This window comes from Ruegeria sp. BHSC276 (genome assembly GCF_059612945.1).
On record NZ_JBXWRP010000003.1, the window covers coordinates 226,847 to 335,549 of the forward strand.

113 protein-coding genes, 1 tRNA gene, 1 pseudogene and 2 riboswitches (2 of these 117 cut by a window edge) are annotated in these 108,703 nt (G+C 63.1%); of the genes and pseudogenes, 54 read left to right on the plus strand and 61 right to left on the minus strand.

Going from position 1 to position 108,703, the window contains the following annotated elements; all coding sequences use genetic code 11:
• The 4 genes from cobN to AC2FMD_RS04770 all read right to left on the minus strand — a co-directional run.
• Window positions 1–1,433, minus strand: partial view of a cobaltochelatase subunit CobN gene (gene cobN, locus AC2FMD_RS04755; RefSeq protein WP_496742095.1) — the start only. It extends 1,861 nt beyond the left edge of the window; only the first 1,433 of its 3,294 coding nucleotides appear in the window; its start codon is at window positions 1,431–1,433; the stop codon falls past the left edge of the window.
• Between the two features lie 6 nt (window positions 1,434–1,439).
• Window positions 1,440–2,495 carry a cobalamin biosynthesis protein CobW gene (gene cobW, locus AC2FMD_RS04760; RefSeq protein ID WP_496742093.1) on the minus strand — a complete coding sequence of 352 codons (1,056 nt, stop codon included), beginning with the start codon at window positions 2,493–2,495 and terminating at the stop codon, window positions 1,440–1,442.
• A 2-nt stretch (window positions 2,496–2,497) separates the two neighbouring features.
• Window positions 2,498–2,881, minus strand: coding sequence for a DUF1636 family protein (locus AC2FMD_RS04765; RefSeq protein WP_496711738.1), 384 nt, complete (start codon window positions 2,879–2,881; stop codon window positions 2,498–2,500).
• Window positions 2,882–2,963: 82 nt separating this feature from the next.
• Window positions 2,964–3,168, minus strand: a riboswitch (cobalamin riboswitch).
• Between the two features lie 72 nt (window positions 3,169–3,240).
• Window positions 3,241–4,116 (minus strand): LysR family transcriptional regulator, encoded by an 876-nt coding sequence (locus AC2FMD_RS04770; RefSeq protein WP_496794752.1) that lies wholly within the window; start codon window positions 4,114–4,116, stop codon window positions 3,241–3,243.
• A 108-nt stretch (window positions 4,117–4,224) separates the two neighbouring features.
• On the opposite strand from AC2FMD_RS04770, the gene AC2FMD_RS04775 reads away from it, so the two are divergent.
• Window positions 4,225–5,181: an NAD(P)-dependent oxidoreductase gene (locus AC2FMD_RS04775; protein ID WP_496742089.1), complete on the plus strand. Its 957-nt coding sequence runs from the start codon at window positions 4,225–4,227 to the stop codon at window positions 5,179–5,181.
• A gap of 142 nt (window positions 5,182–5,323) precedes the next feature.
• Here the strand turns inward: AC2FMD_RS04775 and AC2FMD_RS04780 are convergent.
• Window positions 5,324–5,397: transfer RNA gene (locus AC2FMD_RS04780), tRNA-Cys, on the minus strand.
• A 226-nt stretch (window positions 5,398–5,623) separates the two neighbouring features.
• On the opposite strand from AC2FMD_RS04780, the gene AC2FMD_RS04785 reads away from it, so the two are divergent.
• From AC2FMD_RS04785 to AC2FMD_RS04795, 3 genes are all read left to right on the plus strand, one after another.
• Window positions 5,624–6,277, plus strand: coding sequence for a protein-L-isoaspartate O-methyltransferase family protein (locus tag AC2FMD_RS04785; RefSeq protein ID WP_496742088.1), 654 nt, complete (start codon window positions 5,624–5,626; stop codon window positions 6,275–6,277).
• Between the two features lie 95 nt (window positions 6,278–6,372).
• Entirely contained in the window at window positions 6,373–7,791 is a 1,419-nt protein-coding gene (locus AC2FMD_RS04790) for a TolC family outer membrane protein (protein WP_496680208.1), read from the plus strand.
• 302 nt (window positions 7,792–8,093) lie between these two features.
• The gene (locus AC2FMD_RS04795; protein ID WP_496742086.1) at window positions 8,094–8,675 is read left to right on the plus strand and encodes a hypothetical protein; all 582 of its coding nucleotides are present in this window, start codon (window positions 8,094–8,096) and stop codon (window positions 8,673–8,675) included.
• Window positions 8,676–8,678: 3 nt separating this feature from the next.
• Here AC2FMD_RS04795 and AC2FMD_RS04800 read toward each other — a convergent pair whose 3' ends face one another.
• Window positions 8,679–10,136: a cobyric acid synthase gene (locus tag AC2FMD_RS04800; protein WP_496742084.1), complete on the minus strand. Its 1,458-nt coding sequence runs from the start codon at window positions 10,134–10,136 to the stop codon at window positions 8,679–8,681.
• 155 nt (window positions 10,137–10,291) lie between these two features.
• On the minus strand, window positions 10,292–10,612 hold the full coding sequence (locus AC2FMD_RS04805) for a DUF6280 family protein (RefSeq protein WP_005982071.1): 321 nt from the start codon (window positions 10,610–10,612) through the stop codon (window positions 10,292–10,294).
• 216 nt (window positions 10,613–10,828) lie between these two features.
• Between AC2FMD_RS04805 and efp the strand changes: the two genes are divergently transcribed.
• Window positions 10,829–11,392 (plus strand): elongation factor P, encoded by a 564-nt coding sequence (efp, locus tag AC2FMD_RS04810; protein WP_490361604.1) that lies wholly within the window; start codon window positions 10,829–10,831, stop codon window positions 11,390–11,392.
• Window positions 11,393–11,447: 55 nt separating this feature from the next.
• Here efp and AC2FMD_RS04815 read toward each other — a convergent pair whose 3' ends face one another.
• The 6 genes from AC2FMD_RS04815 to AC2FMD_RS04840 all read right to left on the minus strand — a co-directional run bounded on the left by AC2FMD_RS04815 (window position 11,448) and on the right by AC2FMD_RS04840 (window position 18,101).
• Entirely contained in the window at window positions 11,448–12,392 is a 945-nt protein-coding gene (locus AC2FMD_RS04815) for an ABC transporter transmembrane domain-containing protein (RefSeq protein ID WP_496742082.1), read from the minus strand.
• Between the two features lie 106 nt (window positions 12,393–12,498).
• Window positions 12,499–13,236, minus strand: a complete 738-nt coding sequence (ygfZ, locus tag AC2FMD_RS04820) for a CAF17-like 4Fe-4S cluster assembly/insertion protein YgfZ (RefSeq protein WP_496794753.1) — start codon at window positions 13,234–13,236, stop codon at window positions 12,499–12,501.
• Between the two features lie 86 nt (window positions 13,237–13,322).
• Window positions 13,323–14,096, minus strand: coding sequence for a hypothetical protein (locus tag AC2FMD_RS04825; RefSeq protein WP_496742078.1), 774 nt, complete (start codon window positions 14,094–14,096; stop codon window positions 13,323–13,325).
• Window positions 14,097–14,285: 189 nt separating this feature from the next.
• Window positions 14,286–15,098 carry a hypothetical protein gene (locus AC2FMD_RS04830; protein ID WP_496742077.1) on the minus strand — a complete coding sequence of 271 codons (813 nt, stop codon included), beginning with the start codon at window positions 15,096–15,098 and terminating at the stop codon, window positions 14,286–14,288.
• On the minus strand, window positions 15,098–17,056 hold the full coding sequence (gene parE, locus AC2FMD_RS04835; protein ID WP_496688946.1) for a DNA topoisomerase IV subunit B: 1,959 nt from the start codon (window positions 17,054–17,056) through the stop codon (window positions 15,098–15,100). Before parE ends, AC2FMD_RS04830 begins: the two co-directional genes overlap by 1 nt.
• Window positions 17,057–17,222: 166 nt before the next feature.
• On the minus strand, window positions 17,223–18,101 hold the full coding sequence (locus AC2FMD_RS04840; protein WP_496742075.1) for an alpha/beta fold hydrolase: 879 nt from the start codon (window positions 18,099–18,101) through the stop codon (window positions 17,223–17,225).
• Between the two features lie 133 nt (window positions 18,102–18,234).
• Here AC2FMD_RS04840 and ppk2 point away from each other — a divergent pair, with 133 nt between their 5' ends.
• Together ppk2 and AC2FMD_RS04850 are read left to right on the plus strand one after the other, a co-directional pair.
• On the plus strand, window positions 18,235–19,164 hold the full coding sequence (ppk2, locus tag AC2FMD_RS04845) for a polyphosphate kinase 2 (RefSeq protein WP_496794754.1): 930 nt from the start codon (window positions 18,235–18,237) through the stop codon (window positions 19,162–19,164).
• Between the two features lie 80 nt (window positions 19,165–19,244).
• Window positions 19,245–20,609 (plus strand): MATE family efflux transporter, encoded by a 1,365-nt coding sequence (locus tag AC2FMD_RS04850; protein ID WP_496742071.1) that lies wholly within the window; start codon window positions 19,245–19,247, stop codon window positions 20,607–20,609.
• A gap of 4 nt (window positions 20,610–20,613) precedes the next feature.
• Here AC2FMD_RS04850 and AC2FMD_RS04855 read toward each other — a convergent pair whose 3' ends face one another.
• A complete protein-coding gene (locus AC2FMD_RS04855; RefSeq protein WP_496680225.1) occupies window positions 20,614–21,015 on the minus strand; it encodes a hypothetical protein in 402 nt (133 codons plus the stop codon).
• 13 nt (window positions 21,016–21,028) lie between these two features.
• A complete protein-coding gene (locus AC2FMD_RS04860; RefSeq protein ID WP_496794755.1) occupies window positions 21,029–22,231 on the minus strand; it encodes a pyridoxal phosphate-dependent aminotransferase in 1,203 nt (400 codons plus the stop codon).
• Between the two features lie 91 nt (window positions 22,232–22,322).
• On the opposite strand from AC2FMD_RS04860, the gene AC2FMD_RS04865 reads away from it, so the two are divergent.
• From AC2FMD_RS04865 to AC2FMD_RS04875, 3 genes are all read left to right on the plus strand, one after another.
• Window positions 22,323–22,712, plus strand: a complete 390-nt coding sequence (locus tag AC2FMD_RS04865) for a helix-turn-helix domain-containing protein (protein WP_496680228.1) — start codon at window positions 22,323–22,325, stop codon at window positions 22,710–22,712.
• The gene (locus tag AC2FMD_RS04870) at window positions 22,709–22,966 is read left to right on the plus strand and encodes a succinate dehydrogenase assembly factor 2 (protein ID WP_496680230.1); all 258 of its coding nucleotides are present in this window, start codon (window positions 22,709–22,711) and stop codon (window positions 22,964–22,966) included. The genes AC2FMD_RS04865 and AC2FMD_RS04870 overlap by 4 nt, the downstream gene beginning before the upstream one ends.
• Window positions 22,967–23,044: 78 nt before the next feature.
• Window positions 23,045–23,542, plus strand: coding sequence for a MarR family winged helix-turn-helix transcriptional regulator (locus AC2FMD_RS04875; protein WP_496742067.1), 498 nt, complete (start codon window positions 23,045–23,047; stop codon window positions 23,540–23,542).
• On the opposite strand, the gene AC2FMD_RS04880 is transcribed toward AC2FMD_RS04875, so the two are convergent.
• The 3 genes from AC2FMD_RS04880 to AC2FMD_RS04890 are packed head-to-tail and all read right to left on the minus strand — an operon-like array spanning window position 23,536 to window position 25,384.
• Window positions 23,536–24,261 (minus strand): DUF1194 domain-containing protein, encoded by a 726-nt coding sequence (locus AC2FMD_RS04880; protein ID WP_496688936.1) that lies wholly within the window; start codon window positions 24,259–24,261, stop codon window positions 23,536–23,538. The genes AC2FMD_RS04875 and AC2FMD_RS04880 overlap by 7 nt on opposite strands.
• Window positions 24,258–24,959 (minus strand): DUF1194 domain-containing protein, encoded by a 702-nt coding sequence (locus AC2FMD_RS04885; RefSeq protein ID WP_496680236.1) that lies wholly within the window; start codon window positions 24,957–24,959, stop codon window positions 24,258–24,260. Before AC2FMD_RS04885 ends, AC2FMD_RS04880 begins: the two co-directional genes overlap by 4 nt.
• Window positions 24,956–25,384 (minus strand): VOC family protein, encoded by a 429-nt coding sequence (locus tag AC2FMD_RS04890; protein ID WP_496742063.1) that lies wholly within the window; start codon window positions 25,382–25,384, stop codon window positions 24,956–24,958. Before AC2FMD_RS04890 ends, AC2FMD_RS04885 begins: the two co-directional genes overlap by 4 nt.
• A 175-nt stretch (window positions 25,385–25,559) precedes the next feature.
• Between AC2FMD_RS04890 and thyX the strand changes: the two genes are divergently transcribed.
• Window positions 25,560–26,471 carry an FAD-dependent thymidylate synthase gene (gene thyX / locus AC2FMD_RS04895; protein ID WP_496742061.1) on the plus strand — a complete coding sequence of 304 codons (912 nt, stop codon included), beginning with the start codon at window positions 25,560–25,562 and terminating at the stop codon, window positions 26,469–26,471.
• 156 nt (window positions 26,472–26,627) lie between these two features.
• Here thyX and AC2FMD_RS04900 read toward each other — a convergent pair whose 3' ends face one another.
• Window positions 26,628–26,834, minus strand: a complete 207-nt coding sequence (locus tag AC2FMD_RS04900) for a cold-shock protein (protein ID WP_496680240.1) — start codon at window positions 26,832–26,834, stop codon at window positions 26,628–26,630.
• 214 nt (window positions 26,835–27,048) lie between these two features.
• On the opposite strand from AC2FMD_RS04900, the gene AC2FMD_RS04905 reads away from it, so the two are divergent.
• Window positions 27,049–27,366 carry an ArsC/Spx/MgsR family protein gene (locus AC2FMD_RS04905; RefSeq protein WP_496688930.1) on the plus strand — a complete coding sequence of 106 codons (318 nt, stop codon included), beginning with the start codon at window positions 27,049–27,051 and terminating at the stop codon, window positions 27,364–27,366.
• A 42-nt stretch (window positions 27,367–27,408) separates the two neighbouring features.
• Window positions 27,409–27,777 (plus strand): hypothetical protein, encoded by a 369-nt coding sequence (locus AC2FMD_RS04910; RefSeq protein ID WP_496680243.1) that lies wholly within the window; start codon window positions 27,409–27,411, stop codon window positions 27,775–27,777.
• A 1-nt stretch (window position 27,778) separates the two neighbouring features.
• On the opposite strand, the gene AC2FMD_RS04915 is transcribed toward AC2FMD_RS04910, so the two are convergent.
• The 5 genes from AC2FMD_RS04915 to thrS form a co-directional block, all read right to left on the minus strand.
• Entirely contained in the window at window positions 27,779–28,306 is a 528-nt protein-coding gene (locus tag AC2FMD_RS04915; RefSeq protein ID WP_496794756.1) for a DoxX family protein, read from the minus strand.
• Window positions 28,303–29,067 (minus strand): HvfC/BufC family peptide modification chaperone, encoded by a 765-nt coding sequence (locus tag AC2FMD_RS04920; protein WP_496794757.1) that lies wholly within the window; start codon window positions 29,065–29,067, stop codon window positions 28,303–28,305. The genes AC2FMD_RS04915 and AC2FMD_RS04920 overlap by 4 nt, the downstream gene beginning before the upstream one ends.
• Window positions 29,064–29,918, minus strand: a complete 855-nt coding sequence (gene bufB / locus AC2FMD_RS04925) for an MNIO family bufferin maturase (protein WP_496794849.1) — start codon at window positions 29,916–29,918, stop codon at window positions 29,064–29,066. The genes AC2FMD_RS04920 and bufB overlap by 4 nt, the downstream gene beginning before the upstream one ends.
• A 77-nt stretch (window positions 29,919–29,995) precedes the next feature.
• A complete protein-coding gene (locus AC2FMD_RS04930; RefSeq protein ID WP_496680247.1) occupies window positions 29,996–30,298 on the minus strand; it encodes a BufA1 family periplasmic bufferin-type metallophore in 303 nt (100 codons plus the stop codon).
• A 222-nt stretch (window positions 30,299–30,520) separates the two neighbouring features.
• The gene (thrS, locus tag AC2FMD_RS04935; protein WP_496742057.1) at window positions 30,521–32,479 is read right to left on the minus strand and encodes a threonine--tRNA ligase; all 1,959 of its coding nucleotides are present in this window, start codon (window positions 32,477–32,479) and stop codon (window positions 30,521–30,523) included.
• A gap of 219 nt (window positions 32,480–32,698) precedes the next feature.
• On the opposite strand from thrS, the gene AC2FMD_RS04940 reads away from it, so the two are divergent.
• From AC2FMD_RS04940 to AC2FMD_RS04955, 4 genes are all read left to right on the plus strand, one after another.
• Window positions 32,699–33,448, plus strand: a complete 750-nt coding sequence (locus AC2FMD_RS04940) for an alpha/beta fold hydrolase (protein ID WP_496794758.1) — start codon at window positions 32,699–32,701, stop codon at window positions 33,446–33,448.
• Window positions 33,448–34,440, plus strand: a complete 993-nt coding sequence (locus AC2FMD_RS04945) for an alpha/beta hydrolase (protein ID WP_496794759.1) — start codon at window positions 33,448–33,450, stop codon at window positions 34,438–34,440. The genes AC2FMD_RS04940 and AC2FMD_RS04945 overlap by 1 nt, the downstream gene beginning before the upstream one ends.
• A gap of 46 nt (window positions 34,441–34,486) precedes the next feature.
• Window positions 34,487–35,101, plus strand: a complete 615-nt coding sequence (locus AC2FMD_RS04950; protein WP_496711892.1) for a hypothetical protein — start codon at window positions 34,487–34,489, stop codon at window positions 35,099–35,101.
• An 81-nt stretch (window positions 35,102–35,182) separates the two neighbouring features.
• Window positions 35,183–35,893, plus strand: coding sequence for an alpha/beta fold hydrolase (locus AC2FMD_RS04955; protein WP_496688917.1), 711 nt, complete (start codon window positions 35,183–35,185; stop codon window positions 35,891–35,893).
• Here AC2FMD_RS04955 and AC2FMD_RS04960 read toward each other — a convergent pair.
• Entirely contained in the window at window positions 35,890–36,474 is a 585-nt protein-coding gene (locus AC2FMD_RS04960) for a DUF6151 family protein (RefSeq protein WP_496742191.1), read from the minus strand. The genes AC2FMD_RS04955 and AC2FMD_RS04960 overlap by 4 nt on opposite strands.
• Entirely contained in the window at window positions 36,474–37,745 is a 1,272-nt protein-coding gene (gene phaZ / locus AC2FMD_RS04965; protein WP_496688913.1) for a polyhydroxyalkanoate depolymerase, read from the minus strand. Before phaZ ends, AC2FMD_RS04960 begins: the two co-directional genes overlap by 1 nt.
• A 111-nt stretch (window positions 37,746–37,856) precedes the next feature.
• Here phaZ and AC2FMD_RS04970 point away from each other — a divergent pair, with 111 nt between their 5' ends.
• The 3 genes from AC2FMD_RS04970 to phaR all read left to right on the plus strand — a co-directional run bounded on the left by AC2FMD_RS04970 (window position 37,857) and on the right by phaR (window position 40,926).
• Window positions 37,857–39,659 carry a PHA/PHB synthase family protein gene (locus AC2FMD_RS04970; RefSeq protein ID WP_496743585.1) on the plus strand — a complete coding sequence of 601 codons (1,803 nt, stop codon included), beginning with the start codon at window positions 37,857–37,859 and terminating at the stop codon, window positions 39,657–39,659.
• 130 nt (window positions 39,660–39,789) lie between these two features.
• Window positions 39,790–40,236: a phasin, PhaP gene (locus tag AC2FMD_RS04975; protein ID WP_490361999.1), complete on the plus strand. Its 447-nt coding sequence runs from the start codon at window positions 39,790–39,792 to the stop codon at window positions 40,234–40,236.
• A gap of 135 nt (window positions 40,237–40,371) precedes the next feature.
• The gene (gene phaR / locus AC2FMD_RS04980) at window positions 40,372–40,926 is read left to right on the plus strand and encodes a polyhydroxyalkanoate synthesis repressor PhaR (protein ID WP_496680260.1); all 555 of its coding nucleotides are present in this window, start codon (window positions 40,372–40,374) and stop codon (window positions 40,924–40,926) included.
• A gap of 48 nt (window positions 40,927–40,974) precedes the next feature.
• Here the strand turns inward: phaR and AC2FMD_RS04985 are convergent, their stop codons facing one another.
• The 7 genes from AC2FMD_RS04985 to AC2FMD_RS05015 all read right to left on the minus strand — a co-directional run bounded on the left by AC2FMD_RS04985 (window position 40,975) and on the right by AC2FMD_RS05015 (window position 47,661).
• Window positions 40,975–42,189, minus strand: coding sequence for a DegT/DnrJ/EryC1/StrS family aminotransferase (locus AC2FMD_RS04985; RefSeq protein ID WP_496794760.1), 1,215 nt, complete (start codon window positions 42,187–42,189; stop codon window positions 40,975–40,977).
• Between the two features lie 111 nt (window positions 42,190–42,300).
• Window positions 42,301–43,605 (minus strand): NAD(P)/FAD-dependent oxidoreductase, encoded by a 1,305-nt coding sequence (locus AC2FMD_RS04990; protein WP_496794761.1) that lies wholly within the window; start codon window positions 43,603–43,605, stop codon window positions 42,301–42,303.
• A gap of 12 nt (window positions 43,606–43,617) precedes the next feature.
• Window positions 43,618–44,976, minus strand: coding sequence for a glutamine synthetase family protein (locus AC2FMD_RS04995; RefSeq protein ID WP_496680263.1), 1,359 nt, complete (start codon window positions 44,974–44,976; stop codon window positions 43,618–43,620).
• Window positions 44,976–45,656, minus strand: a complete 681-nt coding sequence (locus AC2FMD_RS05000; RefSeq protein ID WP_496742357.1) for a type 1 glutamine amidotransferase — start codon at window positions 45,654–45,656, stop codon at window positions 44,976–44,978. The genes AC2FMD_RS04995 and AC2FMD_RS05000 overlap by 1 nt, the downstream gene beginning before the upstream one ends.
• A gap of 58 nt (window positions 45,657–45,714) precedes the next feature.
• Entirely contained in the window at window positions 45,715–47,034 is a 1,320-nt protein-coding gene (locus AC2FMD_RS05005) for a glutamine synthetase family protein (protein ID WP_496742356.1), read from the minus strand.
• Window positions 47,035–47,099: 65 nt separating this feature from the next.
• A complete protein-coding gene (locus AC2FMD_RS05010) occupies window positions 47,100–47,324 on the minus strand; it encodes a GDCCVxC domain-containing (seleno)protein (RefSeq protein WP_496794762.1) in 225 nt (74 codons plus the stop codon).
• Between the two features lie 4 nt (window positions 47,325–47,328).
• Window positions 47,329–47,661 (minus strand): hypothetical protein, encoded by a 333-nt coding sequence (locus AC2FMD_RS05015; RefSeq protein ID WP_496711863.1) that lies wholly within the window; start codon window positions 47,659–47,661, stop codon window positions 47,329–47,331.
• An 88-nt stretch (window positions 47,662–47,749) separates the two neighbouring features.
• Here AC2FMD_RS05015 and AC2FMD_RS05020 point away from each other — a divergent pair, with 88 nt between their 5' ends.
• Window positions 47,750–48,139, plus strand: a complete 390-nt coding sequence (locus tag AC2FMD_RS05020) for a MerR family transcriptional regulator (RefSeq protein WP_496742354.1) — start codon at window positions 47,750–47,752, stop codon at window positions 48,137–48,139.
• An 11-nt stretch (window positions 48,140–48,150) separates the two neighbouring features.
• Here the strand turns inward: AC2FMD_RS05020 and AC2FMD_RS05025 are convergent, their stop codons facing one another.
• From AC2FMD_RS05025 to secG, 10 genes are all read right to left on the minus strand, one after another.
• Window positions 48,151–48,957 carry an ABC transporter permease gene (locus AC2FMD_RS05025; RefSeq protein ID WP_496680269.1) on the minus strand — a complete coding sequence of 269 codons (807 nt, stop codon included), beginning with the start codon at window positions 48,955–48,957 and terminating at the stop codon, window positions 48,151–48,153.
• A complete protein-coding gene (locus AC2FMD_RS05030) occupies window positions 48,954–49,841 on the minus strand; it encodes an ABC transporter permease (RefSeq protein ID WP_480633320.1) in 888 nt (295 codons plus the stop codon). Before AC2FMD_RS05030 ends, AC2FMD_RS05025 begins: the two co-directional genes overlap by 4 nt.
• A gap of 81 nt (window positions 49,842–49,922) precedes the next feature.
• The gene (locus tag AC2FMD_RS05035; protein ID WP_496680270.1) at window positions 49,923–50,672 is read right to left on the minus strand and encodes a transporter substrate-binding domain-containing protein; all 750 of its coding nucleotides are present in this window, start codon (window positions 50,670–50,672) and stop codon (window positions 49,923–49,925) included.
• A gap of 32 nt (window positions 50,673–50,704) precedes the next feature.
• On the minus strand, window positions 50,705–51,481 hold the full coding sequence (locus AC2FMD_RS05040; RefSeq protein ID WP_496680271.1) for an ABC transporter ATP-binding protein: 777 nt from the start codon (window positions 51,479–51,481) through the stop codon (window positions 50,705–50,707).
• 128 nt (window positions 51,482–51,609) lie between these two features.
• Window positions 51,610–52,353, minus strand: coding sequence for a phosphate/phosphite/phosphonate ABC transporter substrate-binding protein (locus AC2FMD_RS05045; protein WP_496742361.1), 744 nt, complete (start codon window positions 52,351–52,353; stop codon window positions 51,610–51,612).
• Between the two features lie 5 nt (window positions 52,354–52,358).
• Entirely contained in the window at window positions 52,359–52,796 is a 438-nt protein-coding gene (locus tag AC2FMD_RS05050; protein WP_496794763.1) for a tellurite resistance TerB family protein, read from the minus strand.
• A gap of 20 nt (window positions 52,797–52,816) precedes the next feature.
• Window positions 52,817–53,266 carry a tellurite resistance TerB family protein gene (locus AC2FMD_RS05055; RefSeq protein WP_496680273.1) on the minus strand — a complete coding sequence of 150 codons (450 nt, stop codon included), beginning with the start codon at window positions 53,264–53,266 and terminating at the stop codon, window positions 52,817–52,819.
• Window positions 53,267–53,308: 42 nt separating this feature from the next.
• Window positions 53,309–53,602 (minus strand): DUF1330 domain-containing protein, encoded by a 294-nt coding sequence (locus tag AC2FMD_RS05060; RefSeq protein ID WP_496742352.1) that lies wholly within the window; start codon window positions 53,600–53,602, stop codon window positions 53,309–53,311.
• Between the two features lie 78 nt (window positions 53,603–53,680).
• Entirely contained in the window at window positions 53,681–55,324 is a 1,644-nt protein-coding gene (gene pyrG, locus AC2FMD_RS05065; RefSeq protein WP_496742351.1) for a CTP synthase, read from the minus strand.
• A 158-nt stretch (window positions 55,325–55,482) separates the two neighbouring features.
• The gene (gene secG, locus AC2FMD_RS05070; RefSeq protein WP_496680278.1) at window positions 55,483–55,848 is read right to left on the minus strand and encodes a preprotein translocase subunit SecG; all 366 of its coding nucleotides are present in this window, start codon (window positions 55,846–55,848) and stop codon (window positions 55,483–55,485) included.
• A 149-nt stretch (window positions 55,849–55,997) separates the two neighbouring features.
• Here secG and nthA point away from each other — a divergent pair, with 149 nt between their 5' ends.
• From nthA to AC2FMD_RS05095, 5 genes are all read left to right on the plus strand, one after another.
• Window positions 55,998–56,612 carry a nitrile hydratase subunit alpha gene (gene nthA, locus AC2FMD_RS05075; protein WP_496742350.1) on the plus strand — a complete coding sequence of 205 codons (615 nt, stop codon included), beginning with the start codon at window positions 55,998–56,000 and terminating at the stop codon, window positions 56,610–56,612.
• Window positions 56,609–57,286, plus strand: a complete 678-nt coding sequence (nthB, locus tag AC2FMD_RS05080; RefSeq protein ID WP_496742349.1) for a nitrile hydratase subunit beta — start codon at window positions 56,609–56,611, stop codon at window positions 57,284–57,286. The genes nthA and nthB overlap by 4 nt, the downstream gene beginning before the upstream one ends.
• Window positions 57,283–57,618, plus strand: coding sequence for a nitrile hydratase accessory protein (locus AC2FMD_RS05085; RefSeq protein WP_496742348.1), 336 nt, complete (start codon window positions 57,283–57,285; stop codon window positions 57,616–57,618). The genes nthB and AC2FMD_RS05085 overlap by 4 nt, the downstream gene beginning before the upstream one ends.
• A gap of 212 nt (window positions 57,619–57,830) precedes the next feature.
• On the plus strand, window positions 57,831–59,126 hold the full coding sequence (locus AC2FMD_RS05090) for an adenylosuccinate synthase (RefSeq protein WP_496742347.1): 1,296 nt from the start codon (window positions 57,831–57,833) through the stop codon (window positions 59,124–59,126).
• Entirely contained in the window at window positions 59,126–59,368 is a 243-nt protein-coding gene (locus AC2FMD_RS05095) for a DUF2842 domain-containing protein (RefSeq protein WP_496680284.1), read from the plus strand. Before AC2FMD_RS05090 ends, AC2FMD_RS05095 begins: the two co-directional genes overlap by 1 nt.
• Window positions 59,369–59,498: 130 nt before the next feature.
• Here AC2FMD_RS05095 and AC2FMD_RS05100 read toward each other — a convergent pair whose 3' ends face one another.
• Window positions 59,499–61,208, minus strand: a complete 1,710-nt coding sequence (locus tag AC2FMD_RS05100; RefSeq protein ID WP_496794764.1) for a hypothetical protein — start codon at window positions 61,206–61,208, stop codon at window positions 59,499–59,501.
• 143 nt (window positions 61,209–61,351) lie between these two features.
• Between AC2FMD_RS05100 and AC2FMD_RS05105 the strand changes: the two genes are divergently transcribed.
• On the plus strand, window positions 61,352–62,038 hold the full coding sequence (locus AC2FMD_RS05105) for a thiamine diphosphokinase (RefSeq protein ID WP_496742345.1): 687 nt from the start codon (window positions 61,352–61,354) through the stop codon (window positions 62,036–62,038).
• Here AC2FMD_RS05105 and AC2FMD_RS05110 read toward each other — a convergent pair.
• From AC2FMD_RS05110 to AC2FMD_RS05125, 4 genes and pseudogenes are all read right to left on the minus strand, one after another.
• Window positions 61,983–62,897: a DMT family transporter gene (locus AC2FMD_RS05110; RefSeq protein ID WP_496742344.1), complete on the minus strand. Its 915-nt coding sequence runs from the start codon at window positions 62,895–62,897 to the stop codon at window positions 61,983–61,985. The genes AC2FMD_RS05105 and AC2FMD_RS05110 overlap by 56 nt on opposite strands.
• A gap of 49 nt (window positions 62,898–62,946) precedes the next feature.
• A complete protein-coding gene (locus AC2FMD_RS05115) occupies window positions 62,947–64,320 on the minus strand; it encodes an L-serine ammonia-lyase (protein WP_496742343.1) in 1,374 nt (457 codons plus the stop codon).
• Between the two features lie 74 nt (window positions 64,321–64,394).
• Window positions 64,395–64,607 (minus strand): annotated as a pseudogene (locus AC2FMD_RS05120) (thioredoxin domain-containing protein); the annotation flags it as partial.
• An 80-nt stretch (window positions 64,608–64,687) separates the two neighbouring features.
• Window positions 64,688–65,485 (minus strand): methyltransferase domain-containing protein, encoded by a 798-nt coding sequence (locus AC2FMD_RS05125; protein WP_496713504.1) that lies wholly within the window; start codon window positions 65,483–65,485, stop codon window positions 64,688–64,690.
• Between the two features lie 125 nt (window positions 65,486–65,610).
• Here AC2FMD_RS05125 and rpiA point away from each other — a divergent pair, with 125 nt between their 5' ends.
• The 6 genes from rpiA (at window position 65,611) to AC2FMD_RS05155 (ending at window position 71,791) form a co-directional block, all read left to right on the plus strand.
• On the plus strand, window positions 65,611–66,396 hold the full coding sequence (gene rpiA, locus AC2FMD_RS05130; RefSeq protein ID WP_005982205.1) for a ribose-5-phosphate isomerase RpiA: 786 nt from the start codon (window positions 65,611–65,613) through the stop codon (window positions 66,394–66,396).
• Between the two features lie 109 nt (window positions 66,397–66,505).
• A complete protein-coding gene (gene gor, locus AC2FMD_RS05135; RefSeq protein WP_496742342.1) occupies window positions 66,506–67,864 on the plus strand; it encodes a glutathione-disulfide reductase in 1,359 nt (452 codons plus the stop codon).
• A gap of 72 nt (window positions 67,865–67,936) precedes the next feature.
• Window positions 67,937–69,085 (plus strand): FtsH protease activity modulator HflK, encoded by a 1,149-nt coding sequence (gene hflK, locus AC2FMD_RS05140; protein WP_496680296.1) that lies wholly within the window; start codon window positions 67,937–67,939, stop codon window positions 69,083–69,085.
• Window positions 69,086–69,088: 3 nt separating this feature from the next.
• Window positions 69,089–69,976 (plus strand): protease modulator HflC, encoded by an 888-nt coding sequence (gene hflC / locus AC2FMD_RS05145; RefSeq protein ID WP_496680297.1) that lies wholly within the window; start codon window positions 69,089–69,091, stop codon window positions 69,974–69,976.
• Window positions 69,976–70,170 carry a DUF2065 domain-containing protein gene (locus tag AC2FMD_RS05150; protein WP_496680299.1) on the plus strand — a complete coding sequence of 65 codons (195 nt, stop codon included), beginning with the start codon at window positions 69,976–69,978 and terminating at the stop codon, window positions 70,168–70,170. The genes hflC and AC2FMD_RS05150 overlap by 1 nt, the downstream gene beginning before the upstream one ends.
• Window positions 70,171–70,342: 172 nt before the next feature.
• Window positions 70,343–71,791 (plus strand): DegQ family serine endoprotease, encoded by a 1,449-nt coding sequence (locus tag AC2FMD_RS05155; RefSeq protein ID WP_496742360.1) that lies wholly within the window; start codon window positions 70,343–70,345, stop codon window positions 71,789–71,791.
• 233 nt (window positions 71,792–72,024) lie between these two features.
• Here the strand turns inward: AC2FMD_RS05155 and AC2FMD_RS05160 are convergent, their stop codons facing one another.
• The 5 genes from AC2FMD_RS05160 to AC2FMD_RS05180 all read right to left on the minus strand — a co-directional run bounded on the left by AC2FMD_RS05160 (window position 72,025) and on the right by AC2FMD_RS05180 (window position 76,266).
• Window positions 72,025–72,693: a Crp/Fnr family transcriptional regulator gene (locus tag AC2FMD_RS05160; RefSeq protein WP_496713498.1), complete on the minus strand. Its 669-nt coding sequence runs from the start codon at window positions 72,691–72,693 to the stop codon at window positions 72,025–72,027.
• A gap of 123 nt (window positions 72,694–72,816) precedes the next feature.
• Window positions 72,817–73,422: an inner membrane-spanning protein YciB gene (locus tag AC2FMD_RS05165; RefSeq protein ID WP_496680303.1), complete on the minus strand. Its 606-nt coding sequence runs from the start codon at window positions 73,420–73,422 to the stop codon at window positions 72,817–72,819.
• Window positions 73,423–73,439: 17 nt separating this feature from the next.
• Window positions 73,440–74,342, minus strand: a complete 903-nt coding sequence (locus tag AC2FMD_RS05170; RefSeq protein WP_170366474.1) for an EamA family transporter — start codon at window positions 74,340–74,342, stop codon at window positions 73,440–73,442.
• 79 nt (window positions 74,343–74,421) lie between these two features.
• Window positions 74,422–75,573, minus strand: a complete 1,152-nt coding sequence (gene ftsY / locus AC2FMD_RS05175; protein ID WP_496742341.1) for a signal recognition particle-docking protein FtsY — start codon at window positions 75,571–75,573, stop codon at window positions 74,422–74,424.
• 57 nt (window positions 75,574–75,630) lie between these two features.
• Window positions 75,631–76,266, minus strand: a complete 636-nt coding sequence (locus AC2FMD_RS05180) for a lysoplasmalogenase (RefSeq protein ID WP_496742340.1) — start codon at window positions 76,264–76,266, stop codon at window positions 75,631–75,633.
• Between the two features lie 138 nt (window positions 76,267–76,404).
• Here AC2FMD_RS05180 and AC2FMD_RS05185 point away from each other — a divergent pair, with 138 nt between their 5' ends.
• Complete coding sequence (locus tag AC2FMD_RS05185; protein ID WP_496742339.1) at window positions 76,405–76,797, plus strand: hypothetical protein; 393 nt, start codon at window positions 76,405–76,407, stop codon at window positions 76,795–76,797.
• Between the two features lie 12 nt (window positions 76,798–76,809).
• On the opposite strand, the gene xseA is transcribed toward AC2FMD_RS05185, so the two are convergent.
• A complete protein-coding gene (gene xseA, locus AC2FMD_RS05190; protein WP_496742338.1) occupies window positions 76,810–78,303 on the minus strand; it encodes an exodeoxyribonuclease VII large subunit in 1,494 nt (497 codons plus the stop codon).
• Window positions 78,304–78,380: 77 nt separating this feature from the next.
• On the opposite strand from xseA, the gene purD reads away from it, so the two are divergent.
• Entirely contained in the window at window positions 78,381–79,643 is a 1,263-nt protein-coding gene (gene purD / locus AC2FMD_RS05195) for a phosphoribosylamine--glycine ligase (RefSeq protein WP_496742337.1), read from the plus strand.
• Between the two features lie 89 nt (window positions 79,644–79,732).
• Here purD and AC2FMD_RS05200 read toward each other — a convergent pair whose 3' ends face one another.
• Window positions 79,733–80,479 (minus strand): FG-GAP repeat domain-containing protein, encoded by a 747-nt coding sequence (locus tag AC2FMD_RS05200; protein ID WP_496742359.1) that lies wholly within the window; start codon window positions 80,477–80,479, stop codon window positions 79,733–79,735.
• 32 nt (window positions 80,480–80,511) lie between these two features.
• Window positions 80,512–80,835 carry a 2Fe-2S iron-sulfur cluster-binding protein gene (locus AC2FMD_RS05205; RefSeq protein WP_149776058.1) on the minus strand — a complete coding sequence of 108 codons (324 nt, stop codon included), beginning with the start codon at window positions 80,833–80,835 and terminating at the stop codon, window positions 80,512–80,514.
• 126 nt (window positions 80,836–80,961) lie between these two features.
• Here AC2FMD_RS05205 and AC2FMD_RS05210 point away from each other — a divergent pair, with 126 nt between their 5' ends.
• Both AC2FMD_RS05210 and AC2FMD_RS05215 read left to right on the plus strand, forming a co-directional pair.
• Window positions 80,962–81,348: an OB-fold nucleic acid binding domain-containing protein gene (locus AC2FMD_RS05210; protein ID WP_496742336.1), complete on the plus strand. Its 387-nt coding sequence runs from the start codon at window positions 80,962–80,964 to the stop codon at window positions 81,346–81,348.
• A gap of 40 nt (window positions 81,349–81,388) precedes the next feature.
• Window positions 81,389–82,204 (plus strand): DUF2189 domain-containing protein, encoded by an 816-nt coding sequence (locus AC2FMD_RS05215; protein ID WP_496742335.1) that lies wholly within the window; start codon window positions 81,389–81,391, stop codon window positions 82,202–82,204.
• A 64-nt stretch (window positions 82,205–82,268) separates the two neighbouring features.
• Here the strand turns inward: AC2FMD_RS05215 and AC2FMD_RS05220 are convergent, their stop codons facing one another.
• Window positions 82,269–82,967, minus strand: a complete 699-nt coding sequence (locus tag AC2FMD_RS05220; RefSeq protein ID WP_496794765.1) for a glutathione S-transferase N-terminal domain-containing protein — start codon at window positions 82,965–82,967, stop codon at window positions 82,269–82,271.
• A 112-nt stretch (window positions 82,968–83,079) separates the two neighbouring features.
• Window positions 83,080–83,157: riboswitch (SAM riboswitch) on the plus strand.
• A 62-nt stretch (window positions 83,158–83,219) separates the two neighbouring features.
• Between AC2FMD_RS05220 and metZ the strand changes: the two genes are divergently transcribed.
• The 5 genes from metZ to AC2FMD_RS05245 all read left to right on the plus strand — a co-directional run bounded on the left by metZ (window position 83,220) and on the right by AC2FMD_RS05245 (window position 89,708).
• Window positions 83,220–84,410, plus strand: a complete 1,191-nt coding sequence (metZ, locus tag AC2FMD_RS05225) for an O-succinylhomoserine sulfhydrylase (protein WP_496794766.1) — start codon at window positions 83,220–83,222, stop codon at window positions 84,408–84,410.
• Between the two features lie 191 nt (window positions 84,411–84,601).
• On the plus strand, window positions 84,602–85,705 hold the full coding sequence (gene folE2 / locus AC2FMD_RS05230; RefSeq protein ID WP_496742332.1) for a GTP cyclohydrolase FolE2: 1,104 nt from the start codon (window positions 84,602–84,604) through the stop codon (window positions 85,703–85,705).
• Window positions 85,706–85,982: 277 nt separating this feature from the next.
• The gene (locus AC2FMD_RS05235; RefSeq protein WP_496712804.1) at window positions 85,983–86,627 is read left to right on the plus strand and encodes a hypothetical protein; all 645 of its coding nucleotides are present in this window, start codon (window positions 85,983–85,985) and stop codon (window positions 86,625–86,627) included.
• 52 nt (window positions 86,628–86,679) lie between these two features.
• Window positions 86,680–88,128 carry a TrkH family potassium uptake protein gene (locus tag AC2FMD_RS05240; RefSeq protein ID WP_496742330.1) on the plus strand — a complete coding sequence of 483 codons (1,449 nt, stop codon included), beginning with the start codon at window positions 86,680–86,682 and terminating at the stop codon, window positions 88,126–88,128.
• The gene (locus AC2FMD_RS05245) at window positions 88,128–89,708 is read left to right on the plus strand and encodes a thiamine pyrophosphate-binding protein (RefSeq protein WP_496794767.1); all 1,581 of its coding nucleotides are present in this window, start codon (window positions 88,128–88,130) and stop codon (window positions 89,706–89,708) included. Before AC2FMD_RS05240 ends, AC2FMD_RS05245 begins: the two co-directional genes overlap by 1 nt.
• Before the next feature lie 56 nt (window positions 89,709–89,764).
• Here the strand turns inward: AC2FMD_RS05245 and AC2FMD_RS05250 are convergent, their stop codons facing one another.
• Window positions 89,765–91,504 (minus strand): serine protease, encoded by a 1,740-nt coding sequence (locus tag AC2FMD_RS05250; RefSeq protein WP_496794768.1) that lies wholly within the window; start codon window positions 91,502–91,504, stop codon window positions 89,765–89,767.
• Window positions 91,505–91,709: 205 nt separating this feature from the next.
• Between AC2FMD_RS05250 and AC2FMD_RS05255 the strand changes: the two genes are divergently transcribed.
• Window positions 91,710–92,639, plus strand: a complete 930-nt coding sequence (locus AC2FMD_RS05255) for a glycine--tRNA ligase subunit alpha (RefSeq protein ID WP_496682224.1) — start codon at window positions 91,710–91,712, stop codon at window positions 92,637–92,639.
• Window positions 92,640–92,647: 8 nt separating this feature from the next.
• Here AC2FMD_RS05255 and AC2FMD_RS05260 read toward each other — a convergent pair whose 3' ends face one another.
• Window positions 92,648–93,280, minus strand: coding sequence for a MarC family protein (locus AC2FMD_RS05260; protein WP_496688844.1), 633 nt, complete (start codon window positions 93,278–93,280; stop codon window positions 92,648–92,650).
• Window positions 93,281–93,371: 91 nt separating this feature from the next.
• Here AC2FMD_RS05260 and AC2FMD_RS05265 point away from each other — a divergent pair, with 91 nt between their 5' ends.
• From AC2FMD_RS05265 to glmM, 9 genes are all read left to right on the plus strand, one after another.
• Window positions 93,372–93,896 (plus strand): DUF6446 family protein, encoded by a 525-nt coding sequence (locus tag AC2FMD_RS05265; RefSeq protein ID WP_496682218.1) that lies wholly within the window; start codon window positions 93,372–93,374, stop codon window positions 93,894–93,896.
• Window positions 93,897–93,904: 8 nt separating this feature from the next.
• Entirely contained in the window at window positions 93,905–95,116 is a 1,212-nt protein-coding gene (gltS, locus tag AC2FMD_RS05270) for a sodium/glutamate symporter (RefSeq protein WP_496712825.1), read from the plus strand.
• 9 nt (window positions 95,117–95,125) lie between these two features.
• On the plus strand, window positions 95,126–97,384 hold the full coding sequence (gene glyS / locus AC2FMD_RS05275; protein WP_496794769.1) for a glycine--tRNA ligase subunit beta: 2,259 nt from the start codon (window positions 95,126–95,128) through the stop codon (window positions 97,382–97,384).
• 88 nt (window positions 97,385–97,472) lie between these two features.
• Window positions 97,473–100,013, plus strand: a complete 2,541-nt coding sequence (locus AC2FMD_RS05280; RefSeq protein WP_496742327.1) for a putative PEP-binding protein — start codon at window positions 97,473–97,475, stop codon at window positions 100,011–100,013.
• A gap of 152 nt (window positions 100,014–100,165) precedes the next feature.
• On the plus strand, window positions 100,166–100,840 hold the full coding sequence (locus AC2FMD_RS05285) for a cell wall hydrolase (protein WP_496682209.1): 675 nt from the start codon (window positions 100,166–100,168) through the stop codon (window positions 100,838–100,840).
• A 79-nt stretch (window positions 100,841–100,919) separates the two neighbouring features.
• Window positions 100,920–102,296, plus strand: a complete 1,377-nt coding sequence (locus AC2FMD_RS05290) for a multicopper oxidase family protein (protein ID WP_496794770.1) — start codon at window positions 100,920–100,922, stop codon at window positions 102,294–102,296.
• Between the two features lie 102 nt (window positions 102,297–102,398).
• Complete coding sequence (locus AC2FMD_RS05295) at window positions 102,399–103,319, plus strand: dihydroneopterin aldolase (protein WP_496682204.1); 921 nt, start codon at window positions 102,399–102,401, stop codon at window positions 103,317–103,319.
• Entirely contained in the window at window positions 103,316–104,314 is a 999-nt protein-coding gene (gene folP, locus AC2FMD_RS05300; RefSeq protein ID WP_496794771.1) for a dihydropteroate synthase, read from the plus strand. The genes AC2FMD_RS05295 and folP overlap by 4 nt, the downstream gene beginning before the upstream one ends.
• 36 nt (window positions 104,315–104,350) lie before the next feature.
• On the plus strand, window positions 104,351–105,697 hold the full coding sequence (glmM, locus tag AC2FMD_RS05305) for a phosphoglucosamine mutase (RefSeq protein WP_496712819.1): 1,347 nt from the start codon (window positions 104,351–104,353) through the stop codon (window positions 105,695–105,697).
• Here glmM and AC2FMD_RS05310 read toward each other — a convergent pair.
• Together AC2FMD_RS05310 and ilvC are read right to left on the minus strand one after the other, a co-directional pair.
• A complete protein-coding gene (locus AC2FMD_RS05310; RefSeq protein ID WP_496742325.1) occupies window positions 105,691–106,593 on the minus strand; it encodes a DMT family transporter in 903 nt (300 codons plus the stop codon). The two genes, glmM and AC2FMD_RS05310, sit on opposite strands and share 7 nt — an antisense overlap.
• A 72-nt stretch (window positions 106,594–106,665) precedes the next feature.
• Window positions 106,666–107,688 (minus strand): ketol-acid reductoisomerase, encoded by a 1,023-nt coding sequence (gene ilvC / locus AC2FMD_RS05315; RefSeq protein WP_496682193.1) that lies wholly within the window; start codon window positions 107,686–107,688, stop codon window positions 106,666–106,668.
• A 131-nt stretch (window positions 107,689–107,819) separates the two neighbouring features.
• Between ilvC and AC2FMD_RS05320 the strand changes: the two genes are divergently transcribed.
• Both AC2FMD_RS05320 and AC2FMD_RS05325 read left to right on the plus strand, forming a co-directional pair.
• Window positions 107,820–108,275, plus strand: coding sequence for an Lrp/AsnC family transcriptional regulator (locus AC2FMD_RS05320; protein ID WP_496682190.1), 456 nt, complete (start codon window positions 107,820–107,822; stop codon window positions 108,273–108,275).
• Window positions 108,272–108,703, plus strand: the 5' portion of a protein-coding gene (locus AC2FMD_RS05325; RefSeq protein WP_496686637.1) for an Lrp/AsnC family transcriptional regulator. Its footprint extends 27 nt past the window's final position; only the first 432 of its 459 coding nucleotides appear in the window; it begins with the start codon at window positions 108,272–108,274; its stop codon lies off the right edge, out of view. Before AC2FMD_RS05320 ends, AC2FMD_RS05325 begins: the two co-directional genes overlap by 4 nt.

Here is a 108,703-nt window from a genome sequence, read left to right on the forward strand (position 1 = left end):
GCGGTAAAGTGGAAGGCCCCATCGGCGCAGCCCGGGTCATCCTCGGGCGCACCCCAGACGGTTTCCAGATCGGCGCGCAACGCCTCGGGCAGTTGCGCCAGCGCCGCGCGGTAAGCCTCGACCGGCCAGGAAATCCGGGCGTCCAGCAGCGTGTCGGCAATCGGCTCGGCGGGGGCGGTGTCATAGCCCGCGCCCTGCAGGTCGGACAGGATCGCCTCGGCCGAGGCCAGCGCGTCCAGCCCCACCGCATGGGCCATCTGCCAGTCCTTGCCGGGATAGGTGGACAGGACCAGCGCGGGTACCTGTTGCGCCTTTGGTTTCTCGGCCAGCTCCACCCAGGCCATCGCCCGGTCGACGATGGCGGCAATCCGGTCGGGCTCGGGGCGGTGGGCGAAGCGGGAATATTCCAAGTGTGGGTCGCGCCTGCCCGGTTCCTTGAACGAGGCGACACCGGCCGAGATGCGCCCGTCCACCTCGGGCAGCACAACATGCATGGCCAGATCGGCAGGCGACAGGCCGCGCTCGGCCTCAGCCCAGGCCTTGCGGCGCGAAGTGGCCAGAGCGACCTGAAACACCGGCACGCCCGCCTCGTCCAAGGGCGATGTGCCCGACGCGCCCTTGCCCGAAAACGAGGTGGCATTGATGATGGTAGAGGGCGCCATCGCTGGGATGTTCTCAGCCAGCCATTGCGCCGCCGCAGGCGCTTTGAGCGAGGGTGCGAACAGCCCGACTGCCTGATGGCCTCGCGCGCGGACTTCCCGGATCAGGGCCGCGACCGGCGCGGTATCGGCCGAAGTCAGATAGGCGCGGTAGAAGGTTACGACAATGCGCCGGCCTTCGCCTGCGAAGGCGTCCTCGGGTGCGATTACGCCGCGATCCGGGCACCACGCTCCGCATTCGGGCAGGGTCTTGGCCCCCATAACCGGCCCGGCATAGAGCCCCGCCGCCAGCGCCATCTGCGCCAGTGCGGCTTGGGCCGCGACCTCGCCACCGGTGTCGCACAGATGCGCCAGTCGCCGCAGGGTCGAGACCGGCAGGGTCGAATAATCGTCCAGCCGCGTATCCTCGCGCCCGTCGGCGGGCAGCACCGCCAGCGCGATGCCCTTGGCCTGCGCCAGCGCCAGCACCTGCTGCAACCCGTAGGACCAGTAGGGCACGCCGCCGATCAGCCGGATCAGGATGCCCTTGGCGCCCTCCAGCGTCTGCTCGACATAGGTATCGACCGATAGTGGATGTTTCAGCGCCGTCAGGTTCGCCAGCCGCAACGAGGGCATCCGCCCCTCGGGCCCGCCGCCGCGATGCCAGCCGGCCGCGAAAGCACCCAGATCGCTATCCGAAAAGGACAACACCACCAGATCCGCCGGGCTCTGGCCCAGATCGGTCGGGGTCTCGGTTTCTTCGAGCCCGTGGCTTTCGCGGAAGACGACGTGCATCGGTGCTTACTCGGCGGCCTCGGTGACACCGGTCAGGATGCCGCGGATCGCGGCTTCGTCGATGTCGTCATGCTCGGCGATGACCACAAGGCGCGAGCGGTGCTCTTCGTCCGGTTTCCACGGGCGGTCATACTGGTGCCGGACCCGCGCGCCGACCGCCTGAACCAGCAGGCGCATCGGCTTGCCCTGAACGGCGGCATAGCCCTTGACCCGCAGGATGTTCAGCTCGTTCGCCAGACGTTCGATATTGGCGACCAGCTGCGCCGGGTCGGTCTGTTCGGGCAGTTCGACCACGATGCTTTCGAAATCGTCATGTTCATGGTCGTCATGGCCATCGTGATGCGAGGGGCGGGCGTCCATGTCGTCCTCGGCCGCGGCGCCTAGCCCCAGCACCACGCGCACGTCTACCGCACCTTCGGCCACTTCGACCACGGGCAGGGGGCGGGGCGCCTCGGCGGCGATGATCTCGCGCGCTTTGGCCACGCCTTCGGGGCCGGCCAGGTCGGGCTTGGTCAGCAGGATGATGTCGGCGCACGAGATCTGGTCCTCGAACACCTCGGACAGGGGTGTTTCGTGGTCGATCGAGTCATCGGCCATGCGCTGGGCGTCCACCGCCGCGACATTCGGGGCAAAGCGGCCTGCGGCCACGGCCTCGGCATCGGCCAGGGCGATCACGCCGTCCACGGTGATCTTGGAACGGATATCGGGCCAGTCGAACGCTTTGAGCAGCGGTTTCGGCAGGGCCAGACCGCTGGTTTCGATCAGGATGTGATCAGGGCGCGGGTCCAGCGCCATCAGCGCCTCGATCGTGGGGATGAAGTCATCGGCCACGGTGCAGCAGATGCAGCCATTGGCCAGTTCCATGATGTTTTCCGCCGGGCATTCGGGGATGGCGCAGCTCTTCAGGATTTCGCCATCGACACCCACATCGCCGAATTCGTTGACCACCACGGCCAGGCGCTTGCCCTGCGGGTTCTGCATCAGGTGGCGGATCAGCGTGGTCTTGCCCGAGCCGAGAAAGCCGGTGATGACGGTGACGGGAAGTTTTTCGAGGGTGCTCATGCTCAGGCTCCAATCGGGGGAATGCGGGCGGCGCAGTTCTTGCGGAAATGTTCGGGGCGGTCGCGCCATTTCACAAGGCCATCCTCGGTGGCCAGGTATTTGGCAGCGCCTTCGACGATGATTTCGACATGGTCGGATTCGTTCAGGTTCTCATAGACGAAGGTCCAGCGAGACGGCCCGCCGCGCAAAACGATCGAGCAGCCCTGATCGCAGTTTGACAGGCATTCGACCGGCTTCAGGGTGATGCCTTCGGGCAGGTCGGCTGCGGCCAGCGCCTTGTGCAGCAGCGTGCCGGGGCGCTGGGCGTCATCCTCGATGGGCAGCCCGCGTCGGCAGGTGGTGCAGACCAGCAGCTCGACTGGTGCGGTCTCGGTCACGTCTCTCATCCCCCCTCAATTGGTTGTCGGGGGACGGGGTATGCGCGGGCCACGTTGCCGACATGGGCCCGACACCGGAACACCCCGTCCGGTTTGTCTTCGGGCGTTGGCAGGTCTCCCGGCTTGCGGATGTCAGAGCGGTGCTCTGTCGGATGTCCCGCCTTCCCGGCCTGCGGCCAGTGGCATTTGGGCACCCTCTCCGGTCACGGTCGCGGGGGCGGCTGCGTTTGACGGAAAACCGCTGACGCATTCCCTTTTCATCTGCTTGCACAGACACCAACGCAAGCGACATGCGGCACGGGCAGGGGGGTTGTCAAGCGCGCGGGGCCAAGTGCCTTGCCTCGGATCGAAAAAGCGACTTGCCAGGATCAATCCGCGGCATCGCTGGCCAGACAGTCGCGCAGCCAGGCCAGGAACAACTGGGCAGGGATGGACGGAGGCGCCGCGCTGACGCTGCGGATCAGGTAATGCGACTGGGCAAAGGGAATCGCCGGCCCCGCAATCCGGATCGGCGCACCCTGGGCGATGGCGTTGCGCGCGAACCGCTCCAGAACGGTGGCGTAGCCCGCGCCGGCCATCACCAGTTGCAGCGCCGTGACGGTCGTATCCGCCGAATGGCGCGCGGGGCGGTCGGGCAGGTCGATGCCCGTGGCCTCGAAGTACCGCGCCCAGTTGTCCTCGTACCCCAGAATGTGGATCAACGGGCCGTTTTGCAGGTCTGGCGACGAGTCCTGCGCCCGGCAGACGGGCACCAGCCGTTCCGAGCACAGTCGGTCCGCCGCAACACCGGGCCAGTCGCCATAGCCCAGCCGGATTTCCACGTCTACATCCGCGGGCGCGGCCGAGTCGTTCCAGATATGTGACACCAGCCGCACCGGGATCTCGGGGTGCTGAGCGCTGAACTCGGGCAGCTCGGCCGCGATCCAGTAGGTCATCGTCGATATCGCCGCCCGGATGGTCAGCGCCTGCCGCGAGGCGGGGCCGAACAAGCTGTTGGTGGACAGCGCGATATCCGACAGCGCCCGGCGCACGGTCAGCGCATAGGACTGGCCCAGCTCGGTCAGCGACAGGTGTCGCGCGTTGCGGGCAAAAAGCGGCTGCCCGAGGTCCGCCTCGAGTGAGCGGATATGCAGCGATACCGCCGTCTGGGTCAGGCCCAATTCTTGCGCGGCGGTGGTGAAATTCAGGTGGCGGGCGGCGGCCTCGAAGCTACGCAGCCACGCCGGATTGGGCAGGCGGTCCATTTAGCACCAAAATAATTTTTGTATAGATAGCTTTATTATTCGTTTCTTTTGTCGATGGGCAACGGAAATACTCGGGCCAACGAAAACGCGCCTGCGGGAGGGCAGAACATGAAGGTCGGGTTCATCGGTTTGGGCAATGTGGGGGGCAAGCTGTCGGGGTCGCTGCTGCGCAACGGTATCGACCTGACGGTGTACGACCTGAACCCCGATCTTGTGACGGAATTCGCGGCCAAGGGGGCCAAGGCCGGCGAAAGCCCGGCCCAGATGATGCGCGATTGCGATGCGGTCATCACCTGCCTGCCGTCGCCCGCTGCCTCGGACGCGGTGATGCAGCAGATGCTGCCCGAGGTGACCCACGGCAAGATCTGGATGGAGATGTCCACCACCGATGAGGCCGAGGTCAAACGGCTTGGGGCCATGGTGATCGAACGCGGCGGCGCGGCGGTGGACTGCCCGGTTTCGGGCGGGTGCCACCGGGCGGCCACGGGCAATATCTCGATCTTCGCGGGCTGCGACCGGGCCACGTTCGAGCGGATTCTGCCGTTCCTGACGACGATGGGCCGGCGCATTCTGCATACCGGCGATCTGGGCACTGCCTCGGTTCTGAAGGTGCTGACCAACTATCTGGCCACAGCCAACCTGATCACCTGCGCCGAGGCGCTGGTGACCGCCAAGGCCGCCGGGATGGACCTGAACACCACCTACGAGGCGATCAAGATCTCGTCCGGTACGTCCTTCGTGCATGAGACCGAAAGCCAAGTGATCCTGAACGGCTCGCGCGACATTTCCTTCACCATGGACCTGGTGAAAAAGGATATCGGCCTGTTCCAGGAGGTCGCAGACCGCGCCGGCGTGCCGTTGGAGATGAACCCGTTGATGATCAAGATTTTCGACGACGCCATCGCCCGCTATGGCGCGCGCGAGCTGTCGCCCAACGTCATTCGACGGCTCGAGGATGCAACCGGGCTGAGCATTACCGCGCCCGGTTTTCCGGCCGAGATGCAGGACGATGAACCGGAAGAGCCGGGGTACGAGGTGATTCCGCAAGGCCGAAGCACGGTCTGAACCGACGGTCAGCAAAACGGCGGCCTTCGGGGGGCGTCTTGCGTGAAACCCAAGGTGGCGGTGTCCCCTTGCGCGGCCAAGAACAGTTCGAGCTGGATTTCGATCAATCGGAAGGCAGCGACGCGGAACCAAGTCGGAGCAGTGGAGGCGAGTACCGGAATCGAACCGGTGTACACGGATTTGCAATCCGCTGCGTCACCACTCCGCCAACTCGCCTTTTCAAGCAATATCAATTACTTGCCGTGGTGCAGCAGCGGTTCTAGCAGCTTTCCCGCGCGGCGTCCAGAGGGCGCGCAAAGAATCTGCACGGGAAATGGCCGTCACCGGTATTCGAGACGCAACGCCAATTGTCGCGGGCCGGAATTTGCGTGCAAGGGCCGTTGCCGGGGCGCGTGCATTGTGGCAAAAGCCATCCGAACCAGGGAAATGATTGAGCGGTCACATGACGGATTTCGCAGCCCGACGCCAAACGATGGTCGATACCCAGATTCGGCCGTCCGATGTCACAAAGTTTCCGATTATCGATGCCATGCTGAAAATCCGGCGGGAAGATTTCGTGCCGGATTCCCAGCGCGAGGTGGCCTATGTCGGCGATTTGATCGATCTGGGGGGCGGTCGGTGCCTGCTGGAGCCGCGGACCCTGGCCAAAATGCTGGACGCGCTGAATATTTCCAATGACGAGGTCGTGCTGGATATCGGTCCGGCCTATGGCTATTCGACGGCCGTCGCCGCGCGCATGGCGCAACTGGTGGTGGGCGTCGAGGAAGACGAGTCAACGGCCGCCGAGGCGCAGGCCAATCTCAGCCAGGCCGATATTGACAATGCGATCATCCATGTCGGCCCATTGGTGCAAGGGGCCGCCGAGCATGGCCCCTATGACGTGTTCATGGTTCAGGGCGGGGTTGAACGGGTTCCGGACGCGTTGCTGGACCAGCTCAAGGAACATGGCCGCATTGCCTGCCTGTTCGTTGATGGCAATCTGGGCACCGTCCGGATCGGTCGCAAGGTCGGCGGGCGCGTGACTTGGCGCCACGCGTTCAATGCCGCGGCGCCGGTCTTGCCGGGATTTGCTAAAGAACGGGCATTTTCGCTATAGTTCGGAAACACTTTTCCGTTCCCTATTGATTAGTTGAGAATCTGGCCGCAAACTGTTCCGAAATCAGAACAAATTTTGGTTTACGGGGTTGGAGTATGCGTGGGACATCAGCAGCGAAACTGATCAAGGGGTTGGTGTTTTCAGCCTGCCTTGCACTGAATGTAGCGTCCGAGCGGACGGCTTGGGCAGACAACCTGACCGATGCGTTCATCGGGGCCTACAACTCCAGCGGCCTGCTGGAGCAGAACCGCGCTCTGTTGCGGGCCGCTGATGAAGACGTCGCGATCGCGCTTTCGGCCCTGCGCCCGATCATCAACTGGACCGTTCGGGTCAGTCAGGATTACACCAAGAACCGGATCGGCACGACGGTATTATCGGTCGAACCCTCGCGATTCTTTTCGGGGATAACGCTCAGCCAACTGTTGTACGACGGCGGCGCATCCTTGCTGGGTAAGCAGTCGGCGCAGGAAACCGTTCTGGCGACCCGGCAGGCGCTGATCGATATCGAGCAGCAGGTGCTGTTCCGGGCCGCAACGGCCTATCTGGGTGTTTTGTTGGAAGAAGAGCGGGTCCGAATCCGCCAAAACAACGTGAACCTGTCGGGTGAGGAGCTTCGCGCGACCCAGGACCGCTTCGAGGTGGGTGAAGTGACCCGCACGGATGTGGCCCTGTCCGAGTCGCAACTGGCCAGCTCGCAGGCCGATCTCGCCGATGCGCGCGGCAACCTCAGCACGGCGCAGGCTGAATATGTCAATGCGGTGGGCAAGACTCCGGGTCGCACGGCGGGGCAGCCCAGTCTGCCGGCACTGCCGCGATCTGCGGACGAGGCGATCAGCCTGGCCATGCGGAACCACCCGGCCATCCTGTCCGCACAGCATCAGGTGCGCGCCCTCGATCTGGTGGTTCAGCAGCAACGCGCGGGTCTTGGCCCGAATGTCAGCCTGAATGCCGATGTCGGGATTACCGAGAGCTACGACAACGACGACTACACCAACGACGCGTCGATCTCTCTGAATCTGAACCAGCCCATCTATGCGGGCGGCCGTCTGGCCGCAAACGTTCGCCGCGCCATGGCACAGCGGGATGCCGCGCGGGCCAATCTGCTGAACGTGCAGAAAGACATCACGCAGGGGGTGACCAACGCCTATGTCCGCTTCCAGACCGCGACGGCCAGCCTGCGCGCGTCCGAAGAGCGGGTCCGGGCCTCTCAGGTCGCCTTTGACGGCATCCGCGAAGAGGCCACCTTGGGCGCGCGCACCACGCTGGATGTTCTGACCGCACAGCAAGACCTGCTCGATGCGCAACTGGCCGAGATCGCATCGCGGACCGAACGCTCGCTGGCGGCCTACCAGTTGCTTCAGGCGCAGGGGCTTTTGACCGCCGAACGTCTTGGTTTGGCCGTCCAGATCTATGACCCGACGCTATACTACAACCTGGTCAAGAAAGCGCCGGCGCAGATCAGCAAGCAAAGCCGGGATCTGGATCGTGTGCTCAAGGCGTTGCGTCGCGAGTGATCGCGCGCACTATCTGTTGTTCCGCACCGATTGTTTGGTTACAGTCGATCAAAAGGCCAGATCGGTAGAGAGCCATGTCGGATAGCAGTGTCACAGCAGGTGTCGAGGACGTTTTAGCGTCGATCAAGCGACTTGTCGGCGATCAGGGGCGCAAGGCTGAGCCAGGCGCCGGCTCCCGGCCGAAACCGGGGCGGCTGGTTTTGTCCCAGTCGCTGCGAGTCTCGGACGCACCCGATCCGCCTTCGCAAAGTGGGACCGGGTTGTCGAGCCTTGCACGGGACTTCTCGGTTGACGCCTTTCTGATGAAGGACGCCGAGTTCGCGAGCATTCATCCCGCAAACCAGAAGCCCGAGCCGATGGTTCTCAGTGCGTCCGACCGGGTCTATCCGACTGCCACCGATACGACGGCAGAAAAGGCTGGCGCTCTGCCAAAAGAGAATCAGGCCGGTCGACCGGATCTTGCCGGCAGTCTGAGTGCAAAGATTGAAGCCCTGGAGGCGGCAATCGCTCGGACAGAAGATCAATGGGAACCCGATGGAAACAGTGGCGACGAATATGCGGGAACCCGCACTCGGCGCATCCACTGGGATTTCGAAGCCGGCGGGGGCGCCACAACGGCAGCCGAGACCGAACGCGACGAGTCTTTGCAAGCGCAGCAGCCGCAGACGACTGCGCAATTCGTGCGGGATCGCGGGGCGGTCGAGCCCGTCGCGACCGATGCAGAGGCCACCGCGACGATGGAGGTCGATGAACTGAAGGCGTTGATCGCCCAGGTCGTGCGCGAAGAACTGCAAGGCGCACTGGGCGAGCGGATCACCCGAAACATTCGCAAGCTGGTCCGGCGCGAAATCAACCGCGCATTGGATGCACGAGAGCTCGAGTAGTCCTCAGCCGCGCTGCGGTTTCGCCGCCATGGACAGCAGAAGATCCAGATCCATGTGCTCTTCAAGGTGATCGGCCAGGGCATCGAGGGTCTGTTCGACGCCGTCCTCATAGGCCAGGTCCGATTTGACGCCCAACTGCCGCAGATAGCGCGCCCGAAAGGCATCCGAGGAAAATACCCCATGCAGATAGCTGCCGCGGACCCGGTCGCTGGCGTTGGCTGCGCCTTCGGCACGGCCCTCGACCTCGAGCCAGGCGCGTGCGCAATCGGGGCCGTCGGTGCGCCCCATGTGGATTTCATATCCGCTGACGGGTTCGCCGCCGGGCCGTGCTTTGGCCCTGCGCAGGCGGACTTGCTTGTCCTTGGCCATGACCGTTTCGACATCCAGCAGGCCCAGGCCTTCGACCGTACCCGGCCGCCCGTCGACGCCGTCAGGGTCCGAGATGGTCTTTCCCAGCATCTGATAACCGCCGCACAGGCCCAGAACATGGCCGCCGCGGCGCACATGCGCGTACAGGTCGATATCCCAACCCTGACGGCGCAAGAATGCAAGATCGCCGATGGTGGATTTGCTGCCCGGCAGCAGCACCAGATCGGCATCGCCGGGCAGGGCGCGGCCGGCGGGAACGATTTCGACCGTGACACCGGGTTCGGCTGACAGCGGATCGAGATCGTCGAAATTCGCCATCCGCTCAAGCTGTGGCACGGCCACTTTGACCGCTCCGCCCGGGGCCGAACGGATGTCCATCATGTCCTCGGCGGGCAGTTTCCACGCGTCGTCGAACCAGGGCACCACGCCCAGACAGGGCCACCCGGTGCGGGCCACGATGTCATCGCGGCCATCATCGAACAGGCTGACGTCTCCCTTGAAGCGATTGACCGCAAAGCCCCGGATCATCGCCAGATCGCCCGCTTCCAGAACCGCCTGTGTTCCCACGATCTGCGCGATCACGCCGCCCCGGTGGATGTCGCCCACCAGGATCACGGGAACACCGGCGGCACAGGCAAAGCCCATATTGGCGATGTCGCCACTCCGCAGATTGGTCTCGGCCGGGCTGCCCGCGCCTTCCACCAGAACCAGATCGGCATCGGCGCACAGTCTGTCAAAGCTCTCAAGCGCGGCGGCCAGCAAGCGCGACTTGTCCTTGCGGTAATCCTTGGCCCGCATAGTTCCGGCGCGCTGGCCCTGTACGATGACCTGGGCGCCGGTGTCGGTCTCTGGCTTCAGCAAGATCGGGTTCATGTCGGTATGTGGGGCGCGGCCTGCGGCGCGGGCTTGAAGGGCCTGTGCGCGGCCGATTTCGCCGCCGTCTTCGGTGACGGCCGCGTTGTTCGACATGTTCTGCGGCTTGAACGGCGCCACCCGAAGGCCGCGCCGGGCAAAGGCCCGCGCCATGCCGGCCACCAGAACCGATTTCCCGACATTGCTGCCGGTGCCTTGAATCATGATCGCGCGCACCATTCATGCCTCCTGCGGTTGGTGGCAGATGATCGTATTTGAGCGGCTAAGGAAAGCGCGGAACGGGCGAATGGCGCGCTGAATCCGACATCAGGTGTCCGGGCAACAAAAAAGCGCGCCGCAATCGCGGGCGCGCCTTTTTGAGATACCGCAAAGCCTCAGGCGGCTTCGGCCTGCTGTGCAGCGTTGCGACGCTCGCTTTCTTCGCGCGACAGGGCAACCGAGGTCCGCACACCGCGGCCCACGAATTCCATCAGGCCTTTGACGACACGTTCGTTCGGGTCGATACCGGCACAGGTCAGCACCTCACGACCATCGCGCGAGCGGGCCCAGCGGGCAATCTGTTCCGGGCCGTTGCCGTATTTCTTGTCATCGGCAATGGCGTCGTCCAGGGCAGCCAGTACAACAGCCGCGAAAAGTTTGCGGGCACGGTTGCCTTGTTCATTGTTAAAGGCGGTGCCGTCAACGAAATCTCTCATCTCGTCTTCCTTGTTCTTGCTCTTGTAATTTTCGGCGTGGCGGTCCTTATGACCGATTTAGTGCGATTCGGATACACCTATTTTGCATGGTTGCGTTGCGTCATTTGCATAGCTCTCTGCGGGTGCAGCACTAGGTTTCGTTGTCTTGCATGGAATGTTCCCGCCAGATATAGGGACGGCAACGAACGCATCAACCTTGTGTGAAGGATTTATCTCATGCCCAAGATCAACGGGAACGAAATTCGTCCGGGCAACGTGCTGGAGCACAACGGCGGCCTGTGGGCAGCGGTCAAGGTCGAGCATGTCAAACCCGGCAAGGGCGGCGCCTTTGCTCAGGTCGAACTGCGCAACCTGCGCAACGGCACCAAGCTGAACGAACGGTTCCGCTCGGCGGACAAGGTCGAGCGGGTGCGGCTGGAACAGAAGGACCAGCAATTCCTGTACGAGAACGACGGCATGCTGGTATTCATGGATGCCGAAACCTATGAACAGATTGAATTGCCTGCCGATTTGCTGGGCGAGCGCCGGCCGTTTCTACAGGACGGCATGACCATCGTCGTCGAATTTTATGAAAACGAGGCGTTGAACGCGACGCTGCCGCAAAAGGTCACTTGCAAGGTCGTCGAGACCGAGCCGGTCGTCAAGGGCCAGACAGCGGCGAACTCGTTCAAGCCGGCGGTTCTGGACAATGGCGTCAAGGTCATGGTTCCGCCCTTTATCGCGCAGGACGAGATGATCGTGGTGAATACCGAAACCATGGAATATTCCGAGCGCGCGTAACGTCGCGTCACGGATACGGATCAGGGCCGCGCCGGAAGACCCGGGGCGGCCTGTTTCATGCCCGTGCATCGGGCTGGCGGTATCGCTCGCGGTCGGGGCCGAACAGTTCCAGCATCAGTTCGAATTTGATGCGATTGGCGCTGACCTGCCGATAGAAGGCGATCAGGAACGCGGTGGGGCCCTGGATGCGGGCCAGCCCGCTGGTGGCCGCCACCACGGTGCCCACGTCGGTTTTTCCGTTCAGGACAAGCCATCCCCCCAGCATCAGTACGGCCACCGTACCTGCGCCGTTGATCACGCTCAGGGCAAATTTGGCGGACAGTTTCCACATAAACATGCGGCGCCGCGTCTCATAGATGGCGTCGAACTGGTGGTGGATGTCCTGGTTGACCCGTTGCAAGTCGTCGGTGGTCAGATGGTCGGTGGCGTTTCGCAGGATGCGCACCCGCTCGGCGACGAAGCGGTTTACCTTGCGCTGGGAAATCAGCACGATGGCGATCTGCGGTGCGATCATCGACAAGGCGATCAGACCCAGCCAGGGCTGGGTGGACGAAATGTAGGCGATCACACTGACCAATGTGCCGATCTGCACGACCGGATCGGTGAAGGCGCCGCCGGCAAATTTGCCAAGCTCTTCGGCCTCGGCGGAAATGGCCGTTGTCAGCGTGCCTTTCCCGACATCCTCGTCGGCCTTGTCAACATCTTTTGCGCGCGCCAGAAGCAATCGGCGGATCCGGCGGATCATGTCCTCGCCCAGCGTGCCAGCGCGATATCCAAGCAACCATTTCAGGGCGAGGCTCAGCAGGATGACGCCCATCATGCCGGAACTCATCCAGATCAGTTGGGCCTTTTCGACCGCATCCGAGGTCAGGTGGTTGATGATGTCACGCTGAAATTCCAGCGGCGCAGCGGCCAGCGCAGCAACTGCAAGAGACAGCAGGATCAGTATGATCTGCCGCTTGGCGCTGGCGCGCCAGATGGTTGCGTACAGTCTCAGCATCCCTCGGCCCGTTCAATTCGTGCCTGTCTGTTCTACTCCGGGTACCGCACCGGAGGAATGCCCTGCGCAAGCCACGTGCAGGGTCGTGCCGGTTGAGCAACAGAGGTCAGTCGATCAGCCACAGCCGCGCATCCGCGGCCTGCATGTCCGCGCCTGCGCGGTCCAGCCGCAAATGAGCGATGGCCTTGCCCCCCGATTGCGTGAACAGGGTGCCCGCTGGTTTGCCTTCGGACGTGATCTGGGTGCCGACCGGGGCGGCGCCTTCGATTCCAACCACCTGCAATCCCTTGCGCAGCTGGGTCTTGTGCTTCATGCGGGCGGTGACTTCCTGTCCGACATAGCAGCCTTTTTTGAAATCCACCCCGTGCAGCCGCTCGAACCCGGCCTCGAGGATATAGGTGTCGGGCGTTAGTTCGATCCCGCTTTCGGGAATGCAATGGGCGACCCGGATCGCGTCCCAGTCGGTTCCGTCATCGGCCTCGGCGGCGGGCGAATAGGCGCGCCATCCCAAATCCGGATGACGCGGGTCGGACAGGGCGCCTTGGGGCGCCGGGCCGGTTCCGCGCTGCAGATGCAGCTCGGTTTCGCCGAGCGTCACGTCCGCGCGCAGTTTGTACATGCTCAGCCGTTTGATCAGCATGTCTGCCAGATCCTCGGCCACGTCCAGCAGCACGCCGTCGCCATCGCGTTTCAGGAAAAAGTCCGCGATGTATTTTCCCTGCGGCGTCAGCAACGCGGCATAGACCAGCCCGTTGTCCAGCCCGCGGATGTCATTGGTGACCAGACCTTGCAGAAAGCTGTCGGTATCCGCGCCGGTCAGGCGCACAATGCGGCGGGTGCTCATCTTTGGGTCCTCGTGCAATCGGTGCGGCTGTTCATATAAGCGAATGGACCGGCAAGGCCAGAGGTTTCGCTACGGGGCGCATGCGGTCAGGCACCCAGGCTGCTGCGCAGCTCTACCACCGATTTTCCCAGACGGAACGGGGCGGCAAAACTGACAAGGCACAGCGCGATGATCTGCAGAACCAGAATATGCGCGTTGGCCTGCAGGTATTCCCATTCATCCTTCAGCTTCCCGACCTGTTCGATCAGATCGTCATAGCTTTGGGCCAGAATGATGTAGTCGCCGGCGATTGCCGGAACCTTGCGGCGCATGTTGTCGATCGCCTCCTGAGTTTTGTCGTCAAGCGTGGTGAAGATGAGGAACTGCTCGATGTCGAAGGCATCGGCCCGGGCGGCCTTTTCGTGCATCTCGTCCATCTGCGCGCGACTGCGGCCGCCCAGCAGAAAGTGCAGGCCCTGCAGCGGCGCGACCTCGTTGGTGACCGCGATGAACAGGGGCAGGTCGGCATTGTTGGCGGTCGAGGCCGAGAGGAATTCGACCTTGTCGCACAGCACGGCGGTGTCGGGGTCATAGGCCGGGTCGCAGAAGCGCAGGCGAAAGCGCGCGGCGTCGCGGTCAAAGGCCCGAGAGGCGGCATAGGCCACGTCGATCTGCCGATCCAGGCGCGAACTGTCGGCGGTATAGAGCCCCGCCAGCACCGCCACCAGCGCGCCCAGCCCGCCCAGCACGACCCAGACCAGATCGGCCAGCTTCCACGCCCGGTGCCCGGCGGGGAGGCGAAACAGAAAGGCGGTGCCCACCAGCCCGGCGGCAAAGAACAGCAACAGCAACAGAAGCTGGTGGTCGGCGATGAAACTCATGCGGCGAGTCTACGGGGCCGGGGGGCGCAGGCAATGGGGCTCACGAAGATGTAGGGTGGGGTGAGTTGGGGGGCAAGCCCATCGGCAGCGCGGGGTAGGGTGGGGTTTTGCCCCGCCGTTGCGAGGTTATTTGTCGGAGGGGAGGTGGGTTGGTAACCCACCCTACGGGTTGCTTCTTGCGCGAAATTCCTATGCCGATTTTCCAATCGGGCCGAAATAGCTTTCGTAAGCTACGTTCAGCAGATTCTCATACTGAAAAGACGCTTCGTATGAAATTGTGTTGACAATGACCTGACCGCAGTCACCTAGGAATGGTGAAATCTTCCCACTCGGCGTCTTCGGCTTGGGCGAAAACTCCAAATGGGCCACCAACCCGTCCAAATAAATCCTTGCGAAAGGTACTTTCCTGTCGTTTTCCCTAGTTTGGGTGGGAATTACTTTTGTATCGATTATTGGTGAGTGATTGTGCGGTTCACCTTTTGTCGAGAGTTGAATAAGAGTAACGGGCATCTCTAAACACGAAATCTTTTGCGCGATGATCGCATCTCGTGCTTTTTCTTCAATTTCTTGAGGGAGCTTAAACTCCCTCATGTCGGGTATTTGGGAGACGCTTGCCCGCCAAGCAACGCTCCACAAGAAGAGGCAGATAAGTTCTTGGTCGAATTCTTTCAGAATTCGAAAGCCGTGATTTGGCATTTGAGGACTGATTGGTTCAACCACAGGAGGGACTATTCCCCAGCCTGACCAAACCAACTTAGAACGTCTAAGTTCCTTAATCGCGGCATCGTCAATTTTGCTTAGAAGGTCCTCTCCGGTTCTATTTACTATTGTAGTGTCGTACCAACTCGTCCAGCGTCTTCTGTGACCTTTACCTTTTGTTGATTGCAGAAGTGGAGCACCGATTCTTGAGGGGCGCGTAAAAGCTTGAGGTATGATATGGCATTTGACCAGCTTACCCGTCTCACCAGATAGTAAGCATGTGCCGATCTTCTTTCTTGCCATCAAACATCCAACTCCTCCACGAACCGCGCGTTTTCCTGGATGTACTGGAACCGCAGTTCGGGTTTTTTGCCCATCAGGCGCTCGACCAGGTCTCCGGTTTCGCCGGGTTCGTCCTCGTCGATGGTCACGCGGATCAGTTTGCGTGACTTGGGGTCCATCGTGGTTTCCTTGAGGTCCTTGGCGTCCATTTCGCCCAGACCCTTGAAGCGGCTGACGTCGATCTTGCCCTTGCCGCCCAGGCCTTTTTCCAGCCACATGTCGCGCTCGGCCTCGTCCAGGCAATAGACGCGTTTCGCGCCTTGGGTCAGGCGGTAAAGCGGCGGGCAGGCCAGGTACAGGTGGCCCGCGTCGATCATCGGGCGCATCTGGGTGAAGAAGAAGGTCATCAAGAGCGAGGCGATATGCGCGCCGTCCACGTCGGCGTCGGTCATGATGATGACCTTGTCATAGCGCAGATCGTCGAGGTTGAACTTGCTGCCCAGCCCGACGCCCAGCGCCTGCGTCAGGTCGTTGATCTCGGCGTTCGAGCCCAGTTTCGATGAGGCCGCGCCCAGCACGTTCAGGATCTTGCCGCGCAGGGGCAGCAGGGCCTGGGTTTTGCGGTCGCGGGCCATCTTGGCCGAACCGCCGGCCGAGTCGCCCTCGACGATGAACAGCTCGGTGCCCTCGCGGTTGGTGGCCGAGCAATCGACCAGCTTGCCGGGCAGGCGCAGTTTCTTGGTGGCGGTCTTGCGGGCGGTTTCCTTTTCCTGGCGGCGGCGCAGGCGTTCCTCGGCCCGCAGGATCAGGAAGTCGAGGATGGCGCCGGCGGATTTGGTGTCGGCGGCCAGCCAGTTGTCGAAATGGTCGCGGACCGAGTTCTCCACCAGCCGCTGCGCCTCGACCGTGGCCAGGCGGTCCTTTGTCTGGCCGACGAATTCCGGCTCGCGAATGAAGCACGAGACCAGCGCGCAGCCCCCGGTGATGAGGTCTTCGCGGGTGATCTGGGCGGCCTTCTTGTTGTTGATCAGCTCGCCGTAAGCCTTGATGCCCTTGAGGATCGCGGCCCAGAAGCCGGCGACATGGGTGCCGCCCTCGGGCGTGGGAACGGTGTTACAGTAGGACTGGATGAAGCCGTCGCGCGAGGGCGTCCAGTTGATCGCCCATTCGACCTTGCCGGGGGTGCCGAACTTCTCGTTGAAATCGACGGTTCCGGCGAATGGCTGGTCGGCATAGGTCGAGGAGCCGTTCATCGTCTCTTTGAGATAGTCCGACAGGCCGCCGGGGAAGTGGAAGGTGGCCTCGGTGGGGGTTTCGCCGTCGTCGATGGCGGATTTCCAGCGAATCTCGACGCCCGAGAACAGGTAGGCCTTGGAGCGGATCGACTTGAACAGGCGGGCGGGCTTGAACCGGTGGTGGCCGAAGATCTGGTCGTCGGCGTGGAAGGTGACGGTGGTGCCGCGCCGGTTGGGGGCGGCGCCGACTTTCTCGACCGGTCCCAACGGAATGCCGCGCGAGAATCGCTGTTCATACAGTTCCTTGTTGCGGGCCACCTGAACGACCATCGAATCCGACAGCGCGTTGACCACCGAGGCGCCCACGCCGTGCAAACCGCCCGAGGTCTGGTAGGCCTTGCCCGAGAACTTGCCGCCCGCGTGCAGGGTGCAGAGGATCACCTCGAGCGCGGATTTGTCGGGGAATTTCGGGTGCGGGTCGATCGGGATGCCGCGGCCGTTGTCGCGGATGGTGACCGCGTAATCCTCGTGCAGTTCCACCTCGATCCGGTTGGCATGGCCGGCGACGGCCTCGTCCATCGAGTTGTCGAGAATCTCGGCCACCATGTGGTGCAGCGCCCGTTCGTCGGTGCCGCCGATATACATGCCCGGTCGCTTGCGGACGGGCTCCAGACCTTCGAGGACCTCGATCGAGGAGGCGTCGTAGGTGGTGGCGGATTCGGGCGTCAACAGGTCGTCGGGCATGGGGGCTGCTCTTGTTCTTGGGTTTGGGCCCATTATGGCAGGTGATGTGGGTCTGGGAAAGAGGGGGGCGAGGTGTTGTGGGTAAAGTCGGGGGCGGGCGTTGTGCGAGCGAGGGGCGCTGCCCCTCGCGCTCCCCGGGATATTTGAGGCCAGATGAAGGGTCGGGTCAGGTCTTGTCGGTCCAGTCGAGGATGGCTTGCGCGACCTTCTGGGGGTGCTGGTGGTGCAGCCAGTGGTCGGCGCCGGGGATGGTGACGCGGGTGAGGTCGGGGGCGAAATCCTCGAGCCCTTCGGTGGTTTCCGGCAGCAGGGCCTTGTCCTCGGGGCCCCAGATCAGCAGGTGCGGGCAGGCCACGCGCAGCCGCTCGGTCGGCAGTTGCGGTGGGTCGGCCAGCGGCTTGCCGGGGTCGGCGACCTGCAGGGGCGAGGCGCGGTACCAGTTCAGCATGGCGTCGAGGCGGCCGGGGCGGGCCCATTCCGTGCGATAGGATTGCATCTGGTCGGGCGTCAGCCAGTCGGTGCCCATGCCGTGCCGGAAGAACTGTTCGAGTTTGGCGAAATTGTCCGCGGACAGCCAGTCGGCCGAGTTGGGCGCGCGGAGCTGGTTGATGTATTGCGAGGCTTGGGATTGCGCGCCGCCCTTGGCCATCTCGCGCTGGAAGGGGTAGGGGTGGACGCCGTTGGCGATGATCAGGCGGCTGACCAGGTCGGGGCGGAACATGGCGAGGCCGTAGGCCACCGAGGCGCCCCAGTCGTGGCCCAGAACGGTGACTGGCGCGCCGACCTGTTCGATCAGGGCGGCCATGTCCGAGACGAGCTGTGAGAGGACGTAATGCTCGGTGCCTTCGGGCGCCCAGCTTTGGCCAAAGCCGCGCTGGTCGGGGGCGATGCAGTGGAAATGGTCCGCCAGGTGCGGGGCAAGGTCGGACCAGGCACCCCCGTATTCCGGGAAGCCGTGCAGCATCAGCAATGGTGGAAGGTCTGCATTGCCCCAGCGACGGACGAAGAACGGCTGGCCGTTCAGGTCGAGATATTCGGTTTTCATGCACAATTCCTGGGTGATGCCGCTTGGCCCAGCATTTTCGGACCTGAGAGCGAAGTCAACTTGATACGGATCAACGCGAAAAAGATACAAATTTGCTAGGTGTTTCGGTGAACAGCAAAACCGGAGTGATCGCATGGATGCAGTGACCCAGCAGAAACCGAACTCAACGCCCGAGGCCGCCGTGGCCAAGCCGAAGGCGGATCCCGAGGTGCCGACCCGCGAAAAGATCCGGCAGGCTTTCGAAAGCGGCGAATACCCCTATCGCACCAAGCTGTCCCGTTCGGTCTATGAAAAGCAAAAGGCCCAATTGCAGGCCGAGTTGCTGAAGGTGCAGCTGTGGGCACAGGAGACCGGGCAGAAGTTCGTTCTGCTGTTCGAGGGTCGTGATGCCGCCGGAAAGGGCGGCACGATCAAGCGGTTCATGGAGCATCTGAACCCACGTCAGGCCCGCGTGGTCGCGCTGAACAAACCGACCTGGGAGGAGAAGGGCCAGTGGTATTATCAGCGCTACATTCAGGAATTGCCCACCGTCGGCGAAATGGTGTTCTATGATCGATCCTGGTACAACCGGGCTGGAGTCGAGCGGGTGATGGGGTTCTGCACCCCCAACGAATACCTCGAGTTCATGCGCCAGACGCCCGAGTTGGAGCGCATGTTGGTGCGGTCCGGGATCCAACTTTACAAGTATTGGTTCTCGGTCACGCGGGACGAACAGCTTCGCCGTTTCAAGAGCCGCGAGACCGACCCGCTGAAGCAGTGGAAGCTGTCGCCCATCGACAAGGCCAGTCTGGACAAATGGGACGACTACACCGAGGCGAAAGAGGCAATGTTCTTCTATACCGACACCGCCGACGCGCCCTGGACCATCGTCAAGTCGAACGACAAGAAACGCGCCCGGCTGAACTGCATGCGGCATTTCCTGTCGACGCTGGATTATCCGGACAAGGATCATGACGTCGTGGGCCAGCCCGATCCGTTGATCGTGGGTCAGGCGCATCATGTGGTCCACCGGTCGGATCACATCCTGGGCACGGCCCTGCATCCTGATGCCCGGGCGAGCTGATCGGCGGGCAGCTGGTCTCGGATCGAGATTTTCCAGATGAGCCCTTGCCCCGTGTCGGGGCCGGGCATAAGGCTGGCGGGATGAGCAAGGTGATGACTTATCCTGCCCATGTCCGGGCGATTGCGGTGCTGGGGCTGCCCTTGATCGGGGGTCATCTAGCCCAGTTTGCCATCGGCCTGACCGATACGATCATGTTGGGCCGGTACGATGTCGAGGCGCTGGCCGCGGTGACGCTGGCCGGCAGTTTCTATTTCGTGCTGTTCCTGTTCGGGGGCGGATTCGGCTTGGCGGTGATGCCGATGGTTGCCACCTCGGCTGCCGAGGAGGATGAAACCAGCATTCGCCGCAGCACCCGCATGGGTCTGTGGTTGTCGCTGCTGTATGGCATGCTGGTGATGCCGCTGCTGTGGTGGTCCCACCCGATTCTGATCGCCACGGATCAGGATCCGCAAGTGGCGCAGACCGCGTCCGAGTATCTGCGGGTCGCGGGCTGGGGTCTGTTTCCGGCGCTGGTGGTGATGGTGCTGAAATCCTATCTGGCCGCGCTCGAGCGCACGCAGATCGTGCTGTGGATCACCGTCGCGGCGGCAGTGGTCAACGGCCTGACCAACTATGCGCTGATCTTCGGCAACTGGGGCGCGCCGGAACTGGGCGTGATGGGGGCGGCGATCGCTTCGGTGGTGACGCAGACCGTGTCCCTGGTGGCGGTCATCATCTACGCGGTCAAGGTCCTGCCGGAACACAGTCTGTTCCAGCGGTTCTGGCGCCCGGACTGGGAGATGTTCTTCAGCGTGCTGAAGCTTGGCGTGCCGATTGGTCTGACCCTTCTGGCAGAGGTGTCGCTGTTTGCGACCTCGGCCTTCATGATGGGCTGGATCGGGCAGGTGCCGCTGGCGGCGCATGGGATCGCGCTGAACCTGGCCTCGGCCACCTTTATGGTGCATCTGGGCCTGTCCAACGCGGCGACGATCCGCGCCGGCAATGCGCTGGGCCGGAAGGACCGCGCGCATCTGGAAAAAGGCGCAATCGCGGTCACAGGCATGTCGCTGGTGGTTTCGGTGATGACGATCATCCTGTTCCTGACCTGCGCCGAGCCGCTGATCTCGGTATTCGTCGAATCGGACGACCCGCAGCGCCCGCAGATCCTGGCGATCGGGGCCGGGCTGTTGGCTATGGCCGCGCTGTTCCAACTGGTGGATGGGGCGCAGGTAATCGCGCTGGGCCTGCTGCGCGGGCTGCAGGACGCCAAGGTGCCGATGGTGATGGCCGGGCTCAGCTATTGGGTCGTGGGGATCCCGGCTTCGTACTATTTCGGCTTCATCCGCGGGATGGACGGTATCGGAGTCTGGTTGGGGCTGGTGCTGGGGCTGGCCTCGGCCGCCGTCCTGCTGATGACACGGTTCTGGACGCGCTCGGTCAAGGCGGTGGGCGTGCCGGCCGAATAGCCTCTCAGCTCTTGGGCTGGCGGTCGGCCTTCTTGCGCACCAAGACCGAACGCAAGTCATGCATCGCCAGCAGCAGCCGGTCGGTGACCTGTTCCAACTGGTTGTCAGTCGCCTTGGACTGGGCCCATTGCGCCGTCAGGTTCAGATGGTCGATGGTTCGGTGGATGTCGTCGATGTCACGCTGCGCCAACAGCGCCTTGCGGTCCTCCATCCAGCGGGCGATCTCGGCCTTGTCGGCCTCGGTCAGAGTGCGCTGGCCGTGTGGCTTGACCTCGCCATTGCGGATGTTGACGACCGCGATCTGATCCATCTCGATCCGGCGCTGTCGGTTTTCCGTGTCGATCCGATAGACTGCGGCGCCGTTCTCGCGGACGCGGAAATAGTATTCGGGTAGGGTCGCGGACATGGGGGTCTCGGGGTTATTTCAGGGAAGCGCAGAACCGCTGGATGCGGGTGCAGGCCTCGGTCAAGGCCTCGTCCGAGGTCGCGTAGCTGACGCGGAAATTCGGCGACAGGCCGAAAGCCGCGCCAAACACCACGGCCACATCGGCCTCTTCCAGCAAGGCCGTGGCAAAGGCCTCGTCGCTGTCGATGACCGTCCCGGCGGGCGTGGTCTTGCCGATCAGCCCGGCGATCGAGGGGTAGACGTAGAACGCGCCCTCGGGGGTGGGGCAGGTGATGCCCTCGATCTGGTTCAGCATGTCCACGACCAGATCGCGGCGGCGTTTGAACATCTCGTTGTTCGGCGCAAGAAATTCCTGCGTGCCGTTCAGTGCCTCGACCGCGGCCCACTGGCTGATCGAACAGGGGTTCGACGTGGATTGCGACTGGATCTTGCGCATGGCCGCGATCAACTCGACGGGGCCCGCGGCATAGCCGATGCGCCAGCCGGTCATGGCATAGGCCTTGGACACGCCGTTGCAGGTGAGCGTGCGATCATAGAGCCCCGGTTCGACCTGCGCGGGCGTGCAGAACTGAAACCCGTCATAGGCCAGATGTTCGTACATGTCGTCGGACATGACCCAGACATGGGGGTGACGCATCAGAACATCAGTCAGTGCCTTGAGCTCGTCCCACGAATAGCCCGCGCCGGTGGGGTTCGAGGGCGAGTTGAAGATGAACCACTTGGTCTTGGGCGTGATCGCGGCCTCGAGCTGTTCGGCGGTCAGCTTGAAGCGGTTTTCCAGCGTGGTTTCCACCGGCACCGGGGTGCCACCGGCCAGCAGCACCATGTCGGGATAGCTGACCCAGTAGGGGGCGGGGATGATCACCTCGTCGCCCGGGTTCAGCGTGGCCATCAGCGCGTTGTAGAGCGTCTGCTTGCCGCCCGTGCCGACCGAGACCTGCGCAGGCGTGTAGTCCAGCCCATTGTCGCGCTTGAATTTGGCGCAGATGGCCTGTTTCAACTCGGGGATGCCGTCGGGGGCGGTGTATTTGGTCTTGCCCGCGGCGATGGCGGCGACGGCGGCGTCCTTGATGTTCTGCGGGGTGTCGAAATCGGGCTCGCCCGCGCTCAGGCCGATGACGTCGCGCCCGGCGGCCCGCAACTCGGCGGCCTTGGCCGTCATGGCGATGGTGGGCGAAGGTTTGACGCGCGACAGTGTCGCAGACAGAAAGCTCATGGACGGCCCCGTTTGTATGTTGGTCCCGACTGTCATAGGGTGCGCCCGAAACACGATCAAGCGATATGCATTTGCAGAACTGGAGAGTTTGATGAGCGACGAAACCGACTGGTTCGGACCCGAGGCGGCGACGTTCGGAGATCGTCTGGCCGGCGCACGCGAAGCCGCCGGCATGACCCAAGCCCAACTGGCGCGGCGATTGGGTGTCAAGAAGGCCACCGTGGTCGGGTGGGAAAACGACATGTCCGAGCCGCGGGCAAACAAGCTGTCGATGATGGCGGGCATGCTGAACGTGTCGATCATGTGGTTGCTGACCGGCGAAGGCGAGGGCGCGGGCGTGCCCGATCTTGTAGAAGGAGATGCCGAGCTGGCTCCGCTGGTTGCCGAGCTGCGTGCGATCCGCGGTGAGATGCGCGCCAGTTCCGAGCGGCTGGCGCGGGTGGAAAAGGCCTTGCGTTTGAAGCTGGAGAAAGGCGAATGACCGAAACGCGCGAAACCCGGATCAAACGGATGAAGATGCGGTCGATGCGACGTGGCATCAAAGAGATGGACATCATCCTGCAGGCCTATGCCGAGCGCAATCTGGATGCGATGGACGATGCTGGGCTGGACCGGTACGACGCGCTGTTGCATGAGAACGATCAGGATCTCTACCAGTGGGTCACCGGACAGGTTGCGCCGCCCGCTCCGTTTGAGGATTTGATCTCGGAAATCGCGCAAACCTTTCAAAAATGAGGAAAATCCGGATTTAACCGATTATTCGGGATTTCGCGCCAAAGTTTCGAGAACAGCGCGACTGAATCGGAGGATCGGATGAGTTTGGAAATGCAGGTCTCCGCGCCGGGGACCAAGGGGTTCATGTCCAGCTATCTGGAGGCGCTGGCCCTGGTCGAACGCCTGCATCGGCTGCTGCTGGATGTCATCAAGGACGAGTTCGAGCGGGTCGGTGTGCTGGAGATCAACGCCGTACAGGCTCTACTGTTGTTCAACATCGGCGATCACGAGGTGACGGCGGGTGAACTCAAAAGCCGCGGCTATTACCAAGGCAGCAATGTCAGCTACAACCTCAAGAAACTGGTCGAGATGGGGTATATGCACCATCAGCGTTGCGAGATCGATCGGCGCTCGGTCCGGGTTCGGCTGACCGAACGCGGGCGCGAGATTCGCGATATCGTGGCCGACCTGTTTGCACGCCACGCGGACGGGCTGCAGAGCAAAGGTGTCTTGGGCGCGGACGGAATCGAAGACATCACCAGCGCGCTGCGCCGGGTTGAGCGGTACTGGACGGACCAGATCCGCTATATCTACTGATCGGTGGCGGGCAGGCCCTGCGACATCACCAGCGCGTCAAGCTCGCGGATCAGCTTACGGGTCATGGCGTCCTCGTAGGCTTCGAACCCCAGCGCCGTTTCTACGAACGCGCCGGGGCCCAGGATGACCCAGGCATTGTAATAGGCTGAAAGCTCTCCGATCTGGACAAAGCGAGCGTCGCCGTTGCCGGGATCGTCGGCGCCGATCACCAAGCCGTTGATCGTGAGGCCAGCGCTGCGCAGCGCTGACTTGGCCGTTCGCGGATGTGGGCCGACATTGTGCTTGCCGTCCCCCGACAGATCAAGCGTGCGCTTCCAGCAATCCGCTTGCCCAGCCAGAAGCCCGGCGCCAAACTGCATCGCAGCCCCCACCGCGGTGCCTTGTGGCGCCGACGAGCGGCGGGTGGCTTTCAGGCGTTCGGCGATGGCCTGCAGGTCGGATGAACTGCGCAGAGTGGTCCAGTCGATGAGCACGCGTTGAAAGCTGGTTTCGCTCCATTCGAAGACGGCAAGCCGGATCGGTGTGCTCGGGTCCGAAAGGATGAGGTCTTGCACTTCGGGCCGCTGCAGGGCTGCCGCCAGCCCGTCCAGTTGCAATCGGTACTCACGGCTGTCGACCGAGCCCGAAACATCCAGCCCCAGCGCCAGTGCCTGTCGGCATTGGGCGGCAAGCGGGGTCGCGACCAGGCACATCAACAACGCCAGCGCTCGGACGATCATCGGACGGCCCTCTCCAGCGCGCCGATCTGCAGGCTGGTCAACTCGCGCTCCAGTTTGCGGCGCATGGCGCGTTCGAAGTCCTCGAATCCCTGGGCGATTTCCAGAAAGGCTCCGGGGCCGTGCAGGACGTTGTTTTCAAAGAACGGAATCAGGAACAGCTCGCCTTCGAAATCTGCGGCGTTGATGACCAACCCGTTGACCGTGACGTTTTCAAAGGGGAAATGGCGATAGGCGATCTGCGGGCCGTAGCCGTCATTGTTCGATCCGTCCCCCGACAGATCAATGGTCTGGAACAGGCAGGGCGGGGCTTGGCGCATCAAGGTTGCACCGTACCCCAGCGCGTGGCCCATGGCCGTGGCGGACCCGGCATCGGAGCGGGTGGAACGACCGATGCGCCGGGCCACATCGAGCAGATCGGCCCGGGTTTCGATCATCTGCCAGGGCAGGATGACATGCTGCGTGTTTCGCCCGCTCCACTCATAGGCGGCCAAGGCCACGGGCATGGGCGACGAAAAGAACGCCCGTTCGACCTCGGGCGCGACCAGAGCGGCGGCTAGGCCCTGACGCTGCAGCGCGTCCTCGGTTGCATCGACCGATACCGAGATGTCGAGTGCAAGCAGCAGTGCCAGGCGGCATTGCTCGGCCTGAACGGGGCCGGCCAAGGCGGCCAACCCCAGGGCTGTCAACCAGCGGATCACCAGTGGCCGGTGTTTTCCATGCTGACCCAGGGCTCGGCCGGGGGCAGCGGTTCGCCGTTCTGCAACAGTTCGATCGAGATGTTGTCCGGCGAGCGCACAAAGGCCATGCGCCCGTCGCGCGGCGGGCGGTTGATGACGACGCCGTTGTCGGCGAGGTGCTGGCAGGTTTCATAGATATTGTCGACGCCATAGGCGATGTGCCCGAAATGGCGGCTGTCGCTGGGCAGACCATCATCGCCGTCCCAGTTGTAGGTCAGTTCAATCGGTGCTTCCTCCTGCCCCGGAGGCGCCATGAAGATCAACGAGAACCGCCCCTCTTCGCTGTCATAACGGCGGGTTTCCTGCAACCCCAGCAGCTTGTAGAACGCCATGGATTTGTCCAGGTCCTTCACCCGAACCATCGTGTGGAGGTATTTCAGCCCCATCGTGTTTTCCTTTTTTCAAGATGATCTGCGTCAGCTTAGCGCGCTGTCGGTGGGTGTCGAGGGGCGGGCAGGGCTCCATACGAAAAATGCACAAGGCGCCGTACATATCGCGGTTTCGATGCCAGTGCTGCCGATATATAGTGTTAGACGACTCAATGCTGGAGAGGGAAATTTCATGCCGCTGTCTGCCGAACAACTGGCCGAAATCGAAGAACAACGCGCCCAGACGCAGCCGACCCGTCGAGTCGTGGCGCCCGGCATGGAAGAGCATCTGTACACCGCACACCCGGTTCTGGACCACGGTTTCGTGCGGGTGATCGACTATATGGGCGACGACGCGGCGATCTGCCAGGCGGCGCGGGTCTCGTACGGCAAGGGCACCAAATCGGTGCAGAATGACGAGGGGTTGATCCGTTATCTGATGCGGCACTGGCACTCGACCCCGTTTGAGATGTGCGAGGTCAAGCTGCATGTCAAACTGCCGGTCTTCGTAGCACGACAGTGGATCCGGCACCGCACGGCGAATGTAAATGAATACTCCGCCCGCTATTCGATCCTTGACCGGGAATTCTACATTCCCGCGCCGGATCAATTGGCGGCGCAGTCGGCGGTCAACAATCAGGGCCGGGGAGAGGCGTTGCAGGGTGAAGAAGCTGCCCGCGTGCTGGACATTCTCAAGGCCGACAGCGCCCGCTGCTACGACAATTACGAAGCGATGATCAGCCAGGACGGCCAGCAGGGGCTGGCGCGCGAACTGGCGCGGATGAACCTGCCGGCCAACATCTACACGCAGTGGTACTGGAAGGTGGACTTGCATAACTTGTTCCATTTCCTGCGGTTGCGGGCCGACCCGCATGCGCAATATGAAATCCGGGTCTATGCCGAAACCATGTGCAAAATCGTGGCTGACTGGGTTCCGTTCGCCTACAAGGCGTTCGAGGACTACCGCCTGGGTGCGGTCAACTTGTCAGCGCAGATGGTCGAAGCACTGCGGCGCATGCTGCAAGGTGAGGCGGTGACACAGGAGAACTCGGGCATGACCGCGCGCGAGTGGCGGGAGTTCGAGGCGGTGATCCGCAACACCTAGCCACGCAGCCTGTCTGGGCAACGTCATGACCGCTTCTCAAACAGCCGACCCGGTCAAAAACCGGCGCAGGGGATAGGGGGCGGTAGGGGAGCGGTCAACGGCCCGCAAATTGGCCGTCGACCTTGTTTCAGGGCGCCGCCCGGACGGGCGGACCGATTACATGGGCTTCAAATCACCCGCCATTTGGCGGCCGTCGCGTCCGTCCTGCAACTCGTACGAGACTTTCTGATTGTCGGCGAGTCCGGTCAGGCCGGATCGTTCTACGGCCGAGATATGAACAAACACATCCTTGCCACCCTCATCAGGGGCAATAAAACCATAGCCTTTGGTCGTATTGAACCACTTCACGGTGCCGGTAGGCATAATTCCGTGTCTCCTTCTCCTTGCGCGTCACCCTGCGAAATGACAGGGCATAGTCAAAGCGACCACCAATCGACGCAGTTCCGAGCGAACGAGACGGCGTAAATTATGTGTTTCGCCTTTTTCAACATTGCACGGTGCGGTAAAAAATCAAGGAATACTGGGCCAGGCACTGCGTTTTGCCCGAAATTGGATCAAAAACCAAAGAGGACCGGCCATGCGCCTTTATGGTCTCAAGACCTGTGACACTTGCCGCAAGGCGTTGAAATCGCTTCCGGATGCCGAGTTTGTAGATGTGCGCTCGCAAGGCGTGCCGGCCGATGTACTGGCGCGGGCATTTGCGCGTTTCGGCGACACCTTGCTCAACACCCGTTCAACGACCTGGCGCGGATTGGACGCGGCCGCGCGCGCGCGTCCGGTTCTGGAACTGCTGGCTGACCACCCCACGCTGATGAAGCGGCCGCTGATCGAAAACGGGGCCGAGATGTATCTGGGCTGGACCCCGCAGACCCAAGCCGGCCTTGGCATTGTCTGAAAGGGTGCCTATCTGTCACGACGCAATAGCAAGGAAGACAGCATGCGAAACGCAGCCATGATCCTGGGGGTCATCGCCGGGCTGGTCGGAATGATCGTCGGGTTTTTCGGATACGGGTTCGTCGAATTGGTGGATCGCTATGGCGAGATTGAAGGTCTGGCCGAGCAGGTGGAGAACCCGGAACTGATCAAGACGGCCTCGATCTTTGCGCCGATGCTGGCGATTGCCGGGGGTGCGATGGCGCACGCCCGGGCTTTGGTGGCGGGGGTCTTGCTGCTGATTTCCGCGGCGGGAATGTACTACGCCTTTGGCTTTGGCGTGTTTACCATGTTCCCCATTGCCTTCGCCGGCGTCGCGGGGCTGCTTGGGATCGCCGCGGGCAAGCCGGACGAACCCAAGGCGCATTTCTAGGTCATTTCAGGCGCAGAACCCGATCGAGCGAGAGCGGGCCCGCGCCGTTGATCACGATAACCACGAACAGGAAGGTCCACATAACCCGCTGATCCATCAGGGTGATGGTGTTGTCGAACAGACTGCCCAGCTTGACCCCATGCCCGGTGACATCGGTGAATGTCTGCACCCAGACGAACCCGATCATGCCCAGGGCGGCAAGGCGAGTGAACAGCCCGACCAGCAGCAATGCTGGCAGGATGAACTCGGCCCACGTGCCGGCGACGGCAACGGGCCAGGTAAAGAACCCAAGCTGCGAGCTGTCATAGCCGACGGCCTCCATCGCCTTGGGGAAGATCTGCACATAGGCCCCGTCCGAAGGTAAAAGGAACCCAAAAAAGCCGCTGCCCAGCTTGGTCATGGCCGAGTTCCAGTAATAGACCAGAAGAACCGCAGCAAAGGTCAGCCGCGCCACTGTCGGCGTCAGCCAGCTTGAGGCGTGGTCCAGCTTACCGAATGCGGAATTGTGCAGAGAAATCAGGGCAGTCATGTTTCCGGCCTTTCGATGGTGGCAGAAGTGATCGCATTGCCCTGCAGCAGCAGTGCCAGGGTGGCACCCAGGTCGAATGCGGGCGTCCGAGCGGTGGTTGTCTCGAAGGCCTGGCCAATGGTCCGGCCGGCCTGAATGGCGGTGATCCAGTCGAGCCCGCCGGGGGGCAGCAGGTGCGGCGACGGGTCGAATTCAGCGCGCGTGATCAGCACGTCCTGCGCACCGGGCTCGGGCTTTGGCGCGCCGTCTTCGGTGTTGAACAACCAGATGGCGTAAATGGGCCAGTCAGACCGGATCAGCTGCATGGCCTGGGCAATGCCCAGCCGGGCCTGCATCAAGTCCTGGGGCGGCAGGGTGGCCAGCAAGTCGGGCGCGATCGGCTGGCTGTCGGCGGCGTGGTACGACCGGCGCAGGGCGAGCTCCAGCCGCGCCACGTCAGGCAGATAGCCCAGATGCGCCAGTTGCTTGGTGTCGGCGAGAAATTCGGGGAAGCTCTCGCCATAGAACATCATCAGCGGGGAGGTCGGCGGGTGCTGACGCAGATAGATCCCGGCCAGACCGTCCATGTTCTGCGGACCCAGCAGCTTGGTTATGACCGGAAATGCCTGGTGCATGGCTTCGGTCAGCGACACGGCTACGTTGTTGCGATAGACGCTGAAGCGGCGTCCGGCGGGGCGGGCCTGGTCGTCCAGCAACCCGTCGGGCACGGGGGCTGCCGGGTCCAGCAAGGCCGCCCGGAATTCCGATTGCGAAACGCTCATGCCGGGATCCGGTCCAGCGCGGATTGCGCGCGTTCAGCCTCGGAGCGCAGGGTGGGCCAGTCGGGCACGTCATTGTCCCATTCGATCAGCACGGGTTTGGGGCCTGATTGGTCGAGCACATAATCCAGCAAAGCCCAAACCGGGTCGACGACGGCGCGGCCGTGGCTGTCGATCAGCAGGGGTTGGCCATGGTCGTCCTCGTCCTCGTCGTGGCCACCCAGGTGGATCTCGCCAACCTGGTCCACAGGGTAGGCGTCGATATAGGCCTGCGGGCTGTAATTCAGATTGGTGGCCGAGACGAAAACATTGTTGACGTCCAGCAGCAGGCCACATCCGGTCCGGCGTGCGACCTCGCGCAAGAAGTCGGGTTCAGACCACGTGCTTTCGGCAAAAGCGAGATAGCTGGACGGATTTTCCAGCAGCATCTGCCGGTCCACCGTCTCTTGTACCTGATCGATATGATCGCAGATGCGCGCCAGTGTGGCGTCTGTATAGGGCAGGGGCAGCAGATCGTTCAGGAACTGGCTGTCATGGGTGGACCATGCCAGATGTTCTGAAAAGCTGGCCGGGTTCAGCCAGCCCACAAGGTGTTTCAATCGGTCCAGGTGCTCGGCGTCCAGCGGTCCTTCGCCGCCGATCGACAGGCCCACGCCATGCACCGAGATGGGAAACCGTTCGGCAAGGTGACGCAGTTGCGCCAGGGGGCGACCGCCGTCGCCCATGTAGTTTTCGGCGTGAATTTCCAGCCAGCCGACTGGACCGGGCTGCGCCAGAAGGTCGGCAAAGTGCTGAGGCTTGTAGCCAACACCGGGCGCGGCGGGCAAATGGTTTACTTTACGGGCGTCATCCAACAAGGGCCTGATCCTTTCCGGCAAAAAAGAGGGCGGGCAATTTGAAAACGCCCGCCCTTGTAAACCGTCAGGCAGTCTTATGCGGGCAGGTCACGCTCGAGCGGTTCCAGTGAGCCCTTGCGGGGTGTTCCGTCCGCAGCTTTGGGCAGTTCGATATCGGTGCAGGTGCCTGCATCGACCAGCGTCCAGGCATTGCCCTGGTAATCGACGGTCGAGGTGCCGGCGCAAGTGGTGCCCGGACCAGCGGCACAGTCATTCTGACCGGCCTTCGAGATGCCATAGCACTTTTCCTTGGCCTGTGCGGCTGCGGTGGTGGCAGTGCCGGCAACGGCTGCTGCAACGGCGCTTGCGATTACGAGGGTTTTGGCGGTGTTCGACATCTCAGGTAATCCTTTTCGTGATTGCGTATGTCTGCTTGTGACATTGACAAAGGTAACGGCTGACACCTCTCTGTTGAATTCACGAGCCCGTGTCTCACGGCTGTGTCAGGGAACGTTAATGCCCCTTGCAAGTTAACGCACTGTAATAAATTAGGAAATCCAAAAATGTTTCAGTCCGGCCCCGTGCTGAGGGCCGGATTTTCTGCAAGGCGGAGCCGATTGTTACAGAAGATCGGGCGGCGTGGCCGCGCGCGCCAGCTCTTTTGTTACATCCTCGAGCGACTGGACCCGGGTCTGCTTCTCGCCCAGGCGGCGGACGCTGACGGTACGCTCTTCGACCTCGCGGTGGCCCACGGCCAGGATCACCGGGACCTTGCCGACCGAATGCTCGCGGACCTTGTAGTTGATCTTCTCGTTGCGGATGTCGGCCTCGGCGCGGACACCGGCGGCCTTGAGCGTTTTGACCACTTCCAGAACGTAGTCATCGGCCTCGGAGGTGATCGAGGCCACGACAACCTGACGCGGCGCCAGCCAGAAAGGCAGCTTGCCGGCGTGTTCTTCGATCAGGATGCCGATGAACCGTTCGAACGAACCCAAACAGGCGCGGTGCAGCATCACCGGACGGTGTTTGGCCCCATCAGCGCCGATATAGGTGGCGTCCAGCCGTTCGGGCAGGACGAAATCAACCTGGAAGGTGCCGCATTGCCAGTCACGCCCGATCGCGTCGGTCAGGACGAATTCCAGTTTCGGACCATAGAAGGCGCCTTCGCCGGGGTTCAGCTCGGGTTCGATCCCGGCGGCGCGGGTGGCGGACAGAAGCGCCTCTTCGGCCTTGTCCCAGACTTCGTCCGAGCCGGCGCGGGTTTCGGGGCGGTCCGAGAATTTCACCGAGAAGTTCTCGAAGCCCAGGTCCTTGTAGATCACGCTGAGGAAGCGGATGAACTCGGCGGTCTCGGATTCGATCTGGTCCTCGGTGGCGAAGATATGCGCGTCGTCCTGCGTGAAGCCGCGCACGCGCATGATGCCGTGCAGGGCGCCCGAGGGTTCATACCGGTTGCACGAGCCGAACTCGGCCATGCGCAGCGGCAGGTCGCGATATGATTTCAGACCCTGCTTGAAGATTTCCACGTGGCAGGGACAGTTCATCGGTTTGAGCGCGTTCACGGCCTTTTCGCGGGCGTGTTCCTCGTCGACTTCGACGATGAACATGTTCTCTTGGTACTTGTCCCAGTGGCCCGAGCGTTCCCACAGCTTGCGGTCCACCACCTGCGGGGTGTTGACCTCGACATAGCCGCCGCGTCGCTGCTGGCGGCGCATGTAGTCCTGCAGCTGGGTGTAGATCGTCCAGCCGTTGGGGTGCCAGAAGATCTGGCCCGGGGCCTCTTCCTGCATGTGGAACAGGTCCATCTCGCGGCCCAGCTTGCGGTGGTCGCGTTTGGCGGCCTCTTCCAGCATGTGCAGGTGCGCCTTGAGCTTTTCCTTGCCGGTGAAGGCCACGCCATAGATACGCTGCAGCATCGGGCGGTTGCTGTCGCCGCGCCAGTAGGCGCCGGCGATGGACATCAGCTTGAACGCGTCGCCGGGCAGTTGGCCGGTATGCTGCAGGTGCGGGCCGCGGCAGAGATCCTGCCAGTGGCCGTGCCAGTACATGCGCACCGGCTCGTCACCGGGGATCGCCTCGACCAGCTCGACCTTGTAGGGCTCGTTGTTGGCCTTGTAGAACTCGATGGCGCGCTCGCGCTCCCAGATCTCGGTGGTGACCGGGTCGCGCTTGTTGATGATCTCTTTCATCTTTTTCTCGATGAGGCCGAGATCTTCGGGCGTGAACGGCTCTTCGCGGTCGAAGTCGTAGTACCAGCCGTTTTCGATGACCGGGCCGATGGTGACCTTGGTGGCGGGCCAGATTTCCTGCACCGCGCGGGCCATCACGTGGGCAAAGTCGTGGCGGATCAGTTCGTTGGCCTGGGCCTCGTCCTTCATCGTGTGGATGGCGATTTCGGCATTCTGTTCGATGGGCCACTGCAGGTCCCAGTGCTGGCCGTTGACGGTGGCCGAGATGGCCTTTTTCGCCAGCGAGGTGGAGATGTCGGCAGCGACCTCGGCCGGCGTCACGCCTGCCGCGTAGGATCGGGAATTGCCATCTGGGAAGGTAAGAGAGACGGATTTTGAATTCAGGGCCATGATCTGGCTCTCCTCGTCGGTTTGGCGCCCACAGAACGCCCGGTTGCGGGTTATGGTGTCGGGCCCGTGTGGCAGGTGGTGGTGTCTGTGTCAAGGGTGAGGGGCGAGGGGCGCTGCCCCTCGCGCTCCCCGGGATATTTGAGGCCAGATGAAGAGGGGGCGGGGAATTGCACTTGGGCGCGGCGCGTGCATGATGCTGGAAAAGCAAGTGAGGGTTTCATGGCAGCGACGACATTTCTGGAAACGCCGCAGGGGCGGCGGCTGGCCTATCACAAGAGCGAAGGGGTGGGGCCCACGGTCGTTTTTCTGGGTGGTCTGAAGTCGGACATGGAGGGCACCAAGGCGGTGCATCTGGAGGACTGGGCGCGGGCGCGTGGGCAGGCCTATTTGCGGTTCGACTACTCCGGGCATGGCGAAAGTTCCGGCCGGTTCGAGGAGGGCTGTATCGGGGATTGGCACGAGGACACGGTTGCGGCGGTTTCAGCGCTGACCAAGGGGCCACTGATCGTAGTGGGTTCGTCCATGGGCGGGTGGCAGGCGCTATTGCTGGCCAAGGCCATGCCCGAGCGGATCGCCGGCATGGTCACGATCGCGGCGGCGCCGGATTTCACCGAGGACGGTTATTGGGCCTCGTTCAGCGACGAACAGAAACAGGCGCTGGCGACGGTGGGGCATGTTGAGTTGCCCTCGGATTACATGGAGCCCTACATCATCACCAAGCGGATGATCGAGGATGGCCGGACGCGGCTGGTGTTGCGGTCGCCATTGAACCTGCCTTTTCCTGTGCGGTTCCTGCAAGGCACGGCGGATACGGCGGTTTCGGTCGACACCGCTGTACGGCTGCTCGACCATTCCAGCGGGCCGGACATGCGGCTGTTGCTGGTCAAGGATGCGGATCACCGGTTCTCGGACGGGCCGTGCCTGGGGCTGATCGAGGATGCGGTTCGCGACGTGATGGGGGCCAGTTGATGTGGCGGCTGGGGCGGTTTCTCGGGCGGGCCTTGCTGGCGTTGGTGGTGGTCGGCGGGCTGATCTACTGGTTCGGCCCGCGCGAAGAGGTAGATCTGCACCCGCGGTTCGATCCGCGCAAGTTCGGCGAGGGGGTTCAGGTCTATTTCGAAAGCATCGAGTCCGCCTATGACGACATCGTGCCGGGTGTCGAAAAGCGGGTGATCTGGCAGGACAGATTCAAGGAACGGCGCACGCCTTATTCGGTGCTCTATGTGCACGGGTTTTCGGCCTCGTCCGAGGAAATCCGCCCGGTGCCAGACAGGATCGCCGACGCGCTGGGGGCCAATCTGGTCTATACGCGCCTGCAGGGGCACGGGCGCGGGTCGGATGCGATGGCCGAGGGGACGGCCTCGGGCTGGATGCGGGACATGGCCGAAGGTCTGGCCGCCGCCCGCGCCGTGGGCGAGGAGGTCATCGTGATCTCGACCTCGACCGGGGGGACCCTGGCGGCAGCCGCGGCGTTGGACCCCGAGCTGAGCAAGGACGTGGTCGGGATGGTGTTCATATCGCCCAATTTCGGGGTGCAGGCGGCCGGATCCTGGATACCGTCACTGCCTTGGGCGCGCAGTTGGCTGCCGTTGCTGATGGGGGAAACCCGCGACGTGTCGGGCGACGATGCCGAACGGAACACGTACTGGACGTTGGTCTATCCGTGGGAGGCCGTGGTACCGATGTCGGTGCTGGTCGACCGGGTGCGGGCGCTGGATTTCTCCAGGGCGTTGGTGCCGGCGCTGTTCTGGTTTTCGGATGAGGACAAGATCGTGCGGCCGGACCTAACGCGCAAAGTCGCCGCCGCATGGGGCGTGCCTGCAACCGTGCACACAGTGACAATGGGGCCGGGTGGCGACCCCTATTCGCATGTGGTTGCGGGGCGGCTGACCTCGCCCGGGCAGGACGCGGCCACGGTGCAGGGTATTCTGGACTGGCTCGGGGCGCTGGGGGTCGAATAGGCCATTGGCCAGCGGACAGAGGTGGAGAATGCGCAAGCCGGGCAGCATGTGGAGCCTTGAGACGCTGGGCCGGGTGCGGCTGTCGCGGCATTTCTTCTTGCGCGATTTCCTGTATTCCGAAATCGGGAATTTTCACGCCCGGCCGAACATTCCCGAGGATCCCGACCTTGCAATCGAAACGGGGCGGGCGTTGTGCGAAACCTTGCTGGACCCGCTCGAGGAGACCTTTGGCCGGGTTGCCGTGCGCTCGGGCTATCGCTCGCCCTCGCTGAACCGCTTCGGCAACGAGAACAAGCTGAACTGCGCCCGCAACGATCATCCGTTGGAATGCCACATCTGGGACCGGGGTCGGGGGGATGCGCGGATCGCGGGGGCGTCGGTAGTGATCCCATGGTTCGCGGACCGGTACGCGCAGGGCCGCGATTGGCGCGATCTGGCGTGGTGGATGCACGATCATCTGGATTATTCCGAGATCTGGTTCTTTCCCAAGCTTTGCGCGTTCAACCTCGTGTGGCGGCCCGTTCCGCTGCGCCGGATCGACAGTTACATCGCTCCGCGCGGCAGCCTGTTGCGGGCCGGAGCGGAGCCGGACGAGCCACCCGACGCACGGCGTGCGCGGTATGCCGATTTCCCGCCGTTCCGGGGTATCTGCTACCCGTGATTTTTGGCCTTGCCCGGCGATGCGCAACCTTTCATCCTGACGAAAACGCCGACGCATTCGGCAGACAAAAGGAGGCCCCGCGTGATCGAGCCGCTGGTGCTTTTGCCCGGTCTGATGTGTGATGCCCGACTGTTTCAGCCGCAGATCGCCCAGTTGTCGCGGGATCGGGCGGTGACGGTCGCGCCCATCGGCGGCGGGGATCGGATCGAGGAAATCGCCTCGGGGTTACTGGACCAGTTGCCTCACCGCTTTGCGCTAGCCGGGCTGAGCATGGGCGGCGTTGTCGCGCTGGAATTGGTGCGGCGGGCGCCCGACCGGGTGACGCGGCTGTGCTTGATGGCCACCGATGCGCAGGCCGACACCCCCCAGATCGCCGCGAACCGCGAAGAGTTGATCGTTGGGGCGCAGGCCGGACGCCTGCAGGAAGTGATGCGCAAGGTCATCGGAACAAACATCTTGGCGCCGGGGCCGCAGCGCCTTCCCATACTGGACGACATGCTGCAGATGGCGACCGAACTGGGGCCGGACCTGTTCGTGCGCCAGATGCGCGCGCTTCAACGGCGCCCGGATCAGCAGGGTACCCTGCGCCGGATCAAGGTGCCGACGCTGGTTTTGTGCGGGGCGCATGACACGCTGACGCCGGTACGCAAGCACAGCTTTATGGCCGAACTGATCCCCGAAGCCGTCTTGCACGTTGTGAATGACGCCGGGCATCTGCCCACGCTTGAGGCGCCCGAGGAAACGACTGCCGCGCTGATCGACTGGTTGAATATTCCGTTGCGGATTTTCTAGTCGTAGAGGGCCGCGCGTTCTTCGCGGGTGATCACATGCGGCAGCGCGACCGGTTCGCCTGTCTCGGTATCGAAAAACGGGGTCTGCCGCCAACGACCGGATAGGCGCGCGCCCAGCACGCGCCGGATCATGCCCAGAACGGCCGGGCCCGGTTTTTCATGTTTCCACTTGCCGTTGCTCTGCGGAACATAGGCGCGGGTCTTTACCGGACCCAGCGGTTCAGGGTCGGCAAACCGGGCCACGTCAAAGCCGGCAAACGGAAGTTTCGGGCTGCTGGTGGTGGTAGCCAGCGGGGCGTTGCAGCATTTAGCGTACCAGCGAAACAACCCTTTGGGGCCAAGGCGCATCACCGCTAGGTTCTCGGCCCCCTTGGAGATGTGTATGTATTCTGGAGACATCTGGAATATGTCCACCGGGCCGGGCGCGGGATCGGGCTGGCCGAAATACAGCTGCCCGGCCCGGCAATCGGGGCAATAGCAGACGACATGGGTGCCCGTGGCCAAGCCTTTGGCGCTGACCTCGCCGCTCAGCCCGCCGCAGGTGCAGGCGAAGGTCAGCGACGTGGCTGTGGCGCCGGGTATCACGCGACCTTGTTGCTGTTGGCGGCGCGGCGTTTCGGCTTGCGGCTGTTTTCGTTCATGAACTCAATGACCAGCGGGCGGATGTTGTCGCGCCAGCTGCGCCCGGCGAAGATGCCGTAATGCCCGGCGCCGGGTTCGACATGGCTGGCCTTCTTGCTGTCGGGCAGGCCGGTGCACAGATCCAGCGCCGCGATACACTGGCCGGGCGCCGAGATGTCGTCATTGGCGCCTTCCACCGTTTTGACCGCTACATCGGTGATTTTGCCGATATCCACCTTGTGGCCATCCACGACGAACTCGTTCCGCGCGATTTCGCGGTTCTTGAAAACACGCTCGACTGTGGAAAGGTAGAATTCGGCGGTCATGTCCATCACGGCGAGATATTCATCATAAAAGCGGTTGTGGGCGTCGTGGTCCGATGCTTCGTCACGCATCACGCGGTGGATCTGGTCCGAGAAAGCCTTGCCATGGCGCTCGGCATTCATCGACATGAAAGATGCCAGCTGCAACAGGCCGGGATAAACCATCCGGCCGACCCCTTTGTATTTAAAGCCCACGCGCTGGATCATCGTTTCCTCAAGCTGGCCCATGGTCACGCGGCGGCCGAAATCGGTGACTTCGGTCGGCGTGGCGTCAGGATCGACGGGGCCGCCGATCAAGGTCAGGGTGCTGGGCTGCGCCTTGGGGTCCTTCTCGGCGAGGTAGGCGGTGGCGGCCAAGGTCAGCGGCGCGGGTTGGCAGACGGCCACCACATGGGTGTCGGGCCCGAGCTCCTTCATGAAATCGACAAGGTAGAGGGTGTAGTCCTCGATATCGAACTTGCCTTCGGACACGGGGATGTCGCGCGCGTTATGCCAATCGGTGATGTAGACTTCGCAATTGACCAGCAGGCTTTTGACGGTCGAGCGCAGCAGCGTGGCGTAGTGCCCCGACATCGGCGCAACCAAAAGCACCTTGCGCGGTTGCTCTTCGCGGCCATTCACGCGAAAGTGGATGAGATCGCCGAAGGGGCGTTCAAGCACGGAGGTGACTTCCACCAGATGATCTTTGCCGTCCTCGCAGGTAAATGTTCGGATGCCCCAGTCGGGCTTGGCGACCATGCGTTTGAAGGTGCGTTCCGTGACTTCACCCCAGGCCGCCATCCAGTTGAACACCGGATTGGGAACCATCGCAAATGCGGGGTAGGAGGCAAATGTGCTTGCGGTTGCACCAAGCCATTGATTGGTGTTCCGCATCGACTCCATCAGGTCGTAGGTCATCATATAGCGCATGGATTTGGCCTCCTGAATGTCAGCCTGAAAGTTCGGACCATTCGCCGCTTTGCCCCCCGGTTCCCACGACGATATTCTGCACAGCAGCGAGGTTAGGGGGGATTTGTTTAAATGACAACAAGCGAAGGCAAGATGCCGGAAATGACCGACGAACACCTTGAACGGCTTCAAGAAAACATGATGAAAGTCGAGGCGCTGTCGAAGCGACTGGTCGAGGTTATGGCGTCCAGAAAACCTCACAATCCCGCGCTGGATGTCCCGAATCACGAAGTTTTGGCAAAGGCGGCAACGGCTTACTGGACCGAGGCGCTGCAGAACCCGGCCAAGCTGCTGGAACAGCAGATCGAATACTGGGGCAAGTCCGTTTTGAATTTTGCTGCAGCGCAGCAAGCGCTGCTGAACGGAGACGATGACGTGGAAACCGGCGCGCCGCGCGACAAGCGGTTTGCGAATCCGCTGTGGGACAAGAACCCCTATTTCCGTCTGGTGCTTCAGCAATACCTGACCAATGCCGAGGCGATCGCACAGGCCGTCGATTCCGTCGAGGATCTGGACGAAAAAGACAAGCGACGCCTGCGCTTCATGGCGCAGCAGATCGTCGACATGATGTCGCCCACCAATTTCCTGCCGACCAACCCAGACGCCCTGCAAAAGGCGATCGAGACCGACGGCCAGTCGTTGATTCAGGGGCTTGAGAACCTGGTGGCCGATCTCGAGGCCAATGACGGCGCGCTGGTGGTGAAACTGGCCGACGAAAAAGCATTCGAGGTGGGGGGCAACCTGGCAACCACACCGGGCCAGGTAGTGTATCGCAACCGGATGATGGAGTTGATCCAATATGCGCCAGCCACCGAAACGGTGCATGAGATCCCGATCGTTCTGTTCCCGCCGTGGATCAACAAGTTCTACATCCTGGACATGAAACCCGAAAACAGCCTGATCAAATGGATCACCGAGCAGGGTTATACCCTGTTCGTGGTTAGTTGGGTCAATCCCGATGCCAGCTATGCCGAAACCGGCATGGAGGACTATATTCAGGACGGCTACCTGACCGCGATCGAAGAGGCTAAGAAGATCTGCCAGGTCAAGCAAGTGAACGCTGTCGGCTATTGCATTGCGGGCACCACGCTGGGCCTGACTTTGTCGCTGCTGAAACAGCGGGGTGACAAATCGATAAAATCCGCAACCTTCTTTACCGCGCTGACGGATTTTTCCGATCAGGGCGAGTTCACGCCGTTCCTGCAGGAGGACTTCATTGAAGAGATCGAAGAGGAGGTGAACCGCATCGGCGTTTTGCGGTCATGGATCATGGCGCGGACCATGTCCTTTCTGCGGGCGCGTGATCTGGTCTATGCCCCTGCGGTGCGCAGTTACATGATGGGTGAAACGCCGCCGGCATTCGACCTGCTGTATTGGAACGGCGATGGGGCCAACCTGCCGGCCAAGATGGTGGTGCAGTATCTGCGGGGCCTGTGTCAGCGCAACGAGTTCGTCACCGACGGGTTCGAGTTGATGGGCCACAAGCTGCATGTGCGCGACGTGGATGTGCCGCTGATGGCAATCACCTGCGAGACCGACCACATCGCCGCTTGGAAGGATTGCTACCGGGGGGTCCAGCAGATGGGGTCTCGGTCGAAGAGCTTCGTGGTGTCCGAATCCGGCCATATCGCGGGCATCGTGAACCCGCCCAGCAAGAAGAAATACGGTCACTACACCAATGACGACCTGAAGGCGGATGCCGACACCTGGATGAAAGAAGCCTCCTACCACGAGGGCTCGTGGTGGCCGCGCTGGGAGGCGTGGTTGAAAAAGCGTTCAGGCAAGCAGGTTCCCGCGCGTACGCCTGCTGATTCGGACCATCCACCGCTGGCCCCGGCGCCCGGCACCTATGTCGTGGCCAAGCCAAAGGTCTGATTTCATTCTGAAACCTAATATATTTCTGCGACGCAGCAAAAAATGCTTGAAATGCTGCGTTGCGGCATTCATATTGTCCTCAAGCTGAAGAACCCGGGGTGGGCCCGGACTGGCTGAAAGGATTAGACCAATGGCAAAGACCCAAGACTTTACCGCAACCCTGAAGGAAATGATGGGTGCTTTCCCGGTGGATACCACCGCAATGGAAAATGCGTTCAAATCGACCGCGACCCTGAACGAGAAACTGTCCGGCGTTGCGCTGGAAGCCGCCGAGAAATCGGCCGAGATCTCGAGCAAGTGGACCAAGGACACCCTGGCCAAGCTGGCAGAGATGTCGAAAGCCAAGGCCGAGCCGGCTGACTACGCAAAAGCCGCAACCGACTTCGCCAGCGCTTCGGCCGAAGTCGCGGCTGAGAACCTTGCCGCTTTCGCTGAAATCGCCAAGAAGCTGCAGTCGGAAACCGTCGAGCTTCTGATGGCTGCCGGCAAGGAAGCCGCGGAAGAAACCACCGCAGCCGTCAAGAAAGCCACCAACGAAGTGACCGCTGCCGCTAAGAAAGCAACGGCGGCCAAGTAAGCAAGACCCGCGAAACGCACCCATCCCTCCCAACCGGTGCAATCGCTAGGGGCAGGTCCTGTGGCCTGCCCTTTCTTTTTGTGCTGCGGTCGCATAACCTCTGCTGCAACGCATCATCCTTGGGGAGGGCAAACGGTGTCGGACAAAGAAAAACCTCTGCTGATCAAGCGCTATGCCAGCCGTCGGCTGTATAACACCGAGACCAGTGACTATGTCACGCTCGAGGACATCGCGGGATTTATCCGCGACGGGCGCGAGGTGCAGATCATCGACCTGAAGACCGGGGATGACCTGACCCGCCAGTATCTGCTTCAGATCATTGCCGAACATGAAAGCCGCGGCGAAAACGTGCTGCCGGTGAACGTGCTGAACGATCTGGTGCGCAGCTACATGCTGCCGGGCGGGGGCATGATGCCGCAATTCCTGCAATCCAGCTTTGAGATGCTTCGCGAAAGTCAGACCAAGATGATGGAGAACATGAACGCCATGAACCCCATGAGCAACATGCCGGGGTTCGAAGCGCTTCAGGCGCAGCAGCAGGCGTTTCTGAAGGCCATGACAGGCGGTTTGTCAGGCGGATGGTCGGGGCCTGAAAAGGACGAGAACGCCAAGCCCGAGTCCAAAGAAGACTTGGACGACATCAAGAAACAACTGGCCGAGCTGCAGCAGAAACTGTCCAAGCTCAGCTGATACCAGACAGGCCCGGATGACCCGCGCCTTTTGTCTCTGGCGTTGAGCTCAGGTACCGAAGGCCACTTCGGGCGCGGTAACCTCGCCGACCGAGGCCAGGATGATGTCGGCGATTACATCCAGTTCCGCGCGGGTCAGGCGCACGGGAAGGCGCACATCACAGGCCGACATCAGCATTGTGCGCGTTCGAGGCAGCTCGACCTGCTCGGGCAGAAACTGCCAATTCCAGAAGGCGCGGGCATTGTCCTCGCTCAGACCAAAGACCTGCACCTTGACGCCACGGCCCTCGGCTGCAGCGGCAAATGCCTTGATCTGGTCTTTGTTCAGGTCGACCAGGTTGAATTGGATCGAATCCGGCGCACGTCGTTCCGGTGTCAGCGGGTCGGGTACGTGAATATGCGGCGAGCTGTTCAGGCGCTGCGCCACATAGTCGTGGTTGGCCAGCCCGTCGCGCACCCGCCGCGCCAATTCGGGCAACTGCGGCCGTATCACTGCCGCGCTGAGGTTGCTCATACGCAGATTGTAAAGCGGCAGCTTGTTCTGCCATCGGGCAAAAGCCTGCTCCAGATCGGGCGTATTCTGGCCATGCGGGCCTTTGTGTTTCTTCCAATTGTGCTCGTAGGCGCCCGACATGATCACGGCGCGGGCGACGAGGTCGGCGTCGTCGGTGACAAGGATGCCGCCTTCGCCCGCGTTGATCATCTTGTAGGACTGGAACGAGAAACAGCCCACCTTGCCGATTGTGCCGATGTTGCGGCCATGCCAGGTCGTGCCCAGCGAGTGGGCTGCGTCCTCTATCACCGGGATGTCGCGCATGTCGCACAGCGCCATGATCGCGTCCATGTCCGAGGTATGGCCGCGCATGTGGCTGATGATAACCGCCTGAACGCCGTCGAGCTTGGTCGCGAAATCGTCGATGTCGATGCGGTAATTTTCACCCACCTCGCACAGGACCGGAACGCAGTCGGCATGCACCACCGACGAGGGCACCGCCGCAAAGGTAAAGCCGGGGATCAGCACCCGCGCGTCCCGCGGCAGCCCCAGCGCCTTGAGCGACAGGAACAGTGCGGCCGAACAGGACGACACAGCCAGCGCGAATTTGCTGCCGAGCAATTCGGCGAACTCTGACTCGAGCAGGGCAACCGGCGCGTCCTGCGGCGCGGTATAGCGGAACAGGTCCCCGGATTGCATCAGGGACTCGATCGCGTCTTTGGCAGCGGCAGGGATGGGTTCGGCGTCGTGGACGTTGGGTGGCAGCGTCATATTTGAAAATTCCAAAGGTTATCTGTGGAAAAGATAAAATGAAAGATCGCGCAAACCAAGCTTTCATTCGCCTGTTGGGCGAAATTTCACCGAACTGTCACAAGTCTCGGGTCAAAGGGCCAGCCGATCACGCAGGGCATACCATGTCATTGCCAGCACCAGCAGAGGGCTGCGCAGGGCCGAGCCGCCGGGAAAAGGCAGAGCGGGCACGCGGGCCATCGTGTCGAACCCTTCGGTCTGACCCTGGATGGCCAGCGCCATCAACTGACCGGCATGGGTTGCAGTGCCGACCCCGTGACCGGAATAGCCCGAGGCAGACAGGATGTTCGGCGCCAGGCGTGTCAGGTAGGGCATCCGCCGCATTGTGATGGCCAGCGTGCCGCCCCAGGCATAGTCGATCCGAACGTCGCGCAGATGCGGAAAGATCTCGGTCATCGGTTTGCGGACTTTGGCGGCGATGTCGGATGGAAAGCGATAGCCATAGCTCTCGCCACCGCCGAACAACAGCCGCCCATCGGCGCTGAGCCGGAAATAGTTCACCACGAATTTCGTGTCGGCAACCGCCACATCCTGCGTCAGAACCTTTGCAGTCTCGGCGCCCAGAGGTTCTGTTGCGGCGATGAAATTGTTGATCGGCATGACCCGCGCCGCGACCTTGCGGTTCAGGTTGCCCAGATAGCCATTGCAGGCCAGAATCAGATGGTCGGCCGTGACCGAACCCTGTTCGGTGCGAACGGTGACGCGCGGGCCTTCTTCGATGCCCAGAACCTCGGTGTTTTCGTGCAGCATCAGACCGGCGGCCAAGGCGGCCTCGGCCAGGCCAAGCGCAAAGTTCAGCGGGTGCAGATGGGCCGCGCCCCTGTCCAGATAGCCGCCCGCATAGGCCGGCGAGGGGCAGAGCGCGCGCCCAGCTTCGGCATCCAGAAGCTCGATCTGGTCATAGCCATAGGCGGTTTTCAGGTGCTTGGCGTGAGTGTGCAATTCGCCCTGTTCGCCGTCGCTGAAGCCTAGCGTGGCGATGCCCGGTTTCAGGTCGCAATCGATGCCGTGGCGTTCGATCAAGGATTTGACCAGCGTCTTGGCGTCTTCGGCCAGATCCCACAGCTTGGCCGCGTCGTCGCGCCCGACCAGTTTTTCCAGATCTTCCTGATCCATGCGCTGGGCGCTGCCCAGTTGCCCGCCGTTGCGCCCCGAGGCGCCGAAACCCACGCGATGCGCCTCAAGCAGGACTACTTTGAACCCGGCCTCGGCCAGGTGCAGCGCAGTCGACAGACCCGTATACCCTCCACCGACGATGCACACGTCGGCTGTGACATCGCCGCGCAGCGACTCGGTTGGGGTTCGCGGGTGCGCGGTGGCGGCATACCAACTGGGTGGGTAAGTGCCGCGTTTGTCATTGCTGTACAGCAGATTCATGGCGCACATGGCTCAGACGTTCAGCAGCAGGTGTTCACGCTCCCACGGCGAAATCACCTGCAGGAATTCCTCGTACTCGGCGCGTTTCACGATGCTGTAGACGCGGGCGAACTCGGGGCCCAGAACCTGATGCAGGGCGTCGGCCTCGTCGAACAGATCCAGCGCGTTGCCCATGACCTGCGGGATGTCGCCGTCACCTTCGTAGGCGTCGCCATAGAACTGACGGCGCGGCCGGTCCTGATTGACAAGGCCAAGATAGCCGCAGGCCAGCGACACGGCGATGCCCAGATAGGGGTTGCAGTCCATCCCGGCAATGCGGTTTTCCACCCGGCGGCTGTCGGGACCCGACAGCGGCACGCGGATCCCCGTGGTGCGGTTGTCGCGCGCCCATTCCAGGTTGATCGGGGCGGCGTGGTCCTTGACGTAGCGCCGGTACGAGTTGACGTAGGGTGCCATCACCGCCAGCCCGGCGGGCAGGTGCAGTTGCAGACCGGCGATGAAGTTGTAGAACGCATCGGTCTCGCCGCCCTGAGGACCCGAGAACAGGTTCTTGTCCGTCTCCATGTCGATGATCGAGTGATGGATATGCATGGCCGATCCCGGCTCATCCTCGATCGGTTTGGCCATGAAGGTGGCAAAGCAGTTGTGGCGCAGCGCAGCCTCGCGGATGAGGCGTTTGAAATAGAACACCTCGTCGGCCAGCTTGACCGGGTCGCCGTGGCGCAGGTTGATCTCAAGCTGACCAGCGCCGCCCTCCTGGGTGATGCCGTCGATCTCGAACCCTTGCGCCTCGGCGAAATCGTAGATGTCGTCGATCACGGGGCCGAATTCATCGACCGCGGTCATGGAATAGGCCTGCCGCGCGGCAGCCGGGCGGCCCGAGCGGCCCATCATCGGCTCGATCCCCTTGGCCGGGTCCACGTTGCGGGCAACCAGAAAGAACTCCATCTCGGGCGCGACAACCGGTTTCCACCCTTTGTCCTTGTACAGCTGGACCACGCGTTTGAGCACGTTGCGCGGGCTGAACGGAATCGGATCGCCGTCGCGGTCGTAGGCGTCATGGATCACCTGCAACGTCCAGTCGCCCGTCCACGGTGCCGCGGTGGCGGTGGAAAAATCGGGCTTGAGGATCATGTCGCGCTCTATGAAACCATCCTCGCCTGCGGCTTCGCCCCAGTCTCCGGTTATGGTCTGGTAGAAGATGCTGTCTGGCAGATGGAAATAGGACTGCTTGGCAAATTTCGAGGCCGGAACCGCCTTGCCCCGGGCAATGCCGGGCAGGTCCGAGATGATGCATTCCACCTCGTCCAGCCGGTGTCCTTCGATGTAATCGCGCGCCGCCTGTGGCAGCTGCTCTGTCCATTCGGCCATCAGGCCCTCTCTTTCTTCAGGAAATTGGCCATCAGGCGGCCGATCCGTTCGTTGTCATCGGGGGCGGCTTCGCGGGTCTTCGCGTCTTTCATCAGCGCATCGGGCACCACACCCTTGCCGCGCGTTTCCATCAGCCCCTGGATGAAGTCGTTGGAATATTCCGGGTGGGCCTGCACGGTCCAGATCGTGTCGCCATAGGCCAGCATCGCGTTTTCGCAGAACGGGTTGCTGCCCAGCAGGTGCGCGCTTTCGGGGCGTTGCGTGACCTGATCCTGATGCCAGGCGTTCAGGCTGACGGTTTCGCCGTCATAGTCGTATTCGGTGCGCCCTATGGCCCAGCCGCCTTTGAATTTCTCGACCTTGCCGCCCAAGGCCTGCGCGATGATCTGGTGGCCGAAACAGACGCCGATCAGGGGTTTGCCGGCCGCCTGGATCTGTCGGATCAGCTCTTCGAGCGGCGGTATCCACGGATGATCCTCATAGGCACCGTGACGCGACCCGGTGATCAGCCAGCCATCGGCATCATCGGGATCATCGGGAAATTCGCCATCAACCACGGCATAGGTCACGAATTCAAAACCGTTGCCATCCAGCAGGGTGCGGAACATGGCGTCATAATCGCCGAATTTCTTCTCCAGCGGTTCGGGCGTGTGGCCGGTCTGCAAAATGCCGATTTTCATGAGTCACCAAATTTGATCAAATTTAATCTAGCTGAGTCCCGCCGAACGGGCAAGGGGGTCAGACGGCCTCGAGATAACTGAGCCAGTGCTGATCTGCCGGGATCTGCTCGAAGCGCGCGATCTCCTGCCGCTTGGTCATGGCCATGTTGCGGATCAGATCAGCGGGAAAGATGCGCGCGACGATCGGGTCGGTCTCGAACGCAGTCACGGCCGTGTCCCAGTCAGCGGCCAATTGCGGCAGGCCGTCGATGTCGTAAGCGTTGCCGGTGATCGGGGCTGGGGGGTGCAGGCCGTCCTCGATGCCCACGAGGGCCGCGCCCAGAACCGCAGCCAGCATCAGATAGGGGTTGATGTCGCCGCCGGCCACGCGGTGCTCGATCCGGCGGGCGGCGGGCGCACCGCCCGGAATGCGGATCGCGGCGGTCCGGTTTTCATAGGCCCAGGCCGCGCTTGTGGGGGCATGGGCTCCGGGCACGAGCCGCGTGTAAGAATTGCCATGCGGAGCAAAAATCAGCGTGCTGCCGGGCATGGCGGCCAGACAGCCGGCGACGGCAGAGCGCAGGATTTCGGTCCCTTCACGCCCGCCATTGTCAAAGACGTTGCGGCCCTGGCCATCAAGCACCGAGAAGTGCACATGCATTCCGTTCCCCGCATCATCGGCATAGGGTTTGGCCATGAAGGTCCCGGTAAAGCCGTGCTTGCGAGCCAGCCCACGGGTCAGTGCCTTGAAAAGCCACGTATCATCGGCGCAGCGCATGGCGTCCTGATGGTTCAGGTTGATCTCGAACTGGCCGATGCCGCTCTCGGAAATTGCCGTCTGGGCGGGGATCCCCATTTCGGCGCACCCGTCATAAAGCTCGGTGAAGAAGGCGTCGAAGGCGTCCATTTCGGCCATCGACAGCACCGCCTCGCCGCGCAGCCGACGGCCAGTGACCGGGTTATGTGGGGGCTTTGGATGCGCATCCGAGGAATCAAGCAGGGTGAATTCCAACTCGGTCGCGGCAACAACTTTCCACCCGCGCTGGGCATAGCGCGACAGGACCGCGGCCAGCGCATGGCGGGGATCGCCGGCAAAGGGCGTGCCGTGATCGTCGTACAGGCACATCGGCACCAGCGCCGTGGGTGTAGTCAGCCAGGGCATCGGCACCGGCCCGCGCTCGGTCGGGCGCAGCACGCCATCGGCGTCGCCGGTTTCAAACACCAGCGGGCTGCCCTCGATATCGGCGCCCCACAGATCGACGTTCAGCGCCGAAAACGGCATGCGCACCGCGCCGCTGCCCAGCTTGTCGGCGTAAGACGGGGGCACGCGTTTGCCGCGCATCTGGCCGTTCAGGTCACATGCGGCGACGCGAAATGTGTGCAGGGCGGCAAGGTCCATCCGGGGCTCCGTAGCTGTGCTTCGGCAAACCTAGTCGAGCTTTTTGCCCTTGTCACGATATTTGATCAAATTATCCGACAGCAGCTGTCGCCCTGCTGAATGGGCGGGCAGGCCACGGTTCCGTACGAGCAGTAGACACAGCAATCGCCCGGCTTGGGTTTCAGCACCGTTTGGCAGACGCTGCATTCATAAAACCACTGGCAGGCGTCGGTGGGCATGGTCTCGGACTGGGCGTGGCCGCAGACCGGGCAGGTCAGGGTGCTTTCAAGCGTTACGGTCTTGTCTGTCATGGTCTCACATCGGCTGGATCAGAAATACGTTGATGCGGGCCTCGTGGAACACGACAACCCAGGCGACGGCAGTCATCGCGGTGCTGGCCGCCAAGCCCCATTCCAGATGGCGCACAGCATTGCGCCGACAGGCCACCAGCCACGCAGTCGCGATCAGTGCCGTCGAGGCCGCCTGAACATGGTAGCTGACCGCCATGATCTGGCCAAAGACGGCCAGCCAACTGCCGCCAAGGCCCAGCAACATCATCGTCATCGGCAGCATGCAGCACGCGCCCACACTAAGGGCCGACAGGGATCCGGCGAAGCTGAGGCCGAGAAATCCGCGCATCTTGTTCATCCGTTATTCAAGGCCTGCGGCATTGCCGCATCGCGTGGGCAGAGGTCCAAATCCTGTAGTCACTACAGGATCAAGCGAAAGAGGTCACATGATTGCGATCGGCGAAGCGGCCCGTCAAAGCGGCGTGGGGATTGAGAACATCCGGTATTACGAGCGCGAAGGCATCGTGCCGCGCCCGGCGCGGGCCACCAACAATCGGCGGCTGTATTCCGCGCAGGATGTTGGGCGGTTGCGGTTTCTGAAACGCTGCCGTGACCTGGGGGTTTCGCTGGGCGACGCAAAGGCATTGCTGGACCTGTCCGAGGGCGGCGCGGCCGATTGCGCCGAGGTCATCGCATTGGCGCAACGTCACATGGAAAGCGTACGCCGCAAGATCGCCGAGTTGCAACGGTTGCAAGCCGCCCTGGACGAGCTGACCGCCAATTGCGCCGAAGGGTCGGTGGACTGCAGGATGCTGGGCCAGTTGCGGATGGCCTGAGCCCCGGCGCCTCAGCGCGCCAGGTTCAGGCGGAACCGCATCTTGGCCTTGCGCGCCACCGGCAGGTGCCGGTTCAGCCGCTTGTTGATCAGGCCGAACATGCCCACGATCACCAGCGTCAGCAGGATGAAGTAGAACGCCAAGATCGGATAGGGGACGAACGGGTTGAACGTCTTGTCAGCGAAATAGCTGGCATAGTACAGCGCGTCCCCGCGTTGCTGCCAGGCCGGGAAGGCCGAGAAGAAGACCAGCGTTGTGGCATGGAACAGGAAAATCGCCTCGTTCGTGTAGGCGGGCCAGGCCAACCGCAGCATGGTGGGCCACACGATCCGGCGGAAGCGCGACCAACCCGACATGCCATAGGCATCGGCGGCCTCGATATCACCCTTGGGAATCGACCGCAGCGCGCCATAGAAGATCTCGCCCGAATAGGCGGCGGTGTTCAGGAACAGCACGATCAGCGCCCCCAGCCAGGCCGAGGTGAAGGCGTCGAACATAGGATAGGTCTTCTTGAGCGACAGGAACAGGAAGTAGGCAAAGAAGAACTGGATGAACAGCGGCGAACCGCGGAAGATGAAGATGAACCACTCGGACGGTTTTCGCAGCCACTTGCGGCTGGACGCCTTGCCCAGAGCCACGGCCGTGGCCAGGAAGAACCCGGTGGCCAGCGCCATCACGCCGAAATAGATGTTCCAGATCATCCCCGAACCGATCAGGGTGAACTGTTCGCATAGGGTGAAATCGCTGCGCGGCAGCAGGCGCTCGCCGATGCCGATCGAGCGCAGGCCGTAATCTTGGATGGTCTGCAGGCAGCTCATGCGGTGGTCTCCTTACGCAGCAGCTCTCCGCCCGAGGTCGCCTGGCCATGCGACAGGCGGCGCATCAGCCGTTCAAGGCCAATCTCGGAAACGCGGGTCATGCCAAGGTAAAAAACCAGCAGGAACAGGAAGTACCACATGCGCCAGTCGCCATGCGGATAGGCGGTGAATTTCGAGGTCTTGGTGCCGCCCAACTCGCGCGCCCAATAGACGATGTCCTCGACCCCCAGCAGGAACAGCAGGGGCGTGGCCTTGATCAGCACCATCCACAGGTTCGACAGGCCGGGCAGAGCATAGACCCACATCTGCGGCACGAGAATGCGCCAGAAGGTCTGGCGGCGGGTCATGCCATAGGCCTCGGCGGTTTCAAGCTGCGCCAGCGGCACGGCGCGCATGCCGCCGAACAGCACGTTGGCGGCGAAGGCGCCGAAAACGATCGAAAAGGTGATGACGGCCAGGAAAAAGCCGTAGGTTTCGTGCACCCATTCCGGTGCGGTGCCCAGCGGCAGCTTGGCGGCGGGGCAGACGAGGAAATCGTTGCCCTGACGGATCGGATCGGTCCAGTCGGGACACAGCACCTGGTGCCGCATCCATTCGAAACCCTGGTCCAGGGCGATCACGAAGAACAGGAAAAACGCAATGTCGGGCACCCCGCGCACGATGGCGATATAGCCCTTGCCCAGCCAGCCTAGCGGCGGGACATGCGACCGGGCCGCCATGGCCCCCGCAAAACCGAAGGCCAACGCCACCGGGGCCGTCACCGCCAGCAAGGCCAGAACCTTGATGAACGACAAGTAGAACGACCAGTGCACGCCGTTGGTCAGATAGCATGAAAACCAGCGGAAAGTGCCGAGCGTGTCGGGATCAGCGCAGTAGGAAAACATGAGGCGTCTTTCGAACGTCAGGCCCAGCACAAGGCCGGGATTGGTTCGGCGCGCGTGGCGCCGAACCGTAGGACCGGATGCTTAGTTGGTGACGACCGAGCCGTCAGGTGCATAGGTGGCGGTATCCTCACCGAACCACTTTTTCAGCATCTCGTTCAGGGTGCCGTCCTGTTTCATCGAGGTAATCGCGGCATCGAATTTTTCACGCAGCTCCGTGTCGCTTTCGCGCAGACCCATACCGACGCCACCGCCCAGCGGAACTGGATCGCCGACAAAGACCAGTTCGCCATTCGATTCCTCGACAAGCGGCACCAGATAGTCGCGGTCGGCCAGAACGGCATCGGCTTCGCCGTTGCGCACGGCGGCGATGGTTTCCTCGGGCGTTGCGAATTCAACCAGGGTTGCGCCCGACTCGGCCACGTGGCCGGCCTGGATGGTCGCGGTCTGTGCAGCGACAACGCCACCGGTCACGTCAACATCCGCCGAGGTGGCCACATAGGCCGACGCGGTCGGCGGGTAGTAGTCCTGGGTGAAGTCGATGACCTCGTCACGCTCGGCCGTGATCGACATGCCGGCGATGATGGTGTCGTAGTTGCCTGACACCAGGTTCGGAATGATCGAATCCCAGTCGTTCTTGACCCATTCGCATTCCAGCTGGGCGCGTTTGCACAGCTCGTCGCCGACTTCACGCTCGAAGCCGTCGATCTCGCCGGCGTCGTTGATGAAGTTGTACGGAGGATAGGCGCCCTCAGTGCCCATGCGGACCGTGTCGGCCATGGCCATGCCGGCGCCAAGCGCCAGTGCCGCGGTGGTCAGAATCAGGTTTTTCATTGGTAACTCCCCTGTTTGGTTCTGTTCTGATGTTATGCCGCCATCGTGGCGGAGAGAAAGCCCCGAAGCCGTTCGGATTCGGGCGCGGAGAAGATATCTTCGGGCGAGCCTTCTTCTTCGATCAGGCCCTGGTGCAGAAACACCACGTGGCTCGAGATGTCGGCGGCCATCTGCATGTCATGGGTGACGATGATCATGGTGCGGCCTTCGGCGGCCAGATCCTTGATTACCTTGATCACTTCCTGTTCCAGCTCGGGATCCAGCGCCGAGGTCGGTTCGTCAAACAGAAGCGCCTCGGGCTCCATGCAGAGCGCGCGCGCGATGGCGGCTCGCTGTTGCTGGCCACCCGAGAGCTGCGCCGGATAGGCGTCGCATTTGTCGCCGATGCCAACCTTGTCCAGATATCTGCGGGCGCTGTCCTCGACCTCGTGCCGGTCACGGCCCAGCACGGTGATCGGGGCCTCCATCACGTTTTGCAGGATGGTCATGTGGGCCCAAAGGTTGAACTGCTGGAACACCATCGACAGGTTGGTGCGAATGCGCAGCACCTGCTTGGGATCGGCGGGGCGGCGATGGTCGCGGGTTCCCGTCCAGCGCACCGGCTCGCCCTTGAACAGGATCTCGCCTTCCTGGCTGTCTTCCAGCAGGTTGCAGCAGCGCAGCAGGGTGGATTTGCCCGACCCCGATGACCCGATCAGCGACACCACGTCGCCGCGATGGGCGGTGATGTCCACTCCTTTGAGGACTTCGAGATTGCCAAAGCTTTTGTGCAGGTTCCTGATCTCGATGACGGGAGTGCTGTCGGTCACGGGTCGTCCTGGTGTTGTTGAGTGCGTTGGTGCGGTACTAGGGCTGAAAAACCAGAGCAATGCAATGCGCAAATGACAAGTTCAAGACCTGAAATCTCCGATTCGGCCAAGGACAGTGGTCAAATTGGTCAGCTTTCGGGCACCACCGCCGCGGGCGGTGGCGGGTTGGGAACGGCAAGGTAGAGATCGGGAGCAATGTCGATCAACCCGTGGATGTGCAGCGCCGCGCGATCGGCCGGGGAAAGGTCTGAGATCGCGGCGCGAACCGCGGCGGCGACCGCGGCCGGATCGCGCGTGATCGCGGTGATGTAGGGCAACGCCGGGGTGGGGCGCGTGGTTGCCACTTGGCGCAGGCGCTGGCCCAGATCGGTGTGCTCTTGCAGCAGCACCCATGTCAGCGCGTCCAGCGATGCAAAATCGGCATGTCCGTCGGCCACGGCCTGCGCTGACAGGGCGTGTCCACCGGTTTCCAGCAGGCGCGCCGGTGCAAGGCCCAGTTCGGACAGATGCGTGACCGGGGCGGCCCAGCCCGATTGGGACAGGGCCTCGTTATAGGCAAGGACGCAGGCGGCCAGTTCGGGCAGATCACGCGCATCATTGGCCCGGGCCACGAAGACCGAACAATAGTGCCCCGGCGGGCAACCCGGCAGGCCATAATCGGGGGTGCCAACCAGATGCACCTTGCCATGCAGTCGGGTGCGATAGGGCATGCCGCAGGTCTGGGCAAAGACTAGGTCAGGGTCCTGCCAGATTTCCCAGAAATCGCGATCACGGGTCAGTTGGCCCGGACCTTCGCCCAAATGCGCGCGAATCAGGCTCCAAAAGCGATCATTGACGGGCCGAAGGGCGGGCATGTCGTACATGCCCAGCATTGCGGTCACGATTTGGCGGCCTTCTGCCGGGCCCGTGCCGAATCCACGTCGCTGACGCCCAGAAGGCTGACCACCAGCCGCAAAAGCGAATCCTCATCCTGCGAGCGCTGACCGTCGGCCAGCGCCACCGACCACAGCGCCTGAACCACGCTGAGGCGGTGATCGTAGGGCACCGCATCCTTGATGGCACGGGTGAAACGGACGGTGTCGGGGGCTTCTGCCTCGAGGTCCTCGGCCCGCGCACGCAGTCCTGCGGCCTCGAACGGCGACAGGTCATAGCGTGCAGCCAGAACCTTGTCGATGCGCGACATTTCGCTGTCGGCATAGTCATCGTCGGACCGGGCCAGGCGCACCAGCAGGGCGGCAAGCGCTAGCCGGGCGTCGTCATCGGTCAGTGGGTCGGGCTGCGGCTGGGTAAGCCGGGACAGGAAGGCATTGAACATGCCTCAGATATAGCGGCGGCTCAGTCTGCGTCCAAGCGGCTTTGCACGCGTTCGCGCGCGGCCTGGCTGTCATTGTAGCTGAGCCCCATGGCGATGCGTGCCTCTTCCACAATCTTGATCTCGCCCTCGTCCGAGTTTCCGTCGGCCAGCACCACCTCCCACAGGGCCTCCATCGCGGCCAGCCGCTCCTGCAAGTCCGTCGTTTCGCGGATCAGCTTGCCGAACGTGTCGGTGTCGGGGGCTGCGGCGTGCAGCTTCTCGCAGGTGGCGCGGACCTGGGCGGCCTCGATCGCGTTGTGCTGGTACAGGCGCGCCAGGATGCGATCGATCAACCGGATCTCTTCCAGCTTGTAGTCGCGGTCGGCCTGAGCCACGCGCACCAGCAACGCGCCTAGAGCCAGTTCCGTGTCCGGATCGGGCAGGGTGGTCTGTTGCTGCGGGCGAAACGCCTGAAAGAACTTTTTCAACATTGGCGCAGACTATTCCGTATTTTGTGGTCCGCCAAGCCCGGGCTACCCGTCATAGCCTTCGATGATCACCAGATCGCCCAGCGAGACCGGATCGCGCAAGGCCTTGGCTTTCTGGTAACCCGCGCTTTCATAGCAGGCCAGCGCATCCTCGTAGCTTGGGAATTCGATCACCACGGTGCGGGCGCGGGCTGCACCTTCCTTGACTTGGCGCTGACCCCCGCGCACCAGGAACCGCGCGCCATAGGCGGCGAAGGGTTCGGCGTTTGCGGCGATGTAATTCCTGTAGGCCTCCATATCGTTCACGTCGACATGCGCCACCCAATATCCTTTGGCCATGAAACTGCCCCCTGCGGTTTTTCCGGGTCAAATTGACCCGGAACGGAATGCAAAGCAAGCCCAAGCCGAAGGGGCGCGTCAGACCAGGCGCGAGCTTTCCTTCGCAGCGCGCACGAAATCGCGGAACAGCGGGTGCGGGTCGAAGGGCTTGGATTTCAGTTCGGGGTGATACTGAACGCCGATGAACCACGGGTGGTCCGCCCATTCGACGATTTCCGGCAGGCGGCCGTCGGGGCTCATGCCCGAGAATTTCAGCCCCGCCTTCTCGAGCTGTTCACGATACTTGATGTCCACCTCGTAGCGGTGGCGGTGGCGTTCCTCGATGTCGCAGGTGCCATAGACCTTGGCCACCTTGGAGCCTTCGGTCAGAACCGCATTGTAGGAGCCAAGGCGCATGGTGCCGCCCTTGTCATCGCCAACCTTGCGTTCGATCTTGGCGTTACCCTGGATCCATTCCTTGAGGTGATAGACCACCGGTTCAAAGCGCTTCTTGCCGGCCTCGTGGTCGAATTCCTCGGAGCCCGCGCCGGCGATGCCGGCCACGTTGCGGGCGGCCTCGATCACCGCCATCTGCATGCCCAGGCAGATGCCCAGGTAGGGAACCTGATGTTCGCGGGCGTATTGCGCGGCTTTGATCTTGCCCTCGGTGCCACGCTCGCCGAATCCACCCGGCACCAGAATGGCGTGGAAGCCTTCCAGATGCGGACCGGGGTCCTCGGTGTCGAAGATCTCGGCATCGACCCATTCGACCTTGACCTTGACGCGGTTGGCCATGCCGCCGTGGGTCAGCGCTTCGGCAATCGATTTATAGGCGTCTTCCAGCTGGGTGTATTTGCCGACGATGGCCACCTTCACCTCGCCTTCTGCGTTGTGGATGCGGTCGCTGACGTCTTCCCATTTCGACAGGTCGGGCTTGGGGGCCGGGCTGATCTGGAAAGCGTCCAGCACCGCCTGATCCAGCCCTTCCTTGTGGTAGGCCAGCGGCGCGTCATAGATGGTCGAGAGATCCTGCGCGGCAATCACTGCATCGGGGCGGACGTTGCAGAACAGGGCCAGCTTTTCGCGCTCTTTCTGCGGGATCGGACCTTCGGAACGGCAGACCAGGATGTCGGGGGCCAGACCGATCGAGCGCAGTTCCTTGACCGAGTGCTGGGTGGGTTTGGTTTTCAGTTCTCCGCTGGCCTTGATGTAGGGCAGCAGGGTCAGGTGCATAAAGATGCACTGTCCGCGCGGCTTGTCTTGGCTGAACTGGCGGATTGCCTCGAAAAAGGGCAGGCCCTCGATGTCGCCCACGGTGCCGCCGATTTCGCAAAGCATGAAATCGACCTCATCCTCGCCGATGGCGATGAAATCCTTGATCTCGTTGGTGACGTGCGGGATCACCTGGATGGTCTTGCCCAGATAGTCGCCGCGGCGCTCCTTCTCGAGCACGTTCATGTAGATGCGGCCTGAGGAAATGGAATCGGTCTTGCGTGCCGGAACGCCGGTGAAGCGTTCATAGTGACCCAGGTCTAGGTCGGTTTCTGCGCCGTCATCGGTGACGAAGACCTCGCCATGTTCGAACGGCGACATGGTGCCGGGATCGACGTTCAGGTAGGGGTCGAGTTTGCGTAGACGCACCGAATATCCGCGTGCCTGCAGCAACGCGCCCAGTGCGGCCGAGGCCAGCCCCTTGCCCAGCGACGAAACAACACCACCAGTGATGAAAATAAAACGCGCCATGTTTTTCGGCTGCTCCCGTGAGACGTCATTACCAACTGCCCGGCGGCCTGAAAAACCGCAGCATCACGGGACTTCACGTATAAAGGATTCGCGCCAAAAGCGCAAGAGAACCGCAAGATGCTGTTGCCGTTCTCTTTCAGATTTCTAGGTTTTGTGGATCAGTCGGCCTGCGGGATCAGCGGGGCATTGTCGCCCTGCGCCGGAGGCAGCAGATCTTCGGCCGGCGGAACCAACGGTGTGGTTTCTTCGGTTTCCACCGGAGCCGGAACGCCCAGACGATCGATGACCGACGTGCCAGCCGATTTCTGCGCCGCCAGAATCGTCAGCGTGATCGAGGTGACGATGAAACAGGCCGCAAGAATCCAGGTCAGTTTGCCCAGCGCCGTCGCGGCTGCGCGGCCGGTCATGGCGCCGCCGCCACCGCCGCCCATCCCCAAGCCGCCGCCCTCGGACCGCTGCATCAGGACAACGGCAATCAGGCCAAGGGCCAGAAGAAGGTGGATGATGAGAACGACGTTTTCCATGGTGGTCCTGTACGGCGTGGCGTGTATCGCCGGGTACTTAAGCAAGTTTGGGGGCGGGGGCAAGTCACGAGTTTCCCGCAGCCGGATCGATCCGCGATTTTGCATCGAAAGATGTGGACAGGACGCGGTGCATCGCGCAGGCTTTGGCCATGCCACATGACCACCCCGATCATCCGCACGCCCTGCTGCCACCCGAACCCGCCCTGCGCGTGAAAGCGCTGGAAACGGTTCTCATCCGCAAGGGCCTGATCGACCCGGCGGCTCTGGATGAGATCATTGACATCTATCAAAACCGGATTGGTCCGCAGAATGGTGCGCGCGTTGTTGCAAAGGCATGGGCCGATCCAGAGTTCAAGTCCGGGCTGCTAAAGCATGCGACGCCGCTGATCGCCGAACTGGGCTATTACGGGCGGCAAGGAGAGCACATTGTGGTGGTCGAGAACACGCCACAGCAGCACAACATGGTCGTCTGCACCCTGTGCAGCTGCTATCCGTGGCCGCTGCTGGGGATTCCGCCCACCTGGTACAAGTCAGACGCCTATCGCGCCCGCGCGGTGCGCGAGCCGCGAAAGGTTTTGGCAGAGTTCGGCGTAAATCTGCCGTCTGAGACGGCGGTACGCGTGTGGGATTCGACAGCCGAGATACGCTACCTCGTCCTTCCGATGAGGCCGCCGGGCACTGAGGGGATGAGCGAGGACGAGATTACGGCGCTGGTGACCCGCGACAGCATGATCGGCACCGGGCTGCCCAAGGTGCCGGCATGACGCGCGCGCATGATATGGGTGGCCGGTTCGGGGATGGCCGGGTCCGGCCCGAGCCGCAGGAGGCCCCGGTTTTCGCCGAGAAGTGGCACGCCCGGGCGCTTGCCGTCACGCTGGCCGCGGGCGCGTTGGGGCAATGGAACATTGACACCGCGCGCCATGCGCGCGAGCGGTTGTCGCCGCAAGACTATGCGCGGTTTTCCTATTACGAAAAATGGATCTCGGCCCTGGCTGACCTGTTGGTCGAAACGGGTGTGCTCAGCCTGGACGAGCTGCGCGGGGTGGACACCAAGGTGGAACATCCGTTGGCGGTTCGGGCGCTGCAAGCCGGCGCTGTGGAAAAAGTTCTGGCCATGGGTGGTCCGGCCGACCGTCCTTCGAACGTCGAGGTCGAATTCAAGGTTGGTCAGGTGGTGCGTACGCGCCGACCGGCGGGGAACCGATTGGTCGATGGCGGTCATACCCGATTGCCGAAATATGCCGCCGGAGCGCAGGGGCGGATCTTGCGCGTTCACGGGTGTCACGTGCTGCCGGATTCCAGCGCCCACGGACTGGGTGAAGCGCCTGAGCCGCTCTACGCCGTCGCGTTTCGGGCCTCGCAACTTTGGACGCACCCCGAAAGCCCACAGGACGAGGTCATCCTTGACCTTTGGCAAAGCTATCTGGAGCCGCCATGACCACATGCCCACCACCAATCCGGCCCGACATGGTGTTCGAGCAACCCTGGCACGCACAGTTGTTCGCCACCACGGTTGCGCTGAACGAGGCGGGGAGGTTTTCCTGGGCTGAATGGACGAATGCCTTTTCGACCACTTTGACGCGGCACGGTGTCGCCCGCGAACTGGATGGCGGCAATGACTATTTCCTAGCTTGGCTAGAAACGCTCGAGACACTTTTGGTATCCTCAGGTGCCGCCGAGCGCAATGAACTTGATGCTGTGTCCGAGGCTTGGAGGGTTGCGTTTCTGAGCACTCCACACGGGCACCCAGTTCGACTTACTCGCGAATAGGGGCTCTGCCCCCGCCGCTCGTTCCGGGCGACTCCCCCAGGATATTTATGGCCAGATGAAATTTGCGGCCAATGTTCATCCGGCCCAAAATATCCCCACCGGAGGCATCGCGCGCCAGCGCGATCGAACACTGCGTCGAAATACCGGTTTCCCTGCTGCCTGTGCCTCGTTATACGGGCCGAGTTTGGAAAATCAGCACAAAAGGACCGGATATGGCCAATGTTGTTGTTGTCGGCGCCCAATGGGGCGACGAAGGAAAAGGCAAGATCGTCGACTGGCTGAGCGAGCGGGCAGACGTGATCGCGCGTTTTCAGGGCGGGCACAACGCCGGGCATACGTTGGTTATCGACGGCAAGGTCTACAAGCTGCACGCCCTGCCGTCAGGAGTGGTGCGTGGCGGCAAGCTGAGTGTCATCGGCAACGGGGTCGTGCTGGATCCGTGGCACCTCTTGGAAGAGATAGAGACGATTCGCGGGCAGGGGGTCGAGATCACGCCCGAAACGTTGATGATTGCCGAGAATACACCCTTGATCCTGCCGATTCACGGAGAGTTGGACCGGGCGCGCGAAGAGGCCGCAAGCAAAGGGACCAAGATCGGCACGACTGGCCGTGGAATCGGGCCGGCCTATGAAGACAAGGTGGGGCGCCGCTCGGTGCGGGTGGCCGATCTTGCGGATGATGCGACACTGGAGACCCGGGTCGACCGGGCATTGCAGCATCATGACCCCCTCCGCAGGGGGTTGGGTATTGCTCCGGTCGATCGCGATGCCCTGATCGCTCAACTGAAGGATGTCGCGCAGCAGATTCTTCCGTTTGCCGCCCCGGTCTGGAAAGTGCTCAACGAAAAGCGCAAGGCGGGCAAGCGCATCCTGTTCGAGGGCGCACAAGGTGCGTTGCTGGACATTGATTTCGGTACCTACCCGTTCGTGACATCGTCAAACGTGATCGCCGGCCAGGCCGCGACGGGCGTAGGCATTGGACCCGGATCCATCGATTTCGTTCTGGGTATCGTCAAGGCCTATACGACCCGGGTGGGTGAAGGGCCTTTCCCGACCGAGTTGTATGACGCGGACGGGCAGCGCCTGGGTGAGCGCGGGCACGAGTTCGGGACCACCACTGGACGCAAGCGGCGTTGCGGTTGGTTCGACGCCTGTCTGGTGCGCCAGACCTGTGCAACCAGCGGGGTCAACGGTATTTCGCTGACCAAGCTGGACGTTCTGGATGGTTTTGACACGCTGAAGATCTGTGTTGGCTATGATTTGGATGGGCAGCGCTTGGACTATCTGCCCACGGCCGCCGAGCAGCAGGCGCGCTGCAAGCCGATCTATGAGGAGTTGCCGGGCTGGAGCGAGTCCACCGAAGGTGCGCGCAGTTGGGCGGATCTTCCGGCCAACGCGATCAAATACGTGCGTCGGGTCGAAGAACTGATCGAGTGCCCGGTGGCCTTGTTGTCCACCAGCCCGGAGCGGGACGACACCATCCTGGTGACCGACCCGTTTGCAGACTGATGCGCAGGCAACAAGAAACCGGTCTCAGCTACAAGGCGCGCAGGCGGTGGTCATTGGTGCTGCTGCTGGTGGGGCTGCCGCTCTACATCGTGGCCGTCGTCACCGTGTTGAACTGGCTGGACCGTCCTCCTATCTGGCTGGAACTTTTGGTTTATGTCGGGCTTGGGATCCTGTGGGCGCTTCCGTTCAAATTCGTGTTCAGGGGGGTGGGGCAGGCCGACCCTGACCAAGAGCAGGAGTAAGTGCACCACTGGCCCTGATCAAAGCCGCGTGATCGGGGCGCGACCGGCTTCCCAAAAGAACCCATGTCAGCCGCACCAAAAAAGGCCGGAGAAATGTCTCCGGCCCGATTGGTCAGTTGTGGGGGTCTTGTCAGCCCGCGGCGCGTTTGTCCTCGGGCCGGAAGCCGATCTGGTTCGAGGCGGCAAAGCGCCCTCCGCCGGCTTTTTCGATTTTGCCGTCGCGCAGCAGCTGGCCGAACGACCGCAAGCTTTCCTCGCGGTTGAATTCGTCTTGCTTCAGGGCGCGAACCTTGTTCATCAACTGAGGGCGCGAGAACTGTTCCTGGCCCTCGATGAACGACAGGTAGGCGGCCGCGGCCTCGAGCAGTTCGGGCAGTGACTGTGCGCCCTGTTCTTGCGCGAACCGGGCAAACCCGCCTTCATCGGGTGACGAGTCCGCCGGTTCGGCGGTCACGCGGCGCGGGGTCACCGGGCCCGCCTCTGGGGCGTCCTTGTCGACCCGCTGCTCGGCCACCAGCTTGAGGGGGGCGGCCGTATCCGATTCCGGGCGCATGCTGGTTACTCGAATCTCGGGGCGGCGCGGGCTGACGACCGAGGCCAGATCGCCGCGGTATTTTTCGTCCTCGGAAGCCGCATTGTCACCGGTCGCCTCGCGCTCGGCTTCGGTGGCCGCGACGGCCGTGCGCAGGTGCGAATAGGTTTCTCGCGTGTCGGCAGTGGCCGGGTCACCCAGTTCGGCATCCGCCTTCTGCAGCAGGCGCAGAACATCCGTGTCCAGTTCGTCGTCGTCCGCGTGGTCGGCCGGCGCTTCCATTTCGGACTCGATCGCGGAAATTTCGCGCAGGATGTTTTCCTCATCCTCGACCGTCAGGGTGCCGGTTGCCTCTTTGGTGTCATCCGAGTTTTCGTCTTCGCCCAGAATGTTGAGGATGTCGTCGACATCGGGCTGGGCGTCGTCCTCGATATCCTCGAACAGGGCTTCTTCGGCCGCTGCTTCCGGTTCGATCGGGGTGGAAGGCGCCGCGGGCGCCATCTCGTCAGACCCGTTGTCCTCGGTCTCTGCCGCCTCGGCCTGGGGCGGTTCAACGGACAAATCGTCGTCGGCATCTGTGTCTTGAAGCGGCAGGTCGGGTTCCACGTCAGTCTGATCGACCAACTCAACGGAGGCACCGGTTTCTGCAGCGCTTTCCACATGGTCGTCCGGCTGGGCCATGATTGGTTCCGCACCGGTGGTGGACGGGGTGTCGGGCTGCCGGGGGCTGGCTGCCGCCGGATCCGAACCGGCCACCGTTTCCAGATCGTCCGGGGCCAAGGCGCCCGTTTCAAAAGCAGCCGAAATGGCGTCGACCTGGGGTTCGGTTGCAGCCAGAAAGCCGGTCTCATCTTCTTCTGCGTAAGGCGTGGGGGGGTGGTCGCCGTGGGAAACCACCGCGCGGATACGCTGCAGTTTCGCGGCGATGCTGTCCGCAGCCGGGGGCGGCGCCGCAGGGCGCGCGGCTGGGTCTTGCGGGTCAGACAGGGGAGGGGTCATGGAGGGGGTCCGGGTGTCAGCAGTCATGGGGTGCGGTGCGGCCGAAGGGGGGCGATCCGAGGCGCGCAGCAGCAACCCGTTCTCGCCGGGGCGGGCCTCGACGTGGCGCGCGGTGTCTCGTTGCGCGATGCGGGCCAGCATCTCGGCGTCGGGTTGCGGAGGTTCAGAACCGAAATAGCGATCTTCTGCGGCGAGATCGCGGAAATATTCCGCAATCGCCTTCATCGTTTCGAAGGAATCGTCGAACCCTTCCAGCGTGCAGGAAAAAGTCCCGTAGGAAACGGTCAATACCTTGTTGTTCTGTACCATCAGACGCACGTCCTTTACACAATAACACAGCCAAACTCGCAACCGCGGCGCAGAATCGGCTCAAGCAACTGTTCTGATGAACCTATCATTTTGTGGTCTGAATGTGTCCAAAAGCGGGAAAAATGGTCAATCTTGGAAAAAACGTGGAAATTGTTCATTCTGATTGGCCAATCGGGCTGTTTGGTGGCGGAGAAATCGGCCCCGGCGATCTGGATCTGGCGCTGAGCCGCGTCAGGCTGGCCGTTGCTGCGGATGGGGGCGCGGCGGGTTTGATCGATTCGGGGCGCGTTCCGGATGCGGTGATCGGCGATTTCGACTCGCTTTCCAGCCGCCATCGTGCGCAGGTGCCGGCCGAGCGGCTGTTTCCGATCCGCGAACAGGACAGCACCGATTTCGACAAGGCCCTGCGCAATATTCGAGCACCGGTGGTGCTGGGTGTCGGATTCCTGGGCGGGCGGCTGGATCACCAGCTGGCGGTGTTCAATACCATGGTACGTTGGCCGGATCGGCCCTGCATCCTTCTTGGGTCGCAAGAGGTGGTGTTCCACGCGCCGCCGCATGTCACCTTGCAGATCCCGCCAGGCGACACGGTGTCATTGTTTCCGTTCCGGCGGGTGACCGGGCGAAGCTTGGGGTTGGAATGGCCCATCGACGGATTGGTGCTGGAACCTGACGGGCGTGTGGGCACATCGAACCGGGCGCTGTCGGATGTCACGCTCACGGTGGACGGGCCGGGCTTGATCGTGATGGTGCCGCGCGGCGCGCTGGATCAGGTCATGCAGGCGTTTGCGTCCGGGCAGACAGGGCGGTGGCCCGCTCGCGCAGAATGACATAGAGGCCGGCACCCACGGTGATCGCGATCCCCAAGGCGGCAAGACCGTTGGGCAGGTCGCGGAAGATCAGCCAGCCGATCAACGTGGCGACGGGGATTTCCAGATACTGCATCGGGGCCAGCGTGGCCGACGGCGCATAGCGCAGCGACCACGTCATCAACAGGTGCGCGACCGTGCCCAATACCCCTATGGACAGCAGCAGACCGTAGGGGGCGTTGGCCGGCAGAGTCAGCGTCAGGGCAGGCAGGTCTGCGTATGCGCCGATCAGAAGGACCGGCAGCAGCAACAGCGTTGCCATCAGACCCGATACCGCCTGCAGGGCGATCGGATCGGTCTCTTTGGCGATCTGCCGCGTGACCAGCATGAACAGGGCGAAAACCACCGCAACGATCAACGGCAGCAGTGCGGGGGCGCCCACTTGGGCAAAGCTGGGCTGGATCACCAGCAGGGTGCCGGCAAAGCCGATGATGCAGGCGATCAGGCGGCGGGGGCCGACCTCTTCGCCCAGAACGTAGCGCCCCAGCAGCAGCATGATGAACGGCATGACGAAGGCGATGGCCACCGCATCGGCCAGCGGCAGGAATTGCAGCGCGCTGAACATCGCGCTGATGCCGATGATATGCAGCAGCGTGCGCAGCGCGGTCAGCCGCAGGACGCGCCCGCGCATCCGCCACGGCCGGCCGGTCAGTGCCACCAGGGGGATCAGGAGCGCAGCCTGCACCGCGAAACGCGCCAGGACCAGCAGGCCCAGCGGCATGGTCTCGCCCAACAGCTTGGCCAGCGCGTCGCCCAGCGGGGCCAGCACGCAGAAACCAAGCATCAGGACGATGCCGAAGACGGGGCGATCCTGGGTCATGGCCCGCACGCTAGGTCAAGCGGCGGGCCGTTGAAAGGCCAAATGCGTCTCAGCAGTTGGGCACGTTGACGGCCAGTCCGCCCAGCGAGGTTTCCTTGTATTTCTCGTGCATGTCATGGCCGGTCTGGCGCATGGTCTCGATCACCACGTCCAGCGGCACAAAGTGCTGCCCGTCCCCGCGCAGGGCCAGCGACGCCGCCGAAACCGCTTTGATCGCGCCCAGCCCGTTGCGCTCAATGCAGGGAACCTGAACCAGCCCGGCGACCGGGTCGCAGGTCATGCCCAGATGATGCTCCAGCGCGATCTCGGCGGCATTTTCCACCTGTTCGGGCGTGCCGCCCATCACTGCGCACAGACCCGCCGCGGCCATCGCGGCCGCGCTGCCCACTTCGGCCTGACACCCGGCCTCGGCGCCCGAGATCGAGGCGTTGTACTTCACCAGCCCGCCAATCGCGGCGGCGGTCAGCAGGAAATCCTCGATATGGCTTTCCGATGCGCCGGGAACGTGGTCGAGGTAATAGCGCAGCACCGCCGGCAGCACGCCCGCCGCGCCGTTGGTGGGGGCGGTGACGACCTGACCGCCAGCGGCGTTTTCCTCGTTCACCGCCATCGCATAGACGCTCATCCAGTCGTTGATCGTGTGCGGCGCATTCAGGTTCATGCCCCGTTCGGCCATCAGCGCTTCGTGGATCGCCTTGGCGCGGCGCCGTACCTTAAGGCCGCCGGGCAGGATGCCGTCGGTGTTCAGTCCGCGCTCAATGCAGGCGTTCATCACCTCCCACAGGCGGGCGGTACCCTTGGCGAAACTGTCGGCGCAGCCGCGCGCGATCTCGTTGGCGCGTTTCATTTCGGCGATGGACTTGCCGCTGGCGCGGGCCATCTCCAGCATTTCGGCGGCGGTCTTGAACGGGTAGGGTACGGGGGGACCATCGTTGGTGTCCTTGCCTTCGGCCAGTTCCTCTTCGGTCAGGACAAAGCCGCCGCCGACCGAGTAATAGACCTGCCGCAGGATCACGTCGCCCTGCGCGTCGGTGGCCATCAGGATCATGCCGTTGGCGTGGCCCGGCAGCGCGTTGTCATAGTCAAAGATCAGGTCCGCCTTGGGGTCGAAGCGCAGCGTGGGCAGGCCCTCGGGCGAAACGCTGCGGGCGTCGGCGATGGCGGCCAGGGTCGCCTCGGCCTTGTCATGGTCATAGGTGTCGGGGGTGAACCCGGCCAGGCCCAGGATCGTGGCCCGGTCGGTGGCGTGGCCGACCCCGGTAAAGGCCAGCGATCCGTGCAGCGAGGCGCGCAGCCCCGCGAATTCGAACGGCGAGGCGCGCATCAGATCCAGGAACCGGGCGGCAGCCACCATGGGTCCCATCGTGTGGGACGAGGACGGGCCGATGCCCACTTTGAACATGTCGAAGACGGAAAGAAACATCAGGTGGCAGACCCTTCTGGAGGCTTTGCATAGGTGGGTGCGGTAAACGGTGCGGTGCCCAGCCCTTCGGCCGTGATCGCGGCGGTTCCAAAGATCGGGCACTGCGGGGTTCCCAGAACCCGTATCAGCCCGTTGGGATTGAGCGCGCGACAGGCGGCGCTGTCCTGCGCATTGTGGGCGCGGTCGACCAGTTCCGTGCGGTAGGGCAGGCCCATCTCTTCCAGCGCCAGCCGGATCACCAGCGCGGCGTTGTCGGGGGCGTAGTGCAGGGCATACCGTTCAGTCATGGAGCCAAAATATCCAGCCCGCCTGTTGCGCGAACATACGATTGCGACGTTTCCGATAGGAAACGCGTATTTCCGACACATCAAATCGTCAATGGCAAGGATCGGCTTTTGTGCGCCACCCAGACGAAATGGGTGATCGACATGAAAAACCGGCCCGCGTCGGCAAGGGCGTTTTGCTCGTCGGCCCAGGCCGTTGCCTCGGCCTCGAGGATTTCGCCAGACTGGATGGCAAAGTCCTGCATCAGCCGAATCATCATCAGGGCTAGTCCGTCGGGGCGCAAGGTGGTGTCGCAGAACGTCACCGGATTCACGTGGTCCGGTTGAAACCCGCAGCCCCGCAGGGCCGCGGGCAGCGCGGCCGGAACGCAGCGGTCGGCCAGGTGGGCGTCCCAGATTTCGCAGATGCGGCGCATGCGTTCAGGGTGGTCGCTGTGCCATGTCAAACTGTCCCAGTGCGTGTCGCCGATCACCAGACGCCCGCCCGGGCGCAGGACGCGGTTGAGTTCGCTCAGCGCAGGCGCCGGGTCGGCGAAATATTCGAACACCTGTACGGACACGGCCTTGTCGAAATGCTGGTTGGGGATCGGCATGTCAAAGGCCGAGCCCTCGACCAGGTCAACGTGATCAAACGCGCTGCATCGGCTGCGCGCGGCGGCCAGCATGTCCGGGCTGGTGTCGAGGCCGGTAACCTGCCCCTGTGGCCCCACCGCACGGGCCAGTTCGGCGGTCAGCAGGCCGGTACCGCAGCCAAGATCCAGGATCGCCTCACCCGGGGCGGGGGCGAGGGCGTCGAAATTGGCGCGACGGCGGCGCGATACATCCGCGCCCTGATAGGCCATGTCCAGCAGTTGCGCCGTGGATTTTCCGAATTTCAGCATGGTGCCCCCTTCGGACCATCGTAGCCGAAATTCTTGTGCAGACGAAGGAAACCGCGCCCTTCCCCCTCGCACCCGCAGCAGGGATTGCCTATAAGGGGTCGAATTTTGAACTTTGCGAGGTTGCAATGACCCAGAAACTGTCACCGATCGACACTGCCAAGCGCGTCGCCGCCTATCGGGCGGCCGAGATGGTCGAGGACGGAATGCGCGTGGGGCTGGGCACCGGGTCGACGGCGGCCTGGTTGGTGCGCCGACTGGGCGAGCGCGTGAAGAACGAGGGCCTGAAGATCAGGGGCGTTCCGACCTCGACCGCAACGGCGCAGCTGGCGCGCGAGGTGGGCATCGAGGTGGTATCGCTGGATCAGGCCGGGTGGCTGGACTTGACCATCGACGGGGCCGACGAATTCGACGGCGAGTTGAACCTGATCAAGGGCGGCGGCGCGGCCTTGCTGCAGGAAAAGATCGTGGCCACGGCCAGCGACCTGATGGTGGTGATCGCGGATGCCGGCAAAGAGGTCGAGACTCTGGGTGCCTTTCCCCTGCCAATCGAGGTGATTCCCTTTGGCTGGCAGACCACGCGGACGCTGGTCGAGGAACTGCTGGATTCGATGGATGTTCTGGGCACGTCGGCTACGTTGCGGATGAACGGCGAGGCCCCGACCGTCACCGACGAGGGCAACCACATCCTGGACCTGCACCTGCAGCGTATCGGCAACCCGCGGCAATTGGCGCTGGCCCTGAACCAGATCCCCGGCGTGGTGGAAAACGGGTTGTTCATCGACATCTGCGACAAGGTGGTGATCGGGTTCGGCGATGGCCGGGTCGAGCTGCGCGACATCAACGAAGGCACGATCCAGCTGGATCGTCTTGGCGAGGGCGACGACAACCTGTTCTCGGACCTGGCCGACTGACCGGGGCGTTCACGCGCCCGTGTGGTATCAATGCCCGGGGCTTGGCAGGTTGTGCTGCGCCCCCACATATCCAAGACACTTCGAGGCAGGCTGACAGAAGGAACGCGGCATGAGCTTTGACTATGATCTTTTCGTCATCGGCGGCGGCTCGGGCGGGGTCCGCGCGGCGCGGGTAGCGGCGGGTGAAACCGGCGCCAAGGTCGCGCTGGCCGAAGAGGACCGGTATGGCGGAACCTGCGTGATCCGGGGCTGTGTGCCCAAAAAACTGATGGTGTTCGCCAGCGAATATTCGGGCATGGTCGAAGACGCTCGCGCCTATGGCTGGGACATCCAGCCGGGCGCTTTCGACTGGCAGCAGTTCCGCGGCAAGCTGCATGCCGAGCTGGACCGGCTTGAAGGGATCTATCGCAATATCCTCAAGAACAACGGCGTCGAAACCTTTGACCAGCGCGCGAAACTGGTCGATCCGCACATGGTCGAACTGGCCGATGGCACCCGCAAGACCGCCAAGCACATCCTGATCGCAACCGGCGGCCGCCCCGTGGTGCCCGAGTTTCCGGGTTCGGAACTGGCGATCACCTCGAACGAGATTTTCCATCTGGATAAGCTGCCCGAGACCATGCTGATCGTCGGCGGCGGCTATATCGCCTGCGAGTTCGCCGGGATCATGAACGGCCTAGGCGTCAAGACCACGCAATTCTATCGCGGGGCGCAGATCCTGCGCGGGTTCGATGACGAGGCGCGCGGGCTGATCTGCGAAGAGATGTGCCAGAACGGTGTCGACGTGCATCTGGGCACCAATGTGCTCGAGATGAAAAAGCAGGGCGACAAGATTTGGGTCAAGGCGACCAACGGGTCGGAACTGCTGTTCGACGTGGTCATGTTCGCCACGGGCCGGGCGCCCAATGCCGACGATCTGGGGCTGGAAGGTCTGGGCGTCGAACGTGGCCGCAAGGGCGAGATCATCGTGGACGAATACAGCCAAACGGCGGTGCCCTCGATCTTTGCCATCGGTGACGTGACCGACCGGGTGAACCTGACGCCGGTCGCGATCCGCGAAGGGATGGCCTTTGTCGAGACCGTGTTCAAGGGCAACCCCACCCCGGTGGATCATGAACTGATCCCGACCGCAATCTTCACCCAGCCCGAGATGGGCACCGTGGGGCTGAGCGAGGAGGCCGCCGCCGAGCAGGAGCCGATCGAGGTCTATGCGACCTCGTTCAAACCGATGCAGAAGGCGTTCGCAGGCAGCACGCAACGGGTGTTGATGAAGCTGATCGTAAGTCAGGCCACCCGCAAGGTGCTGGGGTGTCACATCGTCGCCCCCGGCGCGGGCGAGATGATCCAGTTGGCTGGCATCGCGGTCAAGATGGGGGCGACAAAAGAAGATTTCGATCGCACGGTTGCGGTTCATCCAGTAATGGCCGAAGAACTGGTAACCATGCGGCAACCCGTGCGTACCGCTTGATTTGCAAGCGCGCGCACACAGGTTACAAGTGATCCCGTGAGCTCACGGGCCAAAACAAGGGAAATGAAACACATGGCGGGCAACAGCGGAGGCCCCTGGGGGGGCGGAGGCTCATCCGGTGGCGGAGGAAACCGGGGAAACAATGGCGGCGGGCGACGTCCGCCCGAAGGCGACGGGCCGCAGATCCCCGAAATCGATGAATTGATGAAAAAGGGCCAGGAGCAGCTGCGCGTGCTGATGGGCGGGCGCGGCGGCGGTGGTCGCGGCAGCAACGGGTCCGGCCAGGGAGGCGGTGGCGGCCCGGCGATCACCAAGGGCACGATCCTGCTGGGTGGGGTTGCCGCCCTGGTTCTGTGGGGCTTTGCCAGCGCCTATACGGTCAAGCCCGAAGAACAGTCGGTTGAACTGCTGTTCGGCCGGTTTTCCGGGATCGGCACCGAAGGTCTGAACTTTGCCCCGTGGCCCGTGGTCACGGCCGAAGTCATCCCGGTGAAGGTCGAACAGACCGAGACCATCGGCTCGGGCGGTCGCGGCACCGATGCGGGGCTGATGCTGACCGGCGACGAGAACATCGTCGACATCGATTTCCAGGTGGTCTGGAACATCTCGAACCCGGCGGACTTCCTGTTCAACCTCCGCGATCCGCGCGAAACCATCCGTGCGGTGTCTGAATCGGCCATGCGCGAGATCATCGCGCAGTCGGACTTGGCGCCGATCCTGAACCGCGACCGTGCGGTAATCGCCGAGCGGCTCGAGGAGCTGATCCAGTCAACGCTGGACAGCTACAATTCGGGCATCAACATCGTCCGTGTGAACTTTGACGGGGCCGACCCGCCAGAGCCAGTCAAGGACGCCTTCCGCGAGGTCCAGTCGGCCGGACAGGAACGGGACCGGCTCGAGAAGCAAGCCGATGCCTATGCCAACCGGGTTCTGGCCGGTGCGCGCGGTGAAGCCGCGCAGGTGCTGGAAGAGGCCGAGGCCTATCGCGCCCAGGTCGTGAACGAAGCCCAGGGTGAGGCCAGCCGATTCAGCGCGGTTCTGGAAGAATATTCCAAGGCGCCGGACGTGACTCGCAAACGTCTGTACCTGGAACGGATGGAGCAGGTTCTTGGCGACGTGGACAAGATCATCCTGGACGAAAGCGCGACCGGACAGGGGCAGGGCGTCGTGCCCTATCTGCCGCTGAACGAACTGCGCCGCAATTCGGGCGAGGGGAACTAAGACATGCGTAAATCATCCTTTCTCCTGCCGGCCATTTTCGTGGTTCTGGTGATCGCCCTGTCGGCGATCTTCATCGTGGACGAGCGCGAAAAGGCGCTGGTTCTGCAATTCGGCCGGGTGGTCGACGTCAAGGAAGAGCCAGGCCTGGCCTTTAAGATTCCGATCATCCAGGAGGTCGTGCGCTATGACGACCGTATCCTCAGCCGCGAGGTCGGGCCGCTGGAAGTCACGCCGCTGGATGACCGCCGCTTGGTGGTCGACGCCTTTGCGCGCTATCGGATCGCCGATGTGCGCCAGTTCCGCGAGGCCGTGGGTGCCGGTGGCATCGACACTGCCGAGCAGCGTCTGGACTCGATCCTGCGCGCCAAAACCCGCGAGGTTCTGGGTTCGGTCAGCTCGAATGACATCCTCAGCTCGGACCGGGCGGCGCTGATGCTGCGCATCCGCAACGGCGCGATCGCCGAGGCCCGCGATCTGGGTCTTGAAGTGATCGACGTGCGCCTGAAACGCACCGACCTGCCGCAGGCCAACCTCGAGGCGACTTTCGCCCGGATGCGCGCCGAGCGGGAACGCGAGGCGGCCGACGAAGTGGCCCGTGGTGAGGAAGCCGCACAACGGATCCGCGCTCAGGCCGATCGGACCGTGGTCGAACTGGTGTCAGAAGCACGCCGCGAGGCCGAGATCGTCCGCGGTGAGGCCGATGCGCAGCGCAACGCGATTTTTGCCGAAGCTTATGGCAAGGACCCGGAGTTCTTCGAATTCTACCGGTCGTTGACGGCTTACGAGAACGCCTTGAAGGGCGGCAATAGCTCGTTGGTTCTCAGCCCGGATTCCGAGTTCTTCAACTATCTCGGATCGCCGACCGGGCGCCGTGGAACGGCGGCCGAGTGATGGGCATGGTCTTGCTGGCCTTCGGGCTGGTGTTGATTGTCGAGGGGCTGGCCTATGCGCTGGCCCCTTCGCTTGTGGTGCGAATGCTCGAAGCGCTGCGCAGCCTGCCCGAACCGGCGCGGCGGCTGGTAGGGTTGCTGTGCGTGGTCAGCGGTTTCATTCTGCTCTGGGCCGCGTATCAGGCGGGGTTTTGACCCGCCGCGGTCACGCGCAGGTGAATTCCTGTGCTTACCGAGTTGCGGGGCGGTGCAAACTGACTACATTGTTTGCAAACAGGGCGCGCCAAGGCGGTCCTGATAGCGATTGTCGACAAGGAGAGACCAAGTGCAGGCATTAGCACGCAGTGTGGCCGTCCGCCGGGACGATATGGTAACGATGATGCGGTTGATGTGGCTGTCTTTTGCCGCCGCGATCCTGGTGCTGGCCCAGACCGTGGCCGCGCAGGCCCGGCCCGAAAGCCTGGCGCCTCTGGTCGACAGGATCAGCCCCGCGGTGGTCAACATCACCACCACAACCCTGATCGAGGGGCAGGCCGGTCCGCGCGGCATCGTACCCGAAGGCTCTCCGTTCGAGGATTTCTTTCGCGAATTCCAGGACCGCAATGGCGGCGAGGAAAACCGTCCCCGCCGCAGCAACGCGCTGGGCTCGGGCTTCGTGATTTCCGAGGATGGATTTATCGTCACCAACAACCACGTCATCGCCGAGGCCGATGAAATCCTGATCGAATTCTTCCCGGGTGACGGACAGCCAAAGAAAGAGCTGCCGGCCAAGGTGATCGGCACCGACGAAAAAACCGACATCGCTGTGCTCAAGGTCGAGGCTTCGGGGCCGCTGAAGTACGTCACCTTCGGTGACAGCGATACGGCACGTGTCGGCGATTGGGTCATCGCGATGGGAAACCCGCTGGGGCAGGGATTTTCGGTCTCGGCCGGTATCGTGTCAGCGCGCAACCGTGAACTCAGCGGCAGCTATGACGACTACATCCAGACCGATGCGGCGATCAACCGAGGCAACTCGGGCGGGCCGCTGTTCAACATGGACGGTCAGGTGATCGGCGTGAACACCGCGATCCTGTCGCCCAATGGCGGCTCGATTGGCATCGGTTTTTCGATGGCATCGAACGTCGTGGTCAAGGTGGTCGACCAACTGCGCGAGTTCGGCGAAACCCGTCGCGGTTGGCTGGGTGTGCGCATCCAGGACGTGACCGAGGACATGGCCGAGGCGATGGGGCTGGACAAGCCCGGCGGGGCGCTGATCAGCGATGTGCCGGACGGCCCCGCGAAAGAGGCGGGCCTGCTACCGGGTGACGTGATCCTGAGCTTTGACGGGGTCGAAGTGCAGGATACGCGCGCATTGGTGCGCCAGGTCGGCGAAACCCCGGTCGGCAAGGCGGTGCGCGTCGTGGTGATGCGCGACGGGGCGACCAAGACCGTGGTGGTCACGCTGGGCCGCCGCGAAGACGCCGAGCGGGCCGAACAGGGCGTCGCTGAAGATTCTCAGGCGCCGGTCGAGGAGGACGCCACTGTTCTGGGCCTGACGATCGCACCGCTTACGGATGCGCTGCGCGAGGATCTGGGGCTGGATGCGGGTGGCGAGGGCCTTGTGGTCATGGATGTCGACGAGGCGTCCGAGGCCTTTGACAAGGGCCTGCGGGCCGGTGACATCATCACCGAGGCGGGCCAGCAGAAGGTCAGCACCATTGCCGAGTTCGAGGCCCGCATGGACGAGGCCCGCGAGGCCGGGCGCAAGTCGCTGTTGCTGCTGGTACGGCGCGGCGGCGACCCACGGTTCGTGGCGCTGAGCCTCGAGGAGTAGGCGCTCCAAGAATGGACGGCATGGCCGGGGCTTCACGCTCCGGCCATTTTTTATCGGTCCCGAACGCAAAAGAGCCACATGCCGGGGAGGCACATGGCTCTGGTGCAGGGAGAGGCCAGTGGACAGATATCGGGGATGATACGCTGGCCCCCTACGGTAACGTCTATCGGTGTAATCTATTGTCCGTGCCCTGTATGTGAAGCGGATCACATCGGCCGTGGTTTTCCGAAACCTCAGATCAGATCGGATTCCGCAAGCTGGCGCAGGGCATCGAAATCATGAATCTGCACCCCCCCGCGCGTTGCTTCGACCACTTTGCTGCGTTTCCAGGTGGCGATGGTCTTGGACACGGCCTCGCGTGTGGCACCGACGAATTCGGCCAGTTCGCTCTGCGACAGGGCAATTCGGGCGCTGGGTACCTCTTGCTGGTTTGCAAGGTGCAACAGCTTGCGCGCAAGGCGCACGGGCATGGGCAGGAAGACCTGCTCATTCAACTGTACCCCCATCCAGCGCATTCGCAGCCCGGCCAGCCGGATCATATCCACCGCAAGGTCCGGGTGTGCACGGATCTGGTTCATCACGTCATTGCGGCGCACGCGCAGCACCCGCGACGGCTCGGCCGCCGTGATGGTGGCGGTGCGGGGGCCGCTGTCGAACAGGGCAATCTCGCCAAACACCTCGCCCGGCCGCATCAGGCTGAGCGCCAGCTTGCGCCCGCTCATGGCCAGGAAGGAAACCTCGAGCATGCCTTCCATCAGGGCATAGAGCGCATCGCCCTCGTCGCCCTGTTCAAACAGAACCTCTCCCTGCGACAGGAATACGGGGGTTGCCAGGCTGGACAGCATGACGCGCAACCGTTCGGACGCTTCGGAAAGAAACCCGCTGTTGGGAAATGCTGTCATGGACGACACGAGGCCTCGGCCGGGAACTTGGTGGGTGGTGGTGCGTCAGCTTTCCACAGCTTGCGCGTCAAGCCAAGGATTTTGTGAGGTTTTCCACCGATGTTGGGCCCGCCGGTCGGTGTCTTAGTTCTGGTCCGGGTCGTCCATGTAGCTTTGCAGGATGCTGAATTGCAGCATCAGGAACCCCATCAAGGCGATCGGGAAGCCAAAGGTTTCGATCTTGACCCACAGATCGGTGGACAGTGTGCGCCAGACCAGTTCATTTGCCACCGCCAGAACGGCGAAACAGGCGCATAGGCGGCGGGTCAGGATCATCCAGCCCTCGTGGCGCATGGGCAGCATCTCGTCCAGCACATAGGCGAGGTAGGATTTCCCTTGCAGCAGACCGATGCCCAGCGTCAGCGAGAAGAATCCGTAGACCAACGTGGTTTTCATCTTGAAGAACCGCTCGTCGTTGAACCAGGCGGTCAGGCCGCCGAAAAAGATGACCATGATGGCGGTGAAGATCTGCATCCGGCTGAGTTTGCCGGTCAGGTACCACAGGATACCCATCGCCCCCAACATCAGCGGAACGAAGATGATGGTGGCCACGATGAAGCCGGAATACTCCGTGCCGCCGATCAGAAAGCTGTCGTCGCGCAGGCGCAGGTAGATGAAGAAGAAGGCCAGCGGTGGTCCCAGTTCCAGCACCTGTTTCAGAAACGGATTGATCTCTTTCTTGTCTGCCATGCCTGTCGTCCTGCCTTTCACCCGCCCATTTCAACTATTACCGCGCCCAATGCAATCAATGCCATCAGGATTATGCGCCGAGGCCCCACGGTCTCTTTCAGGGCCAGCCAGCCGATCAGCGCGGCAAAGACGGTCGAGGTTTCACGCAGCACCGCGGCTTCGCCGACCTTGTCCAGCCGGGTGGCCAGCATGATCGCTCCGAAAGACATGGGGGCGATCAGCCCGCCTGCAAGCCCCCGCAGCATCAACGGCCCGATCGCCGGGCGGTGAATCATCGCCCGCCAGCGCAGGAAGGCGTAGATCGGCATTGTCGCCCCGTCGATCATGAAGAACCAGGCCAGAAAGGTGAACGGATCAGCCGTGGCGCGGATGCCGTAGGCGTCATAGGTGGTGTAGAGCGCCACGAAGAGGCCGGTTGCAACCGCAAGGGCCAATGCAATGCCCAAAGTCTCGCGGTTGGTTTCCAGAAAGCGGAAATTGTAGGCAGCCAATCCAAAGATACCGGTCAGCAGCACGGCAACGCCCAGCCATTGGGTGGGCGAGAAGGTTTCGTTGAACAGCAGATAGGCACCGATGACGGTGAACAGCGGGCCGGTGCCGCGCACCACCGGGTAGACCACGGTGTAGGACCCCTTGGTATAGGCCATCGCCTGCAGCGTCTTGTAGGCGACATGGATCAGCCAGACCACGGCAAATATCGGCCACATGAAAGGTTCGGGCCAGGGCACGACGAAGAACGCAAAGGGCGCGGCCATCAGGCAATAGCAGGCGTCGATCGCCCCGCGCGACAGCCAGGGGTCATGCCGACCCTTCTGCAGCGCGCCGAAAACCGCGTGTAGGAAGGCCGCCATAAGGGCGAGGCCAAGGGCCAGCCTGTGTCCGGCCTCGGTGCCTTCGAGGGAGATCAGCCAGTCGCTCACGCTGCGGGTCTTTCGATGGTGGAGAGGCTGGGGGTTTTCCCCCCCCAGACCCCCGAGGATATTTTGGCCCAGATGAAGGTCAGTTGGGGGCGAGTCCAGTCAGGGCGGCGGCGAATTCCTCGGGGTCGAAGGGGGCCAGATCGTCGATCTGTTCGCCGACGCCGATGGCGTGGATCGGCAGGCCGAACTTGTCGGCCAGCGCTACCAACACGCCGCCCTTGGCGGTGCCGTCGAGCTTGGTCATCACCAGGCCCGAGACATCGGCCAGCTTGCGGAAGGTTTCCACCTGGCTGAGCGCGTTCTGACCGGTAGTAGCGTCGAGCACCAGAAGCGTGTTGTGGGGCGCCGTCTCGTCGATCTTGCGGATGACGCGGACGATCTTGGCCAGTTCCTCCATCAGATCGGCGCGGTTCTGCAGGCGGCCGGCTGTGTCGATCATCAGCAGGTCGGCGCCTTCGGCTTGCGCCTTGGTCAGGGCGTCGAAAGCCAGCGAGGCGGGGTCGGAGCCTTCGGGCGCGGTCAGGACCGGTACACCGGCGCGATCGCCCCAGACCTGCAGCTGTTCCACGGCGGCGGCCCGGAAGGTGTCGCCCGCGGCGACGACCACCTTTTTGCCGGCGGCCTTGAACTGGCTGGCCAGCTTTCCGATCGTCGTGGTCTTGCCAGACCCGTTGACGCCCACCACCAGCACCACCTGCGGGCGCTTGGGGTAGATCGGCATCGGTTTGGCGACCGGCTCCATCACGCGGGCGATTTCTTGCGCCAGCAGTTGCTTGATTTCCTGCGTCGAGAGTTTCTTGCCATAGCGCCCCTCGGCCATGTTGGCGGTGACGCGCAGGGCGGTGTCGACGCCCATGTCCGAGGCGATCAGCAGTTCCTCGAGCTGTTCGAGCATGTCGTCGTCCAGCGTGCGGCGGACCACCGGCCCGGCATCGCCGCGACCGAACAGACGCCCGATCAGGCCCTTGGACTGGGGCTGTTCCGGCAATTCCGGCGGCGGCGGGGCGGGCGTCGGATCGGCCGGCTCGGGCGACGGTGTCTCGACCGGCTGCGGTGTGGGTGCGGGTTCGGGGATTTCCGGGACGGGTTGCGGCTCGGGCTCGGGCTGGGGGATCATCGGATCGGGGGCGGTGGTTTCTTCGCCGCCGTCCTCGACGATTGCCTCAAGCCCCTGTTCGAGGCGGGACGAGGATTTGAACAGCCGGTCCTTGAGCTTGGTAAAAAACGCCATAGTGGTCTCCGCAGGTGTTCTCTTCACCTAATGCGGAATGGCGGCAGTTGCAAAGGGTCAGGTGAAGGCCAGGAAAAAGCCGAACTGTGCGCCCCAGTAGAGCGGCCATACAAGATAGGGCGTCAGCCGCAGGGCCGGGTGGCCTGGCGGCAGCAGGAACCTTTCGGTTGCCAGGATCAGGTCCGAGGCGATGAAGGCCATCGCGGCTGGCAAAGCCCAGCGCAGCGCCCCGGCCTCGGGCAGGGTCAGAACAGTGATGCCCATGCCCAGAATGATCGGGATATAGGCAAGGACCGGTCCGCGCAGATCCCCGGCCCGAGTGGCTAGCAGCGTGGCCATCACGATCCCCAGAACGACCAGCGTCCAGGCGTATCCGGGTTTGTCCAAGATCAGCGCGGTGTCGCTTGCCGGATGGGTCAAGAACAGAGCGATGTAAACCAGATGCCCGGCGGCGAACGCCCCGATGCCGGCCATGAATGCGCCTTCTGTCTCGTGCGACAGAAGCGCGTCTCCAAAGGCGCAGAGAGAAAGCGCGAGGACCAGAAGCAGAGGGCCGGACTGCACTGCGGCCTCGACGGCCAGCAGGGCGACGCTGGCGGTTTTCAGCGCCGTGCGTAGCAGGCTGGCCGGACGAGCCGTCAAGGCCAGGTAGGCCAGGGCACAGGCCAGCGCTGCGAGTACGAGAATGGTCATCTTTGGCCTCCGGTTTCCGCCTGCGCCGGAAAGTTTCGCCGTAAGCGGGGCAAATCCTCAACCCGTAACGTGGGGGCATGGCATGCGGCGGCCAAACGGGCGATGGCACAGGGCGGCGGCATCTGCCAAGATACCCCCATGTTCACGCGAGCGGCGATTCTGTTTTCCGTGCTGGCCCCATCGGTGGTGGCCCAGCCCTTGTCGGGCGCCGAATTCGATGCCTACACCCGGGGCAAGACCCTGTTTTACGGGTTCGACGGCGTTGCCTACGGGGTCGAGCGGTACCTGCCGGACCGGCGGGTGATCTGGTCATTCCTGGATGGCGACTGCAAACAGGGCGTCTGGTATGAACAGGACGGCCAGATCTGTTTTGTCTACGAAGATCGCCCGGACCCGCAATGCTGGGTCTTTAGGCAATCGGGGGGCAGGCTGGTCGCCCAGTTCGAAGGCGACCCCGAGGCAACCGAGTTGTATGAAGCGGGCGACATCGACGAAGAGATGATCTGCTATGGCCCGGATGTCGGGGTTTGATCGCTCGGGTTTCTAGAACAGCGACCCTTGATCCGGGGCTGGTGGCTTGGATGGTTTCTTCGCGGCTGAGGCCGTTCCGGACAGCGGTGCTGCCTTCAAGTTTCCATCCGCGAACTCAATAGTCAGAGTGGAGTGCTTGCTGGCCATTGACTTTGTGGTGACCACGCCGCTTTTGGCATGCACCACGGCATAGCCGCGTTGAAGTGTGGCCTTGTAGCTGAGCGTTTCCCTAAGTCGGTCGGTCGCATCCAGTTGTTGGCGAAGCCGGTCCATCCGCAGAGTCTGCGCGGCCATCATGCGCTGGGCCAGCTGGTTGACCCGGTCGCGCTGCTGCTGGATGTCGCGCTGGATCGGGCGGATCGACAGGCGCGAGGACAGGTTGCGCAGCGTGTCCCGCCGCGCGGCCACGAGGCTGCGCAGCGTTGACGGGCGCAGGTGCCCCGACAGTTCCACCACTTGCAGGCGGCGGTTCTGCACGCCGCGTTGCAACGCTGGAGCCAGACGATCGGCAATCAGGTCCAGCCGTTGGCGCGGACCATCCAGCAGAGTTTCGGGGCGCGGCAGTGCGCGCGACAGATCGCGAAGGCGTTGGGCGCGGCGCTGCACAGCGTCGGTGGCCGCGCGGGATAGGCGGGCGCCCTGTTCGCCGGTCCAGGCCAGCAGTTCCATCCGCACGGGCACGGCCAGTTCGGCGGCGGCTGTGGGCGTGGGCGCGCGGCGGTCCGAGACATAGTCGATTAGCGTGGTGTCGGTTTCGTGCCCAACGGCCGAGATCAACGGGATCTCGGACGCGGCGGCGGCACGGGCCACGATTTCTTCGTTGAAACCCCACAGATCCTCGATCGAGCCGCCGCCACGGGCGACGATGATCAGGTCGGGCCGCGGCAGCGCGCCACCGGGCGTCAGGCGGTTGAAGCCCTGGATGGCGTTGGCGACCTCGGGCGCGCAGTTGGCGCCCTGCACGGCCACGGGCCAGATCAGCACCTTGCGCGGGAAACGGTCACGTAGGCGGTGCAGGATGTCGCGGATCACCGCGCCCGAGGGCGAGGTGACGACGCCGATGATCTGTGGCAGGAAGGGCAGGGGTTTCTTGCGCTCGGGCGCGAACAGCCCTTCGGATTCCAGCTGTTTCTTGCGCTTTTCCAGCAAGGCCATCAGCGCGCCCTGACCGGCCACGACGACCTCGTCGACGTTCATGTTGTATTTCGACTGCGCGCCGAATGCAGTGAGGCGGCCTGTGACCACGACCTCGAGCCCTTCCTCGGGGATCACCGCTAGGCCGGAGATCTGGCCTTTCCACGTGGTGCAGGCCAGCACGTTGCGGTCATCCTTGACGTCGTAATACAGGTGCCCCGAGCGCGCCTCGAATACGCGCCCGACCTCGCCGCGCACGCGGATTCGCCCGAAAGTGCCTTCGAGCGTGCGCTTTACCTCGCCGGAGATCTCCGAGACGGTGTATTCGGGCAGGTTTTGCCCCGGAATCGGGCTGTCAATGAGGTCGGACATTTCATCGCCTTGTTTCGTCGGTCCGCGCAGCTTAGAACGCCGCGCAAGCGAGGCCAAGCAGATCGGAGACAGCCCCCATGAACATCCTCATTCTCGGCAGCGGTGGACGCGAGCACAGCCTGGCCTGGGCGGTGATGCAGAACCCCAAATGCGACCGCCTGATCGTGGCGCCGGGCAATGCCGGGATCGCGCAGATCGCCGATTGTGCGGCACTAGATATCGAGAATGGCGGCGCGGTGGTCAGTTTCGCCGAGGAAAACGCCATCGACTTCGTGATTGTCGGCCCCGAGGCGCCCTTGGCCGCCGGGGTTGCCGACCGGCTGCGCGAGGCGGGCATCCTGGTGTTCGGCCCCTCGGCCGAGGCGGCGCGGCTGGAGGCCTCAAAAAGCTTTACCAAGGAGATCTGCGATGCGGCCGGTGCGCCCACCGCCGCCTATGCCCGGTTCACCGAGGCCGAGCCGGCCAAGGCCTATGTCCGCCAGCAGGGCGCGCCGATCGTGGTCAAGGCCGATGGTCTGGCCGCGGGCAAGGGCGTGATCGTGGCGATGGACGAGGCGACTGCGCTGGAGGCTGTGGACGACATGTTCGGCGGCGCCTTCGGCGGGGCTGGGGCCGAGGTGGTGATCGAGGAGTTCATGGACGGCGAGGAGGCCTCTCTGTTCGTACTGTGCGATGGCGCGAACATCCTGTCGGTCGGCACCGCGCAGGACCACAAGCGCGTGGGCGAGGGCGATACCGGCCTGAACACCGGCGGCATGGGGGCCTATTCTCCAGCACCGGTTCTGAGCCCCGAGGTTGAGGAGCGTGCGATGGAACAGATCGTACGCCCGACGATGGCCGAGATGGCCCGGCGCGGCACGCCGTTTCAGGGCGTGCTGTATGCCGGTCTGATGATCAAGGACGGGCAACCGAGGCTGGTGGAGTACAACGTGCGCTTCGGCGACCCGGAATGTCAGGTTCTGATGATGCGTCTGGGGGCACAGGCGCTGGACCTGATGCATGCGGCGGCCGAGGGACGGCTGGACGAGGCGCGGGTCAACTGGGGCGACGATCATGCCATGACGGTGGTGATGGCCGCGCAGGGCTATCCTGGGGAATATGAAAAAGGCAGTGTGGTCAATGGGCTGGATGACTTGCCCGAGGACAGCAGCCATATGGTTTTTCATGCGGGTACCAAGGCGCAGGACGGACAGATTGTGGCCTCAGGGGGCCGGGTTTTGAACGTGACGGCGCGTGGAGCAACATTGCAGGAGGCGCGTGACAACGCTTATGCGATGGTCGAGGCCATCGATTGGCCGGGCGGCTTCTATCGGCGCGATATCGGGTGGCGGGCGCTTTGACCGTTTGAATGCCTGCAGGGAACGGGGGCTTTGCCCCCTCGGCCTGCGGCCTCACCCCCAGGATATTTGAGGCCAGATGAAGCGTGCGGTCAGCAAGTGAGCGCGCGCGCCAGGGCTTTGTTGTCGGTCAGCGGGCCGAGGTCTCTGGTGCGCCAGCCGTCTTCGTGGTGGACGGCGATGATCCGTCGCCAGTCGGCGCTGGCGACGATCAGTTCCGGCCGTTCGTTGCAGGTGCGAAGGCCGCCCGAGATGAAATCCTCGCCGATCCGGTGGTTGGTCAGGCCGGGAAGCGCGGCGATTTCCGTCAGTTGGCCGTCGGCAAAGCGCCAGATGCGTAGGATTTTGGCCAAGTGGGGGCGATCGACATAGGCGATTTCGACATGTCCGTCGCCGTCGAGGTCAGCTGCGCTGACCGGGGCCAGCCAGCGGAAACGGGTGCCGATATGCGGTGTCGCCGCCATGCGGCCGTGCGGGCCGTAGATGGCAAGGCGCGCGCCGTGCTGCGCGTCACTCTCCACCGTAATGACTTCCGGAAGACCGTCGCCCGTGACGTCGACCACCCGGGGCGCGAGGTCTTCGAAGACGAGATGATCGGGCAAGGTGAAGGTGCGGTGCACGCCGTCCGAAAGCCTGAGTTCAAGCGTCCCCCATTCGATCCGGTCACCCAGAACGCCGTGTGGATAGCGGGTGGTCGGGTCGGTGTAGTGGGCGGTCGCTATGGTTTCGGCGGCCAAGGCAGGACCCGCCAGCCACAGGCACGCAGCCATCAGCGCGCCGCGCACGCGGCACGGCCAAAAGCGCACCGCCAGACGCGGCGCTTTGAAGCCGCAACGCATGCCGCCGGACGAGCGGGACATGCGCCGTCGCATCAGATCTGCTTTTCCGGCATCTGCACGATCAGCCCGTCCAGTTCGTCCGTCACCTTGATCTGGCAGGTCAGGCGCGAACGGGCCGGGTCGGGCTCGTAGGCGAAATCCAGCATGTCCTCTTCCATGTCGTCCTTGGCGGGCAGCTTCTCGACCCAGTCGGGGTGGACATAGACATGGCAGGTCGAGCAGGCGCAGGCCCCGCCGCAATCGGCTTCGATGCCGGGGATGTTGTTGTCGCGGGCGCCTTCCATCACGGTCAGGCCGTTGGCGACTTCGACGGTGTGCTCGGTGCCACCGTGCTCGATGTAAGTGATTTTTGCCATTGCTCGCGTCTTCCTCTTGCGATGTTTCGCATCTTCCTAATCAAGCCATCTAGGCGTTTCCACCCTCATTTGCGACTCGTCGTGGCGCGTCTGGACATTCGTAGCGTATGTTCTATTTTTGTTCTCATGATCGTTACCTCGGCATCCCCCACGGTTTCAGGCCAGGACTGGCCGCGCCCGCCCGCCTGCCTGCCCGCCAACCGGCTGCAGGAGCCGCCCGAGGGCGCGCGGGTGATGGTCGCGGGGCTGGTGATCCTGCGGCAGAGGCCGGGGACGGCCAAGGGGGTGATCTTTGTCACGCTCGAGGACGAGACCGGCATCGTGAACGTAATCGTCTGGCGCAAGATCTACGAACGGTTCCGCCGGGCGGTGATCTCGGGGCGGCTCTTGCGCGTCACCGGACGGATGCAGCGGGCCCATTCGGTGACCCATGTGATCGCGGAAGAGATCGAGGACATCTCGGGGATGCTGGATCTGCTGGTGCGGGGGGATGGGCAGGCCGGCTTGCCCTGATGCCTGACCTGATGCAAACTTTCCCGCGGAGGAGTTTGTCATGGCATCCAAAGCCGAAGGGTCCACGCCGGGCAACCCGGCGCCGCAGCAGGGGACTGCGCCCAAGGTCAACAAGGTTACGGCGGATGATATTGCCGAGTCGCTGAAAGCGGGGTTTTCCGACTTTCTGGCGCGCCCGGTCATGAGCGGCTTTTTCGGCCTGTTCTACGCGCTGTTCGGGATACTGTTCGTTTGGGCCCTGGTCTGGCTGGGCGCGGTCTGGATGGTCATTCCCGCCGCCGTCGGCTTTCCGCTGGTCGCGCCCTTTGCCGCCGCCGGGCTGTATGAAATGTCGCGCCGGATGCAGAAGGGCGAAGACTTTGGCTGGCGTGATATTCTCACGGTCATGGCCAATCAGCGCAAACGCGAAATGGGTTGGATGGCCTTTGTCACCCTATTCATTTCTTGGGTGTGGTTCTATCAGTTCCGGACCGTGATGGTGATCGTCCTTCAACACTCATCCTTCTCGGATCTCGAAGGGTTCCTGAATACCGTGTTCTTTACGCCCGAGGGCTGGATCTTTCTTGCGATCGGCACCTGTGTCGGCGCTTTTCTGTCGGCGGTGCTGTTCTCGGTGACCGTCGTCGCCATGCCCCTGCTGCTTGACCGCGAGGTCGATTTCATCACCGCGATGATCACATCCGTTCGGGTCGTCCGGGAAAACCCGGTGGTCATGCTGAGCTGGGCGGCGATCATCGCGGTCACCATGCTGCTGTCGCTGGTTCCGGCCTTTCTGGGCCTGATCTTTACCCTGCCGATCCTTGGCCACACCACTTGGCATCTGTATCAGCGAGCCGTGCAGCCGGCCGAGGGGTGATCTGTCCTGCAAATGAATGGTGTCGGTAGCGAAAGCCTCGGCCAAGACAACCCGGATAGCAGCTTCACCTCTTGAACAAGACCCCCTGCGCCTCTTTGCTGCGGTGATCGCCGCGCAGTTCGGCGTGCAAGCCCCGCCCCGCCTGCACCCCTGGACGGGCGGCCATGACCTCGAGCCACCGGGCCATGTGCGGTTTGTCTTCCAGCGTCTGCTGCTGGCCCTCCCACAGGCTGGCCCAGGGCCAGATCGCCATGTCGGCGATGGAGTAGAAGTCTCCGGCGACGTATTCATTCTCCGCCAGCCGCCGGTCCAGCACGCCATAAAGACGGGCGACCTCGGTGCGGTAGCGATCCTTGGCATAGGGGATGTCCTGCGGCGGGTCGAAATATGGGGCGTATTTCAGGAAATGATGCGCCTGACCCGCCATCGGGCCGACGCCGCCCATCTGCCACATCAGCCATTCCTCAACCGCAATCCGCTGGCGCTCGGTCTGCCCATAGAACCGCCCGGTCTTGCGCGCCAGATACATCAGGATCGCGCCGCTTTCGAAAACCGAGATCGGTGCGCCGTCGGGGCCGTCGGGGTCGATGATGCCAGGCATTTTGTTGTTCGGGGCGATCTTGAGGAAATTCGGGTCGTACTGGTCGCCCTTGCCGATGTCGATCAGGTTGACGGTGTAGGGCAGCCCCATCTCTTCGAGCGCGATGGAGATTTTCCAGCCATTTGGCGTGGGCCAGTAGTAAAGTTCGATCGGGTCCGCCATGTGTCCTCCGTGTCTCGGAGCGTGATCATGAGGCATTTGCGGCAAACGGCAAGGGGCAGGCCGCGCACCCGTTCAGGCTTGACGCAACGGGATGCGCGGCGTATGGGCAGCGCAGGAACCACGTGGCGATTTGTTACCGGATTGCGGGCCACGCTAAACAACACCGCTAAAAGGTCAGGATGAAAGCCCCCTTTCGCTTGACCGCGATTGGGTTTTTTTTTGCCCTCGGGTTCCGGGGCGGAAAGGGACGAGATGAGCGACAGCTGGAGCAAGCGCACCAAGGCCGTGCATGGTGGAATCCGCCGCAGTCAATACAAAGAGGTGAGCGAGGCGATCTTCCTGACACAGGGCTTCGTCTATGACACCGCCGAACAGGCCGAGGCGCGGTTCATCGAATCCGGGCCTGATGAGTTCATCTATGCCCGTTATGGCAACCCGACCGTCTCGATGTTCGAGCAGCGCATCGCTGCGCTGGAAGGGGCCGAAGACGCCTTCGCCACCGCCTCGGGCATGGCGGCGGTGAACGGGGCGCTGACCTCGATGCTCAAGGCCGGGGATCATGTGGTTTCGGCCAAGGCGCTGTTCGGGTCGTGCCTGTATATCCTGGAAAACATCCTTGGACGGTACGGGGTCGAGGTGACTTTCGTCGATGGCACCAATCTGGACCAGTGGAAGGCGGCGATCCGGCCCGACACCAAGGCGGTGTTCTTTGAATCCATGTCCAATCCGACGCTCGAGGTCATCGACATTCAGGCCGTGGCCGGGCTGGCCCACGCGGTCGGGGCCACGGTGATCGTGGACAACGTGTTCTCGACCCCGGTCTTTTCCAAGGCGATCGAGCAGGGTGCCGATGTGGTGGTCTATTCGGCGACCAAGCATATCGACGGGCAGGGGCGTGCGCTGGGCGGGGTGATCCTCGGCAGTCGCGAGTTCATCCGCGGCACGGTGGAGCCCTACCTGAAGCATACCGGCGGCGCGCTGAGCCCCTTCAACGCGTGGATCATGCTCAAGGGGCTGGAAACGTTGGCGCTGCGGGTCAATGCGCAGGCCGAGACGGCGCAGAAGCTGGCCGAGGCGCTGGAAGGCCATCCGTCGCTGGATCGGATCATGTATCCGGGTCTGAAATCTCATGCCCAAAACGCTCTGGTGCAGAGCCAGCTGGGGGGTAAGGGCGGTACGGTTCTGTCGCTGGACATCAAAGGGGGCAAGGACGCGGCTTTCCGGTTCCTGAACGCGCTGACGATCCCGGTGATCTCGAACAATCTGGGCGACGCCAAGTCCATCGCTACCCATCCAGCGACGACCACGCACCAGCGGCTGAGCGAAGCCCAGAAAGACGAATTGGGCATCACGCCCGGTTTGATCCGCTTTTCCGTAGGGCTCGAGGATGCCGACGATCTGCTGGCGGATATACGACAGGCATTGTCGGCTGCTGCGGACTAATGGCGCAATTGGGCGGGTGAACACATCGGCATCGGCGAAAGGCAGATCGGGACAAGGGCGCAATCCGTTCGGAAGCGGCGGTTTTAAGATGGTTTTTTCAATCCGGGCTGCTATCTCAACCGTATTGGGTTAGACTGAGGCTTTCGCCGTGGTCACAGATGACCTGACGACACACTGAGGATATGCAGCCGATGAACATTCATTCGCGCGACATTGACGAGAAACCTGATCGGGACGCGGCCGCCGAGGCTCTCAAGGTCCTGCGGAAATGGGCAAAAGGCGCAAGCTCGGCCGAGATTAGCCAGCTTGATCCGGCGGTGGCGCGCCTGGTGCCTGGGTTGATGCCGGAAAACTACCCTGCGATGTCGCGTGAATATCCCGACGACTTTAAGGTCGACGACGCCTACAAATCTGCCTTGCCCGACCTTCAGAACGGTCCGTCCAGCCTGATCCGTGGTGCCAAACAGCAGATCCAGCATGTGGGCATCTCGAATTTCCGCCTGCCGATCCGGTTCCACAGCAAGAACGGCCCTGACCTGACGCTGGAGACCTCGGTCACCGGCACCGTCAGCCTCGAGGCCGACAAAAAGGGCATCAACATGTCCCGGATCATGCGGTCCTTCTACAAACATTCCGAGCGTACGTTCAGTTTCGAGGTGATGGAGGCCGCGCTGAGCGATTACCTGACCGATCTCGACAGCTTCGACGCGCGGCTGCAGATGCGCTTTTCCTACCCCGAACGGGTCAAGAGCCTGCGGTCGGGGCTGGAGGGATATCAGTATTATGACATCGCGCTGGAATTGGTTGAACAGGGCGGGGTCCGTCAGAAGATCATGCATCTGGACTATGTCTATTCTTCGACATGCCCGTGTTCGCTGGAACTCAGCGAACACGCCCGATCGGTGCGGGGGCAGTTGGCAACGCCGCATTCGCAACGGTCGGTGGCGCGGATCTCGGTCGTGGTCGACAGTGACGCCGATTGCCTTTGGTTCGAGGACCTGATCGCCTTGTGCCGCCGGGCCGTGCCCACCGAAACCCAGGTGATGGTCAAGCGCGAGGATGAACAGGCCTTTGCCGAACTGAATGCCGCCAATCCGATTTTCGTCGAAGATGCCGCGCGTTTGTTTTGCGCTGAGCTTCTGGCCGATCACCATATCGGTGACTTCCGCGTGATCGCCAGCCACCAGGAAAGCCTGCACAGCCATGACGCGGTCTCGATCTTGACCGAAGGGCCGACTTTCGCCGCATCCAGCCTGGACCCGCGCCTGTTCTCGACGCTGTTCCACGTGGGATGATCGGCGCAAGCTGCTGAAAAAATGCGCAGGATCTGTCGGTTCAGCGCTTTTTCGCCGCATCGCAGCAAATTTTGCTGCACATGCGGCATTTATGCGATACGATTCTTGTGAATGCAGCATCGGCGCATCCGCACGGGTGGGTGTGCCATCCCGAAAGGAAGCCGAGACGTGCATCGCCTTGGACTGCACCCCGCGTCAGTTAGCCCGATGGTTCGGTGTGGCAAGGGTTTTGCCCCTCAGGTTTCCGGCTGCTTCGCATTTACAGGAGAGACATGTAATGAATCCGATTGCCCATCAGCTTGAGCTTCAAGCCGCTGCCATGCGCCTAGCGGGCCATGCCGTTGCCAGCCAGTTGAAACTTATGGAAATCGTAGCTCGTTCGGCATTCGAACTGCCCTTGGCGCCGTTTGGCGTGCCAAGTGCAGGGACGAAGGCGACCGCGGCCGCACCGGCCAAGCGCCCCGCCCCGAAGCCTGTTCGCAAAGCGAAACCCGCAGCTAGTCCCAAGTCTGCCGCCAAAGTGGCCAAGCCCAAGCTGGCAGCTAAAGCCACCGCAGCGCAGGCGAAGCCCGCCGCGAAGCCGGCACCCGCGCGAAAGGCGGCCAAGCCATCGGTGGTAGCGACGCCGAAAGCCGCTGCTTCAAAAGCCACGACTCCTGCCATCGCGCCGAAAACCGACGCCGGGGCCAAGGTTTCCGAGCGGAACGCAGCGCCCAAAAGTGCGGTCTCGGAACCGGCTCGGCCTCAAAAGGTTACCGCGAAACCGGCATCGAACGTTCAGCCGAACAAGGTGCCCGCGCCGGCAGAGGTCGCCGCCCCGACCAAGCCGGTTGCCGCGACCGCCAATCCTGCGCCGCGCCGGACCCGGGCGCCGTCCAAGCCGCCGGCGATGCCGGAGCCAAAGGTCACAACCACGGACTGATCTCTCTCCGCTTGCTTGACAGTTCCGGGCGGGCGCGCCAACCCTGCGCCTCATGATGGATCTTCGCCCTGTCGGATATGTGATTGGATTGCTGGTCGCCATTCTCGGGGCGACCATGGCTCTGCCCATGCTTGCCGACGTCATCGAAGGCCGTGGCGAATGGACCGTTTTCTTTGAAAGCGGCGTCATCACGATTCTGGCCGGGGTCGTTCTGGCAATGAGCTGCGCGAACGGCGTGGGTGAGGGGTTAACGATCCGCCAGACCTTTCTTCTGACCACGGCGGTTTGGGTCGCGCTGCCTGTGTTCGGCGCGATCCCCTTCATCTTCGGCGCGACCGAGCTGCGCTTCGTCGATGCCTATTTCGAGGCGATGTCCGGCCTGACCACCACCGGATCGACGGTCATTTCCGGGCTAGACGACCTGCCGCGCGGTTTGCTGCTGTGGCGTGGAATCCTGCAATGGCTGGGTGGGATCGGCATCATCGTCGTGGCCATGGTCTTCCTGCCCGAGCTCAAGGTCGGCGGTATGCAGATTTTCCGCTCGGAAGGGTTCGAGACCATGGGGAAGATCCTGCCCCGCGCGCAGGAGATCGCGGGCCAGATTTCCCTGATCTACGTCTTTCTGACCTTTGTCTGTGGCCTTGTTTATGCCGGGCTGGGGATGAGTTTCTTTGACGCGCTGGTACATGCGCTGACGACGATTTCGACCGGCGGATTTTCGAACTATGACGCGTCTTTTGGCACCTTTTCTGGGCCTGCAGAATATGCGGCATCCGTTTTCATGATCCTCGCGGCGCTGCCCTTCGTGCGCTACGTGCAATTCGTGAACGGCCGGACCACTTCCTTGTGGGAGGACAGTCAGATCCGCGTGTTCCTGGCCACGATCGCCGTGCTGGTGATGGTTATGGCGGTTTTCCTGACCTCGGTCTTTCCGCATCATTGGGAACAGGCGGTGCGCGAGTCGCTGTTCAACATCACCTCGATTATTTCCGGAACCGGCTATGCCAGCGTCGATTACATGGCCTGGGGCAGTTTTCCGATCATGATGTTCTTCATGATCGGGCTGATCGGCGGGTGTGCGGGCTCGACGGCCTGTTCGATCAAGGTGTTCCGGTATCAGTTGCTGTTTGCCTCGATCAAGGCGCAGATTCAGCGCATCCGGTCACCGCATGGGGTGTTCATCCCCAAATATGACGGCCGCCCGATCAGCCGCGACGTGCTGACCTCGGTCATGAGCTTTTTCATGTTCTTCGCACTGTCGCTGGGCGGGCTGTCGTGGGCACTGGCCCTGACCGGGTTGGATTTCATCACCGCCGTCTCGGGCGCGGCCACGGCTTTGGCCAATGTCGGCCCCGGTCTGGGCGATCAGATCGGCCCGGCCGGAAACTTTTCCGGGTTGAACGACACGGCCAAGTGGCTGCTGACCTTCGGCATGCTCACCGGGCGGCTGGAGTTGATGGCCGTCTATGTCCTGTTCACCATAAGGTTCTGGAGAGGCTGATGAAAAGACCGCTGGGCGCGCAGATTTCCCACATGCTCAGGGATCGGGGGGTCGAGGTCATCTTCGGCATCCCCGGCGTGCACAATCAGGAAATGTTTCGCGGGATCGAAGAGGCAGGTATTGCCCATGTCCTGGCCCGGCACGAACAGGGCGCGGGGTTCATGGCCGACGGTTACGCACGCGCCACGGGCAAGCCGAGCGTGGCCTATGTGATCACAGGGCCGGGCCTGTGCAATATCCTGACGCCGATGGGGCAGGGGTACACGGACTCGGTGCCGATGCTTGTTTTGTCCTCGTGCCTGGACGAGTCCCAAGCCCAGCGGGGCCAGTTGCACCAGATGAAGGATCAGCGCGCCGCTGCGGGCTGCGTGGCCGACTGGTCGTGCCAGGCCAACGACGCGCAAGCGGTTTATGGCCTGATCGAGCGCGCCTTCGAGGAATTCGCGCTTCAGCGTCCGCGTCCCAAGCATATCCAGGTGCCGATCGGCCGGCTCGAGGCCGAGGCCGATCCTGCGCCGTTTCCCAACCAGGACGCGCAACGGGTGCGCGCGCTGGCGCCCGACATCGCCCCGGTACTGTCGCTGCTGAACATCGCGCGCCGGCCTTTGTTCATTTTGGGAGGCGGAGCCCGGTCGAACCTGTGGCGCCAGATCCTGATCAATCTGGGCGCGGCCTGTTTCACCACCTATGCCGGGCGGGGGCTGGTCGGCACGGGATACGCGCTGGATTTCGGCTCCATGCTGCCGCGTCCGGGCAGCGCCGAGATCATCGGGTCCGCCGATCTGGTTATCGCGGTTGGGGCCGAGTTGGGAGAGGTGGATCTGTGGCGCGACGACCTGGGCCACAAGGCGACTCTGGTGCGGGTGGACCTTGACCCCGAGGTGCTGTCGGATCGCCACCGGGCCGCGGTCAAGCTGCAGGCCGATGCCGAGAGCTTTGCGCTGGCCCTGTGGGCGGCCACCGAAGCCGCCAAGCCCGCAACCGGCTGGAGCCCCGACGAGGTGGCCGAGGCGCGCGCGCGCTGGCGGGCCGAGGTCGATGCCGAGCGCCCGGGTATCGTGCCCGTGGCCGATGCCCTGCGCGCGGCGATGCCGGCCGACACGATGATCTATTCCGACATGACCCAGTTCGCCTATGCCGCGAAAGAGGTCTGGGACATGGCCTTTCCCCACCACTGGCATCATCCGACCGGGTTCGGCACCCTGGGCTATGCCCTGCCGGCGGGGATCGGTGGTGCGGTGGCGCGGCGCGGCAAGCCGACCGCCGTGATCGCGGGGGATTACGGTTTTCACTACACGATGCAGGAACTGGGCGTCGCAGTAGAGCTGGCTCTGTCGCTGCCGATCATCCTGTGGGACAACGGCAAGCTGAAAGAGATCGAGGACAGCATGGTCAGCAGCCAGATCGCCCCCAGCGCCGTGGTGGCGCGCAACCCCGATTTCTGCAAACTGGCCGAGGCATTCGGTGCCTTGTCAACGGCCCCTGCGTCACTGTCCGACATGCAGGATGCCGTGCGGACGGCCTTTGAGGCGCCGCGGCCCACGCTGATATATGTGACGCCCGAAATCCTGAACGGTTGATCGCAAAAGGCGCCGCATGGAACTGCGGCGCCCTCGGTCGGTTCACAAGGCCCGGATCAGTCCCAGCAATTCACAAGGACCGTCATACCGATTGCCCGGCGGTTAAGTTCGTCCGGCGAGACCTGTCCGGTTTCCTGCGCGGTTTGGGCCGTGGCACCTGCTTTTGACAGAAGGTCATGCAGGTGGTCGGCGGCGGCCGCCAGGCTGACATCGCGTGGCAGGGTGCGGCCTTCGGCCCGGGTGGGCAGCAACATGCCCACGACATTGCCGTGATCGTCAAAGACCGGCCCGCCGGCGTCCCCCGGTTGCGCCGCAAGGTTCAGGCGGGTCACGCCGGTTTCGCCGTTCAGCCCGCGGATGTCTGCGACCTTGCCAAAGGTCAGCGTCGGGGCACCCAGCGCGCCTTCGTAGGAATACCCGGCCACGGCTACTTCGGACTGCAGCCGCGGAGGTGCGTCGTTCAGGGCCGCCACGGCCATCGGCGCAAGATTGCGAGCCGGTCGCAGCACCGCCGCACCAAGATCCGGGTCGCTGTGGGCCAACTCCAGGTCCTGATCGTCATCCAGGGTGATGCGGCTGCAGTTCTGGACGGCCTCGGCTACGGTCAGGACCAGCCCGCTCGGGTCGGCAAAGAAGCCCGACCGTGACAGGCGCGGCTTGCGGATGCGCAGGCCCGACATCAGATCGACGCTCTGGCTGGCCGTTGCACCGGCGGACGATTCCAGCACCGCGTCGAGCCGGGCAAAGCTGGTGGTCATGGCGGCCAGAACGCGGGTGCGGCGGGCCTCGTCCCCCTCGGGCCAGACCAGGGTGAAACCCTTGATCCGGCCATCCTTCAACTCGGCCTGGGTATGGGACACGATCCCTTTGCCCCGACCTTCGATCGAGAAGCGGTTTCGACTGCTCTCGCGCGGGCCGTTCAGGGGGACGATTTCCAGCGACTGCATCACCTCGTAGAGGGCACGCAGGGTGTTGTTGTCGCCCTCTTGGCTGATCAACAGCACGCGGGCGTCCAGATCGCCCGTCGGGTTGAAATGGGCGAATGGAGCCTCGTACCGGTCAAAGGCCACGACACCCAGCGGCAGGTCCATCGAGATCCCGGCGCGGTCATCGACATGGCGCTGCATGCCAACGCTGATGAGCGGTGCGTTGTAGTCATCCATCAGCACCTTGCGCTGTGCGGTGGTCAGAACGCCGGTAGGCTCGAACCCGTTGAACCGCTGCCAGTCGGCCATCGACCGGCGGGTGCCCTGTCCGAATGCGCCGTCGATCGTGGCGTTGTAAAAGCCCGCGGCCTGCAGGGCGGTCTGCAGGTCTTTGCGCTCCTGCGCGCTCAGCCGCCGTTCGGACTGCAGAGCCTGGGCGCGGGTTTCGTCCGACGGTTGCTGGGTCAGGCTGGTCTGGGGCTGTTCGGGTTCGGGCTGGACGGGGGCCGTGATGGCGCCCCGGTTCAGGACATTCGCGCCGATGGGCCAGAACTGCTGTCCCAGCGCGGAGGAAAAGGTGATGAAACTGTCCGACGGGATCTGACGCTCGGCCCGATAGACGCGCAGTACCTGTTCGGCATCTGCACGAAGATAGGGGCCGATGACGATGGCGTACCAGCCGCTGTTCAGGCGAAACCCGTTCACGTCGGGTAGATCGCTGGCATAGGCCTGGGCGCGCTCCTGCGCCTCGCGCAGCGAGGGCTGCGCCTCGATCTGCACCCAGACGCCGGGGTCGGTGCCTTGCTGAGCGATCGCGGCCCGCAGACCGAAGGAAATCGTGAAAATAAATGCAACTAGAATACGTGTCATTTTCTGCCCGTTGGTGCGGTGTCTTGGTCAAGGAACAGGTTACGCGATTCACCAGGGCGAAAGCCATGGCCCGGCCACGGGGAATTTCCAGTGTGGCGGCACAGTGACAGCCAGCGGCCATTGGCCCGTTGACGCCCTTTGGCCCCTTGCATAGGAAGGGCCAAACCGACCGGAACCGGGCACATCCGCGCCCAAAGGGAATGTCATGACCGAACCGTCAAGCGCACCACGTTCATTTCAGGAAATCATCCTGCGGCTTCAAAACTACTGGGCCTCGAAGGGCTGCGCCATCCTGCAGCCCTACGACATGGAGGTCGGCGCCGGCACCTTCCACCCTGCAACCACATTGCGCGCACTTGGCGCCAAGCCCTGGGCTGCGGCCTATGTGCAGCCCTCGCGCCGCCCGACCGACGGCCGCTATGGCGAAAACCCCAACCGCCTGCAGCATTATTACCAGTACCAGGTGCTGATCAAACCCAGCCCGCCGGACCTTCAGGAGCTGTATCTGGGCAGCCTTCAGGCCATCGGCATCGACATGGACCTGCATGACATCCGATTTGTCGAGGATGACTGGGAAAGCCCCACCTTGGGCGCATGGGGCCTGGGCTGGGAGGTCTGGTGTGACGGGATGGAAGTCAGCCAGTTCACCTATTTCCAGCAGGTCGGCGGCCATGACTGCGCGCCGGTCTCAGGCGAATTGACCTATGGGCTGGAACGGCTGGCGATGTATGTGCTGGGCATCGATCACGTGATGGACATGCCCTTCAACGATCCACAATCGCCGATCCCGCTGACCTATGGCGACATCTTCAAGCAGACCGAGGAAGAATACGCCCGCTGGAATTTCGACGTGGCCAATACCGAGGTTCTGCTGCGCCATTTCGAAGAGGCCGAGGCCGAGTGCGCTGCGATCCTGAGCCAGGAGCATGCGGACCCCAAGACGGGCAAGCGCATCATCATGGCGCATCCCGCCTATGACCAGTGCATCAAGGCCAGCCACATCTTCAACCTTCTGGACGCGCGCGGCGTGATCTCGGTGACGGAACGGCAGGCCTATATCGGGCGGGTGCGGGCGCTGGCCAAGCAATGCGCCGATGCCTTCGTGCAGACCGAGGCGGCCGGGTACCAGGCCTGATGGGCCGCTCAGGCCAATCCCGGCAGCAGGGTCTTCAGGCCGTCCGCGATCATGCCGACCGCGATGGCCGACAGGATCATGCCCATCAGACGGCTCATGATGACGCGGGCGTTGTCCGACAGGCGCCGGCCGAGGGCCGCGGCATTCCAGAACGTGACCAGCAACAGCAGCGTCACGCCCAAAAACACCCCGGCATAAAGCATGGCATCGGCAACGTTGCTGACATGATGGGCAAACAGGATGACCGTGGTGATGGTGCCGGGCCCCACGAGAATGGGAAAGGTCAGCGGATAGAAGGCGACAGTCTCGGGCGCCGGGTAGGCCTGTTTTTCGCTGTCCGTCCCGTGATGCGCGCTGGTTTCGCCACCGTTCAGCATGTTCAGCCCGAACAGCAGAACCACCAGGCCGCCAGCGACCCGCAGATCATTGACGCTGATCCCGAACAGCCCCAGAATATGATTGCCGAGGATGGCGAAAAGACCCCCGAGAACAAGGCAGTACACGGCGGTCTTGACCGCAACCTTGCGCTGGTCGCCCAGGTCCAGGCCCTCGGTCACGGTCAGGAAAACGGGCAGGTTGGTGATCGGGTTCATGATCGCAAACAGCGCGCCGAAAAATCCGGTGGCCAGTGTCAGATCCATGCAAATAGCCTTACGATATCAGGTTCAGGTTCCGACACTGTCTCATTTTCGGACGACTTGAAAGACGCTGCGTGAACAGGAGGCGTGATCTATGACCGGAAAGCTGCTGGCAATTCTCATTGTGATCTGCGCGGTGATGGCGGGCGTGGCCATGTATTACCTGCAGGTCTACGGGTACTACTACACCGTCACGCCGACCCCCGGCCGGGATGTCGTTCTGACCGACCGGCAAAGCGGCGCGACGGTGCCCATTTCCTATGACGGGTTTCAAGCCATCGACGCCGACAGCTCTCCGATCCGGTACCGGGCCTGTTTCACGACGGATCTGACACCGGATCAACTGGCCCAGCAGTTCGAACCCGCCGAAAAGGCCGAGCCGCTGACGGCACCGGGCTGGTTCGACTGCTACGACGCCGAGGCGTTGGGAAAGGCGCTGGCAAGCGGTTCGGCCCGCGCGTTCATCGGCGTCAAGAATATCCACTATGGCGTGGACCGGGTGGTTGCGGTCACCCAGGACGGGCGCGGCTTTGCCTGGCACGTCCTGAACAACTGCGGCGAAAAGGCCTATGACGGCACCGTGGTCGGCGAGGAATGTCCGCCCCGCCCGGAAAGCTGAGCGGCAGGATGGGGTTCAACTTGGATATCCCAGGTTTCGTAACGGCAACACTGGGTTTTGCAGTCTACCTGATGGGCGCCGAGATCAACGCCCGCGCCGAGGTTCTGCGTCGGTTCAACATTCCCGAACCTGTGACCGGAGGCCTGCTGGCCTCACTGGTGGTTCTTGCGCTGTATTTGCTGTTCGGGATCGAACTGGAGTTCGACCTGACCACGCGGGATTTCCTGCTGGTGCTGTTCTTTGCCGGGATCGGCCTGAACGCCCGGCTGTCCGACTTGATCGCAGGCGGAAAGCCTCTGGTGCTGCTGCTGATCCTCACGCTGCTGACGATCGTGGCGCAGAACCTGATCGGCGCGGCGGGGGCGGCGGCCTTTGGCTATCCGGCGCAGTCCGGCGTTCTGTTCGGGTCGGCCGCCCTGATCGGCGGCCACGGCACCGCCATCGCTTGGGCGCCCGAGGTCGCGCAGGCCACCGGGCTTGAGGGCGCGACCGAGTTGGGGGTGGCCGTTGCGACCCTCGGGCTTGTTCTGGCCGCGCTGGTCGGTGGCCCCATCGCGCGTCTGTTGATCGAAGGGCGCGACTTGTCGCCAAACCGCCCGGACGAGGAACACACGATCGGCTTGCCCGACGAGCCGTCAGACGCTGCCGCGAAGATCGACCACCTGACGGTGATGCGGGTGCTGCTGTACCTGAACATGGCCATCATCGCGGGCTATGCTCTGTCCGAGGTGATCCTGGCCGCGGGTTTGAAACTGCCGTTGTTCGTGCCGTGCCTGATCATGGGCATCGTGATCGGCAACCTGCGTCCGCTGCTGGCCCCGCGCGCTGCGCCTGTGTCGCGCACGCCGTCGCTGGCGCTGATTTCGGAGTTTGCGCTGGGCGCGTTTCTGGCCATGTCGCTGATGAGCCTGCAGCTGTGGACCATCGCAGATTTGGGCCTGTCGATCGTGGTGATCATGACGGCGCAAACGTTGTTTGCAGTGGCTTTCGTGATCTGGGTTCTGTTCCCAGTCATGGGCGCCAACTACCGCGCGGCCGTGCTGGCGGCGGGGTTTGGCGGCTTCGCGCTGGGCGCGACACCGACCGCAATTGCCAATATGACCGCCGTAACCAAGCGATACGGGCCTTCGCCTATTGCCTTTATCGTGCTCCCCCTTGTATCCGCATTCTTCGTGGATATCGCCAATGCCATCGTCATCCAGACGATCGTCAATTTCTAAGGATCGAAAATGCCCGACCTGCTGATCGAACTGTTTTCCGAGGAAATCCCCGCGCGCATGCAGACCCGCGCCGGCGAGGATCTGAAAAAACGGATCACCGACGGTCTGGTAGAGGCCGGTCTGACCTATGCCCACGCCCACGCCCTGACCACGCCGCGCCGCCTGACGCTGGCGGTCGAGGGGCTGCTGGCCGAAAGCCCCACCATCCGCGAGGAGCGCAAGGGCCCCAAGGTTGGCGCGCCGGACAAGGCCATCGAAGGCTTCCTACGTGGCGCGGGGATCAGCCGCGACCAATTGGAAGAGCGCGAGACGCCCAAGGGCGCGGTCTATTTTGCCACCATCGAGAAATCGGGTCGCCCGGCGGCCGAGATCGTGGCCGAGGTTTTGGCCGACACGATCCGCAACTTCCCCTGGCCCAAGTCGATGCGCTGGGGCAGTTCCTCGCTGCGTTGGGTGCGCCCGCTGCATTCGATCCTGTGCATCCTCAGCGATGAAAGCGGTGCGCAGGTCGTGCCGATGGAGATCGACGGGATCACGGCTGGCGACACCACCGAGGGCCACCGCTTCATGGCGCCCGGCCGGTTTGCCGTGACCGGGTTCGAGGATTACGCCGCAAAGCTGAAGCGCGCCTTTGTCGTGCTGTCGCCCGAGGAACGGGCCGAGCACATCTGGAACGACGCACAGAACCTGGCCTTTGCTGCCGGTCTGGAGGTGGTCGAGGACAAGGGCCTGCTGGCCGAGGTGGCCGGGCTGGTCGAATGGCCGGTGGTGCTGATGGGGCAGATCGACGATGAATTCCTCGACCTGCCGCCCGAGGTGCTGCAGACCTCGATGAAAGAGCACCAGAAATTCTTCTCGGTCCGCAATCCCAAGACGGGGCGGATCGAGCGGTTCATCACCGTCGCCAACCGCGATACCAGCGACAATGGCGCGACCATTCTGGCCGGAAACCAGAAGGTGCTGTCGGCCCGTCTGGCCGATGCAAAATTCTTTTGGGAAAATGATCTGCGCGTTGCCAAGGCAGACATCACGCAATGGACCCGCGCGCTTGAGAACGTGACCTTCCACAACAAGCTGGGCACCCAGGCCCAGCGGATCGACCGCATTGCCGCGCTGGCCCGCGAACTGGCCCCGGTGACGGGTGCCGACCCGGATCAGGCTGAAAAGGCCGCGCGGCTGGCCAAGGCCGATCTGAGTTCTGAAATGGTGTATGAATTCCCCGAACTTCAGGGGCTTATGGGCCGCTATTACATCGCGTCCGCCGGTGAAGACGCCGCCGTGGCCGCCGTGGCGCAGGAGCATTACTCGCCGCTGGGCCCGTCGGATGATGTTCCGGCGGCACCGCTGTCGATGACCGTGGCGCTGGCTGACAAGCTGGACACGCTGACCGGGTTCTGGGCGATTAATGAAAAGCCCACCGGCTCGAAAGACCCGTTCGCGCTGCGCCGCGCGGCGCTGGGGGTGATCCGGTTGATCCTAGAGAACGATCTGAGGCTGGATTTGAAAGAGGCCTGTGTCTGGGCCTACTTCCCGCACGCTCTCAAGCGTGACACCTCGGCCGGTGAAACCGTCGAGGAAAAGCGCGCGGAATACGCTCGGATCATGGGAGTCGAGGTCGACAAACTGCATGATCTGGGGATCGAGGCATTGGCGTCGATGATTGCCGAGCGTGGAATTCTCGGTACGTTGTGGGACACGCTGAATGACCGGAACTCCAGCTTTCGCGAAGATGCGGTGATCCTGGAAGATTTGCTTACCTTCGTCCACGACCGGCTCAAGGTCTTTCTGCGTGACGAAGGCATACGCCACGACGTGATCGACGCCTGTATCGCGATGGACGGGAATGATGACATCAACCTGTTGGTCAAACGCGCCCGCGCGTTGAATGTGGTGATCGCGACCGAGGATGGAGAGAATCTCGTGCAGGGATTCAAACGCGCCAACAACATCCTGACCCAGGCCGAGGAAAAGGACGGCGTGGAATATTCCTTCGGGGCCGATCCGAAATTTGCTGAAACCGACAGCGAAAAGGCCCTGTTCACCGCGCTGGAGGAGGCGCAGGCCAAGATCGCGCCGGCACTCGAGGCCGAGGATTTCCCGGCGGCGATGGCAGCGATGGCCGCGCTGCGCGGGCCAATCGACGCATTCTTCGAGGACGTTCAGGTCAATTCCGACAATGCCGTGCTGCGCCGCAACCGCTTGAACCTTCTCAGCCAGATCCGCCAGATCTGTTCCAGCGTCGCGGACCTGACGAAGATCGAAGGCTGAGGCCCACGGGCGCGCCGCGGCGCGCCCACTCGGCCCTTGCGCGACCGGCGCAGGCGCTTATGCTGCGGAGAAACCAAAAGGTGCCGCAGTGCAGAATAATCCACATACAACGCTTGTCACACCCGATGCGCCCATCGCCGCGAATACGCATGGCGGGCGGGCGAAATGCCTGCAACGCTTGGTGCGGTTGAACCTGCCAGTGCCGCGCACCGTGGCGCTGTCTTTCGACGCCGTCCAGCGGATCGCCGATGGCGAGGTGCCCGACATCGAGGCGGTGCTGGAACAATTCGATGCTTCGGCGCTGCTGTGCGTCCGGCCCAGTTCTGAGGACCCCGATTGGGGTGGGCCGGGCGCGGTGTTGAACATCGGCATGAACGACGCGCGCTATGTCGAGCTGTCCGACAAGATGGGGGCCGAGGCCGCCGCCGCCCTGTATCTGCGGTTCGTGCAAAGCTATGCGATCCACGTCGCTCGGCTGGATCCGGATGTGTTCGACGATATCGAGGGCGACGGCCGCAGCGGGCTGCGCCAGACCCTGCGCGCCTACGAGGACGAGACCGACGAGGAGTTCCCACAGGACCGTGGCGAGCAGCTGATCGGGGTGCTGCGCTCGATGGCGCGGGCGTGGGACGGAACGTCGGCACGATTGCTGCGTCAGGCCAAGGGGGCGCCGGCCGATGCCGGGCTGGGTCTGGTGATCCAGGAGATGATTCCGGGCGTCGGGCAGGGCGAGTGCGGCTCGGGTGTTCTGCAACTGGTCGACCCCACGACGGGTCTGCCGCAGATCACGGGCCGCTATCTGAGCCAGAGCCAGGGCCGCGACGCGCTGGGCGAAGGCGTTTCCGCACTTTATCTTGAAAAAGACCCCCGCGGACCGTCGCTCGAGGATGTGGCGCCGCAAGCCTTTGCCGACCTCAAGGCACATGCCGCGTTGATGCGCAAAAAGCTGCGCGAGGAAATGCAGGTTGAATTCGTGATCGAGAACGGCAAGGTGCATATTCTGGACGGCGTGCGCGTACCGCGCAGCGCCCGCGCCGCGATGCGCATCGCCGTTCGGTTGGCTGAAGACGGAATCATCCCGCCGCAAGAGGCGGTGATGCGGATCGATCCGCATTCTCTTAACGAGTTGCTGCACCGGCAGGTCCATCCCGAGGCCAAGCGTGACGTGCTCACTACCGGCATCGGGGCCAGCCCGGGGGCGGCCAGTGGGCGGATCGTGTTCACCTCGGCCGAAGCGCAGGCCAGCGCCGCGCGTGGCGAGCCCTGCATCCTTGTGCGCCGCGAAACCTCGCCCGAGGATGTGCGGGGCATGCATGCGGCCGTGGCCGTTTTGACCGAAAAGGGCGGGATGACCAGCCACGCCGCCGTGATTGGCCGCGGTCTGGGGCTGCCCTGTATTGTCGGGGCGTCCGAGATGCGGTTCCAGACCAAGAAGAAACATCTGGTGGCACCGGACGGTCGCGTGTTCAAGACCGGCGACACTCTGACTATCGACGGCACGTCCGGGCAGGTACTGGCGGGTGAGCCGGCAATGCTCGAGGCGGCGCTGGACGACTGTTTCCAGACCCTGATGGGCTGGGCCGATGCTGAACGCGACATCGCCATTCGCGCCAATGCCGACACGCCCGCCGATGCGCAGGTCGCGCGCCGGTTCCAGGCCGAGGGGATCGGCCTGTGCCGGACCGAGCACATGTTCTTCGACCCCGGTCGCCTGATCGTGATGCGCGAGATGATTTTCGCCGAGACCCCTGCCGGTCGCGCGGCGGTGCTTGCGCGGCTGTTGCCTATGCAACGCGCGGATTTCGTACAGCTTTTCGAAATCATGGAAGGGCAGCCCGTCTGCATCCGCCTGTTCGACCCACCGCTGCACGAATTCCTGCCCACGACCCGCAGCGGCCAGCGTGAACTGGCCGAGGCGCTGGACCTGCCGGTTTCGGATGTTGAGCGCCGGGTCGAGGCGATGAGCGAATACAACCCCATGCTGGGCCTGCGCGGCGTCCGCCTTGGCGTGACGGTGCCCGAAATCTATGACATGCAGGCCCGCGCGATTTTCGAGGCGACGCTCGAGGCCAGCAAGAACGGCGCCCCGGTGGTTCCCGAGGTGATGATCCCGCTGGTGTCGGCCAAGCGCGAGGTCGAGCTGGTCAAGGCCCGCATCGACTCGGTGGCCGCAGCCGTCGCGGCCGAGCGGGGGCAGGATTTTGAGTACCGCCTGGGCGTGATGGTCGAAACGCCGCGCGCCTGCCTGCGCGCGGAAGAGATCGCGCCGCATGTGTCGTTCCTGAGCTTTGGCACCAACGACCTGACACAAATGACCTATGGTTTGTCGCGGGACGATGCCGGACGGTTCATGTCGGCCTATGTCCGGCAGGGCGTATTTTCAGAGGATCCGTTTCATGTTCTGGATGCCGACGGGGTGGGGGAGCTGCTGAAGCTGGGCTCGGAACGCGGGCGTGCGGCCCGGCCGGATGTTACGCTTTCGGTTTGCGGTGAACATGGCGGTAACCCCGAATCAATCGCCCTGTGCCGGGACCTTGGGTTCGACTATGTGTCCTGTTCTCCGTTCCGGGTTCCGGTCGCTCGGCTGGCTTCCGCTCAATTGGCGATTGCGTCAAAACTTGGGGGTTGACCTGCCCTCCGAGCCCTAAGAATAGTGGGCTTGGGGTGGACCTGTGGCCAATTTTTTTGGCCCGACGGGCAAGATTTCTCTTGCCGAATCCTCAAAACTGGACGTTTCGCCCCGTCTGGGGTAAACCCCCCTCGCGCCCGCCGGGGGAGGGTATGGCGCGCGAAGTGCCTGTGCGAGGTTATCTGATGATACGTTACATACTGGCTGTTGCCATTGCGGCGGCAACCGTGCTGCCGAGTGCGTCCGTCGCCGAGAGAGAGACCACCGATTCCGCCAAGCGTGAACTGGTGTCCCGCAACGAGCTGCCGGGGCAAGGCTTCCGTGATTACCTGAAGCTTTTCCAACCACGCAAAGAGGTCAAGCCGGTTGAGGTTACCTACTCGAAAGGATGGCTCGATCAATTGCCCAAGGCGGCCGGCGGAGAGGACTGGAAATGCTTGGCCGAAGCTCTGTATTTCGAAGCGCGCGGTGAAAGCGTCCGCGGCCAGTTCGCGGTTGCCGAGGTGATTCTGAACCGGGTTGAAAGCAGCCGCTTCCCCAATTCGGTTTGCGGAGTGATCCGTCAGGGTACCGGCAAGAAGTATCAGTGCCAATTTACCTATACCTGCGACGGCCGCAAAGAGGTGATCCGTGAAAAGAAGGCCTATGAGCGTGTTGCCAAGGTGGCGCGTCTGGCCATGGATGGGGTTGGTAAACCGCTCACTTCGGGCGCAACGCACTATCACACCAAGGCTGTTCGCCCGTCATGGGCGCGGGTCTACAAAGAGACCGCGAGGATCGGTGTGCACATCTTTTATCGCCACAACTACCGGACAGCGAGCAACTAGCGCGAATTGACGCACCCGCGCTGTACGCTTGATGGCGCGGGGGTGAAGGCAGGCTATGTTGCGGGAAAGGAGACCCGTGATGAAACCAAGCCGCCGAGACCTATTGAAATCTGCTGCAGCCTTCGCGGCTTATCCGACGTTTGCCCAAGCTGCTCCGCCGACCCTGCAAGCGCGCGAGGGAACGCAGTTGATCGCGCCCGAGGGTTACCCACAGACTGGTGTTTGGGGCTATGGCGGTCGGGTACCAGGCCTGCCGATACAGGTGAAACAGGGTGCGCGGGTCCAGCGCCGTCTGGTGAATGATCTGCCGCAGGCCACCTCGGTGCATTGGCACGGTATCCGCATTGCCAACGACATGGACGGTGTGCCCGGGCTGACGCAGGATGCGGTGCCGGCGGGCGGCGTTTTCGACTATGAATTCGTCGCGCCGGACGCGGGCACCTTTTGGTACCACGCCCACAATAAATCGGTCGAGCAGGTGGCGCGCGGGCTCTATGGCCCCTTGATCGTCGAAGAGCCCCAGGCGCCGGATGTCGATCAGGATCTGACCCTGATGCTGGACGACTGGCGGCTCGACCCCGAAACCGCGCAGATCACCGGTGATTTCGAAAATGGGCACGACCTCAGCCATGCCGGACGCCTTGGCAACCTTGTGACGGTCAATGGACGTTTCGACCCCTCCTATACCGTCAAGCGCCACGAACGCCTACGGTTGCGCCTGATCAACGCCGCGAACGCCCGCATTTTCGATCTGGGCCTTGATGGTTTGGCGGGGTGGATCGTCGCGCTGGACGGCATGCCGGTGTCGGATCCGATCGCGATCGAAGACACATTCCCGCTGGCGCCCGCGCAGAGGGCGGACCTGATCGTCGACGTCGTGGCCGAAGATGGCAGCGCGGCCGGCCTGTTCAGCCGGGAACGCGACGGCGCCTTTGGCGTCGTGCGCCTGGACGTTTCGGGGCAGGCCGCGTCGGTGCCCCGCAAAAGTGTTCAGCCGCTGCCGCCAAATCCTTTGCCCGAGATCAGGGGGCTGGATGGCGTTCCGCGTCACCGCATGACACTGCAGGGCGGGGCCATGCGCTGGTTGGATAGTGCCCGGCTGGGCGATACGGAATTGTCTGGCCGCGAACTGGCGCAGTTGGGCCGGTTCTGGGCGTTGAACGGTTATGCCGAACGCTCCGACGACCCGTTTCTGGATGCGTCCCTTGGCAGCCTTCACCGGATCGCCTTTGTCAACGAAACCGCCTTTCCGCACGCCATGCACTTGCACGGCCACCATTTTCGTCTGGTCTTGCCGGACGGAAGTCTTGGCCCGTGGCGTGACACGGTTCTGGTCGAACGCGGCGAGACTCGCGAGATCGCGCTGGTCACCGACAACCCGGGCAACTGGTTGCTGCATTGTCACATGCTGGGCCATGCCGCGTCTGGTATGATGAGCTGGTACCGCGTCACCTGACGCCGCTTTCGGCGGCTGGAATGGCGTTTGTTTGAGTGCTATAGCCGCACCCAACGAATAATTTGGGCAAACCTGTCCAAGCTGCCCGAAAAGGCCTGTGCCATGAGCTCTGAAATCCGCCTTGCCTTTGCGCATCCGTCCGAACGGTCCGAGGCGACCGCGCCACGCGGACCGCTGGATCGCATTTCCCTGCGCGATCACATCGTCGAGGTTGAGATCGGCGCCTTTCAGGCCGAGCGGGGCACCACCCAGCGTATCTGCTTCAACATCGTGGTCGAGGTGCGCCCGCTGACCGAGCAGATCGACGATGACGTCGACCGCATCCTGTCCTACGACCGGGTGACCGAGGCCATCGCCTACGAATTGGCGGCTGAGCGTCTGAACCTTCTGGAAACGCTGGCCGAACGGATCGCCGAGCGGATTCTGCTTGAACCTCAGGCGGTAAGAGCTTTTGTTCGAATCGAAAAATTGGATCGGGGCCCCGGCGCTTTGGGGGTCGAGATCGTGCGTGGCAAGGATGCCGTCCACCACGATGTCATCGAGGAAGAGCGTCCCCATCCCAGGCTGGTCTTTCTGTCGAACGCAGCGATTGAGTCCGACAATTTGTCGGGCTGGATCGACCAGTTGGAGAGCCGGCAGCGGCCGCTGATCCTGTGCGTCGGCGCGTCCGATCTGCCAGTGCCGCAGACCGGCCACGCCATGACCCAGCGCCGGATCGACCTGCTGGCGATCGAGCAGAACGCCTGGGTGCTGGCAGCGCGCGACCCGCGCTGTGTCGTCGTGTCGACCCGGACCGAGCTGAACTGGGCCATGAAGAACGGCCAGATCTGTGTCTGGGCACCGTCCAAGATCGTGCTGGATGCGGTCGATGGGCCTTCGGCGGCACCGTCCGATGCGGTGGCCTTGGCGGCCTGGTTCGCCGCCACTTTCGAAGCCAGCGAAATGCTGGTCATCGGTGGGCAACTGCCCGAGGCGCCCAAGACACCGCTGCGGGCGGTCCCGGTGGAGCAGGCGCAACTGTGACCAGTTACTATCGCCCACTGGTGCAACACGGGCCTGTGCGCCCGGACGGGGCCTCGCCGCTGGCGGGGCAGGGCTTGTGGTTCACCCATGCCGAATGCCTGCGGCGTGACGCGGCACCCCGGATCGTTGCAGCCGCCGACATCCCTAAAACGTGGCTCGACCGACTGACGCAACCGCGCGCCGCGATTGCCGGGCTGGATATGACGCAGCCGCAGATCATGGGCATCCTGAACGCCACGCCCGACAGCTTTTCCGACGGTGGCAAGCACAACACGCCTGATGCCGCGCGGGCGGCGGCCCGGGATATGGTCGCGCACGGAGCAACCATTCTGGACATCGGCGGTGAATCCACCCGCCCCGGTGCGGATTTCGTGCCCGAGGACGAAGAGATCGCCCGTACCCAGCCCTTGATCCGCGCGATCCGGGCTGAGACACCGGCGCTGATTTCGATCGACACGCGCAAATCCGCCGTGGCCAGGGCTGCGGTCAAGGCCGGTGCGGGGCTGATCAACGACGTTTCGGGCTTTACCTTCGATCCTGCACTTGGCGCTTTCTGCGCCGAGATCGATGCGTCGGTCTGCGTAATGCACATGCAGGGCGACCCGGCCACGATGCAGGACAACCCGACCTATGACGACGTTCTGCTGGACGTATACGATTTCCTGTCCGGGCAGGTGGCCTGGCTGGAAGGCCTCGGGCTGGATCGGGGCCGGATCATCGTTGATCCGGGTATCGGGTTCGGAAAGACCGAGGAACACAACCTGACCTTGCTGCGCAATCTCAGCCTGTTTCACGGGTTGGGCTGCCCGATCCTGCTGGGCGTGTCACGCAAAGGCTTCATCGGCCGGATCGGCAAGGAACCGCGCAAGGATGCCCGCGCACCGGGATCAATCGCCGTGGCGTTGGCTGGATTGTCGCAAGGTGTACAGATCATCAGGGTACATGACGTGGCCGAGACCGCTCAGGCCTTGCGCCTGTGGGCCGCTGTCCGGTAATCGGGTCGCAGTCAGGACCAACCGGAGAAAGCAGGAATGCGCAAGCTGTTCGGAACCGACGGGGTGCGGGGCACCGCCAACACCTATCCGATGACGGCCGAGATGGCGTTGCGGATCGGCGCGGCCGCGGGGCGCTACTTCCGCCGGGATGGCTCGGGCGTTCACCGGGTGGTGATCGGCAAGGACACGCGCCTGTCGGGCTATATGCTGGAAAGTGCGCTGACGGCGGGTCTGACATCGACCGGCATGAACGTGCTGCTATTGGGGCCGGTGCCGACACCGGCGGTCGGGCTGATGACCCGGTCGATGCGGGCCGATCTGGGTGTGATGATCTCGGCCAGCCACAACCCGGCCGAGGACAACGGGATCAAGTTCTTCGGCCCAGATGGGTTCAAACTGTCCGACCAGGCCGAGCTGGAGATCGAACAGCTTATCGAAGCCGGTGTCAAACCCGCGCGGGCGCAGAATATCGGGCGCGCCCGGCGTGTCGATGACGCGCGCTTCCGCTATGGCGAGCGGGTCAAGTCATCTCTGCCGCGCGATCTGCGGCTGGACGGTCTGAAGGTGGTGATTGACTGTGCCAACGGGGCCGCACACCGCACCGCGCCCGAGGTGCTGTGGGAATTGGGGGCCGAGGTGATCCCGGTGGGAACGGCGCCCAACGGCACGAACATCAATCTGGGCTGCGGCTCGACCCAGCCGCGCGTGGCGGCCGAGGCCGTTGTGGCGCATGGGGCGGATGTGGGCATCTGCCTCGACGGTGATGCCGACCGGGTGGTGATCGTGGATGAGACCGGACAGGTCGCCGATGGTGATCAGCTCATGGCCCTTCTGGCCACCGCCTGGGCCACTTCCGAACGGTTGAAAGGCGGCGCTCTTGTTGCGACCGTCATGTCGAACCTGGGTCTGGAGCGGTTCCTGGGCGCGCGCGGGCTGCGGCTGGAACGGACGGCGGTCGGTGACCGCTATGTGGTCGAGCGTATGCGGGAAGGCGGGTTCAACCTTGGCGGCGAGCAATCCGGCCACATCGTCATGAGCGACTATGCCACCACCGGTGATGGCCTGATGGCGGGGCTGCATTTCCTGGCCGAGATGGTCATTTCCGGACGCAAAGCCTCGGATCTGGCGCAGCAGTTCGAGACCGTGCCGCAACTGTTGAAGAACGTGCGCTATGGCGAGGGGCAGGCCCCGCTGGAAACGGACACGGTCAAGGCCGCGATCGCCGAAGCCGAGGCGCGGCTGAACGGGCAAGGGCGGCTGCTGATCCGCAAGTCGGGTACCGAGCCGTTGATCCGTGTGATGGCGGAATGCGAGGATGACGCCCTTTTGGCGCAGGTGGTCGATGGGATCGTGGCCGAGGTCGAAGCTGCAGCGCGTCAGTAGCCAAAGAGCAATTTGCGCAGGCTGAACCATTGGCTGATCGCCATTCCGGTCAGGATCAGCGCCAACGCGATGTAGAACCGCAACGGCAGCGCCTCGGACAGGATCCACGCGCCGAAGATCATGGACCAGACCGGCACCTGATAGTTCACCAGCGTCATGAAGACCGACCCGGCGCTGCGAATGATCGACACCCGCATCAGGGTGGCAAAGGCCGTGGGCACAAGCCCCAGTACGATCAGCGCAAGAGTTGGGCGCAAGCCCTGCGGGGCGGGCACGCCCTCGGTCGCCATCATGATCGGCAGCAGGATCACTGCGCCCACCGCCAATGTCAGCGCGGCCAGAACCACCGGGTCAATCGGCGGGCAGCGCCGGGTCAGGATCGACGCCACGGAATAGCAGAATGCCGCCCCGATGCAGGCCAGCTGTGCCAGCGGTTCGGCCCCGCTGCCTAGTTGCGCCAGCCCTGGGCCGATGAGCGTCAGCGCTCCGGTGAATCCCAGCGATACCCCCACGAACCGGCGTGCGTTCAGGGGTTCATCCGAAAAGAAATGCGCTAGCGGCAGCACCATCAGCGGAATTGCCGCCATGGACAGCCCGGCAAAAGCCGAAGGCACATATTGCTGCCCCCAGCTGAGCAGCACGAAAGGCAGCGCGGTGGACAGGATGCCGATCAGGATTACCGACCACGCCAGACTTGGTGTCAGGCTGGGGATGCGCCGCCCGGCCAGCCCCATCAAAGCCAGAAGCATCACCGCCCCCAGAGTCGTCCGCGCCGTGGCCACCGTGATCGGGCCATAGCCTTCCAACGCCATCGCGACAACCATGAAGGTGCCGCCCCAGATCAGGCCCAGGGCAATGACGCCGCTCCAGTCGCGTATGTCGGGTTGATGCACCATCGCTGGCCGTTCATCCGTTGTGCATGAAAAGGGCGGCCACTGTGGCCGCCCTTTGGTTTCAACCGTTCCGGCTCAGTTCTTTTCCTGATCGACCAGCTTGCCGGCCGAAATCCAGGGCATCATGCCCCGCAGCTTTTTGCCGACTTCTTCGATCTGGTGTTCGTCATTGGCCCGGCGCGAGGCCTTCAGGAAGGGTTGGCCCACCTGGTTTTCCAGCATGAAGTCACGCACGAACTTGCCCTGCTGGATGTCCGACAGAACCTCTTTCATCGCCTTCTTGGTCTGCTCATAGGGCAGGATGCGCGGCCCGGTGACGTATTGACCGTATTCCGCAGTGTTCGAGATCGAGTAGTCCATGTTGGCGATACCGCCTTCATAGATCAGGTCCACGATCAGCTTCACCTCGTGCAGACACTCGAAATAGGCCATCTCGGGCGCATAGCCGGCCTCGACCAGAGTTTCAAAACCGCAGCGGATCAGCTCGACTAGACCGCCGCACAGAACAGCCTGCTCGCCGAACAGGTCGGTCTCACACTCTTCGCGGAAGTTGGTCTCGATGATGCCCGAACGGCCGCCGCCGATGGCCGAGCAGTAGGACAGGCCGATTTCCAGCGCCTTACCGGTCGCGTCGGTGTGAACGGCCACCAGGCAGGGCACGCCGCCGCCTTTGACATATTCGCCGCGCACCGTGTGGCCGGGGCCTTTGGGGGCCATCATGATGACGTCCACGCCCTCTTTCGGTTCGATCAGGCCGAAATGCACGTTCAGGCCGTGAGCAAAGGCGATGGCCGCGCCGGGCTTGATGTTGTCATGCACGTATTTCTTGTAGGTCTCGGCCTGAAGCTCGTCGGGCATGGTGAACATGATGACGTCGCACCAGGCCGCGGCTTCGGCGATCCCCATCACCTGCAGGCCTTCGGCTTCGGCTTTCTTGGCCGAGGGCGAGCCTTCGCGCAGGGCGACGACCAGGTTCTTGGCACCCGAGTCGCGCAGGTTCAGCGCGTGGGCGTGGCCTTGGGAGCCATAGCCCAGGATGGCCACTTTCTTGTCCTTGATCAGGTTGATGTCGCAATCGCGATCGTAATAGACGCGCATTTTGCCGGTCCTTTCTGTTTCGATTGATGCGGTTCTATCTGTGACGATTGCTATTGGCGAGAGCGTTGGGATTGGATATTGACGAAAGATGTAAACAATAATTCTTGGAAATAAGAAAAAACAAAAAATTCATGCTTGACGATATCGACCGCCGCATCCTGCGCCATTTTCAGGCCGAGCCAAGCCTGAGCACCGCCGAACTGGCCGAGCGGTGCCGGATCAGCAATGGCGTGTGTTGGCGCCGGATCGAGAAGATGCAGGCCGCCGGGATCATTCAGGGGCAGGAGGCCGTGATTGACTGGTCCGCCATGGGCTATGCGGTCGAGGTGTCGCTGCGGGTGACGCTGGACAAGACCCAGCCGCGCGCCTTCGACGAGTTCACCGCGGCGGCCCGAAAGGTACCCGAGGTGATCGAGATCCAGACCTTTCTGGGGCGGGTGGATGTTCGCCTGTCCATCATCGCGCGGGACATGGCGCATTATCAGCAGGTCTATCGCGACCGTATCCTGACCTTGCCGCATATCGCCGACATCGAGGCCCTGATGCACATCGCGCGGGTCAAACGGGACGAGGTGCTGCCGGTATGATCGAACTAGACGATCTTGACCGCAAGCTGCTGCGCGCCTTGGCGCAGGACGCCACGCAGAGCGCGGGTGCGCTGGGGCGGCGTTTCGGGCTGTCGCAGCCCGCGACATGGCGCCGGATCCGGCGGCTGGAGCAGGCGGGCATTATCAAGGGGCGCAGGCTGCGTCTGAACGCCGAGGCGCTGGGGTTCGGCGTCACCGTATTTCTGGGCGTCAAGCTGGCGCGCAAAGGGCAGGTCAGCCTCGAGGATTTCGAACGCGCCGTCAGCGCCATCCCCGAGGTGCAGACTGTGGAACACGTTCTGGGCCTGTATGATTATCGGCTGAGAGTGGTGGCGCGTGACCTGGCGGATTTCGAGCGTGTTCTGCGCCGCCGCATCATGACACTGCCCGGGGCCGGAGATGTCGAAGCCAACGTGCTTCTGAGCGAA

What these genes read in the sequence shown, in the direction of transcription:
- cobW (WP_496742093.1), bottom strand. Translation starts at nt 2,495, where the DNA reads ATGAGCACCCTCGAAAAACTTCCCGTCACCGTCATCACCGGCTTTCTC.
- AC2FMD_RS04765 (WP_496711738.1), bottom strand. Translation starts at nt 2,881, where the DNA reads ATGAGAGACGTGACCGAGACCGCACCAGTCGAGCTGCTGGTCTGCACC.
- AC2FMD_RS04770 (WP_496794752.1), bottom strand. Translation starts at nt 4,116, where the DNA reads ATGGACCGCCTGCCCAATCCGGCGTGGCTGCGTAGCTTCGAGGCCGCC.
- AC2FMD_RS04775 (WP_496742089.1), top strand. Translation starts at nt 4,225, where the DNA reads ATGAAGGTCGGGTTCATCGGTTTGGGCAATGTGGGGGGCAAGCTGTCG.
- AC2FMD_RS04785 (WP_496742088.1), top strand. Translation starts at nt 5,624, where the DNA reads ATGACGGATTTCGCAGCCCGACGCCAAACGATGGTCGATACCCAGATT.
- AC2FMD_RS04790 (WP_496680208.1), top strand. Translation starts at nt 6,373, where the DNA reads ATGCGTGGGACATCAGCAGCGAAACTGATCAAGGGGTTGGTGTTTTCA.
- AC2FMD_RS04795 (WP_496742086.1), top strand. Translation starts at nt 8,094, where the DNA reads ATGAAGGACGCCGAGTTCGCGAGCATTCATCCCGCAAACCAGAAGCCC.
- AC2FMD_RS04800 (WP_496742084.1), bottom strand. Translation starts at nt 10,136, where the DNA reads ATGGTGCGCGCGATCATGATTCAAGGCACCGGCAGCAATGTCGGGAAA.
- AC2FMD_RS04805 (WP_005982071.1), bottom strand. Translation starts at nt 10,612, where the DNA reads ATGAGAGATTTCGTTGACGGCACCGCCTTTAACAATGAACAAGGCAAC.
- efp (WP_490361604.1), top strand. Translation starts at nt 10,829, where the DNA reads ATGCCCAAGATCAACGGGAACGAAATTCGTCCGGGCAACGTGCTGGAG.
- AC2FMD_RS04815 (WP_496742082.1), bottom strand. Translation starts at nt 12,392, where the DNA reads ATGCTGAGACTGTACGCAACCATCTGGCGCGCCAGCGCCAAGCGGCAG.
- ygfZ (WP_496794753.1), bottom strand. Translation starts at nt 13,236, where the DNA reads ATGAGCACCCGCCGCATTGTGCGCCTGACCGGCGCGGATACCGACAGC.
- AC2FMD_RS04825 (WP_496742078.1), bottom strand. Translation starts at nt 14,096, where the DNA reads ATGAGTTTCATCGCCGACCACCAGCTTCTGTTGCTGTTGCTGTTCTTT.
- AC2FMD_RS04830 (WP_496742077.1), bottom strand. Translation starts at nt 15,098, where the DNA reads ATGGCAAGAAAGAAGATCGGCACATGCTTACTATCTGGTGAGACGGGT.
- parE (WP_496688946.1), bottom strand. Translation starts at nt 17,056, where the DNA reads ATGCCCGACGACCTGTTGACGCCCGAATCCGCCACCACCTACGACGCC.
- AC2FMD_RS04840 (WP_496742075.1), bottom strand. Translation starts at nt 18,101, where the DNA reads ATGAAAACCGAATATCTCGACCTGAACGGCCAGCCGTTCTTCGTCCGT.
- ppk2 (WP_496794754.1), top strand. Translation starts at nt 18,235, where the DNA reads ATGGATGCAGTGACCCAGCAGAAACCGAACTCAACGCCCGAGGCCGCC.
- AC2FMD_RS04850 (WP_496742071.1), top strand. Translation starts at nt 19,245, where the DNA reads ATGAGCAAGGTGATGACTTATCCTGCCCATGTCCGGGCGATTGCGGTG.
- AC2FMD_RS04855 (WP_496680225.1), bottom strand. Translation starts at nt 21,015, where the DNA reads ATGTCCGCGACCCTACCCGAATACTATTTCCGCGTCCGCGAGAACGGC.
- AC2FMD_RS04860 (WP_496794755.1), bottom strand. Translation starts at nt 22,231, where the DNA reads ATGAGCTTTCTGTCTGCGACACTGTCGCGCGTCAAACCTTCGCCCACC.
- AC2FMD_RS04865 (WP_496680228.1), top strand. Translation starts at nt 22,323, where the DNA reads ATGAGCGACGAAACCGACTGGTTCGGACCCGAGGCGGCGACGTTCGGA.
- AC2FMD_RS04870 (WP_496680230.1), top strand. Translation starts at nt 22,709, where the DNA reads ATGACCGAAACGCGCGAAACCCGGATCAAACGGATGAAGATGCGGTCG.
- AC2FMD_RS04875 (WP_496742067.1), top strand. Translation starts at nt 23,045, where the DNA reads ATGAGTTTGGAAATGCAGGTCTCCGCGCCGGGGACCAAGGGGTTCATG.
- AC2FMD_RS04880 (WP_496688936.1), bottom strand. Translation starts at nt 24,261, where the DNA reads ATGATCGTCCGAGCGCTGGCGTTGTTGATGTGCCTGGTCGCGACCCCG.
- AC2FMD_RS04890 (WP_496742063.1), bottom strand. Translation starts at nt 25,384, where the DNA reads ATGGGGCTGAAATACCTCCACACGATGGTTCGGGTGAAGGACCTGGAC.
- thyX (WP_496742061.1), top strand. Translation starts at nt 25,560, where the DNA reads ATGCCGCTGTCTGCCGAACAACTGGCCGAAATCGAAGAACAACGCGCC.
- AC2FMD_RS04900 (WP_496680240.1), bottom strand. Translation starts at nt 26,834, where the DNA reads ATGCCTACCGGCACCGTGAAGTGGTTCAATACGACCAAAGGCTATGGT.
- AC2FMD_RS04905 (WP_496688930.1), top strand. Translation starts at nt 27,049, where the DNA reads ATGCGCCTTTATGGTCTCAAGACCTGTGACACTTGCCGCAAGGCGTTG.
- AC2FMD_RS04910 (WP_496680243.1), top strand. Translation starts at nt 27,409, where the DNA reads ATGCGAAACGCAGCCATGATCCTGGGGGTCATCGCCGGGCTGGTCGGA.
- AC2FMD_RS04915 (WP_496794756.1), bottom strand. Translation starts at nt 28,306, where the DNA reads ATGACTGCCCTGATTTCTCTGCACAATTCCGCATTCGGTAAGCTGGAC.
- AC2FMD_RS04920 (WP_496794757.1), bottom strand. Translation starts at nt 29,067, where the DNA reads ATGAGCGTTTCGCAATCGGAATTCCGGGCGGCCTTGCTGGACCCGGCA.
- AC2FMD_RS04930 (WP_496680247.1), bottom strand. Translation starts at nt 30,298, where the DNA reads ATGTCGAACACCGCCAAAACCCTCGTAATCGCAAGCGCCGTTGCAGCA.
- thrS (WP_496742057.1), bottom strand. Translation starts at nt 32,479, where the DNA reads ATGGCCCTGAATTCAAAATCCGTCTCTCTTACCTTCCCAGATGGCAAT.
- AC2FMD_RS04940 (WP_496794758.1), top strand. Translation starts at nt 32,699, where the DNA reads ATGGCAGCGACGACATTTCTGGAAACGCCGCAGGGGCGGCGGCTGGCC.
- AC2FMD_RS04945 (WP_496794759.1), top strand. Translation starts at nt 33,448, where the DNA reads ATGTGGCGGCTGGGGCGGTTTCTCGGGCGGGCCTTGCTGGCGTTGGTG.
- AC2FMD_RS04950 (WP_496711892.1), top strand. Translation starts at nt 34,487, where the DNA reads ATGTGGAGCCTTGAGACGCTGGGCCGGGTGCGGCTGTCGCGGCATTTC.
- phaZ (WP_496688913.1), bottom strand. Translation starts at nt 37,745, where the DNA reads ATGCGCTATATGATGACCTACGACCTGATGGAGTCGATGCGGAACACC.
- AC2FMD_RS04970 (WP_496743585.1), top strand. Translation starts at nt 37,857, where the DNA reads ATGACAACAAGCGAAGGCAAGATGCCGGAAATGACCGACGAACACCTT.
- AC2FMD_RS04975 (WP_490361999.1), top strand. Translation starts at nt 39,790, where the DNA reads ATGGCAAAGACCCAAGACTTTACCGCAACCCTGAAGGAAATGATGGGT.
- AC2FMD_RS04985 (WP_496794760.1), bottom strand. Translation starts at nt 42,189, where the DNA reads ATGACGCTGCCACCCAACGTCCACGACGCCGAACCCATCCCTGCCGCT.
- AC2FMD_RS04990 (WP_496794761.1), bottom strand. Translation starts at nt 43,605, where the DNA reads ATGAATCTGCTGTACAGCAATGACAAACGCGGCACTTACCCACCCAGT.
- AC2FMD_RS04995 (WP_496680263.1), bottom strand. Translation starts at nt 44,976, where the DNA reads ATGGCCGAATGGACAGAGCAGCTGCCACAGGCGGCGCGCGATTACATC.
- AC2FMD_RS05000 (WP_496742357.1), bottom strand. Translation starts at nt 45,656, where the DNA reads ATGAAAATCGGCATTTTGCAGACCGGCCACACGCCCGAACCGCTGGAG.
- AC2FMD_RS05005 (WP_496742356.1), bottom strand. Translation starts at nt 47,034, where the DNA reads ATGGACCTTGCCGCCCTGCACACATTTCGCGTCGCCGCATGTGACCTG.
- AC2FMD_RS05010 (WP_496794762.1), bottom strand. Translation starts at nt 47,324, where the DNA reads ATGACAGACAAGACCGTAACGCTTGAAAGCACCCTGACCTGCCCGGTC.
- AC2FMD_RS05015 (WP_496711863.1), bottom strand. Translation starts at nt 47,661, where the DNA reads ATGAACAAGATGCGCGGATTTCTCGGCCTCAGCTTCGCCGGATCCCTG.
- AC2FMD_RS05020 (WP_496742354.1), top strand. Translation starts at nt 47,750, where the DNA reads ATGATTGCGATCGGCGAAGCGGCCCGTCAAAGCGGCGTGGGGATTGAG.
- AC2FMD_RS05025 (WP_496680269.1), bottom strand. Translation starts at nt 48,957, where the DNA reads ATGAGCTGCCTGCAGACCATCCAAGATTACGGCCTGCGCTCGATCGGC.
- AC2FMD_RS05030 (WP_480633320.1), bottom strand. Translation starts at nt 49,841, where the DNA reads ATGTTTTCCTACTGCGCTGATCCCGACACGCTCGGCACTTTCCGCTGG.
- AC2FMD_RS05035 (WP_496680270.1), bottom strand. Translation starts at nt 50,672, where the DNA reads ATGAAAAACCTGATTCTGACCACCGCGGCACTGGCGCTTGGCGCCGGC.
- AC2FMD_RS05045 (WP_496742361.1), bottom strand. Translation starts at nt 52,353, where the DNA reads ATGCTGGGCATGTACGACATGCCCGCCCTTCGGCCCGTCAATGATCGC.
- AC2FMD_RS05050 (WP_496794763.1), bottom strand. Translation starts at nt 52,796, where the DNA reads ATGTTCAATGCCTTCCTGTCCCGGCTTACCCAGCCGCAGCCCGACCCA.
- AC2FMD_RS05055 (WP_496680273.1), bottom strand. Translation starts at nt 53,266, where the DNA reads ATGTTGAAAAAGTTCTTTCAGGCGTTTCGCCCGCAGCAACAGACCACC.
- AC2FMD_RS05060 (WP_496742352.1), bottom strand. Translation starts at nt 53,602, where the DNA reads ATGGCCAAAGGATATTGGGTGGCGCATGTCGACGTGAACGATATGGAG.
- pyrG (WP_496742351.1), bottom strand. Translation starts at nt 55,324, where the DNA reads ATGGCGCGTTTTATTTTCATCACTGGTGGTGTTGTTTCGTCGCTGGGC.
- secG (WP_496680278.1), bottom strand. Translation starts at nt 55,848, where the DNA reads ATGGAAAACGTCGTTCTCATCATCCACCTTCTTCTGGCCCTTGGCCTG.
- nthA (WP_496742350.1), top strand. Translation starts at nt 55,998, where the DNA reads ATGCCACATGACCACCCCGATCATCCGCACGCCCTGCTGCCACCCGAA.
- nthB (WP_496742349.1), top strand. Translation starts at nt 56,609, where the DNA reads ATGACGCGCGCGCATGATATGGGTGGCCGGTTCGGGGATGGCCGGGTC.
- AC2FMD_RS05085 (WP_496742348.1), top strand. Translation starts at nt 57,283, where the DNA reads ATGACCACATGCCCACCACCAATCCGGCCCGACATGGTGTTCGAGCAA.
- AC2FMD_RS05090 (WP_496742347.1), top strand. Translation starts at nt 57,831, where the DNA reads ATGGCCAATGTTGTTGTTGTCGGCGCCCAATGGGGCGACGAAGGAAAA.
- AC2FMD_RS05095 (WP_496680284.1), top strand. Translation starts at nt 59,126, where the DNA reads ATGCGCAGGCAACAAGAAACCGGTCTCAGCTACAAGGCGCGCAGGCGG.
- AC2FMD_RS05100 (WP_496794764.1), bottom strand. Translation starts at nt 61,208, where the DNA reads ATGGTACAGAACAACAAGGTATTGACCGTTTCCTACGGGACTTTTTCC.
- AC2FMD_RS05110 (WP_496742344.1), bottom strand. Translation starts at nt 62,897, where the DNA reads ATGACCCAGGATCGCCCCGTCTTCGGCATCGTCCTGATGCTTGGTTTC.
- AC2FMD_RS05115 (WP_496742343.1), bottom strand. Translation starts at nt 64,320, where the DNA reads ATGTTTCTTTCCGTCTTCGACATGTTCAAAGTGGGCATCGGCCCGTCC.
- AC2FMD_RS05125 (WP_496713504.1), bottom strand. Translation starts at nt 65,485, where the DNA reads ATGCTGAAATTCGGAAAATCCACGGCGCAACTGCTGGACATGGCCTAT.
- rpiA (WP_005982205.1), top strand. Translation starts at nt 65,611, where the DNA reads ATGACCCAGAAACTGTCACCGATCGACACTGCCAAGCGCGTCGCCGCC.
- gor (WP_496742342.1), top strand. Translation starts at nt 66,506, where the DNA reads ATGAGCTTTGACTATGATCTTTTCGTCATCGGCGGCGGCTCGGGCGGG.
- hflK (WP_496680296.1), top strand. Translation starts at nt 67,937, where the DNA reads ATGGCGGGCAACAGCGGAGGCCCCTGGGGGGGCGGAGGCTCATCCGGT.
- hflC (WP_496680297.1), top strand. Translation starts at nt 69,089, where the DNA reads ATGCGTAAATCATCCTTTCTCCTGCCGGCCATTTTCGTGGTTCTGGTG.
- AC2FMD_RS05150 (WP_496680299.1), top strand. Translation starts at nt 69,976, where the DNA reads ATGGGCATGGTCTTGCTGGCCTTCGGGCTGGTGTTGATTGTCGAGGGG.
- AC2FMD_RS05155 (WP_496742360.1), top strand. Translation starts at nt 70,343, where the DNA reads ATGGTAACGATGATGCGGTTGATGTGGCTGTCTTTTGCCGCCGCGATC.
- AC2FMD_RS05160 (WP_496713498.1), bottom strand. Translation starts at nt 72,693, where the DNA reads ATGACAGCATTTCCCAACAGCGGGTTTCTTTCCGAAGCGTCCGAACGG.
- AC2FMD_RS05165 (WP_496680303.1), bottom strand. Translation starts at nt 73,422, where the DNA reads ATGGCAGACAAGAAAGAGATCAATCCGTTTCTGAAACAGGTGCTGGAA.
- ftsY (WP_496742341.1), bottom strand. Translation starts at nt 75,573, where the DNA reads ATGGCGTTTTTTACCAAGCTCAAGGACCGGCTGTTCAAATCCTCGTCC.
- AC2FMD_RS05180 (WP_496742340.1), bottom strand. Translation starts at nt 76,266, where the DNA reads ATGACCATTCTCGTACTCGCAGCGCTGGCCTGTGCCCTGGCCTACCTG.
- AC2FMD_RS05185 (WP_496742339.1), top strand. Translation starts at nt 76,405, where the DNA reads ATGTTCACGCGAGCGGCGATTCTGTTTTCCGTGCTGGCCCCATCGGTG.
- xseA (WP_496742338.1), bottom strand. Translation starts at nt 78,303, where the DNA reads ATGTCCGACCTCATTGACAGCCCGATTCCGGGGCAAAACCTGCCCGAA.
- purD (WP_496742337.1), top strand. Translation starts at nt 78,381, where the DNA reads ATGAACATCCTCATTCTCGGCAGCGGTGGACGCGAGCACAGCCTGGCC.
- AC2FMD_RS05200 (WP_496742359.1), bottom strand. Translation starts at nt 80,479, where the DNA reads ATGCGTTGCGGCTTCAAAGCGCCGCGTCTGGCGGTGCGCTTTTGGCCG.
- AC2FMD_RS05205 (WP_149776058.1), bottom strand. Translation starts at nt 80,835, where the DNA reads ATGGCAAAAATCACTTACATCGAGCACGGTGGCACCGAGCACACCGTC.
- AC2FMD_RS05210 (WP_496742336.1), top strand. Translation starts at nt 80,962, where the DNA reads ATGATCGTTACCTCGGCATCCCCCACGGTTTCAGGCCAGGACTGGCCG.
- AC2FMD_RS05215 (WP_496742335.1), top strand. Translation starts at nt 81,389, where the DNA reads ATGGCATCCAAAGCCGAAGGGTCCACGCCGGGCAACCCGGCGCCGCAG.
- AC2FMD_RS05220 (WP_496794765.1), bottom strand. Translation starts at nt 82,967, where the DNA reads ATGGCGGACCCGATCGAACTTTACTACTGGCCCACGCCAAATGGCTGG.
- metZ (WP_496794766.1), top strand. Translation starts at nt 83,220, where the DNA reads ATGAGCGACAGCTGGAGCAAGCGCACCAAGGCCGTGCATGGTGGAATC.
- folE2 (WP_496742332.1), top strand. Translation starts at nt 84,602, where the DNA reads ATGAACATTCATTCGCGCGACATTGACGAGAAACCTGATCGGGACGCG.
- AC2FMD_RS05235 (WP_496712804.1), top strand. Translation starts at nt 85,983, where the DNA reads ATGAATCCGATTGCCCATCAGCTTGAGCTTCAAGCCGCTGCCATGCGC.
- AC2FMD_RS05240 (WP_496742330.1), top strand. Translation starts at nt 86,680, where the DNA reads ATGATGGATCTTCGCCCTGTCGGATATGTGATTGGATTGCTGGTCGCC.
- AC2FMD_RS05245 (WP_496794767.1), top strand. Translation starts at nt 88,128, where the DNA reads ATGAAAAGACCGCTGGGCGCGCAGATTTCCCACATGCTCAGGGATCGG.
- AC2FMD_RS05250 (WP_496794768.1), bottom strand. Translation starts at nt 91,504, where the DNA reads ATGACACGTATTCTAGTTGCATTTATTTTCACGATTTCCTTCGGTCTG.
- AC2FMD_RS05255 (WP_496682224.1), top strand. Translation starts at nt 91,710, where the DNA reads ATGACCGAACCGTCAAGCGCACCACGTTCATTTCAGGAAATCATCCTG.
- AC2FMD_RS05260 (WP_496688844.1), bottom strand. Translation starts at nt 93,280, where the DNA reads ATGGATCTGACACTGGCCACCGGATTTTTCGGCGCGCTGTTTGCGATC.
- AC2FMD_RS05265 (WP_496682218.1), top strand. Translation starts at nt 93,372, where the DNA reads ATGACCGGAAAGCTGCTGGCAATTCTCATTGTGATCTGCGCGGTGATG.
- gltS (WP_496712825.1), top strand. Translation starts at nt 93,905, where the DNA reads ATGGGGTTCAACTTGGATATCCCAGGTTTCGTAACGGCAACACTGGGT.
- glyS (WP_496794769.1), top strand. Translation starts at nt 95,126, where the DNA reads ATGCCCGACCTGCTGATCGAACTGTTTTCCGAGGAAATCCCCGCGCGC.
- AC2FMD_RS05285 (WP_496682209.1), top strand. Translation starts at nt 100,166, where the DNA reads ATGGCGCGCGAAGTGCCTGTGCGAGGTTATCTGATGATACGTTACATA.
- AC2FMD_RS05290 (WP_496794770.1), top strand. Translation starts at nt 100,920, where the DNA reads ATGAAACCAAGCCGCCGAGACCTATTGAAATCTGCTGCAGCCTTCGCG.
- AC2FMD_RS05295 (WP_496682204.1), top strand. Translation starts at nt 102,399, where the DNA reads ATGAGCTCTGAAATCCGCCTTGCCTTTGCGCATCCGTCCGAACGGTCC.
- glmM (WP_496712819.1), top strand. Translation starts at nt 104,351, where the DNA reads ATGCGCAAGCTGTTCGGAACCGACGGGGTGCGGGGCACCGCCAACACC.
- AC2FMD_RS05310 (WP_496742325.1), bottom strand. Translation starts at nt 106,593, where the DNA reads ATGGTGCATCAACCCGACATACGCGACTGGAGCGGCGTCATTGCCCTG.
- ilvC (WP_496682193.1), bottom strand. Translation starts at nt 107,688, where the DNA reads ATGCGCGTCTATTACGATCGCGATTGCGACATCAACCTGATCAAGGAC.
- AC2FMD_RS05320 (WP_496682190.1), top strand. Translation starts at nt 107,820, where the DNA reads ATGCTTGACGATATCGACCGCCGCATCCTGCGCCATTTTCAGGCCGAG.